We start from the raw sequence: 114,612 nt of genomic DNA, 5'->3' as shown, positions 1-114,612 counted from the left end.
TTGCCGGCGAGCACCTCCTTGCCGAGCGGGCCCTGCCAGGTCAGACCGCCGTTGGTGGACCGGTAGAGACCGACACCGGCGACACATCCGGAGCCGCAGATGTTGGCCTCACCGGTACCGACGTAGATGGTGAGCCCGGTCCGGTCATTGCGGTCGATCTTGACCGATCCGGCCGCGTTGATGCCGAGCGGCCCGCCCAGGTAGAACCACTTCGGCTCGGCGGCGAGGATGTTGAGCGTGCCCCAGACGCCACCACCGGAGGGCGTGGCGTACGCCCGGCAGAGCCACCGGTTGCAGTCGGGGCTGATGTCGAGGGAGGTCACCCGGCCACCGGCGACGTACTCGTTGGGCACGTAGCTGAAGGCGTTGCGGTACTCGGTGAACGGGTACACCGCCTCACTCGGCCCGACAGTGGTCCACCACTGGCCGCCCCGGAAGCGACGCTCCGCCGCCGAGAACGCCGCCTTCGAGCGGTCGACCTCGGCGAGGCTCACCTCGTTGGCCGGGTAGGCCCGCTTGAGGAACTCCTGCTGCGCGGCACCGCCCGGACCGTCCAGCGACATGCCGTCGTTGCCCGGTATCGACCGACGCATCTGCTCCAGGTGGGCCCCGAGGGCGTTCGGTAGCTCGCCGTCCCCGGTCGCCGCCGTGGCGGCCGGGACTTCCGTGCCGGCGAGGTGGATTCCGGCAACACCCGTCGTCGCGGCGAGGGCGACGATCGCTAGTCCTGCGAGTAGCTGGCGACGTCTGCGCTTCAAAGGTTCCTCCCGAAGAAGGCGTCGCCGCAGCGCGGCCTCCGGGATTGGCAACCGTCACTGGCAGCGGTCCATCCAGGAGGATGTCAGAGGAGACGCGGCAGGCACAATCCCCTGCCGCAACCCGGTCGATGATTGATGGTGGAGTCAGCGACCGCCCCATAGCGGCACACCTCCGACGCCGTGACAACATTGGAGGTTCGCATCGCGCGCCACGGCAGGAGGATCGGTCAGCATGACAGCGGTCGGTCCGGAGGAGCTGCGCGCCGACTGCTCCCGCTGCGCAGGGATCTGCTGCGTGGCGCCCGCCTTCGCCGCCTCGGCCGACTTCGCGATCGACAAACCGGCCGGGCGTCCCTGCCCGAACCTGCGCCCGGACCTGCGCTGCGGAATCCACACCGACCTGCGCAGCCGTGGCTTCCCCGGCTGTACCGTCTTCGACTGCTTCGGCGCCGGTCAGCGGGTGACCCAGGTGACCTTCGGGGGGCGGGACTGGCGGAACGACCAGCCCACCGCCCAGGCGATGTTCGACACCTTCACCGTGGTGAAGGCGCTCCACGAACTGCTCTGGCATCTGACCGAGGCGCTGACGTTGGAGCTGCCCGCACCACTGCGGGCCGCGCTGGCCGAGGCGCTCGCCGACACCGACCGGCTGGCCGGCGGTGACCCGGAGTCGTTGCGGTCGCTGACCGTTGACACCCACCGGAGCAGAGTCGTTCCGCTGCTGGCCCAGGCCAGTGACCATGCCCGGGCCCGGGGCGGCCGACCCGGCGTCGACCGACGCGGTGCCGCCCTACTCGGCGCCGACCTGCGCGGAGTCGACCTGCGCCGAGCGAGTCTGCGCGGCGCCCAGCTGGTCGGTGCCGACCTGCGCGGAGCCGACCTGACCGGCGCGGACGTCACCGGCGCGGACCTACGGGGGGCCGACGTGCGTGGTGCGGACCTGTCGGGCGCTCTCTTCCTGCACCAGTCACAGCTGGAGGCGGCCCGAGGCGACCGGGCCACCCGTCTTTCACCGCGGCGCGCCCGACCCGCGCACTGGGCCGCCCCGCCGCGCGCCCGGGGCAGCTCCCCGCGTTTCTCCGGGCGGCGTCCGGGTAGGTGAGCCCGGGTAAGCCGACTACGGTCGCCGCGGCAGGTACGCCGGGCGGTCACCGCGAGCCGACGGGCGGGAGTGCGCCATGACCGAGCAACACCGCTTCGACCTGGCCGACACGGACGAACCGGACGGCGCCACGGCGATGGAGGCGTCGCTTCGGCCGCCGGGCGAGTCGCTGCCGCAGACCGACGACGTCGGTGACGACTTCGCGGACCTGCCCGCCGAAGACCGGCGATCGGCGCGGGAGATCAGTCGGGCCGGTTACGACGTTGCTGACGTGTCCGGGGCCGTCGACCCGAACCAGGAGTGAACCCCGGCACGTGAGTCCGGCGGCGGCGGTCACCCGCCCGGCTGGGAGCGCCGCGTCGCGCCGGTGACCGGCGGCGGGATCTGCCCGGCGGCGGGACGCCGCCACGGCAGGAGCCGGTCCCGCAGCCGGGCGGCGGCGTCACCGGCGGTGGCGGTGAGCATCGGTGCCAGCGGGGTGGTGCCCATCAGCGCGACCTCCTCGGCCGGGCTGGTGGTCCCATCCAGGAAGCGCAGCACCCGCTCGGCCGGGTTGCGGTCGAAGAGCCGGTCGAAGAAGTCGGGGCCCGCCAGCGGGCCACGGTCCAACGCGCGCAGCGCGACCGCGTCCAGCCACCGGTGCCGGCGGGGGTAGGCGGGTGCCGGCACCGGCGACCGCCCATCGGCGAGGGCATCGGCGATCTGCCCCGCCTGCCGGTGCATGGCGGCGAACGTGAAGCCGGTGGAGGGTCGGGTGGCGCCACCGCCGGTGCCGAGGCGGACCACCCGGGGCGAGGGCCGCGGGTCGAACGGACCGTCGGTCATCGGGATCACCCCGTTCTCCACCTCCCGCACTCGCAGCCGGGCCGGGTCCAGCCCGAGCCGGTCCCGGTACCTGGCCAACGCCGCGTCGTAGCCGGCGTCGGTGAGCAGGCCGGGGGTGAACTCGGTGTACTCGACCAACGCGTACCGGTCGTTGACCGGCAGCACGTACCCGAACGAGACTCCCCGGATCGGCTGCGGGGTGCGGAAGTCCATCAGCACCGCCCGACCCGGGTCGAAGAGCGGCCGGTCGGCCTCGAGCCACCAGCCACGGAAGTGCTGCAACCAGTTGGTACGCCCGGCCCGCCCGGGTGGGCGCGGCCGGGAGTCGAGGACCCAGGATGCCCGTAGCGTCGATCCGCCGGCGTGGACGGCGACCCGGTCGCCGTCGTCCTCGACCGCCTCGGCCGGGGCACCGACGCGGACCGCGCCGAGCCGCCGCTCGGCGCGGGCGGCCCGCTCGTAGACGGGGGCCGAGCGAAGCATCGCGTACCGCAGTGGGGCGAGGTCGAGCACGCGGTGCCGCTCGGGGGTCGTCACCTCCACCCGGGACCAGCTCGCCGTCAGCAGCGGGTCGAGCCCGTCGTCGGGTCGGCCCCAGAAGGCCCAGGTCCGGTCCGCCCCGCGACGGTGCACCGGATCGATCACCGCCACCCGTAGGCCACGCACACCCCGTTGGTCCAGGGCGGCGAGCACGAGGGAGCCCGCGCCGCCACCTCCGACCAGGGCGAGGTCAACGTCGACGGTGGGCACCCGTACACGCTGCCACACCCACGGTCGGGTTCGCCGGCCGGACCGGCGGCAGCCACCGGCGTCGCCGGGCCAGTCGAGCGATGCTCGCATCCCCGCCGATCACTGCTATCCTGCCCGCAATCCACAGTTAGGAGTTGGCATGCGCCAGGGCAAGGTCACGGTCACCGCTTCGCCGCGAGAGCACACCGCGCGCTAGCCGGTCCCACCGACGGGCTCGCACCCCACGGTGTAGCACTCCTCGCCGCGAAGCGGTCGCTCCCACGACGACCGTTTCCCTTGCTCGAGGAGCTATTTTGCGTGCCCTTGTATCCGCGCGTCTCGGCGCGGACTTCACCAAACTGTGGACCGCCTCGGCCGTGTCCAACATCGGTGACGGAGTCACCATGGCGGCCGGTCCACTGCTGGTCGCCTCCATCACCACCAATCCGGCGCTCATCGGTGGCGCAGTCTTCGTCCAACAACTGCCCTGGCTGCTGTTCGCCCTGATCAGCGGCGCCTACGTCGACCGGCTGGACCGCCGCAAGCTGGTGGTGGCCGTCAACGCGCTGCGCGCCGCGGCACTCACCGCGCTGACCCTCGCCGTCGCCACCGACACCGCCACGGTCGCTCTGGTCTACGCGGTGTTCTTCCTCCTCGGCACCGGGGAGACCCTGGCCGACACCGCCGCCGGCGCGTTCCTGCCCGCCATCGTGGCACCGGACCAGCTGGCCAGCGCCAACGCCCGGCTGATGGCGACCTTCACCATCGCCAACCAGTTCGTCGCCAAGCCGCTGGGGGCGTGGCTTTTCGTCATCGCCGCCGCCGCGCCGTTCGGCGTCAACGCCCTGACCTTCGCCGTGGCCGCGGCGTTGGTGGCGACGATCCGGCCGATCCCCGCGCTCCCGCCGGTGGCACCGCGCCGGAGCCTGCGGGTGGAGATCACCGACGGGGTCCGCTGGCTGTTCGGACATCGACTGCTGCGTACGCTCGCGGTGAGTATGGGGCTGGCGAACCTCGCGTTCTGCGCCGCCTTCGCCACCCTGGTCCTCTATGCCCGGCAGCGACTGGGCCTGTCTGACCTCGGCTTCGGCTTCCTTTTGACCACCTTCGCCGTCGGCGGGTTGGTCGGTACCGTCCTCGCGCCACGGCTACACCGAATCGTCGGGGCCGGCACCCTGCTCCGCGCGGGCCTCGTCGTCGAGTTCGTCACCCACGTCACCCTGGCGATCACCACAACCCCACTCGTCGCCGCCGCCATTCTGGTCGTCTTCGGGATCCACACCATGGTGTGGGGTGTCATCGTGGTAACCCTGCGCCAACGCGTCGTGCCCGCCCACCTACTCGGCCGGGTGGGCAGCGTCTACTCGCTACTCGATCTCGGCGGAGCGGCTCTCGGTTCACTCCTCGGCGGCCTGCTCGCCGGGGCGTGGGGACTCACGACACCGTTCTGGGCCGCCGCCGTCGTGCTGGCGCTCATCGCCGTCATCGCCTGGCGACCGCTGCGTACGGCATCGGCCGTCTGACGCGTACGGGGCGCCCCGCTCCGCCCGGGCCTCGTCCTGGTCGGAGCGGGGCGCCCGCGCGCGTACGCTGTCACCTCCACGGCCTGGATCATCGGCGGGCCGGTCGTACGACGGCCACCAGCAGCGCCACGACAAGGTAGGGCGCCACCGTCACCGCGAACGCAACCCGGTTGCCGACGACGGTGGCGAGCAGGCCGTACCCGACGTAGCACGCGATGATCGTCGTTTCGGTCGCCATCCCGGCGAGCGAGGTGACGGTGGCGCGGGCCGGGCCGACGATCCGCGCCTGGAGCCGGACGTCGGCGAGCACAGTGGCCAGTTGGAAACCGCAGAAGGCAACGCCCACCAGCAGGAACCCGACCGGGTGACCGGTCAGCGCGCCGGCGGCGAGCGCCCCGGCGGACCCACCGAGCAGGCCGGCGTACCCGCGACGGCCCAGCCGCTCCCCCGCCGGGGTGAGCAGGCCGCCGACGGCGACACCGACCCAGGTGAGTACGAGCAGCAACGGCACGGCCGGCCCGCTCGCCCCGACGTCTCGGGCCAACAGCGGAAGGTACTCGTCGAGCGCCCCCCATCCGGCGGCGACGGCGGCGACCAGCAGCACCGCCGCGCGCACCGTCCGGTCGGTGTGCGCCTCGGCCAGCCCGCCCCGCAGGGAGACCCACCAGCCGGGTTCACCGTCGTCGGGGTCGGCGCCCGGCCCGGCGGCCGGCTCGCAGTGCTCTGGTAGGCAGGTGGCGACGGCGGCGGCCCCCAGGCAGGCCAGGACGCTCGCCACGCCGAGGGCGGGGTAGCCGCCGAGGGCGAGTACCGGTGCCGCCAACACGAGGGAGGCCAACACGCCGAGGGTTTCGGCGGTGCGGGCCCGGCCGATGACACGGGCGTAGCGGCTGGCCGCGCCGAGCCGGTCCAGGCCGGTGTAGACCAGGGCCTCCAACGCACCGGAGGCGAGCGCGCCGCCGACTCCCCAGAGCAGGAAACCCACCGCGAAGGCCGGGTACGAGGGCACGAGTGTCCAGAGCGCGAAGCCGGCGGCGGTGACCAGCGGCGCGAGGCAGAGCAGCAGTCGCCGGGAGACGGCGTCGGCCAACGCCCCGGAGGGGACCTCCAGCACGATCGAACTGGCCGACCAGATGACGAACAGGGTCGAGATCTGCCACACCGTCAGACCGGTGTCGGTGAACAGCAGCGGGTAGACGGGGTAGAGCAGGACGAGGTCGCGCAGGAACGCATACCCGTAAAGGGTTGCCGCGAGGGATCGGACCTGCCGGTCGGGCAAGGCGATCGGGCCCGGGTGCGGGCCACCTCGCGGTGGGGTCGGGTCGGAGATCATCGCTTCTTCCCGTGGGGTGAGTGCGGACGCCGGAGGTAGGGCGACCGCGGTGGCCCACGGGAAGGGCACTCAGCGGTGGATCAATGTCGCCAGGTCATGCGGCCGATGGTAGCCGTTCACCGGGCCGGACGCGGCCCGTCGTCGCGGCGGTGCCCGTCACCGGCCACCGCGGCTGCCTGCTCCGCCACCGTCTCGTCCTGGTCGGTCGGGGCGCCGCGCGCGTACTTGTCGAAGAAGCGCAGCAGCTCCACCGGGAACGGCATCACCAGGGTGCTGTTCTTCTCCGCCGCCACATCCGACACGGTCTGGAGCAGCCGCAGTTGGTAGGCCCCCGGGGTGTTGGCCATGGTCTGGGAGGCGTCGGCGAGCCGCCGGGACGCCTGGTACTCACCGTCGGCGGCGATGACCCGGGCCCGCCGGTCCCGCTCGGCCTCGGCCTGCCGGGACATCGACCGCTTCATCCCCTCCGGCAGCGAGACATCCTTGACCTCGACCCGCTCAATGTTGAGCCCCCACGGCCCCTCGGTCGGGTCGTCGATCACCGACTTGAGGTCGGCGTTGACCTTGTCCCGGTCGGCGAGGAGGGTGTCCAGGTCCACCTTGCCGATCACCGAGCGCAGCGCGGTCTGCGAGATCTGGAGCACCGCCGCCGGATACTTCTCCACGTTCACCAGGGCCTTCACCGGGTCCACGACCCGGAAGTAGACCACCGCGTCGACCTTGAGGGTCACGTTGTCCCGCGTGATCGCCCCCTGCGCCGGGACGTCGATCACCGTGGTCTGCATGCTCACCCGGACCATCCGGTCCACGATGGGAATGATCAGCCGCAGGCCGGGTTCCCGGACGGGCAGCACCACCCGTCCGAAGCGGAAGACCACCCCGCGTTCGTACTGCTGCACGATTCGCAGGCTCAGGGCGCCGAGCAGCGCCAGAACGACCAGCACGATCACCGCGCCGATGAAGCCGGCTGCCATGGCACCCCTTCCGGTACGCCCACCCAGCTCAGTGGCCCTGGTACAGGGCGTTGACGTCCTCGCTGAAGTGTTCCTCGACCACACTTTTCTTGATCTTGAGAATGGGGGTGAGTTCGCCATCGGCCTCGGTGAGGTCCCGGGGCAGGATACGGAAGGTCTTGACCTGCTCGGCCCGGGAAACGGCCGCGTTCGCGCGGTCAACGGCCGCCTGGATCTCGCCACACAGCTCCGGGTCGTCTCGCAGCTCGGCCACGGTCTCGTCGTCCGAGCGGCCGTGCTCGGAACGCCAGCGATCCCAGGCGGACGGATCAATGGTGATCAGCGCGACGACGTAGGGGCGACCGTCGCCGATCAACATGCACTGGCTGACCAACGGGTGCGCGCGGATCGCCTCCTCGATCGGGGCGGGCGCGAGATTCTGCCCCGAGGCGGTAACTATGATCTCCTTCTGCCGCCCGGTGATCCGCAGAAATCCGTCCGAGTCGAGCTCTCCCAGGTCACCGGTCCGCATCCACCCGTCCTGGGTGAACACCGCCCGGGTTGCGTCCGCGTTGTTCCAGTACCCGGGGAAGACCGGGTCGCCCCGGGCGAGGATCTCCCCATCGTCGGCGATCTGGATCCGCACCCCCGGCAGGGGACGTCCGACCGTGCCGATCCGCTGTGTCGTCGGCGTGTTCGCCGTCAACGCCGGGGAGGCCTCGGTGAGTCCGTACCCCTCCAGCACCAGCAGGCCGGCGCCCCGAAAGAAATGTCCCAGCCATTCGCCGAGCGGCGCGCCGCCCACGATCGTCGCGGAACACCGACCACCCAGGGCGGCCCGCAGCTTCCGGTACACCAGCAGGTCGAACCCGCCTCGGGCGAGCCGGAGCAGGGGGTTCGGTCCCCAGGAACGATCGAGGCCGTGGCTGTACCGCACCGCCACCCGCTCGGCGAGCCGGAACAACCAGCCCCGGTGGCTCTCCTCGGCCTTCTGCCGGGCCCGACTGTGCAGCTTCTCGAAGACTCGGGGCACCGCCAGGACGAATGTCGGCCGGTGCCGGCGCAGTTGCTCCAGCACACCCGCGATGTCGGCGCTGTGCACCATGGTGCTCCGGGTCTGCACCACCCCGACCTGGATCATCCGGGCGAACGCGTGGGCCAGGGGCAGGAACAACACCGTGGTCGCCCCGGCGTGGAGCAGCTGCGGCAACACCGAGACCGCGGCGCTCACATCGCAGTGGATGGAACGATGGGTCAGCACACAGCCCTTTGGCCGACCGGTCGTGCCGCTGGTGTAGACGATCGTGGCCATGTCACCGCCGGTCACCCGACGGCGCCGGCCGTCCACCACCGCGGCGTCAACCGCACGGCCCTGGCCAGCCAGATTGATCAGATCACCGGCGTCGATCTGCCACACGTCGCGCAGCGCCGGCAGGTCCGAACGTTGGCTGGCGACCAACTCGGCCTGACCGGCGGTCTCCACCACGCAGCCCACCACGCCCGCGTCCGACAGGACCCACCCGAGCTGGTCCGCGCTGGCCGTCTCGAAGACCGGCACCGACACCGCCCCGATCGCCCAGAGGGCGTAGTCAACCAGGGTCCACTCGTACCGGGTGCGGCTGACCAGCCCGACCCGGTCACCGTGCCCCACCCCGGCCGCGAGGAAGCCACGGGCGAGGCTGAGCACGTCGTCCCGGAACTGGGCGCACGTCACCGGCACATCCCCACCGCGCACCGAGCGCCGCGCGGGCCAGGCGCGGGACACCGGTGCGGGCCGGACGAACTGCACCGCCTCCGGTTCCTCCCGGGCGTTGGTCCACACCTGCTCGGCCAGCCCCGGCAACACCCCGCCGATCTCCTCCACCGGCGAGGCCACGACCTCCTGCACCTTGCGACCCCCGGTAGCTTCACCACCGGCACCTGGCGTGCCGGCGCTCCTACCGCCCATCGTGCGACCGGCAGCGGCACCGGCGGCGGAACTACCGGCAAACCGACCCGGGTGCCGCGCCGACGTGGTATGACGCGGTCAGCGCTGGAAAAGCGCTCGGCACCGCCATCGGAGCGGGCTATCTTTCGCGGATGCCCTTCCCCTCTCGCCCACCACTGCCGCCGGACGTGGACCCCGAGCTGTGGTTCGACACCGAGCAGTGCGGCCGGCACTATCTCCTCGACGGCAACCCCCACACGTTCCCCGGACGGATGGACGCCTATTGCGCCGAGCGAGGTATCCGTACCCGGGTGTCGAAGGGTGAGATCAGCGACTGCTCCACGCAGACCCGGTACTTCGTCCGTGGGTTCCTGTCCGGCAATGAGCCGGCACCGCCAGAATCCGACAGCCCCACCGCACCGGCCCCGCTCGCCTGGAGCGACGCGGTCGCTCGCTTCCGGGACACCGGGTACTGGGACGTCGAGGCGAATGCCGACGCGGCGGGTGACGTCGATACCGACGGGTCGGAGGAGACCGATACGGATCCCGACGGTGGCACCGACGCCGAGGCGGAAGAGGTCCCGCAGTGGATCCAGAGCTGGCTGCGAGAGCAGGCGACCGCACGGGTGGCGCTGGTCGTTGACGTGCCGAACAGTAACGCGGACCACGCCATCGAGGTCGCCACGACACTCGCCAACCGGGTCGGTAGGCGGACCTGTGATCGCAGCGGTCCTGCCGAGATCAGCCGACCCGTGTCATTCACCCGGGTGTACGCCTTGGTCGGTGTCACCGGGCACCGCCCGTGGGTGGCGGTGCACACGGCCATGACCGCGCTTGGTCGTAGCGGCTGGGCTCCCGCGACCGCGGTCGAAGGGGAGCAGTACGTGACTGCCGAGTTCCGGGCGGAGCGTGAGCTCAACCGAGGTCTCAACGCGCTCGGGGTGAGCGCGGTCGAGATCCACGCCGCCTACGGGCTGGGGCAGGACCCGTCGCGTACGCCGGGCAGTTGGCGGCAGGATGACTGACGACGGTGCGCCTAGCGGACCGAAGGGCGCTGCGACAACCCACGCTCCGCTGGCCCTGGTTGGCCCCCGCCGGCGGTCAAGCCCACTCGGACCACCTGGCGGATCACCATGATCGCCACCACGTAGAGCAGGTTCTCCCCCACCGGCGCCGGGGCGAGCCGCAGCAGGCTGGCGGCCAACCACAGGTCGAGGCCGACGTGCAGGGCCAGGCGCCCATCCCGGGACACCAGCAGGACCACCGCGGCCGAGCCGATGCCCGCGGCGATACAGGCCAGGGTGGCGTACTCGACCAGGGCGTTCACGTGGTGGGCTTCTTACCCGCCCGGTTCGGGTCGGCGGACCGGGGCGAGCCGAACTCGGCGATCTCGTGGCGCTCCTGCTTGAGCTCACGGGCGAGGAAGAAGTTCAGAGCGGTTCGGATCGCCGCCACCGCGGCCAACTCGGAGATGTCCACCAGGGTGGGGGCGACCGAGGTCCGCATGATGTCCGAGGCGAGTTGAAACTCCAGCCCGAGGGTCAGGAACCGGCCGAGAGTCAGCCGGATCGGCACGAACGCCCGGCTCCGCCGGTGCCACAACCCCGCGAGCAGGAACCGGACGAACGCCAGCATCGCCCCGACGAAGATGATGACGATGCCGGCGGCCTCCACCACTCGCACCAGGAGGTCCACCGCTTCCAAGAACCAATGCTGGTCGGCCATGCCATCCATACCAGCGGCTCCCTGGCGGCGCGAGCGCCGGACGCCGGGACAACACCCGATCGCGTCGCCGTCGGCCGGTCCGCCCCGCCGGGCGGTGTCATCCGCCGCTGGTCCCCCGTCAGGTGTGGGTCGTGCGGGCCGGCTGCACCGGCGGGGCCACCACGTCGGCAGATCCGGCGCCCGCCGACGGGTCGAGCTGCTGGCGCAGCGCCGCGATCTCCTGGCGCAGCGCCGCGACGTCCTCGGCGGTCGCTGCCGGGTGCCGGTCCCGACCGGTCACCCGGTCAACAATCCAGGTGGCGAGCGAGCCGGTCACGAAACCGATCAGCCCGATGCCGCCGATCATCAGGCCGACCGCCACCAGCCGCCCCTCCGGGGTGACCGGATAGAAGTCGCCGTAGCCGACGGTCGTGATGGTCACGGCCGCCCACCAGAGGGCATCGCCGTAGTTGGTGATGGACGGGTCGGGCGCCGCCCGCTCGGCGTCCAGGACCGCCAGGGAGGCCACCCCCACCAACAGCACGGTGGTCGCGGCCACGTAGATGCCGAGCCGGCCGCGAACCCAGGCCTCGGTGCGCCGGCTGAGCGAGAGCACCACCGTCACCAACCGCAGCGCCCGCAGCGGACGGAGCATCGGCAGGAGCAGGACGGCGAGGTCGAACAGGTGCTCCCGGAGGAAGCGTCGCCGCTGCGTGTGCAGGATGAATCGGACAGCCATGTCGAGCCAGAACACCAGCCACGTGGTGAACGTGGTCACCTGACAGACCGTGATCCACGCCGAGCTGAGCTGCGGATCCAGGATCGGCGCCGCGTATGCGGCCAGGAACACCAGGGAGAAAACGGTCAGCGGTAGCGCAGTCAGGCGCTCCCAGCTCGCGGCCCGCTGCTCCCGCCGGCTGATGGAGCCGGTGTCTTCCATGATCACTCCCCGACCGTGGTGCGAGTGTCCGTGTAACTATGGGCCGATGCGACTCTACGTGGAGCCAACGGGGTCGTCGACGGCGGTGGACGAGCCTCAGGTAGACGAACCCCTGGTAGACGCGCTGGCAGCGCTGTGCCGCTCACTGGTCGGCGTCACCGTCCGCACACTCGACGCTCTCGATGTCGACCTCACGATGTCGCAGTACCGAATCCTGGTCCTCCTCGTCTCCCCGGGGCCGGTCCGGGTCGTTGACCTCGCGACCAGCCTGCACGTCCATCCCTCCACCGTCACCCGCGCCTGTGATCGTCTGGTCCGACGGGGGCTGGTGGCCCGACGGACCGGCGAGAGCGATCGCCGGGTGTCCTGGCTCAGCCTGACCGTCGCCGGTCGAGACCTGGTCGGCGAGGTCGTTCGACGCCGTAGCGCCGAGATCCGGCGGCTGGTCGCGGTGACCGGCACCGCGCCCGACGTCGGGCTGATCGGCACACTGGAGGCGCTGGTGTCCGCCGCCGGCGAACCGGATGAACGGCAGTGGTGGCAGGACTGGGAGAGGCGCGGCGGCGCAACGCGCTGAGGCGGCGAACAGCACGGCGTTGGCCGCGCTCACCGCTATGACGCAGCCGTCGTCGGGTAGCCGCCAACGTGGTCGACTGCTGCGGCATTTCTCCACGAACAGAATGGATAGCTGGCTGACAATAGCGCCTGTCCTGTTAGCGGCTCTTGTCCACTTGAAGGTGGGAGCGATGCGGAAACTCGGCCAGCGGTCAGTCCATGGCGCCGGCGCGCGCTGGACGCGATGGGCCATCGCCGGATGGTGTCTGCTCACGACGGCGGTAGCAGGCACGCAGGCGATCGCCGTGTCGCCCACGGCCGCCCAGCACACGCTGTCACCGTCCACCGCCGCGTCGGACACCATCCTCGCCTGGGGCGACAATCTGTACGGTCAGCTGGGGGACGGGACTGGCGCCGACCGTGGCACACCCATTCCCGTGAGTCTTCCCCCCGGCACCACCGTCACCGCCATCGCCACTGGCGACAATCACAGCCTGGCGTTGACGTCCACCGGAACCGTCCTCGGCTGGGGCAGAAACCGCTTCGGCCAGTTGGGCGACGAGACCAAAACCAGCCGCACCGCCCCCGTATCGGTGAGCCTCCCCCCGAGCAGCACGGTTACCGCCATCGCCGCCGGCCGCTCCCACAGCCTGGCGATCACCTCCGCCGGCACCCTCCTCGCCTGGGGCGACAACTTCCACGGTCAGCTCGGCGACGGCACCACCGACGACAGGACCAAGCCGGTGGCGGTGAAGCTGCCCCCGGGGACCACCGTCACCGCCATCGCCGCCGGCGAGGACCACAGCCTGGCGATCACCTCCGCCGGCACCGCCCTCGCCTGGGGCAGCAACAGCGTCGGCCAGTTGGGCGACGGCACCAACACCAGCAGCACCACACCCGTGACCGTAAGCCTGTCCCCGGGCACGACAGTTACCGACCTCGCCGCCGGCCGCTTTCACAGCCTGGCGGTCACCTCCGCCGGCACCGCCCTCGGCTGGGGCAACAACGTCCACGGTCAGTTCGGCGACGGCACCAACACCAGCAGCACCACACCCGTGACCGTAAGTCCGCCCACGGGCACAACGTTCACCACCGTCGCCGCCGGCGAGGACCACAGCCTGGCAGTCACCTCCGCCGGCACCGCCCTCGCCGCCGGCGACAACCTCTACGGTCAGCTCGGCGACGGCACCAACACCGGCAGCAACACATTCGTGGCCATCAACCTTCCCCCCGATACCACGATCACCGCCATCGCCGTTGGCCGCTTCCACAGTCTGGGGGTCACCGCCACCGGCGCCGCCCTTGCCTGGGGCATCAACATCGACGGCCAGCTGGGCGACGGGACCACCACCAACCGCACCACTCCCCAGGCGGTTGACCTGCCGGTGAGCACCACCGTCGCCGGCGGTTTCGGCCACAGCCTGGCCCTGGCCGCGCCACCGACGTCCACCATCGCGCTGCAGGTAGCGCCACCGAGCCCGACGGCGGATCAGGAGGTCACCCTCACCGCCGCCGTCACCTGCACCAGCGAGACCCCCACCGGCACCGTCACCTTCCGCACCAACACCACCGCCCTCGCCACCAACCCCCTGACCACCGGTACGACCGCCACCCACACCACCACTCTGCCCGCCGGCACCCACACCCTCACCGCCAGCTACACCAGCATCAACACCTGCCCCGACAGCGAGTCCATCCCCACCAGCATCACCGTCCAGCCACCACCCGACGATCCTGACCTCCCCATCACCGGACCCAAGCTGATCACCACCATCGGCACCGCCAGCCTGCTCATCGGCACCGGCGCTGTCCTCATCCAGCTAACCCACCGACGCCGATCCACACCCCGCCCACGCTGACGTGTGGGCTGCTGGTCAGCCGGTGGCGAGCAGCGGTCGGGCCGCAGCCACCAGGGCCGTCACCCCGGTCGGCAGCGCCAGCCCAAGGCTGGGAGCGAAGGCCGGGCTGTGATTCGTCGGCAGACTGCCCAGCTTCTCGGCCGCGGTGGCCCCGGGCGCCTTCCGCCACTGTCGTGGCCCCACCATGCCGAGCATCCAGTAACTACTCGGTATGCCTCCGGCGGCCAGCAGCGGAAAATCCTCCGCCGCCAGGGACGGTGGCCACCAGCCCACCCGCTCCGACCCGAACACGCCCGCGTGAGCGTCCCGTACCCGGGCAGTCACCGCCGGATCCCCCACATAGGCGGGGGTGCGCGAGACGACACGTATCGTCGGCTCGCGCGGAGTGCCGGCGGCCACACAGGCGGCGCGCACGATTCGGGTCACGCTGTCCAGCACCCGGTCCAGGGTCTGCTCACGCAACGCCCGAATCGTCAGCCCGAGGGCGGCCTCGTCGGCGATGACTCCCGCATGGTGCCCGGCGCGCAGCGTTCCGACGGTGAGCGCCACCTGATCAGCCGGGTTGACCTGGCGGGCCACCAGCGCCTGCAGCTGCACGACGATGTTCGCGGCGAGCACCACCGGGTCCACACAGAGATGCGGGGTGGCCGCGTGCCCGCCCCGTCCGGTTACGGTGACGTCCACAGTGACACAGCCGGCTGTCATCGCGCCGGCGCCGTGGGCGACCATTCCCGCCGGTAGCGGGGCGGCATGCTGGGCCAGGAGCAGGTCGGGCCGGCCGAACCGCTCGTAGAGGCCGTCGGCGATCAGGGCCGCCGCACCGTGCAGGGTCTCCTCGGCCGGCTGTCCCAGGATCAGCAGCGTCCCCCGCCAGCCGTCCCGGCCCTGGGCCAGGTGGGCGGCGGCGCCGGCCGCCGCGGCCAGGTGCAGGTCGTGTCCGCAGGCGTGCATAACCGGTACGGTCCGGCCGTCGGCGGCTACGCCGGTAGCGGTGCTGGCGTACGGCAGGCCGGTCTCCTCGGCCACCGGAAGCGCGTCGAGCTCTGCCCGGATCAGGACGGTCGGGCCGGCCCCGTTGCGCAGGACGCCGACCACGCCATACCCACCGACTCCGGTCGTGACCTGGTATCCCACCCCGCGTAGCGCATCCGCGAAGCGGGCCGCGGTGCGCTCCTCCGCCCCGGAGAGCTCCGGATGCGCATGCAGGTCACGGTAGAGGCGGGCCGCGGCGGCAACAATCTCCCGACCGACCGGCGGGCCGGCCAGCTCGGCGGCATCGGCTGCTACGAACGCCATGGGGTCAGCCAAGCCGACGCCGCTGTCATTCCACTGACATCGGGCGACAGTGAGGTGTGACAGCGACGCCACGCGATCGGTAAGCGCCCTGGGGTGTGCTTGCGGTGGGCCGACCGGAGAAGCCGGCCGGCCGCCGACCGGGAGGAGCCATCATGGAGCACGACACCGACCTCAACGCCCTCGCCGAGGAGATCATGGAGCTGGAGTCGGAGACCTTCGCGATCTCCGACTACGCCGACGCGTCCGAGGCGATCCTCGCCTCCTGCTCCTCGTCGGCCACCACCTCGACCTGCAGCAGCACCACCTCCACCACCAGTTGCTCGGCCTGAGCAACAGCAGTACGACGTCGGGCCGTCCGGAGAGGGCGGCCCGACGTCGCATGCTGGGCGGCCTATTCCGGAGAGAAGAGCTCCGCCCAATCGAAGACCGCCTTGAGCTCATCGTCAAGGTACGGCCCATAACCTCCACATCCCCCTACGAGAGGGTGACTCCTCGTCGTCGGGTTCGGTTGGGCTGTTTACCCTCCTGGTGTTGGGGCGGGCAGGTCGCGCAGTCGTTCACGGCTGATAGACATTGGCCAGCCGGGCGAGAAGCTCACGCTGGGTGTCGTTGAAAGCCATCTCCTGGTACGACATGAGCAGCGCACGGGTCCGCGGATCCAGATCCGTCCACCCGTCGACGCTCAGCTGGCCCAGGGCGAGATGGTAGTCGACGACCAGCCGGTCGATCTCCTCATCGCCGGTGTCCGGCCCGAGCGCGGCGAACCGGGCGGCCAGCGCGGTGGTGGCCGCCAGCACGCCCGGCTCCGTGGCCTGACGGAGCAGCCCGATCAACTCGGCCCGGCCCTTGTTGTCCAGAAGGTGGTGCAGCAACAAGATCACTTCGCGGTCGTGTTTGAGTAGCTCTGGCGGCAGGTCCGGACCGCTGCTGCTGCCGATGCTCGCAAGCAGGCCGGCCAGTTCCGACGGCGTGTCCGCGGCGGCTCCGGCGGCGCGAAGCTGGGCAATCACCTCGCGGCGGGCGGTGAGCCGATCGATCTGGTCGGCCAGTGCGCAGTCGAGCTCGTCGAGGACGGCGTGGGCCCGACCGCCGGCCTCCAGTATCGGCGGAATTTCGTCCAGGGGGATGCCGACCTCGGCCAGCCGCCGGATGCGCAGCAGCAGCACCAGGTCGCGGACCGTGTACTCGCGATAGCCGTTCGCCCGCCGCGCCGGCTCGGGAAGGACCCCAATCTGGTGATAGTGCCGCAGGGTGCGGACGCTGACTCCGGCCAGCCGGGCGATCTCACCGCTGTTCATCGTTCCTCCAGGTCAACTTACTAGTTCGGCCTCGGGTGCCGGCCTTGGTTCCAGGTCGCGCAGTGCCCGTGCGCCGATCGCGGCGACACCGGTGACAAGCCAGATGAGGGCGAGGACGATCGCGCCGGTGCGAGCGCTGAACTCCGCGACCAGCAGTGCGGCGCCGGCCATGCCGAGTGCCGGGGCGAGGGTGAGCAGCGAGTTCTGGAGGCTCATCACCCGGCCGCGCATCGCGTCTGGAATTCGCTCGACCATGAGCACGCCGATCAGGCTGCCGAACAGCCCGTTGCCGAGCCCGACCAGGGCCGCAGCGCCGAGCACGATCCACGGGCTCGCCAGCGTCGCCATAGCGCTGAAGCCGGCAATCATGATCAGCAATCCGGTCAGGAACCAGGTACGCCGCCGGCCCCGGCTGCCCGCCGCGGCGTACGTCCCGCCGCCGATCAGCAGTCCGACAGCGAGCGAGCTGAGCACCAGTCCGAGCAGCTCAGGCCGCTGCTGCAGGGTGAAGTATACCGGCAGGACCAGCGCCTGGAAGCCGGCCAGAACCACCACCACACCGGCACTGATCAGGGTGGTGGCCAGCAGGAACGGCGAACGGCGCAGGGTATGCCAGCCGTCGCGCAGCACCACCCGCTGCGGCACGGCCCCGTCTGCCGGGATCACCGCAGCCGGAACCACGCCGGCCTCGCGCGGGATGAGCATCGTGACCATCGCGGCCGAGGCCGAGGTCGCCGCGGTCACCCACAGCACGGCGACTCCGTCGAACGCCGCGATCAGCACCGCCCCGACCGCCGGCCCGATCAGCATGACCATTGCGCCGAGCGCCTCGCGTAGTCCCAGCAACCGCTCGGCGCTCGTCCGCCCGGTCCGGATGATGCCCGGGATCATCGCTTCCCGGGCGGTCAGTCCCGGCACGTCGCCGAACGAGCCAATCACCGCGAACAGCACGAACCAGCCGAGCGCGAGCCCGACGGTGGCATCGACCAAGGGCAGTGCGGCAATCGAGAGCGCGGAGATCACATCGGTGAGCACGGCCGCTGTACGCCGGTTGATCCGGTCGATCACCACGCCCATGACCAGTCCCGCGACGGCCGCGGGCAGCGCCGAGGCAACGGCGACCGCACCGGTGGCGAGCACGCTGCCGGTGGTCTGCAGGACCAGCAACGGCAGGACCACCCCAGCAATGGAGTTACCCAGCATAGATAGGACGTAGGAAGCCAAATAGGCCCACGACACCTTGCTCATACGATCATCGCAAACCATGACGCTGCGTCGGGGTCAACTCCACGGCGTCCACCGGGGAAGTGTGGCGCTGCCCCGATCAACCAATTCCCCTCCGAACGGGGGAGACGAGCGCTCGTCCAGCTCATCGACGGCCACGGGTCGACTGCGCGCGAAGCAGGTAACGGAACGTCATGACAGCACGCGTGACTCGCTCTAGCGGCGAGAACGCTCTCCGATCCCCGCCGTCCTCAGCACACCGAAGGGTCAATGCGACCGATTCCCTATTCCTTGCGGGGTGACTGCGTGGCGAAGTAGTGACCGAGCATGTCGGTCGTCCAGTGCGCTTGACACACCTCGCCACGGGGACCGAACTCAACAAACCATGGCTTGATATCAAGCACCGGGGTGCTGTCAACCGCATCAAGCCCCTCAACGTGTAGGTCTAGCCCGTCCACTTTGAGTAGACGGCAGCGCGACACACCAAGCCAGTTGATCCGTCTCATGTTTCGGTGACCAAAGATACCCACTTCCGGCCAGTCTGGGTTGTCTCGTGGCCGGCGGGCGCCGAGGTTAAGGTCCGTCGGGTCGGTAAGGTGAAAGCGAAAGACGACTTCGAGGTGAGAGAACGCGTCAAGCCCTTTGGTAGACTCAGGGGTGAAGCGCTTCTCGTCGATTCGAACGATCGCCCGCACCCCTCCCCAGTAGTCGTCAGTCGGTTCGGTCCTTCCTCCCACGACGTGTGCGATTGGTTCCACGGTGAAAGCCTCGCCCATTCGAACCTCCCTGCCCCGATCTGCAGATGCTGCACCTTACGAGAAGATGGCTAGATAGCGTTCCGCGCGCGCATCGACCTCAGCAACAGCGCCGCTCCTCGTCTGCCGAAATGGCGAGAGTGCGGCCCTCATCTCGGCTGCGACTTGTCGAGCCCTACCAGAACGAACGCCCTCCATAGCCTCAAGCGATCTTGACCAGGTAGCACACGCTTCCTCTAGGTCCCCCTGCCGAGCCTGCACCATTCCGAGATAGCCGAGCGTAACCGCGTGCGTGCGGGTGAAGGATGACGCCTGGCGGGTACGTACGCTCAGGCGAAATTGGCTGATCGCAGCTCTGAGATCTCCGGTGTCACGCAGCGCGCAAGCCGTCTCGTGACCGAGGCTTGCCTGACCGAAAAAGAAGACCCGCCCCGGCGCCTCTCTGCGATGCTCCAGGTCTACCGCCTGATGGGCCATTGCGCGGAGGACATGCGCCGCCATTGCTGGATCACCGGCCTCGGCCGCAAGCTTGACAGCGGAACTGAAATAGCGTTGGGCTAACGCGCGCTCCCCGTTGTCGAACCCCATCCATCCTGAAAGATAGGCTAGTTCGCTTGCCCCCGTAAACATGTCTCGGCGTACCTGCTCGTCCGCATACTGGCCCCGGAGAAACACGGACACGTCCGCCGTGAGGTACTGAACAACAGCGGTACGTGCATGACCCCCACCAGGGCGTTGATCCACATGGGAGAACAACGTATCGACGTGCCAGTCAAGCCCGTCCTGGGAGAGCGACGGTTGAGGTGGTAGCCCGATCTCTTCGAGAGTTACGACGCGTTGGAGCTTCCTGGACAGAGCTCCGACCAAGATCAGCGACGCCGGTCCCGATGGCATCGTGCCTCGGACCCAGTGCGAGACATGGGAACGGCCAATACCAGCGTACTCCGTGACTCCACTCTCGATCGCGACCTGTGCGACGACCCTTGCAATGTGGGCATGGGACAGGCCTGCTTCGGCAATCGCCGCCACGAGCTTGGCGTTGCCAACGCTGTTGCGCGCCACAGGTCGCCTCCCGCACCACTGGTGATCTTTCACCACGTTTACCGGTTCTTGATGCTCGAGAGCATACCCACAGAGCATGATTCGCGGTTCGCTACAGGTACCGCCGATCACTCCGGAAGGATCGTCAAGCGCCGGCAGACGTGAGTCGTCCTATCAGGAGTGCTCAACGGAACATTTAATGGCCCCCCGCTGCTTCGTGTCGTATTGATCGCCGTGGTGGTGGGTGAGAGTGAGGCGCGCGTCGTCGGACGCGGGCTGCCGTGCTGCGGCAACGGCGCGCGCCCGCCACCTGGGAGGTGTACAGATGGCAACGTACTTCCGCAATGATCAGATCGAACGCGCACAGACAGTGCTGGAGCGGCATAGCATGTCGAGCGCCCACGGCCGGTGCCGGGCATGCGACGTTCCCGGCCCCTGTGCCGATCAGGAACACGCATCACCGATGGTCGTAAAGGCGCTGCGGCTGCCCCGCCGGGTGCCAGGGCTGACCGAGCCGCACCTGATCGGCGTCCGGCACCTGGACAGACCGGGTTGGTTCGAGGCGGTGCGTCGAGTGCCGCCGGTATCAATGTCGCGCTCCGGCGAGGTGGTGCCGCACACCGTTGAAGTGTCTCCCCGCTCCGGGGCCTGGCCGCGCCAATCGAGAGGGAGGCTCTGATGCGGCGAGGCGCGCCGAACCCTTCGGTCACAGTGGGATCCCAGACCACAATCCCTGACGTACGGGAACTGCTGGCCTGCGCCGAGGCGGTTATCGCTTCCCACACCAGCCGCGATGGAATCTGCGCGGGGTGCCTCGACTGGTGGGCGCGGCTGGCACCGGTCCCGTGTGAACAGGCCCGATGGGCGCAGGCCGTCCGAAAGCGATTCGGCAGCACCGACGCGACCGAACTCTCCGCCGAGAGTGCCGCATGAGCCAGGCCAACGTAGACCATGCGCGGGCGCCCCCGCACCGCGGAGGCCACTTCGTCGATCTGTCCTCATCGACCTGCCAGGAGGTTTCATGTCCCCGACGAGCCCAGTTCTGTCACGTCCGGTGACCGACGACCCGCTGTACCCGGCCCCCGGGTACCTACCTCTGGGTCGCCCGCTGGATGCTGTTGGCGGCGACGACGACGTGCAGTCTAGCCCCACCGACCGGCGTCCGTTCGCTCCGCTTCGCCACCGTGCCAGCACGGCCGATCCCGGTGAACCTGACCACGGTTCGCTACGACCCGGACCGACAGCTGTCGGTCGACCCCACGGGAACCCCGGTCCTGGGCAAGCACTCGACCGGGGCAACCAGCACCCGGACCTCGGACGGGCACAAGAGCATGGATTCCGACACCGATCACACCGAGGACTGAACCGGTGGGCGACGAGCGTACGGTGTTGGTGCCGACCCAGCCGTACGACGTAACCGCCGACTATGTGGTGGCGGAGCTGGCAGCACGGGACGTGCCGGTGTTCCGGTGCGACCCCGGCGACTTCCCGCAGCGGTTGACGCTCGTCGCGCGGTGGGGCGAAGGCTGGCACAGCAGCCTTCGCCCCACCGGCCACCGCACCCCGCTGCACAACCTCGGGTGCGCCTACTACCGGCGCCCGACGGCGTTCGAGCTTCCGGCGCACCTGACCGACGAAGAACGCCGCTGGGCTGCCCGCGAGGCACGCATGAACCTGGGCGGGGTGCTCGCCGCGCACCCAAGGTGGCTCAACCACCCACATGACAGCATGGTTACCGCCACGCCCTGGCCGAGGACGGACCCCGGAGTGTTCACCCTCGCCCTGAAACGGACCTAATCCCCCAGGCCGCCCTCTCCCGGAGGAGCGCGTCGCCAGTCCGGTACAGCTCGATCAGGAGTGGCTTGAGGGTCCGGCCGACTGGGGTGAGTTGGTAGATGACATGAGAGGGGAAGCCCTTTTGGCGCTCGTGCTCGACCAGGTCGGCCCGCGCCAGCGTGGCGAGCCGCTCGCTCAAGACCTTTGCGCTCAGCCTGGGCAGTGCGACCCGAAGCTGACTGAAGGAACGGGGCCCGTGCATCAGTTCCCGTAGGAGCAGCGTCGTCCATCGGCCGGCGACGGCAGCGAGTGCCACCTCCACCGGGCAGGTCGGCTCCGGATGTCTCGTTTCACCTCGGGTGTCTAGAACGAGGTCACGATCCCAGCCGTCGCTCACCGTTTGGTTACCTGCGACGGGCTCGGTTTGACTGACCGTATGCCAACTGACTCCACCAACCATCCTGTCATTGTCGCTCTCACCGACGACGCCAGCCAGCACCCGCTGGTCTTCGCTCGAGCCTTCAACTCCGGGGACGTCGGTGCTGTTGAGCAGGTTTACGAACCGGACGGCGTCTTTGTCGCCACGCCGGGCCAACCTGTCACCGGCGCCGCCCGGGCCGCGGCCAATCAACGATTCCTCGGCCTGGGGCTACCCATCGACGTTCGCCCACGGCATGTGTACGTAGCCGACGACATCGCCCTGTTGATCGTCGACTGGACGATAGACGGCCAGGGTCCCGACGGGAAGCATGTGCACCTGGAGGGCACGGCTACCGACGTGGCACGGCGAGGGCCGGACGGCCGCTGGCGGTACGTCATCGACAACCCGTTCGGCACAGATAGGCCGAATGACCCACAATAGTTGTGGCAGTGAAACGTCGAAAGGCCGGCACGAGCGGTCGCTTCTGACGGGTGCGTCGTGGCCGCTACGGGAAGGGGTGCGGCACGAGGCGGAGGTCGGCGTCGGTCAGTTCGGCGTCGGTGAGGCCCGCCACCGCGGGCGCGGTCCGCAGCCGCGCCAGGTGCGGAGCCCGCTGCCGAAGCCAGCCGAAGTCGATCGGAAGCAGGCCGGGCACGATCGTGCAGACTGACCGGAGTCCGACCGCCTCCTGTTCTGGTGTGGTCTGGTCCACCGTGATCGCCTCAAGCCCACGCGCCGCCAGCAGGTCGAGCACCCGGCGCAGGTCGTCGCGGAGGTCCGGCGTGCCGGGGGGCCGGTAGCCGGCGAAGAGGTGCTCGATGGGGAGCGCGCCACGGTCGTCGAGGTAGCTCGCGGCGTGCCCCGCCATCCGGGGTAGGCCGAAGAGTGCCGCGTGGTCCGGCAGCCGGCGGACGAGGGTGTAGTCGTCGGCCATCCGTTCCAGCTCGGCCCGGCGCCGACGCACCGTGGTGGGCTGGTGCGGGATGTAGGTGAGCGCCTCGGCCAGCGCGCCGGTGACCGCCTGCCGCGGGTCGAGGTGGGCGGCGGCGGCGAAGGAGAGCAGCCCGGGACCGCCGTCGTGGCGGACGGCGAGACTGGTGACCACGGGTACGTCGAGGTCGATCCGGTTGTCGAAGGCGTAGAGCCGGTAGCCCTGCAGCTCGGCGCGGTCGACCAACGCGCGCACGACCGGCGGGCAGGTGTCGAGGTCGATTCGGGGCAGGGCCAGGTTGCCGTACCAGGCGAGCAGGAACGCGTCCCGCTCGATCAGCTCCAGTAGTCCGAACAGGACGGCCTCCGCCAGGCAGCTGCCGGTGGCGCAGCCGCTGGAGGAGGAGAGGACGAAGGTGTCGCCGGCGGCGGGCGAGCTGTAGAAGCACAGCCGGCGCGGCACCAGTACGGGCCTGCCAGTGTGCAGGTTCTGGCCCCACACCCAGGGGATCGGTTGTTCTGGGTCGAACCGGCGCAGGATCGGGTCGGTGTCGTACACCTCGTCGGGGTGCCGGCCGCAGCGGTCCGGGTGTAGCGCCTCCGGGCCGAGGTCGGCGTAGGCGGCGAGGACCGGGGTGACGTTGCGCCGTCGGTGGGTCCCGGCGTAGCGCTCCAGCCCTTCGAGGTGGGCGAGTGCGCGGCTCGCGTCGTAGCCGCTGGACTGGCCGCTCCAGGAGACGTCGAGCAGCCCCCCGTAGCCGCGGATGAAGACGCTGCCGGTCACCGGTGCGGTGGTCGGTGACGTGATGGTGAGCGCGGTACCCGCACCGAGTACGCCGCAGACCGGGTTGACCAGCGCAGCCGCTGGCAACGGATAGTCGTCGGGGGTACGCAGCCGGTACGTGTCGGGGCACGGCTTGGGTCGGGGTTGGTGCGCGAGCACCAGCGGGTCAGGCGTGTCGGGTCGTTGCGGGGCGCAGCTGGGGCAGCACGGCTCGGCCAGCAGCGGGTAGGTGCGAACCCTCAGGCTGGCCAGGTCGAGCTGGCTGACCCGGGGCAGCGGGGTGCTGTGCCGGTCCCAGCTTGGCGGCGGCGGCAGTGGTGGGCCGGTGTGGCTGGCGCGGTAGAGCTCCCAGACGGCATCGAGCTGGTAGGCGGTCAGCTGCGGCCACGGGCCGACCGCGGTCGTCTCGTCACCGACCTCCAGGGCGTCCCGTTGGCTGCGGCTACGCAGCCGCTGCCACCGGATGGCCAGGCAGTGCCCGCAGGCCCGGTCCGCCGGGCCGCCGAGCGGTCCGATCAGCACGGCGGCGGCGGTGAGGTGCACGGTGGCGGCGCACCGGTCCGGGTCGGCCACGGCGGGCGCGGCGACGTCGCCCAGCGTCACCACCCGCGGCGCCCCTGCGGGTCGCCGGGCCCGCCGGCCTTCGGCGGCACCGGTCGGCTGGGCCAGCCAACGGCGGCACAGGTGCTGTCGGAGTTGGGCCGCGGCGGCGGCGAGAGGGGTGGGGTGCGCTGCCGCCGCGGTGCCGGTCATGAGTCGTTGCTCCAGCGGAAGGTCCGGACTCCGACGACCGCGAACACGGCGGTGAAGACGACCAGTGCGGCGCACGAGATCAGGTAATCGGTCATGGTGCCGAAGCCGGTGAAGGCGTACGTGATGCCGTCGTTGACGTAGCGCATCGGCAGCACCCGGGAGACCTCCTGTAGCCAGGTCGGCATCAGCTCGAGGGGGTAGAACGAGCCGGAGAGGAAGGCCATCGGCACCACGACGCAGTTGGCGATCGCGGCGACGGCCTCCGGGGTGTTGGCCGCGGATCCGACGATCAGGCCGAGGGCGAGGAAGGCGGTCACCGCGAGCAGCATGATCGGGATGGCGAGCGGCCAGGTCGCGTCCGGGCGCATGCCGAAGACCGGCAGCATGGCGACGCCGACGAAGAGCACGCACTGCGCCGCCCCGATGCCCAGTGCGACCACGTAGCGGGAACCGATCACCGACCAGATGCTGGTCGGGGAGAGCCGGATGATCCGCAGCAGGTCGTCGTTGCGCCACTGCATCAGGGTGAAGGCCACGCCGAAGAGGGCGGCGTTGGCCAGGCCCCAGGAGAGCACGCCCGGGGCGATGTAGTCGACGTATCCGCGGCCGGTGTCGGCGACCTCCTGGTTGCGGAAGATCAGCGCGAAGATGACCAGGAAGATCAGGGGAAAGGCGAAGGTGAAGAAGACCGTCGTGGCGTCGCGGACGGCCGCCTTGTAGACGGCTCGGGAGAGTGCGGCGTATGCGCTCATGCCTGCGGCGCTCCGATCAGCTCGAGGTAGACGTCTTCCAGGGTGGCCGGCCGGGTCTCCACGTCGTCCAGGTCAGCTTCACCGTCGAGGGCGGCGAGCACCCGGGCCGTGTGCGCGGTCTGCAGCACGAGCATGCCGTCCTCGACGGCGACCCCGTTGACGCCGTCGAGGGTGCCGGCCTGTTCCGGGCTGAGCCGGCCGGCGGGGATGACCAGTCGGGTACCGATGCCGGAGCGGGCGATCAGCTCGCGGGGGCTGTCGAGCGCGAGGACGCGCCCGGCGGAGAGGATCGCGACCCGGTCGCAGAGGGTCTGCGCCTCGTCCAGGTGGTGGGTGGTGTAGACGATGGTCTTGCCGATCGCCTTCAGGTTGCGCAGCATCTGGCCGAGGTCGCGGCGGGCCTCCGGGTCCAGCGCGGCGGTGGGTTCGTCCAGGAAGACCACCTCCGGGTCGTGGACGAGGGTGGAGGCGATGGCGAGGCGCTGGCGCTGACCGCCGGAGATCTTGGTGACCCGGATGTCCCCGGAATCGGTCAGCCCGACCAGGTCCAGCGCCTTCTCGGCGGTGGCTGGGGGGAGGCCGTAGAGGGCGGCGACGGTCACCAGGTGCTCGCGGGCGGTCAGCCGGGTGAAGAAGGCCGAGCGCTGGGTCTGCACGCCGATCCGGGGCAGCAGGTCGAGGTTGCGTGGCGCTGGTGCCATGCCCAGCACGGTGATGGTGCCGGTGTCGGGGAGGCGCAGTCCCTCGATCATCTCGATGAGGGTGGTCTTGCCGGCACCGTTGGGGCCGAGCAGCCCGAAGAACTCGCCGCGGCCGATCGAGATGGAGACCTCGTCGGCCGCCCGCACCTCGCCATACGATTTGCTCACGGCGTCCAGCACGATCGCCGGACTGTCGATGGATGACATCGGCTCGCCTTTCACTGGTTGTTCTCACTGGTTGGTGGTGCGGGAATCCGGTCCGCCGGCCGGGGCCGACCGGGTCGGGCCAGCCAGCCGGCGACGGTCAGACCGACGATGGCGGCCGGCAGGACGTAGGCGAGCGCGCCGAGGGCGGGCCGAAGCAGGGCGCCCAGGTAGACGATCACGAAACTGGCGGCGGCAACGCTCGCCAGCAGCCAGCCGGCGGCGAAGAGCCCGAGGCAGACCGCGGCCCGTCGCGGGTAACGGCGGCTGGGGCGGCGCAGCAGGCGCCGGGGAAGGGTCGCCAGGTAACGGCGGCTCTCCGGGGCCAGGTCCAGCTGGTCCAGCAGGTGACTGAGGACCTTGTAGCCGTCCAGTGGCGGCAGGGCGATGACGTTGACCAGCGTCTGGGCCGCCCCGACCAGCATGAACGCGCTGAGTATCCGGTCGGCGAAGGCGCTGGTCAGCACGATGAGGGCGGCGCCGGCGAGCAGCAGGACCAGCCCGTTGGCCACCGCGCCGGCCGACGCGATCAGCACCTGCTGGGACCGATGCGGTAGGTAGAGGTAGTCCTCGACCTTGCAGGTGAGGGTGACCAGGTTGATCCGGTTGACGGTGGCACCGAAGTGGACGGCCACCACCCCGTGCGCGAACTCGTGCAGGGCCGCGCTCGACCAGGCGAGCAACGCCAGCGCCACCAGGCTGACCGGGTCGGTGAAGGCCGGGCGGGCGGTCTGCCAGAGCGGGCCGAGCCGCAGCCCGACCAGCACGAGCAGCGCGACGACGAGGATGGCGACCAGCGCGAAGACCGCCGGGCGCAGCAGGAACCGCAGCCGGTGCGCCCACCATCCCAGCGCGCCGGAGCGTTTCGGGTCGGCCGTCGTCCGCTCGCCGTCGCCCGACGCGGTGGCGGGCTCGGCGGGGTGAACGGCCAGCAGGTCCCGCTCGTGGAGGAGCCACAGCAGCCGGGTCCAGTGCGCGGCACCGAGACGGCGACCGTACTCGTCGGCGTACTCGGTGCCGACCTCCCCGAGGGATCGGACGCCGTCGAGGCGACGGAGCAGGAACTGCTCCTTCGGCGGGATCTCGAACGCCCGGCCGGTGCGCCGGTCCTTGAGCAGATAGACCGTGTCGGGGCCACGCCGCAACGGCCGCGAGAAGATCAGGTCTTCGCGCAGCCGGGGGCGTTTGGCCAGCAGGCCCGGAGGCGTCACGACGACACCGCCGACTCCCGCAGTACCCGGGCGAGCAGATAGGAGAGGTACGCCTCGTCGCGGATGGTGGCGTGCAGCCGGTTGTTGGTCATGTGGAGGTACGGCGAGAGCAGGAACGGGAGGGCCTCCCCCGGGTCGGTGATGACCCGGTCGTCGCCGCTCCACGCGCTGACCGTCAGCTCGCCGGAGGCGGCCAGGGCGAGCACCTTCTCGCGGAGTTGGGCCGTGTGCTCGGCCCACCCGCGTAGGAAGCCGGGGAGTCGCTGTGTCTCGCCCTGCCCGACGAGGGCGAGAATCTGTCGTACACGACGGCCGAGCTCACCGGCGACGCTGTCATACATTCGCGTGTACTCGTCGATGCCGATGAGGTTGGTGCCGGCGAAGGCCTGGTGCCAGTAGTGGTGGTACCGGTCGAGGAAGTCCACCAGCTGTTCCCGGTCGGGCAGGAAGGTGCCGGCGTGTACCGTCATCAGCTGCGCGGCGGTGCCCAGCAGCACCGGGCGCAGGTGCAGGTTCATCGACGAGATGGCGTGCAGCACCGTGTCGCTGGAGTGCTGGAAGTGCCACTCGGCGACCTCAATACCCGCCGGCCCGCCGTACTTGCCGTACTCCGGTGCGTAGGGCCGGTAGCTGTATGAGTTGTTGGGGCTGAGCAGCATCTGTCCGGCGGCGTCGACCAGCTCCGCCGGCCGCCCGTCGGGGAACTCCAGCGCGAAGAGGATGTCGTAGAGCTCCCGCAGGTAGCCGGTGCCCATCGCGTACAGCGCGGGGCGGGTGGTGAGGAAGCGGCTCACCGCCGCCTCGGCGCGTGCCCGCACCGCCGGTTCGTCGGCCGGGGTACGCGGCCGCAGCCGCAGCCGCACGTGTGGCCCCTCCAGCCAGTAGTTGATGAAGAAGTGGCCGGCGAGCAGCTCCGCTTCGATGAGCTCCCGGATGAGCGGCGCCACGCAGTCCACCAGCAACGGTTGTGGGTTGGCCGCGTAGAAGATGTGCAGCGAGACCCACTCTCCCCGCCGGTCGGCGGTCTCCTCGGCGTTGGTGGGCGCGGCGGCGGACGCGGTCATCGGCTGCTACCTCCGGATCGTGGTGCGGCGACGGTTCGCCGCGCGGGAACGCGGAGGGTCTCCGCGTTGACACGAGAGGTCTCCGCGTTGACCCGGAAGGTCTCCACGGCCAGCTCGCTGACGTGTCCACCGCGCGCGCTGTGGGCAGCCAGTTCACTCGCGGCGGGCAGCAACTCGCGCAGGACGACCTGGTCGTCCGGATCAGTCAGCGCGGCACGCAGGGCCTGCAGCGACAGCGCGCTTGCGAAGTCGACGTACTGCGGCTTCGGGTTGGCCGTGCGCGGACCGGAACGGGCCGGGTAGATGGTGGCGAACGCCTGCTCGGGCAGGCCGTGCCGGGCCTGCCACCGACGCCAGGCCAGGAACGCCGCCGGGTCGGTGCCGGGGTCACCCGAGTCGGGAAGCCCGCGGACCGGCGCCGACCAGCTTCGGCGGCTGAGCACAATGTTGCCGAGGCGCAGCCGGGGTCGGACGGTAACACCGTCGCTGGTGGCCGCCGGCACCCCACGCCACACGTCGAGCCGCACCAGCGACGCCGGCGAGAGCAGCAGCAGGGTCCGCGGGATCTGCGGCAGCGCCATCGGCACCAGGTAGCCCAGGTACACGGCGACGACCTCCTTGTCGAGGCGGGTCGAGCGCAGGACCACCCGGTCGGTCTCCGGATCGTGGGCCAGGTAGAGGTCGTCGAGGGTGAGCTGCCGGTCGGCCGGGACGCTGCTGGTGTCGCCGGGACACACGATCACGTGGTCGGTGAGCCGGGCGTGCAGGTTCAGGTTGGTGGTGGCCGCTCCCCCGGTCAGCTCGGCGAAGACCACGCCCGGCGGGGTGAGCTCCGCCGTCTGGGCACGTAACCGCTCGGCGAGGGTCGGGGTGTCGGCGTCGAAGCAGTGGGTGAACCGACTGAACGGGAAGGAGAGTCCACCGAAGGACTGGTTGAGCACCAGCAGCGGGTCGGGCTCGCGGAGGGCCAGTTGAACGAAGTGCCCCATCGGGTGGACCTGGTGGGCGGTGGCGCCGAGCAGCGCGCCCACCTCGTCGAACAGCTCGACGGGCAGGGACAGCTCGGGGCACCGGGGGTCGGCGTCGGCGAGCGCCGCCACCCGCTTGGCGAAGAGCTGTCGGGCCTGGTCGAGCGCGGTCATCTCGGGCCGGCCCAGCCAGTTCTCCTCCGGCGTGTAGCTACCGTCCGCGGCGAACGGGCGGCGCCCCGCCGTGTACGAGGAGTACTGGTCGTAGAGGTCGTCGTGGAAGTCCTCGACCAGCCGCAGCAGGTCGTCGCAGCGGCCGCCGACGCCGAACCGGGCCAGGAAGAAGCCGTGGAACATGATCCGGTGCGACAGGTTCTGGTCGAAGGCGGGCAGGATCCGTTCCACGGCGGCGAGGTTCGCGCCGACCAACCGCTGCCAGGGTGGGGCCGCGATGGCGACCGGTGCACCGGCCACCCGGCTGTCCTCGTACAGGAGCGTCTGCGGCAGGGTCGGGTTCTCCTCGCCGAGGGAGCGCATCACCGCGCGTACCCCGTCCCGCAGTCGGTGCCGCAGGTCGCGACGCCGGCCGAGGTCTCCCTGCCGGTAGGCGTCCACCAGCCGCATGATCTCGTGGAGTTGGTGGACGAGTTGTCCGGCCCACGGCCGGTCCAGGCGCCCCAGGGTGTCGGCGAGGGCGCGGATCGGGTCGGTGGCGTGCACGTCGGTGTCGAGGCCGACCAGCCGCAGCATTCCCAGCTCCAGCAGCGTCGACAGATAGGTCTCGCCATCGGGCCGGTCGGCCCCGGTGTCCCGGCAGAGCCGGTCCACCAGCTCAGCACAGCGCATCGTGCGGCGCTGCTGCAACAGGGCGGTGAGCCCGTCCAGGACGCCGCTGCGGCGAAGGAAGAAGAGACCGTCGCGGACCGAGTCGAAGCTGACCGTGGCGCTGTCGTCGCCGGCGGTGACCCAGTGCCGCACGTAGCGGATCCGGTCCGCGTCGCGGCGCCACCCTGGGCTCAGCTCCACCATCAGGTCGCCGCGCCGCCGCGGGTCGGCGGTGACCAGCTCGGCGAGCCGGGCGACCAGCACGACGTTGAGGCGTACGTGCTGATGCCACTGCGCGTTGACGGGGAAGTCGAGCTGGGATCCGGTGTCGGTGAAGTGGCCGAGGGCAACGGCGGTGAAGGTGCTGAACGGGCTGGTCTTACCGGCGGTGCGGTACAGGTAGGACAGCAGCGAGCGCTCGACGCGGCGGGTCCGTTTGTTCGCCGGCCGGGTCAGCTCCGGTGCGCTCCCGGCGGCCAGCTGTTCGTCGAGGGTCGGTGAGGCGAGTTGGAGCCCACCGCGCAGGCGTGGCTCGTCGGCCAGCCGCCACAGCTCGGCACGGGCCTGGGCGAGGTCGGCGGCGAGGATCGCGCTGCCCTCGTCCTGGTGCCGGGCGAGCTGCGTGCGTCGCCGGAGCCAGCGCTGAACGACCGGCAGGGCCGCCGGTCGGGTCTGCTCGACCGCGGCGAGGGCCGGCCCGGGCGCGGCCGGCAGGGCGTTGTTGAAGACCTGTCGGCGCAGCGTCAGCAGCCGCCGGCGGACCGACTCGTCCTCATTGTCGTTGACCAGCTCGTACAGGAGTTGGCTGAGCTGCGCCCCGTCGGTGCGGAGCTGACGCTCCAGGGCTAGTGCCTCGTCGGCCCAGGTGCGGGCTGCCGGGCAGCGGAGCAGGTCGACCGTCGAGAGGGGAAGACCGGCGATCCGGGCGGTGAAGTACGCACCGGTACGCCAGCCGGCGGGGGCGGCCACGTCCGGTAGCGGGCCCGGCGCTGGCACGGCCTGCCTCACCGCAGCTCGTATCGGTAGTTGCCGAGCTGCCCGCGCTCCTCGCCGGCGAGCATGATGAGCAGCGGGAACTCGTCGCTGCCGGTGAGTCCCAGCTCCTTGACGTAGGAGACGCCGTCGAAGCCCAGCGCGACTCCCGCGCCCAGCCGCAGCGCGGCGGCGACGGTGTAGAAGGTCTGGGCCATCGCGCCGATGGTGGCGTTGGCGAGGTTGTAGCCCCGGTCGCCGGTGGCGTCGAGCACCGCGTGCGTGCGGACCGTCGCGACGAGGACGACCGCTGCCTGCTCCAGGTTGTAGTTGGCCAGGGTGTAGTTGCGTTGCAGGAACGCCCCGGGTGGGCCACTGGTGATGGCGACGAGGCTGTGCTCCTGCGGGTCGTACGCGTACCCTCCGGCGGGCACGGCGGCCACGGCGTTGACGAAGGCGTAGATCCGCGCCAGCGGACGATCGGCGGGACCGTCGATCTCGGCTGGCACGGTGCTGGCGGCGGTGGCCTTCAGCAGCGCGGCGAGGTGCTCCGCCGCCATGGGGCGGTTCCGTAGAAACCGGCCGAAGCTACTGCGGCGGGCGGTGAGGGCGGCCGCCACGGGCAGCGTCAGCGGCGCGGCGGTGGGGAGTGGCCGGCGGCTTCCGCCCGGCGGCACCGGGTGGGCGGCGGCGGACGCCAACGCCCCGATGGCGGGTCGGTCGACCGACGCGGCGGTGCTGCGGCTGACCCGCCGTAGGGTGTCGAAGTGGAGTAGCGTCCGGGACCGCTCCTGGTCGTGGTGCCGTACCCGGACCGTCGGCGACTCCCCGCGACCGGTGGGGGCGAGGGGCGTGGATGCGGGGGGCGTGGATGCGGCGGGCGTGGGTGCGGCCCAGGTCAGGGGTACGGCGGCGAAGAGCGCCTCATCCTCGGGGGTGAGCCCGAGCAGGTCGGCGACGGCCGCCTGGTCGAACCAGAGCACGGGCCGGATCTGCCGGCCGTGAGCGCCGGCCCAGAGCCGCCACGACTGCAGCAGAGCACCCAGGTCCATCGATACCACGTGGTACGAGAAGTTGTTGTACTTGAAGGCGTTCTGCCAGTACTTCACCCCGACGATCAGAAACTGGCTGGCGGGGCGGGGTGGGGCTACCGCCGCATTCACCCGGGCGCTGACGTCACCACCGAGCAGCCGCTGCATCGCGTGCCGGGTGTGCGCGTAGTAGTAGACACCGGGGGTGACTCCGGCTCCGGGCCCGGCGACCCAGTAGACGCTGCACGGGTAGAGACCTCCGCCGGAGGCGGCGCCGCGGTGCCAGTTGGCGTACGCGTACGACGGCAGCACTCCCAGGTCGGAGTTGGCCTGGATGCCCAGCCGCCGTCCGAGCAGCCCGTACGAGTGGTGGAGCAGACCGGCCAGCAGCGGCAGCGTGAACGGCTCGTCGGCGTCGCCGGGGCCCCGCAGCGCGGTGTCCAGGTCGGCGTCGGCGCTCGCCGGGGCGGGCAGCCCGAAGGCGGTCGCCTGCGGGTAGTACTTGCCGCGGCGGGGTGCGTCGGCCCAGTTCGGCGCGAAGTCGGCCGGAGGCATCGGTTCACGGCTGCGATGCAGGATCGCGGTCGCGTACGCGTGGGCGAGGCCGGGGTTCTCGGTGGTCATGGCGGCACCTCACGGAAACGGGTGGGGAACGGAGTGGATTTCGTCGTCGCGCAGGTCGCGGTCGAGGAGCCCGGCGGTGCGGAACGCGGTCCGCAGCCGCCGCGCGTGCGGTGCGCGCTGGCGCAGCCAGCCGAAGTCGATCGGCAGGAGTCCCGGGACCAACACACTCACCGTCGTCAGCCCCAGCTCGCGCTGCTCGGGGGTGGTCTGATCCACGGCGATCACATCAAAACCCTGCGCGGTCACCTGCTTCAGACAGCCTTCGAGGTCGTCGCGGAGATCGGGGGTGACCGGTGGGGCGGGACGGTCCCGCTCGTACAGCTGGGTCATCGGGACCGGTGCGGTGCCGTGATCGAGCAGGAAGGCGGCGTGTCGCGCCATCTCCGGCAGGCCGTAGAGCAGCGGGTGGTCGTGCAGGCCCTGCACCCGGGAGAAGTCGGTCGTCATCCGACGCAGGCGGGTCTCGTCGGCGCGGGCGCGAACTCGCACCATCACCGAGTCGGTGGCGATTTCGCAGAGCGCCGCGGTGATCGCGGCCTGCGGGTCGAGGCTCGCCCCGCCACCGAAGGCGAGGGTACCGAGACCGCCGTCCTCGCGGACGGCCACCGCGGTCACCACCGGGATGTCGAAGGTTATCCGGGTGTCGAAGAATCGGGCCCGATAGCCGTACATCGCCAGCCGGTCAACCATCATCCGGGCCCGTGGTCGGTCGATGCTGGCCGGGTCGAGCTCCGGTAGGGCACGGCCGCCGTACCAGGCCAGCAGGAAGGCGTCGCGCTCGATCGCCTCCATCAGGCCGTGGTAGATCGCCTCCACCATGGATCCGCCGGAGGCGCAGCCGTTCGAGGTCTCCTGGACGAAACGCTCCTCGACACTCGCCGCGTGGTAGTAGGCGAGCACCTCCGGCACCAGCAGCGTGCGCTGGTCCCGCAGGGACCAGCCCCAGACCCACGTGATCGGCCGATCCACGTCGAACCGGTGCAGGTACGGATTGGCCTGGTAGACGGCGTCGGGGTAGAGCCCGCACTCGCGTGGGTCCAGGGCGTCGTCGCCCAGCTCGCGTAGCGTCGCCGTGACCGCGGTGCGCTTGCCCCGCGGGCGCAGGCCGGCGGCGCGCTCCATTCCTTCCAACACCGCGATCCGGGCGCTGCGTCGGTAGCCGTCGGCGTGCCCACCGTAGAGCGTCTCCCGGAGGAAGCGGCCACAACGCAGGGTGAACGAGCCGACCGCCGGGGAGGTGGAGAGCGAGGTGACGTCCTGCCACAGGCCGCCGCCGAGCGCCCCGCACACCGGGTTGGCGAACGCCGCGACGTTCAGCGGGTAGTCATCCAGGTCCCGGCCACGAAACGGGTCCGCCGCCGACTTCGGGGTGGCGGGCAGCTCGATCGCCGCCAGCTCCCGGGCATCGGCGACCATGGTGCCGCAGCCCGGGCACTCGGGATCGGGCAGCAGTGGCACCTGCTGCACCCGCAGGGTCGACAGGTCAACCTGAAACACCGTGCTCGGCGTCCCCGCCCCGGTGCTGGCCGGTCCGGTCCCGGGGGTACGGCCCGCCACGATCAGCGCATGCAGGAAATCCGCGACGAGCGGGGTCGCGTACGGCCAGGGACCCACTGCGGCCGTGTCACCGCCCAGCTCCACCGCGTCGCGCAGGTCACGGTGGCGCACCGCCTGCCAGCGCCGCGCGAGGCAGGTCGAACAGGCCGCTGCCGGCGGCACCGGTGCGATCAACGCCAGCTGCCCGTAGAGCAGCACCCGCGGTCCGCGCTCCGGGCGGACGGTCGCGCGGAGCTCGTCCCGCACCCCCAGCGCGACCACGTCCGCGGCGCAGCCCCGCTCGGCGAGCAGCCGGGTCAACCCGGCACAGACCAGGTCATCGGTCGCGGCCGCACCGTCGCTCACCGGTCGCCTCCGGCGGCCAGCAGCACCCGGACCGCCACCAGCCGACCCGCGGCCAGGTCCGCACCCCCGACGGGGGCCACCAGCACGTCGTAGCCGAGGTCCGGTAGTCGCTGGAGCACATCGGCCCAGCGGTAGCCGGCTCCGGCGGCGTCCACCTCCCCGTGCACCGGCACCGTGCCGGCGTCGAAGTCCACCAGCACCGGGTCGCCGGTGTCCGGTACGACCTCGGGGTCCTGCGCCCGCAGTTGGGCCTGACCGAGCAGGTCGCGTAGCGCCGCCGCGGCCGCCGTCGTCCAGTCCGGATCGGCGGTGAGCGCGTACGTCCACTGGCCGCGGCCGGGGTCGAAGGAGCGGGCCAGCAGCACCGCCACTGCGGTGTCGCGCTGTCCACCGAGGTCGAGCAGTTCCACGGTGATGCCCAGGTTCGCCGTTGACCTGGTGAGGAAGTGCAGCTCGGGGGTGATGCCGATAGTGGCTGTCCGCACCTTGTGGACGGCTTCCTGCCCGACGACGACCTGTCGTAGCCGCTGCCCGGCGAGCGCCGAGGCGAGGCCCGCCCGGACGGCCTCGGTGAGGTCCTCGCCCGCTCCCCCGCCGGCGTTGGTCGGTTCGACACCGTGCCGACGGTTGGCCGCCCCAAACGGCTCCAGTACGGACCTCGGCACTGCCACCGCCTCGCGGGTGAACAGTGACCGGGCGGTGGCCCAGGCGTCCGGCTCGGCGGTATCCCAGCCCGAGGCGAGGCCGAGCCGGGTGGCATCGACCCGTGGGAGGTCGTGGGAGGCGGGGACGACGGTCGCGATCCTGCTGGTGTTGACGACGGCCGCGATCCGCAGTGCCCGTAGCCGGGCGGCCGCGACGTGGTGGACATCAAACGCGGTCACCGTACGACGCTGGCCGCCGCCGTCGGTGAGCTCGACCGCGCCGATCTTGACCGGGGTCTGGTCCCAACGCTCGTCGTCATAGCGGCGGAACACCCCCAGGTGCGGCTGGAGTAACGGCTGGTGGGCCTCGAGCCGGGCGAGCGATTCCTCCGCCTCGGCGCCCGGGTCTGCTCCGGGGCCGGTCTCGACAGGTGCGTCGTCCAGGTCACCGGTGACCCAGGCCGATTCCGGCGGGGCCGGCCGGCAGAAGGCGCACCGGGGGTGCGGGAGCAGTTGCTCGGTCAGCACATCGAGTGCAGCGAGGTGCTGCACGATCACGCTCCCGTCGGTTTCGGCGGGTAGCGCGCCGGTGGTCAGCCGGAACACCTCGTACGCCAGTAGGTTGCCGATCATCGCGGCGAGGGGGCCGTCCGGCTCGGCGGCGGCTGGCGCGGCACCGGACGGCAACGCCGCCGCCTGCCACACCCGCCCGGCACCACCGGTCTCGTCGTTGTCGGCGAGTCGCAGCATGACGCAGCACCAGCATCCGGTCCGGCCGACACCCTGGACCGGGCCGACCAGCATCCGCCCGCCGGCGACCCAGGCGGGCAGCAGGAGCTGGCCGGGGGGAATTCCGGCCGCGAGTAGCCGCAGGGTGTCGCGGGGCGCGTCGGCCCCGGCGGCCACGACCACGATCTCCGCCGCGGCCAGCGCGGACCAGCCGACCTCGGCGTCCGCACCGAGTAGCGGCACCGCGGTCGCGGCACAGCCCGCGGCGTGCAGCTCAGCCAACTCCGGGGTGAGTCGCGGTAGGACCGCCGGCGAACCGCTCACCGTGGCGGCGCCGTTGCGCAGGAGCCCGGTGGCGCAGGCGGTGGCGACCGGGCCGCTGCCCAGTACCGCGACCGAGGTGTTCCGAAAGGTGGCGAAGCGTTGCGGTGCGCGGTCGGTGTAATGGTCGAGATAGGCGACCTGGCTCGAGAAGTGCGCGGCTACCGCCGGGCCCAGGATCGTCGCCGGGTCGACCTCCGTCTCGGGGACGTCCCGGGCGAAGCCGCGCGCGTAGAGCGCCTTCACCAGCTCACCGATCACGGCTCGCTGCCCGGCGGGCAGCCGGGCACAGATGTCCGCGACCTGATGACGCCCGTTCAGATGCGGGACGAGCAACGATGCCAGCCGGTACGCGGTCGCGGAGGAGAACCGGAAGCCGCTGGTGGCGTTGTGGAACACCACCCCGTCCTCGGCCCGGGTGAACAGCACGTCGTGGCGCACTCGCGGCCGGGTCTGCGCCACCGTGTCGTATGCCGTACTCATCGCGGGGATCCCTTCGCTCGGTGCGGCTGTCCCGGTGGACCGGGGTGGGGGGCGTGCCGTTCGGCCACCAGCTGGGCGTGTCGCCGCAGCAGGGGGCGTATCCAGTAGTGCTCCGCGGTCTCCTCGACCAGGCTGTGGTCCACCAGCCCGTCGAGCAGGTCGCGAGCCGTGTCCGGGTCAACGTCGAGCAGCTCGGCGGCGGCTGCGGCGGTGCGGTCGGTAGGCGTCGCGGTGGCCAGCCGGACGAAGGCCGCCGCCAGTGTTTCGCCGGCTCGGGCCAGGGCCTCGTCGAAGCGGTGGCCAAGTGACATGTCCGGCTCGCCGGGCAGACTCAGCCGATTCAGCGGGTCGGCACGCAGCCACTCCACCGCCGCCGCGAGTCCGGTCCGGGTGCGCAGCAGAATGCGGGTGGCGGCGATGCGCAGTGCGAGTGGCAGGTGGTCGCAGAGCGCCGCGATCTCGGCGGCACTCTGCGGGTCGGCATCGACCTGCTCGGGTCCCAGCACGGACCGGAGCAACTGGAGCGAGTCAGCGGGGTCGAGCGGTTCCACCCGGCGCAGCCAGCCGCCAAGTCGGGTAACGGGACCAGAGAGGCTTTGTCGGCTGGTCAGCAGCAGCGCGTCGCCGGGTGCCAGCAGGGTCGGCATTCCTCGCAGGTGGCTGCCGTTGACCACGTCGTCGGCGATCAGCAGTCGTCTGCCCACCTGGGCACCGTGACCTTGGTCGACCGGGGTGTGGAGCTGCCCTTGGGCGTTGTGCAGTGATGCGGCGGGCACCCGAAGTTGGCCGCCGGGGAAGTGAGGGGCTACGAGCTGCCCAACGTACTGCGCCAGCGCGGTCTTTCCGACGCCGGGTGGGCCGGTGAGCACCACGATCGGGCAGTCCGCGCGGAGGCGGTGGGCGATGGTCTCCCCGAGCGTGTCCCGTCCGATGAGGCTGGACGCGACCGGGCGCCGGGGCGCCGCGACGGCGGTGGATCGGCCCACCGGCGCGACCGGAGTGGACGTTTCGCCGCGCAGAATGGTCAGCTCCAGCGCACGCAGGGTGGGGCCAGGAACGATGCCGAGTTCGTGGCGAAGGTGTTCCCGGATCCGGCGCAGTTCGGCCAGGGCGTCCGCCTGCCGACCGGTGCGGTAGAGCACCGAGGCGAGTTGTGCGGAGAAGCGCTCGTTCGCGGGGTACGCGCGGTTGGCGGTCCAGAGGTCCACCAGCGCGGAACGGTCCTGACCGAGGCTGATCTTCAGGTCACACACCCGCTCGATCGCTTGGACCCGCTCCTCACTGATCCGCGGTACGACGTCCCGATGCAGCGTCTCGGAGGGCACGTTGGCCAGCATTGGGTCACTCCAGAGCGCGAGCGCCTCCTCCAGTCTCGCCAGTTCGGTCTCGGGCTCCGTGGCGTCGCGGGCGTGGCCGATCAGTTCGCGGAAGCGCATCAGGTCGACGGTGGCGGCGCTAGCGGTGATCCGGTAGCCGCCCGGCACCGTCTTGATCACGCTGCCGGTGATGCCGTGGCGGTGGAAGAGTTGCCGCAGCCGCAGCGTGCAGGTCTGCAACGCGGCCTTGGCCGAGGCGGGCTGTGCGTCGCCCCACACCGCCTGCTGCAGCGTGCTCACCGAGATCACCTCGTCGGGGTGCAACAACAGCGCGGCGAGCAGCGAGGTCACCTTCGACGGTGGCAGTACCAGCGTGTCCCCGCCGCTGGCGAGGGTCAACGGGCCGAGCACCCGGAACACCGCCGGTCGGGCTGGCCGGTCATCGACGGGTGGGCGCATTGCAACAGGCGCCATCGCACTCTCCCGTCCACACCAACGCCCGGTACTCGTTGACCCCGGTAGCGGCACGATGTGCTGCGTAGGATCGCCTCCTGCTGCCCGATGTGGTCTGAGACCGACCGGCACGTGCGGCGGTACTGCACAATCTGGAGCAAATAAGAAAATGCGGTTGGATAGCGCGATACAGTGGCCTCACTGCCCGTTTACTTAATCGGATTCGCGATTGTTTCACCACTGATTTCACGAATGTGTCGACCATCCACATCTGCCCGGTACGCATCGGGCACCTCCCCTCAGCTGCCAGCTGTCTCCTGGCAACGCCCGGGCAGCCAGGACCGATGGACCGGCCCGGACGACAGCGATGCTCCGGCATGGGGAAGCGAGGACGACACCGAGCCGGGCACCCGGAGCGACCCGGGGCACCGGATGCCGACCGACCTGGGCACGGGTCGCACCGCGAAGGTCGCCCGATACCAACCAAAGGCGGGCCTCAATATCTGAGCCTTGCGAAGGGGGCAGATTTCACTAATGTGAACACCTGGTAGGACTGGTGGAGGCAACCTTGCTCGACAGGCTAGGCATATCGGCGGGAATCGAAGCCGTCTACTGGGCGATGGTGGAGCATCCGACCTGGAACGTCGATGAACTCGCTACGAGCTTGGACGTTCCGGAGGCGGTCATCCGCGATGCCTTCTCCGCCCTGGCCGACCAGGCCATCATCCCACCGCCGCCCCACCAGGAAGGCACTCTGCGCTCGGTGAGCCTACGGCTCGGCCTGCTCGCCCTGCTGCACCAGGCCGAGCAGCAGACGATCACCCAGCAGGCGAAGCTCCTGGCGGCCCGGGCCTCGGTGCTCGCCCACACTGCCAGTCACGACACCCACCGCGGGCGGGAGGAGATCGTGCGGCTGGAGGGGGCCGACACCGTGTGGGAACGCCTGACCGAGCACGCCTGCACCGCGTCCGAGAGCATCATGACGCTGACCACCGGCCGGGCGATGCCCCCGGGAAGCATCGAGACCGCCAAGACGCTGACCCGGATCGCCCTCTCCCGAGGGGTGACGATCCGCCACATATACCAGGAAAGCACACTGGACGACGCCGGGTCCCGAGCATACGCCGAGCTGATGGCGGAGCAGGGCGAGGAGAGTCGGGTGATGTCCGAAGCGCCGATCCGGATGACCCTGGTCGACCGACAGTTCGCCCTCATCCCGATCGGGCCACAACCCCGCCGGGGCGCGTTGGAGATCCGCGGTAGCTCCCTGGTCTCCACGCTGTGCCTCCTCTTCGACCTGCTCTGGGAGAAGAGCAGAGAGTTCCCGAGGTCCGCCACGGCCGACGGGGACGGCCTCACGGACCAAACCGTCGCCATTCTCCGGCTACTCCGGCAAGGGCTCACCGACGAGGCGATTGGCCGCCAACTCCAACTCTCCGAGCGGACCGTCCGTCGCACCGTCCATGACCTGATGCGACGCCTCGAGGTGAAGAGTCGGTTCCAGGCCGGCGTGGAAGTGGCACTGCGCCGCTGGATTTAACCCATCGGCGGGCCACCTTCGTCGGCGGATCCGGCACCGGTGAACCGGGGCGCAATGCTGGCGCCGCCATTCGAGGTCCTCGCCCGCGACTTACCACGCTGCGCACGTGTGGAGAGGCCAGGCCGGCCGGGATTCGACACCATGAGGACATCAGCTGCCGGCATCGCCGAAAAGAGTGTGACGATGACTCCGACCAATTCCACCAGTAGTTTCGACTCCGCTGACCAGGCCGCCGTCGCCGCCGTTCCGGCACGTATGATCACCGCCTGGCGCGAACACGACGCGGACGCCTTCGCCGGGTTGTTCGCCAAGGACGGGACGCTTATCCTGCCCGGCGTGTTCGTACAGGGCCGCGACGCCATCAGGCAGTTCATGACCAACGCCTACGCCGGCCCCTACCGCGGGACAACGGTTACGGGGTCGCCGGTCGCGATCCGGCCGCTCGGCCCCGGCGCGGTGGCGGTGCTGACCGAGGGCGGCGTGATCGCGGCGGGCGCCGAGGAACTCGCGCCGGAGAACGCGATCCGGGCGTCCTGGATCCTGGTCAAGGAGCACGACGACTGGGTGCTCGCGGTCTACCAGAACTGCCCGCGCGACCGTTCCTGACCCTCCGCGGGCGCACCTTCTCATCCGGGAGTCCGCAGCTCGGCCGCCGCCCGAGAGACGGCGGCCGGTGACTTCTGTCCAGTTGCGGCACGGGGGCAGTGTTCGCCGCCACCAGCCGGATCGTCGCCCGCTTCGAACCCACATAAAGGCATACGGAGAGATGTGAGCTCACCGGCCTGACTGCGACGCTCATCGCCAGGAGACCGCGGCCACAGCCGAGCCGCGCAAAGAGAGGTGGACCGACCGATGGGGAAGAAGCCACGCCGGGCGCTGGTGCTCGGCGGCAGTTATGCGGGCCTGTTCGCCGCGCGGGTCCTGACCGAGCAGTACGACGAAGTCCTGATTGTTGACCGCGACAAGCTGGTCGGTACGCACGGATCACGCCGCGGCCGCCCGCAGGACAAGCACATCAACGCCATGCACGTCCGCGGCCTGCAGGTGACCGAGGAGTTGTTCCCGGGCTTCATCGACGAGATGAAAGCCGATGGTTGCCCAAGCGGCGACTATGCCGGGTCGTGCCGCTGGTACTTCAACGGCCAGCCGCTGGTCCGTGAGGACATCGGCTACCCCGCGGTGCCCGCCACGGCCCCGCTGATGGAACGCCACCTGCGGGAGCGAGTAGAGCAGCTACCCCGCGTACGGTTCGTCGAGCGTCACGACATCGCCGGACTGGAAGCCTCGCCGGACCGATCGAGAATCATCGGCGCCCGACTCCGAGACCTGGACAACGACCAGGACGTGCTGATCGAGGCGGACGTCGTCATCGACGCCACCGGGCGCGGCTCACGGACCCCCGCGATGCTGGCGCGATTCGGCTACGAGCGGGTTCCCGAGGAACGCATCAAGATCAACCTCGGTTACGTGACCCAGCACTACGAGTTGGACGATGATCCGTGGCACGGCGACCTGGCCATCATCCCGGTGGCCTTCCCCGCGTCCCCACGCGGTGCGATCTTCACCAAGACCGACCACGGCAAGGTGGAGCTCACCACGTACGGCCTGCTCGGCGATCACCCGCCGACCGACCAGGAGGGCTTCTACGAGTGGATCCGGTCGCTGGCCATCCCGGACATCGCCGACGCGCTGAAGTCGGCCCGCCCGATCGATGAGCCCGTCCCCTTCCACTACCCGATCACTCTGCGCCGGCGCTACGAGCGAATGACCCGGCTGCCCGCCGGCCTGCTCGTCACCGGCGACGCGGTCACGAGCTTCAACCCGGTGTACGCCCAGGGCATGACGGTGGCGGCGGTGGCCGCGCTGACCCTGCGCCAGCATCTGAGCCCGAACGACGAGCCCGACCCGGCGGCGTACTTCCGGGACCTGGCCCGCGACTGTATCGACGCCCCGTGGGAGATGACCACGACGGTTGACCTGATCTTCCCGGACGTACCCGGTCACCGTTCCCTCAAGATGCGCCTGACGCAGCGCTACCTGCGGCTCGTGCAGCTGGCGGCGACCCGCGACCCGAAGGTCACCACTGCCTACCTACGGGCCGCGGGCATGGTCGACAACCCGCAGGCGCTGATGCGGCCCGCGACGCTGTGGCGCGTGCTCCGCGGGGCCCTCGCCCGGACCTCCTCCGCCGGCCGGTCACGCCAACCGACCCTCACTCCATCGACCTGAGCCTCGCCGAGCCCGCCCGGGCCGTCGCGCCCCGCGCCCGACGGCCCGGGCTGACTCCGCTCACGCCAGGATGACCCGCGAAGGTGCCCCGCCGTCAGGGACAGGCCCTGATCGACGGGGCATCGGTCGTCGCGGCGACAGGAGGGACGCGATCAGCCGGCCTGCAGCCGCCGGCCGTCGACCTTGCCGGTCGCGGTACGCGGCAGCGCCTCGGCGACAACCCGGAACCGCAGCGGCAGCAGCACGTCGCCGAAGCGCCGCCGTACGAGCGCCCGCCACTGCTTCTGCGGCGGGTCGTCCTCACGCGACACCACATAGGCCACGAGCGAGGTGACGATTCCGTCCTCGGCGGGGACGGACAGCACGGCGCACTCACGCACCGACGGGTGCGCACAGAGCACGGCCTCGACTTCCGTCAGCTCGATCCGGTGGCCCTGGACCTTCACCTGCTGGTCGTTGCGACCGCGGAACTCCAGCAGCCCATCCGGGCGCCGCCGGCCCCGATCGCCGGTGCGGTACCACGGACCGGGGCCACGCCCGGCGATCGGACGGAATGCGGGGTGATCGCGCCCGCCCGACAGATAGCCCGGTGTGACATACGGACTGCGGACCACGATCTCCCCCTCGTCTGCCTCGGCGTCCGCGTCGTTGAGCAGCAGCACCTCACGCCCGGGGATGGCACGGCCGATCGGCACCGCCCCGGACCCGCCCCGCGGGATGGGATGCCAGGTCGCCGCGACCGTCTCGGTGGGACCGTAGAGGTTGTACAGCTCGATCTCCGGGGAGGCGCCGTGCAGCGTTGCCACCAGGTCAGGTGCAACCGCCTCACCCATCAACACCAGCCGGCGCAACGGCGGCGGCAGCGTACCGCCCGCACGAGCCAGCTCACGGGCGAAGCTCGGCACGGTCTGGAGCACGTTGACGCGCTCTTCAGCGAGCCAGTCGAGCATCCGCCGGGGGTGCGCGCGGACCTTCTCCGGCACGGGACACAGCACAGCCCCGGAGACCAGCGCGGCGAAGGTCTCGCAGATCGCTGGATCGTGCTCCGGGTGCACCCACTGGGCGACCCGGACGCCGGGGGCGAGCCCGAAGGCGGCGGCGAACCATCGGCTGAACTGGGCCAGCGCCGCGTGTGTCTGCGGTACCCCCTTGGGCCGGCCGGTGGACCCGGACGTGTGCGCGAGGTAGGCCCAATCGTTCGGCCGTACGCCCGGCTCGGGTACGGGCACCTCGGGCAGGTTCGTCACGTCCACCGGCGTAGCACCCGTGTGCGTGGCGTACCAGCTGACGAGGTCGTCCAGGACGCCGGCGGTGAGCACGGCAGCCGGGCGTACGTCGTCCAGGATCATTCGGCCGCGCTCGCCGGCCGCTCCGGTGCCGAACCAGACAAGGTGCGCACCGGCCCGCAGCACGCCGAGGAGCGCCGCATAGCGGTCCGGCCCCGGTGGCACCCGTACGGCCACCGGGCGACCGGCGAGACCGGCAAGCGCACCGGCGACCCGGCCCGCACGGGAGCGCAGGTCCCGTACGGCAAAATCCTCGGATTCCCACCGGAGCGCGATCTCCTCGGGGGCGCGTTCCCGGATAAGACGCTCTACCATCTGCACAGTCATGGCCTGAGTCTGCTTTCATTCCGGGCGCCAGTCTCCCGCCCGCGTGCTCGCCCGGAAGGAGAGCACGCGGCGAGGCCTCAGCGTTCCGGTGCCCACAGGTCGGGTGCCGTCCAGCCGTCCAGGTCGTACTCGGCAAGGCACTGCTCGGCGAAGCTCTTGTAGCCCTCGAGCAGACCGTTCGCCGTCTGCGCGTGCAGCAGTTCCACCCGAGTGTTCTCGTGGTTACCGGCGTAGTTACGTTCGTAGAGCTCGTGCCGGCCGCCGAACTCGGTGCCGGTCGCGTCCCAGAGCAGCTTCATCACCTTGACTCGCTGCTCGGCGTCAGAGCCGTCCGACCCACGCAGGTACCGGTCCAGGTACGGCCGAATCTCCGGGTTGTGGAAATCCTCGGCGCTGGAGTTCACGTAGATGAGCCCACTGGCCACGTCCTGCTGGATGATCTCCTTGACCCGCGGGTAGCCAACCTGCATGAACCAGCGGTACGCCATACCGTACTGCGGATTCGGCAGCAGCGCGCCGTTCTTCCACTGCACCGGGTTACGGGCGGCGGCGTCAGAGAGGCCCCAGAACAGGTTGCGCCACGCGAGCACCTCACCGAGCCGGCTCTGCACCCCGCGAAAGTCCTTGGTCCCGGTCAGCTCCAACGCCTTGGCCAGCAGCCCGGCGAGGAACTCCAGTTTGACCGCGAGTCGGGTGCAACCGTGGAAGGTGAATCGCTCGGCGAAACCCGACTGGCCGGCGAACATCTGCACCTTGCCGAGGTTTCCGTAGACAAACACGTTCTCCCAGGGAATCAGCACGCTGTCCAGCACCAGGATGGTGTCGTTCTCGTCCAGTCGGGAGGACAGTGGATAGTCGTACGGCGTGCCGACCGCGGCCGCGGTAGCGCTGTACGACGGGCGGCAGATCAGCTTCACTCCGGCTGCACCCATCGGCACGGTGGCGATCAGCGCGAACTCCTTCTTGCGGATCGGCAGGCCGAAGTGCGCGATGAAGTTGTAGTGGCTGAGCGCCGACCCGGTGGCGACCACCTTGGCCCCGCTGACGACCAGGCCGGAGTCCGTCTCCCGTTCCACCCGGATATAGACATCGGCCACCTCGTCCGGCGGCCGGTTGCGATCCACCGGCGGGTGCACGATGGCGTGGTTCCAGAAGAGCACCTTCTCCTGCGACTCGCGGTACCAGCGCTCAGCGTTGTCGCTGTACGGCGCGTAGAAGCCGGCGTTGGCCCCGAGCGTCCCGAGGAACGACGCCTTGTAGTCGGGGCTGCGACCCATCCAGCCATAGCTCATCCGCGCCCAGGCCGCGATCGCCCGCTGGTCGGCGACCATCTCCTCGATCGTGTGCGGGGTGCGGTAGAACGGGTGTGTGAAGCCGCCGGAGCCGGTGTCCGTGGGTGCGGTCAGCACCGCACGGTTGGCCGGGTCGTGCAGCGCTTCGTAGAGTCGAGCGGTCATCCGCACCGGGTTGCGGAAAGCCGGGTGGGTGGTGACGTCCTTGACCCGTTCCCCGTGCAGATAGACCGCCCGGTCGTCACGCAGGCTCTCGACGTACTCCTCGCCGGTCAGCGGGCGGGTCACCGCTGCGCTCCGGAGCTGCTGGGGTCCGACTCGACCAAGATCACATTGACGCTCATGCCCTCACCTTCACACCGGCTCGACGACCGGGCATCTCCTGCGATGCTCAGCGCCGGCCACACTCAGTCGCTCATTCCGTTCTCCGGATGTGCTCACTCGTGCGGTTCGACCGCGACCGCGACGCCGTCGAACGCCGCAGACCACGCAGCCGGTGCGCCTGCTGTCGCGGAGCGCACCGGCTGCTACCGGGCCGGCCCGGGTCGGGTGGAAACCCCGGGCGAGGACGCCTAACTCAACGGGTTCGCGCCTCGTGGCCGTACGGAGAGTTCCTGCTGAGTCCGCTCCAGCAGCAGGTGTGGGTCCTGCGTCTCGACCTGTCCGAGGCCGGGCGGACAGCGGTCCCAGCCGAGCAGCCGCTGCACCTCTTCCGGCAACTGCTGCACGGTCTCCCGCGGCACAGCGAGGTACTGATTCTCCTCCTGCCGCAGGTTGCCCAGGTCCAGCGCGACGGAGAGGCTGTGCCGCGACTCGGCCGTGGTGTTGGCCCCACCACCGTGGTAGACACCGCCCGGCCAGAGCAGCGCGGAGCCGGCAGGCATGACGGCCGGAACCGTCTCGGCGTAGGTCGGCGCCCGCTCGTCGTCCCAGTGGTGGCTGCCGGGAATGACCAGGGTCGCACCGTTGGCGGCGGTGAAGTCGGTCAGGGCCAGCATCAGCTGCAGCCGGCAGGGTGGACCCGGGTGCCGCCACAGATGCATCGCGTCGTCGCGGTGTAACGGCTGCCGGCCCTGGCCCGGATCGATCCGGATCGCCTGGGTGAAGCTGACCTGGATGCTCGGCGTCACGTCCATCCGGACCTTGCCGATCCACATGTGCGTGGGCCGCTGCAGCAGACGTCGGGCGGCACCGAGGAACTGCGGCTGAAGAACCACGCTGGTCATGGGCTGCGGTGACCGATGAAAGAGGCTGGACAGCCGCTTGGTCTTCTGCCCGTCGTAGCCACTCTCGCTGTAGCCGGCTGCCTCCAGGCCGGCGCCGAGGTCGGCCCGGAGCCCGGCAAGCGTCTCAGCGTCAACGAAGTCCTCGACGATCACCGCTCCGTCGCGTTCCAGGGCCTCAACGACGGCGTCGAGCGGGGCCGCCTGGTTGACGTGGGTCAGTTCGGCCACCCCGCTCACCCCCCGACGCGCACCTGGATGTCCCGGGTAAGGGTCTCCAGGTCCGGATCCTCGAACAGATCGCCGATGTCAAGCGTGACGCCCAGTTGTTCCTCGACCGCTGCGACGATCTGCACGGCGGCGATCGACTGCCCATCCAACTCGAAGAACGTGGCGCCGGGCCGGTTGGAGCCCGGCCCGAGCACGTCGGTCCAGATCGCGGCGACCCGCTGGGCGACGTCCACGGTAGCCGGCTGCTGCTGAGTGGTCATGTCGCTGCTCCTCGCACGGTTTCAGAGGTACTGGGTGTTGGGGGCGAGCCCGCAGGCCATTCGCCCGTAGAGTTCGTAGTTCGTGTTCGGGTGCATGATGGCGTGCAGGTTCAGCGCTCTGATGTCCCGCTCGATCCGTTGGATCGGCACGTCGAGCTGCAGCGACGATCCGCCGCTGGCGCCCGCGAGCACATCCACGGCCTCCTTCGCCCGCAGACATGCCGCACCGAGATCGAGGCGGGCCCGACCCCGCTCCTCCAGCGACCACGCCTGCCCCGTCGCAGCCTTCTCGTCGATCAGGTCGGCCATTCGACCAATGTGGAATGCGGCCTCGTCCACCCGCACCGTCGCATCGGCCACCTGCAGGTGCGTCACCGGCGCCGCGTCCTGCTCCGCGTAGTCCGTGTAGGTGATCTTCCGCCCGGGCAGGCGCGCCAGGAAGGCGTCCCGAGCCCCCTGCGCCAGCCCGGAAGCCACCGCCCCCACCGTCGTGCACGCAATCGGCATGAACGGCGCACGCCACATCGGCGCCGACGGGTCCTGCTGCAACGGGTGCGCTCCGCCGATCACCGGTCCCATCGGCAACAGCCGCTCTTCCGGCACGAACACCTCTTCGGCGACCGTGGAGACGCTCCCCGAGCCCCGCATCCCCGCCGTGTGCCAGTCATCGACGATGTGCAGTTCGCTCATCGGGATCAGCACCATCACCGGCTCAAACTGACCATCCGGAGCCGGCCGCACGGCGGCGTTCACATTCCACGAGCTCTGCAGGCAGCCCGTGTTGAACGACCACTTGCCGTTCACCCGGTAGCCGCCCTCGGTCGGCACCGCCATCGCCGTCGGACTGAGAATGCCGCTGATCCGCACATCCGGGTCCGCGAAAACCTCCTCCCGCACCGGATCTGGGAACAGGCCGACCATCCAACTGCTGATCATCCACACCGACGCGGTCCACGCCGTGGAACCGTCACCACGAGCCAGCTCGGCCAGCACGTCAGCAACGGTCCGCGCGTCCGACTCGAGACCGCCGAAACGACGCGGTACCCGCATCCGCAACAGGCCAGAACCGCTCAGCGATTCGAGAATCTCAGCGCTGAGTCGCCGCTGCTCCTCCGACGACTGCGCGTTCTCCCTCAGCACCGGGCCGAGGTCTGCTGCGCGTTTCACCAATTCGTTTCGCGACAGCACTGTGCCGGCATCCATTAAATCTCCTCGAGCTCTAGAGCCTTCGATCTCCACTTTCGCAGCCGTGGCCTTCGCAACGCATCTCCCGAGCTGCCCCATCACCCCGCCAGCGCGGGATCAACGACTTCCGCTCCGCAGCTTCAGCTGGGCGTATCCCCGGTTGGCCACGGTCGTGAGCAGTACGGCGGAACTGACGTGCGTACGCCCGGTGGAAAGGTCGCGCCAGACCCGCTCAAAGCGTGTCCCCTCCCGTACGGCCGGGCTGCCGGCGGTCGGCTGCAGAATCTCGTCAACGGCCCGCCAGGCCAGGTCGGTGGCCTCCCGGCAGGTGACGGCGATCCGCAGGTCCTCCTCGGCGGTGAACGCGCCGACCGGCTGCTCGGACAACTCGTGCCAGCGCCGCGAGGCTGCCAGCACGAGCGTCTCGGCGGCGTCGATCATGCCGCACGCCCGCCCGTACCAGAGCTGGTAGTCAGGGTCCTCCGCCCGGGGCGGGAAGGGCGGGAAGACCGTGGTGCGGGAGAACATCAACTCCGTGTACGCGTCGAGCGCGCCCTGGCACATGCCGACCGCGATGTGCGCACCCTCCAACGCCATCGAACTTGCCGGCGCTCCCCCGTACTGCGGGTGCTCGTGCAGTTCGCGACCCGGGGTGCCCTCGGTCACCGAGATCTCCTCAAAGTTGACCTCGATGCCGAAGTGCTCGGGGATACGCCCACCGGAGATGCGGATGCTGTGCGAGCCGCTGCCCTTGAGCCCCAGTTGCCCACCCCAGTCGTCGAGCATCTCCCACTGGTCGCGGGGCGCGATGAACAGCAACTGCCGGGGCGGGTCCGCGTCCTCCCCCACAATCATGGTGTTGCCGATCAGGTGGGTCGCGTACGGCGCGCCGGAGCAGTACCGCCAGACGCCGTCCAGGACCCAGCCGCCGTCGTCAGTGCGCCGGGCTGTTCCGTGCGGGGCGTTGACCAGCGGCGCGATGAGATCGCCGCCGCTGAAGATCTCGGCTTGGGCTTTCTCCCCGAACATGCTGCCGGCGAAGAGCGAGTGCGCCGCACCCAGGCAGTACATCCAGCCGGTGGACGGGCAGGCCCGGCAGAGGATCATCGCGATCTGTAGGAATGTGTCGAAGCCGAACTCGTAGCCGCCGTAGCGCCTGGGCACCGTAATGCGGTAGAAGCCCGCGTCCCGGAACGCCCGGTGGGTGTCCTCGGCATAGTAGGTCCGCTGCTCGGTCTCGTGCTGACGCGCCACCAGGGCGGGTGCCATGGCCCTGGCCCGCTCGATCAGCACAGCCGGGGTAACCTCCGGCTCGGGTGGCCCGGACTCGTCGTGCGCGGTGTGCTCGGTCATGACCCGGCGCCTCAGATCGCCCGGTCCGGGTCGGCCACCAGCTCACCGATCAGGCTCAGGAACTCGGCCGCCTGCCCCTCCACCTCGGCTCGCTCGAACAGGTGCCGACTGAAGCTGAGCCCGCCGACCACTTCGGTGGCGCCGAGGTGCATCGACCAGATCATCCCGTCGGGGGTCTCGGAGCCCAGCGGCTGCGGAAGGACCCGCCGCCAGATCGCCGTGTACTCGAGGTCGCCGATCTGGTGCCCCTGCATCAGGTACGGCGGCTGGACGGCCTGGAACAGGGTCGGCACCGCGTCGGGGCCGACCGAGGACATCAGCTCGGGCGCCTCGGCGAGCACGTGCAGCAACGGCAGCTCGTGCGAGAAGGCGCCGATGCAGGCCGTCCTGGTGCGGGCGACGACCTCGCGGAAGTTCCGGCAGCCGTCCAGGTCCACCCGCAACGGGACGAAGTTGAAGAACGATCCGACCGTGGACTGGAACTGGTGCCGACGGCCCGGCGCGAAGGTGGGCACCACGATGTCGGTCGCCCCGGTGCGGCGGTGCAGGAAGACAGTGAACGCGGCGAACAACACCATGAACGTCGAGCTTCGCGTCGCCTTCGCGAGCCGGGGAACCTCCGTGCTCAGCTTCGCGTCGGTGGTGAAGCGGTGGTAGCTCGTCCCGGGGTCCTGCCCGGTACGACGCACCGGCGCGGTCAGGATCCGGGCACCACGCAGCGCCTCGCGCCAGTACTCCAGTGCGGCGGCCACCGCTGGCCCCTCGGCCTCCTGCTGCTGCGCGGCGACGTAGTCCCGGTACTGGGTCACTTCAGGCAGCTGCGGCTCGTCACCGGCCGCGCGAGCGGTGTAGCACTCGGCCAGATCCCGCAGAATCACCTGGATCGACCAGACGTCGGCGGCGCTGTGGTGGGCGCACAGCACCAGGACGGAGTCCTGTTCGTCGAAGCGGCCGAGCACGGCCCGCAGCAACGGAACCTGGTCAACCGGGAACGGCCGGGTCTCCGCCTCGATCATGAGCTGCTCGGCGAGCCGCTCCCGGTCCGCGTCCGGCGACCCGTCCAGGTCGACCACCCGCAGCTCGGGTTCCACGGCAGGGAGCACGAGCTGCGAGCCGCTGTCCTCCAGCCGCACCACGGTCCGCAGCGCCTCGTGCCGCTCGACCACATCGGCCAACGCCCGGCGGATGGCCGGCACGTCAATGCGCCCGCGCACCCGCCACCCGAAGACCTCCGTGTAGTGCGGGCCGAACGGCCCGGCCTCGAAGCCCTGGGCAAAGATACGGAGAAACTGCTGCTGCAGGGAGAGCTCCGCCGTCGCCTGCTGAGTTTCCGAGGTCGTGGTCATGCGTGATCTCTCCTCACTGAAGGCTGATGCCGGCGTTGCGTAGGGCGTCCAGCAGGGTGCCGCGCTCGAGTTCGGCGGCGACCAGCTCGAGGTCGTCGGCCATGTAGCGGTCGTCCTCGAGGGTCGGCACGAGCGACCGGATGGTGTCGTACGTGACCCGGCCGGCCGGGCTCAGCCGGTCGAGTCGCCCGGAGACGTCCACCGCCTGCGCACCGGCGAGGAACTCGAGCGCCAGGATGATGTGGTTGTTGCGCAGCACCCGGCGCGCGTTGCGGGTGGCGATCAGACCCATGCTGACCACGTCCTGGTTGTCGCCGTTGGACGGCACGCTGTGGATGCTGGCCGGGCCGATCGTCCGGTTCTCCGCGATCAGCGCGGTCGCCGGGTACTGCACGCCGGCGAAGCCGCTGTGCAGCCCGGGCTCACCTTTGATCAGGAACTCCGGCAGACCGTAGTTCAGGTGCTTGCTCAGCAGGCGGTTGCTGCGTCGTTCGGACAGCACGCCGAGCTGGGTGAGCGCGATCATCAGGAAGTCCATCACGAACGCGACCGGTTGGCCGTGGAAGTTCGCGCCGTGGAAGACCTCCCGGTCGGTGAAGAACAACGGGTTGTCGTTGGCCGAGTTGAGCTCGATCTCAAGCTTGAGCCTGGTGTGCTCGAGGGTGTCCCGGACCGCCCCGATCACCTGCGGAACGCAGCGCAGCGAGTACGCCTTCTGCAGGAAGACGTCGGAGCGGAACACCGCGCCGTTGCCGTTGCCGTTCTCCTTGCTGGCGGCGACCTGCCGGCGGAGATCCGCATGCTCGACGGTCAACCTGCTGCCGTTCATCAGCGCACGCATGTTGGCGGCGCTGGTGATCTGCCCGGCGTGCGGACGGGCCTCGTGGCCCTCTGGCTGAAACGGACTCAGCGAGCCCTGCAGCACCTCGATGACCAGCGCGGCGGCGATCTCCGCGTGCTGGGCCTGCGCCATGGCCTGCTCGGCCACCAGGGAGCCGACCCCGGTCATCGCCGACGTGCCGTTGATCAGCGCCAGGCCCTCCTTGAACCGTAGCTGCAGCGGCTCAATGCCCAGCGAACGCAGCACCGGACCGGTCGGTACCCGCACCCCGTCGCGCAGCAGGTAGCCCTCGCCGATCAAGGAGCTCGCCACGTGAGCGAGCGGGGCGAGGTCGCCACTGGCGCCCAGCGATCCGATCTCCGGAACGGCCGGGGTGAGGCCCTCGTTGAGGTAGAGCGCGATTCGCTCGAGGACGGCGGGCCGAACGGCAGAGTGCCCTTTGGCGAAGGCGTTGAGCCGTGCCGTGAGCATGGCCCGCGCCTCGGTCTCACTCAACAGCGGGCCGACGCCGGCACTGTGGCTGCGCACCAGGTTGGTCTGCAGCTCGGTCTCCTTGGCCCGGTCCACGAGCATGTAGATCATCTCGCCGTAGCCGGTGGTTACCCCGTAGATCGGGATGTTCTGCCGCACGGTCTCCTCGAACTGCTCCCGGCTCACTGCCGCGCGCTGCAACACCCGGGCACTCAGCATGACCGGGGCGTGTTCCTCGGCGACGCGGCACAGGTCTGGAAGGCCGAGCGTCTCGCCGTTGAGGTCGACGGCGACATCGGTTCCGACCGTCGTCATGTACGCCCCCTAAAAATTTTGTGAATGGATTCCTGAAGCCCTGCTATGTGATGCATTCCCGATTCTCATCAGCCCCCCGGGGCCACGCATCTTCGTGATTGCCGCCACCCGCGACCACTCCGAGCCACGACGGCGCGAGGCATCCCGTCCGGCCCCACCTGGCAACCGTTCTGGCGGCGCCGCGCCGCTGCGCCGACAACAGCTGTCGCGAGAACCACCGGTCCGCGAACACCAATGTCCACGGCATAAAAAGACGTGAAATCATGGGTCGGTCAGGGTTGTGCGCACAATCCCTGGACCGGCAGCTCTCGGCGGCCATTCATGACGAATGTCCCCTGTCCGACCAGTTCCTTTGGCTCCACCGCGAGGCGCACCCCGGGGAAGCGCGTGAACAGGGCCTCCACCGCGATGCGCACCTCCATGCGAGTCAGCGCCGGGCCGACGCACCGGTGCACGCCGTGACCGAACGCCAGGTGCCGTTTGTCCGCGCGCCGGGCGTCGAACTCCCCCGCGGTGGCGCCGTGTAGCTCCGGGTCGCGGCCCGTCGCGGCGTATCCGACCAACACCGGGTCGCCCCGGGAGATGGTCGTACCGGCGATCGTGACGTCCTCCGTGGCGAATCGGAACGGCAGGTGCGCGACCGGCGCATCGGTGCGCAGCGTCTCCTCCACCACGTCGCCCCAGCTGACCTCGCCGCTCATCACCTGGGCGCGCTGGCCGGGCCGGGTGAGCAGCGCCAGCACGGTGTTGGTGATGAGATTTCGTGCCGGCTCGGCGCCGGTGTTGAGCATCAGCTGCGCCAGACCGACCAGCTCAGCATCGGATCCGGCGCCCGCGCCGGCCACCGGGCACCCGCTCGGCTGGGCCGCGATCAGATCGCTGATCAGGTCCTCCCCCGGCGCCCGGCGCTTCGCCGCGACCAATGTCTCGATCTTGCTCCGCAGCAGGGCGAACTCCTCGGCTGCCCGCTGCGGGGTCGACTCGATGTAGCCTGCGCGGTCCAGAATGCCGTCCGGGTCACCGTCGGGCACCCCGAGCAGTTCCCCGATCACGCGGGCCGCCACCGGGTGCGCGTACCGCTCCTTGAGGTCGATCGGTTCGCCCGGCCGCTCAGCCGCCTGCGCAGCCAGTTCGTCCAGCGCCCGGGCCACGGCCCGCTCGACGCGCGGCTGCAACGCGGCGATCCGCTGTGGGCTGAACGCGCCAGCAACGAGCCGGCGCTGGCGGGCGTGCGACTCACCATCCGCGGTGGACATGTTGTCCATCCGGGCCCAGGCGATGAGCGGGAAGTCCGGGCCCAGGTCGCCGTTGACATACGCCGGCCAGTGCTGCCGGGCGTTCTTGGCGAAGCGCGCGTCCGCCAACACCTGCCGGGCGGCGTGGTAGCCGGTCACCGACCATGCCTCGACTCCGCCCGGCAGTAGCACCCGGGTGATCGGCCCGCTGGCCCGCAGCCGGGCGCCCTCGCCGTGAATGTCGGCACCGGCCGGATCGATGACGAACAGCGACTCGTCGTCCACGTCTGCCTCCAGTAGGGCGGATCGATGCAGGTCATCCCAGGGTGTACGGCGGCCCGGTACTACGGCGTCTTCCACGCTGCGCAATCCGTTGCCGCGGTGCGGGTGCGGATCTCGCCGGCATCGCTGCGGTCCCACCAGCTGGGGCAGGTGCGCACTCCACGAGATTCACGCCGTACGAGCGCGTGTGACAGTGAACGGTGGCCACGTTCAATGACCTGTCAGGAGGTTCTCCCATGCCCGTGGCAGATGGACCGAAGTCGGTCGTCGCGATGGCTGGTGAGCCAGGGTACGAGGCTGCGACAGAGGTGTTCAATCTGCGCGAAAAGCCGAGACCGGTGGCAGCCGTGACCGCACACACCGTTGAGGAGGTCCAGGCCGCAATCCGATTCGCCCGCGCCGAGCGGCTGGCGGTCCGGATGCACAGCACCGGGCATGGCGCCGGCGCCGCCCGTGCCATGGATGCGGCGGTACTCATCCGGACCCGGCTCAGCGGTGGGGTCCGGGTGGACCCACAGCGTCGGCTGGTGCGGGTGCCGGCCGGCACCCGGTGGGCCGAGGTGGCCGACGCCGCCGCCGCGTACGGGCTGGCCGCACCGCACGGCACGTCCGGGGACGTGGGCGTGGTGGGCTACTCGCTGCGCGGCGGGATCAGCGTTTACGGCCGGAAGGTGGGCCTCGCGCTCAACAGCGTGCGGGCGGTGGAGCTGGTCACCGCGGACAACGAGATACGCCGGGTGGACCCGGCCGAGGATCCTGAACTCTTCTGGGCGGTACGCGGCGGTGGCGGCGGGTTCGGTGTGGTGACCGCGGTCGAGATCGCTCTGTTCCCCGCCCGCCGGGTGTACACCGGCGCCACCTACTGGCCGGGTGTCCGGACCGCCGAGGTGCTGGACCGCTGGCGCGGGTGGACGGCCGATGCCCCGCCGGAGGCAACCACCTCGCTGCAGGTCCTCAACCTGCCGGACCTGCCGATGGTGCCGGAGCCGCTGCGGGCCACGACGGTGATCGGGGTCGCCGGCACGGTCCTGGGCACGGAACTGGATCCACGGCTGGCCTGCCAGCAGGCGGAGCAGCTGCTGGGTCCGCTCCGGACGGCCGAGGGGCCGGTGCTGGACACGTGGCAGCTGTGCTCACCCGACGAGGTGGCGCGCGTGCAGCTGAGCCCGGACGAACCGGCGCCGATAATGGGTGACCACCTCCTCCTCAGCGAGCTGAGCGACCGCGCCGCGGCTGCTTTCCTGGACTCGACCGGGCCCGACTCGGGATCCCCACTGGTCAGCGCCGAGTTGCGACACCTTGGTGGCGCACTCGCCGTCCCGGCGGAGACCGGTGGCGCGTTCCGACACCTGGACGCGGCCTACGCCTACCTGGGTACGGCCGTTTCCTTCGGCCCGGATGATGCCGCCACCATCGAGCGACACTGCACTGTGGTGCGCTCCGCACTCGCGCCGTTTGACACCGGACGCACCACTCCCACGCTGGTCGAGAGCCTCGACCAGCCACAGGGACATCTGGATCCGGGCGTGATCGATGCGGTGGACCGGGTACGGCTGCGGGTCGATCCGGACGGGTTGTTCCGGGACGACATCACTCCCGGCTCGTCCCGGCTGCGCTGACCCGCGCGTGCCGGCGGGACCGCCACGAGCGGTCCCGCCGGCGCGTCCGGTGTGGATCAGCGCAGCGGCGAGGGGTATGTGACGACCTGGCCTCCGCCCTTGCTCGACCGCTTGGCCCGGCTCTCGATCCACAGGTGCGCGATCAGCAGGTTCACCACCCAGCCGAGCCAGTTGGCGACCTCGATCAGCACCTCGACGCTCACCTGTAGGCTCGGGAACGCGGTGAGGATCACCACGATGATGCGCCCCCAGCTGGTGCCGAGCGCCAGTGCGAAGCTGTAGATCATCCAGCGCTGGTGTTCGGCGTACCGGTGCTGGCGGGCCATTCGCCACCCGATGACGGTGGTGACGATCCACAGCACACCCATGGCACCCAGGCCGATGCTGCCGGCCGGGCCCGGTCGCAGCGGAATCAGCGCGAACACTCCCAGCGCGGCCGAGGGCAACGCGCCGGCCAGGATGTAGACCCGTCCACTGGCCCGGTGCACCTGCGGGTAGTGGCGGCGCAACCACGGCCACAGCTGCAGCAGCACCGTCACCATCGCCACGTTCCCGGTGACCACGTGCGCCACCAGCAACCCGAAGTGCGCCGGCGCCGACGGGTCAAGCACGCTGCGTGACTGACTCGGGTCGAGGCTCAGATACCGCGGCATCGCGTAGACAACGTTAAATACGACGAGGCCGAGAGTGAGTACCAGCCAAAGGTACCGCTGGCGCCACCACGCCCCCGGCCGCTCGGGGGCGGTGGCCGGGGGCGGTGGCGGCACGGGTGGTTCGGTGAAGTTGACGGGTATTTTCTCCGCGTTCTGGGGCATGGCGGTCCCTCGGGGTCGTGGGTGCATTGATCCACAGTGCGATTCGACTCTCGCACTCCCCGCCCGGGGCGCTCATCTCCCAAAGTGCGCCTTCACGCCACCCGGCCCCGCTACTCGGCGGGCGGGATGTTGACGTTCAGCCGGAACACGTTATCCGGGTCGTAGCGGCGCTTGATACTGGCCAGCCGCCGGTACGTCGCCTCCGGGTACGCCTCCCGGACCCGCTCCGCGCCGTCGTCATACAGGAAGTTGACGTACGCGGCGTTCTCGCCCTGCCGCATGGCGGTGATGAACTCGGTGGTCCACTGCCAGTGCACCGGGGTCTCGGCGAGGTCGTCGTACACCGCCGCGGCGACGACCATCATCGCGCGGTTCCGGTGTGCGAACGCGGTCGCGTCCGCCGGCACCTGCGCCATGGCCCCGCCCAGCACGCGCAACTGTGCCACCGGCATCGTCGCGGTCGAGGTACCGAGCAACTCCAGGACCCGCTTGGCCGCGGCCAGGTCGAAGTCGTCGATGAACAGGTTCCGGGACACCGTGACCGGGTGGTAGTCAGGGTCCTCCGGCGGATAGACCTCCGGCATCGCCTTCGCCTCGATCAGGTCGGCCACCGGCGGGGCGATCGCGCGGAACGGCGCCATGGCCCGCTCCCCGGCCTCGAGATCGTCGCCGCAATACACCAACTCCGCCATGACGACCAACTGGCCGTGGTGCTCCTCCGGCAAGAACGGCATCGGCGGCGCCGGCATGACGTTCACGATGCTGGACAGCTCGTCCGGCGCAGCCTTGGCCGCCTCGAGGTAGGACACGATCACCTCTGCGGTGGCAGGCAGGACGAGCATGCCGGCGAGCACCTCACGGACCGGGTGCAGCCGGAACTGGAGCCGGGTGACCACGCCGAAGTTACCGCCGCCACCACGGATCGCCCAGAACAGGTCGGGGGCGTTGTCCGCGTCGGCGCGGACCAACTCGCCGTCGGCGGTGACGACGTCGGCCGCGAGCAGGCTGTCGATAGTCAGCCCATACCGACGTACCAGGTATCCCACGCCACCGCCGATGGTCAGTCCACCCAGGCCCACCGAGCCGGTATCACCGAACCCGGTCGCCAGCCCGTGCTCGGCGGCCGCCCGGGTGTACTCCAGCGAGGTCAGCCCCGGACCGGCCCAGGCGGTCCGCCCGGCCACGTCGATTTCGAGCTCACGGAGCGCGGACAGGTCGAGCACCAGCGCGTCGTCCCAGACGGCGTACGTGCTGTGTCCACCGCTACGCACCGCGAACGGCAGGCCGGTCTCCTTCGCGAACGCAATGACGCGGGCGACGTCGGCGGAGTCTGCCGCGCGGGCGATGACGGCCGGCCGCCGGTCAATGTTCCCGCTGAACACCCCACGCGCGTTCTCGTAGTCCGCATCGTCCGGCGTGATCACCTGGCCGGTGAGCTCCGCCCGCAACTGCGACACCCGGCTCGCGAGCCCGCTCGTCGGCACTGCCGTCGTGTCCCGCATGTAACGCCTCCCATTTCCTGGCGCCGGATCAGCCCAGGCGCGCACCTACTCAATGGTCGGAGCCGGGAAGGGGATTTCGACATCGCACATCGACCCGATCCCGGCGCCGCTCCACGGACTCCCGCTACGGCGCGGGTGGCGACCCGGCGGTCTCCGACCGGGCGTCCTCGGGCCGGGCCGGCCGAGGCACCGATTCCCTGCCCGACGGGCTCGGCCGGGTGTCAGCCGGCGCGGTGCCGGCTGCCCAGCGCCGCGAGCCGGACCAACGGCGCATCGCGGGCACCTCCACGAACCGGTGCAGGAGCCCGGCCAGCGCGAGGCAGAAGAGCAGCGCGCCGACCAGGAACAGTAGCGCCACCGGGGTGCTCCACGCCGGCCGCTGGGAGGCGTTGGCCGCCCAGTCGCCGCCCAACCCGGCGTGCAGGTTGAGGATCACGAACAGGTGCAGCAGGAAGAACGCATAGGAGATGTCGCCGAGCCAGACCATCGGACGGCTCTTCAGCCAGGTCGGACGTCCCCGCGTATCCGCGGTCGCCGCAGCCGCGATCAGGAAGCTCAGCGGCAACGGGTAGACCGAGGCAAACCCGTAGATGGTCGGCAGCTGCAGGGAGACCACGTAGACCAGCCCGGCGAGCAGCGCGGCCGGCGCGATACCGAGGTTGAACCACCGACCACTCAGGACGATGCGGGCCATGACCATGCCGAGCACGAACTCCAGCCCCCGGACCAGCGGGAAGAAGTGCGTGAACCACATCTGCGGCCAGGAGGTGTCCGGCATAAACGGGCTCGGGGGGTCCGCGGGCAGCAGCGTGAGCGCCACCACCGGCATCAGTAGGGCGGCCGCCGCCACGCCCGCGAACGCGTACCACAGCCTGCTCTCTCTGATCCTGGTCACCAAAGGTAGCAGCACGAAGGGGAACAACAGGTAGAAGACGACCTCGGCAGAGAGGGACCAGGTCACGCCGTTGATCGAGGTAGCCACGAAGTGGGGGTCCGGAATCCAGCTGTGGACCAGAAACAGCGTGGCGAGCGCGGACCCCGGATGGATCGACGCACCGGCTGCCAACAGCAATACGAGGGCGAGCGCATAGGCGGCGACGTGGTTGGGCAGGACCTTGACGGCCCGCCGCCGCCAGAATCGCCGCGGCCGGTCACCCGGCTGAGCCGACCAGGTGAGCACGAAGCCGCTCAGCACGAAGAAGAACGAGACGCCCAGAGCGCCCGCGTTGCCCGCCCAGAAGCTGTAGGCGCTCTGCACGCCACTGTCAGCGAAGACCGACAGGACCGTGCAGTGATAGACAAATACCAAAAAGGCCGCGACGAACCGCAGGCCGGTCAATGAGTCAAGCCGGCCCGATCCGGCTCCTACGGAGATACCCCTGACGCCCATATATGACCAACTCTCGATGTCATGAACTTTGAGGCAGGTTATTGCCACCAGGGACCGCCGAGTTCTTCCAGGTTGCCCAATCTGACCGCCAGCCGGCGGAGGGTTCCCTGGCAGGCCGCACCGGGACGCCGCTCGTCGGTCGCCGCCACGACCGACGCATTCATGAAGATGTCTGGCCCCACCGCCGCCGTAAGCATGGAGCGAGGGCTCGGATGGCCCAGCCCCAGGGCGAGAGGTGGAGCCATGCAGAGCTCGACAACCACGGGTGATCTGCCGGAGTCCGACGAGATCGCGGCGATGTTCGACGGGTCATCCGACATGTCGGACGCCTTCAACGACGGTCAGGTGCACCTGGCCTACTGGTACGACGACGAGGATCAGGCACCGTTGATCGAAGCGTCACAGCGGCTGACCCGCAAGGTGGCGGACTCGCTGTGGCTGCGCGAGGGCGAGCGGGTGCTCGACGTCGGCTGCGGCCTCGGCACCCCCGCGATCCAGCTCGCCGCCGAGTACGGGGTGCGGGTCACCGGCATCAACATCAGCACCCGTCAGGTGGCCGAAGCGCAAACCCGGGCCCGGGAAGCCGGACTGACCGACCGGGTGACGTTCCTGTGCAGTGACTACACCTCGCTGGAATTCCCGGATGGGAGCTTCGACGCGGTGGTGGCGATGGAGTCGCTCGTCTACACCAGCGACCTCGAAACCGCGCTCCGGGGCCTACATCGGGTGCTCCGTCCCGGCGGACGGCTGTCGTTGACCGAGACAACCCGGGAGGAGCTCGGCGTCGTGGCCGCCAGCCGCTTCGCCACCAATTTCGGGGCCCAGCGGCTACTGTCGGTGGACGACTGGCTGGACACGTTGCGGGAAACCGGTTTCGAACTGGTGGAATACCTGCAGTGCGGGCCACGGGTCTTCGGGATGGGCCCCAAATACGTGCAAGCCGTGGAAATCCGGCGCGCCGAACTGACCCGCCGTTTCGGCAAGGACGCCGTCAACGAACTGCGCCAGACGCTGGAACACTTCTTCACACCAGGCGCGCGCCAGATCGGCTACGCGGTTATCACCGTCAGCAAGCCCTCGCACTGAACCGCCCGGACGGCCAGCACCTGGAGAGGACCCATCCATGACCTATTCCACCGTACGATCGACCACCCGTGACCTGGTGGACGCATTCACCACAGCGCCACCCGAGCGCCGGGAGGTGGAGTTCCGACGGCTCACCGAGACGGTCTGGCGCGACGGCGCGCTCACCGACCACGCCGCCGCGGCCGTTGGCGATCTGCGGGCGGCCCTCGACCGGACGCAGGCGGCCCAACAGGGCTACCTGCTGGTGCTGCTGGGTCTGCTGGTCGAGGCGGAGTATCCCGAGACCAACGGCGCGGTGCACACCGCCGTGCGGGACGGGATGGAGCACTACCTCGACCTGGCGCGCGGCGTGACCGGCGACGAGCCGCTGACCTTCGCCATTCTGTACCTACTCGCGCACTTCCCCGCCGACCGCGACCGGATTCTGGACGCGGTGCGGGGGATCCGGCTGGCACCGGACGACCGGACCCGGCTGGACCGGTGCCTGAGCGAGCTCGACCACGACGACCCGGACCTCGGCCGGGCCTGGCCCTCACCCTGGGACTGGGGACTCACCGGGCAGGAGCGCGAATTCGACCGACGGTGGATCGCCGACCTCAGCCGCGAGCAGGTCACCCGCACCTGGCACTGGGACACCCGGTCGGTGTACGCGTACATGGGTGCCAAGGCGTACTGGGCGATCCAGCACGGGATGCCGAAGAACACCGCCTCCGCCGGACCGCGCGCGACGGTACCGGCCGGCGCCCCGCAGGAGCTTGCGCCGTCGGCCTACACCCGACATGACGCGCTGCGCTGCCCGCACTGCGGCGGCCGGCTTCGGCCCGACCCGAGCCGGCTGACCTGTCAGAGTTGCCACGCCGGGTACGCGGTCCGCCGCGGCGTGCTGGACCTTTCGCAGCGGTTGCGCCCCGGCACCGCGCTCAGCGAGACCCCAGCGGACGTCGAGAAGGACGTACTGCAGAACGCTGCGGCGATGCGGGGGATCGGCTTCCACTACGAGAGCGGGATGCGTCCGGCCTTCCTGAACGTCATGGGCATGAACTGGAACGACGCCGTGACTCCCGCCGACGAGGACGAGTACCTGACGTCCCGGTCGCGCGGCGCGACCGGGACGGTGCTCGACCTGGCTGCGGGCGCGGGCCGCTGGACCTCGGTGCTGGCCGATGCGGTGCGCCCGGAGCACGTCCTGGCGCTGGACCTCAGCGAGGAGATGCTGCTGGACCTGCGGACCCGGCTGCCGCACATCCCGGCGGTGCGCGCCAGCGCGGTGGACCTCCCGTTCGCCGACGCCAGCCTGGAGCGCATCAACTGCTGGAACGCACTACAGGCACTGCCGGACGCGGAACAGGCGATCAGCGAAATCGGCCGATGCCTGCGTCCGGGTGGAGTCCTGACGATGATGACCTTCGTCTGGGCACCCGACCCGGTCTACCGCTACTTCCAGCACTCCCACCACTTTCCGGCCCGGCCGGAGGGGTTCCCACTGTTCGAATCGGCGGAGGTGCACACCTGGCTGGACCGGGCTGGCCTCACCATTCGCCACCAGGACACGCCCGGAACGTTCCTGTTCATCACCGCGGAACGCCGGGCCTGACCCTCTGTGCCGGAGTACGTGCCCGCTCGTGCGCCGTCGCCCGTCCGGGTGACGGCGCCCGGGCCCGGCTTCGGCCGGCCGGACCCGCCACCCGGTATGCTGATTTGGAGATCGACTACCGTCGGGGCAGCCCGGCCGCCGTAACGATGCGGGAGGTACGGTGCGCACGCACGCGAGGGCGGACTCGCGGGTCGTGGACGTGTTGCGGGAGACGGCGCCACAGGTCCTCGCGACCATGGTCCGGCGTTTCCGGCAGTTCGAGGCCTGCGAGGACGCCGTGCAGGAGGCTCTGCTCGCGGCTTCTCTTCAGTGGCCCGACCAGGGAATCCCGGCGAACCCACGGGCGTGGCTCACCACCGTGGCGGCACGGCGTCTGACCGACCAGTGGCACAGCGACCAGGCGCGGCGGCGGCGCGAGGCCACCGCCGCGGTGCTCGGCACGCCCACCGAGTTCGCGGCGCCCGGCCCGGACGAGGCGCCCTCGGACCGCGACGACACCCTGGTGCTGCTGTTCCTCTGCTGTCACCCCGACCTGTCCCCGCCCTCGCAGGTGGCGCTCACCCTGCGCGCCTTCGGCGGCCTGACCACCGCCGAGATCGCCCGTGCCCTGCTCACGCCGGAGTCGACCGTCGCCCAGCGGATCAGCCGCGCCAAGCAGCGGATCAGGTCGGCGGGCATCCAGTACCCCCTGTCCGGCGAGATGTACACCAGCCGGCTCCGGATGGTGCTGCACGTGCTCTATCTGATCTTCAACGAGGGGTACGCCAGCACCTCGGGCCCGGACCTGCTGCGCGGCGAGCTGACCCGGGAGGCGATCCGGCTGACCCGGACGGTGTACCGGCTCCTGCCGGACGACGGCGAGGTCGCCGGCCTGTTGGCACTGATGCTGCTCACCGATGCCCGCAGCGGGGCCCGGACCACCCCGGACGGTGCCCTCATCCCGCTCGACGAGCAGGACCGCACCCGCTGGAGCCAGCAGGTCATCCAGCAGGGCACCGAGCTCGTCACCCGTGCGCTGGCCTCCGGCGGGCCGGTGGGCCAGTATCAGTTGCAGGCCGCCATCGCCGCGGTGCACGCGGAGGCGACACGGCCGCAGGACACCGACTGGCGTCAGATCTCCGCGCTGTACCAACTACTCGAGAAGACCTCCCCCAACCCCATGATCACCCTCAGTCGGGCCGTGGCCGAGGCGATGGTGTGCGGCCCCGAGGAGGGCCTCGCGCTGCTGGCGCCCCTCAACCGGGACAAGCGGATGCGTGATCACCACCGCTTCCACGCGGTACGCGGGCACCTGCTGGAAATGGCCGGAGATCTCAGCGCGGCCCGGGACTGCTACGAGGCGGCCGCGCAACGTACCAACAGCGTGCCCGAACAGCGCTACCTGGCCCTCCGCCGTAACCGGCTCAGCAATTCGACCCGCCGTTAGCACGCACCCGGCCCCGGTCGCGCCTACCGGGCCGGCGTCGGCTGGGTGCCCGACCCGGCCTCCTCCGCCGCGCTCGCCTCGTCGGCGCCGTCGCCGCGGAAACTGATGAGGAGAGCCAGGACCAGAGCCGCCATCACCGCCGCGGCGATCGCGGCCGCGACGTTCATCCCACTGGTGAACGCGTCGCGCGCCAGCGCGATGAGCCCCGGATCGCCGCTGGCCGTGGCGCCGCCGATCGTCTGGCGTGCGCTGTCGGCCACCGCCGACGGATAGGCGCTGAGGTCCGCGTCGGCCATCTGGCCGCGATAGACCGCAGCACCGGCGCTGCCCAGCAACGCCAGGCCCAGCGACGTACCGAACAGGTTGCTGGTCTCGGAGATCGACGCGGCCGAGCCGGCGCGCTCCGGCGGGGCGGAGCCGACCACGATCCCGGTGCCGAGCGCGAACAGCGGCCCAACGCCGAAGGCCACCACGGCGATCGACGCCACCACCCCGATCAGCCACCCGCTGGTCCCTGCCTGGGTGAGCACCAGCAACGCGACCGCGGATCCGCTCACCCCGAGAGTGATCGCGGTCTGCGGCCGCATGCCGCGCACCAGGACCGGCGCCAGCAGGCTGCCCGCCGCGATACCCAGCCCGGTGGCGGACATCCAGAGCCCCGACTCGCTGGTCGAACGACCGGCGACGCTCTGAATGTACTGGGCGGTGAACATGCTGGTCCCGCCGAACGCGCCAGAGCCGACGAGCATCGCGGGCAGCACCACCCGGATCTTCCGTTGCCGCAGCAGGCTCAGGTCCAGCAGGGGGTTGGGCAGGCGGAGCTGCCGGCGCACGAAGAGGACGGCGACAACCAGGCCGACCACGATCGCACCGACCGCCACCGGCAGGTCGGTCTCGTCGGCGGCAAGGTTCTTGATGCCGTAGATGATCGGCAGGACGGCCGCCAGCGACAACGCCACGCTGACCAGATCGATCCGCCCGATCGCCTCCGGGTTGCGGTACTCCGGCAGCAACGACGGCCCGGCGACCAGCAACAGCACCATCACCGGCACCGCGATGAGGAACACCGACCCCCACCACCAGTGGTCCAGCATGACCCCACCGACCACCGGGCCGGTGGCACCGCCGGCGAACAGGCAGGTCGCCCAGACGGAGATCGCGACTCCGCGCTGCCGGTCGTCCCGGAACATGTTGCTGATCAGCGCCAGGGTCGAGGGCGCGATGGTGGCCCCCGCGACACCGAGCAGGGCCCGGGAGAAGATCAGCATCTCCGGGCTGTTCGAGTATGCCGTCAGGACCGAGGCGAGGGCGAACCCGACCGCACCGATCAGCAACAGCCGGCGGCGGCCGATCCGGTCCCCCAGCGTGCCCATCGTGATCACGAAGCCGGCGAGCAGGAAGGTGTAGATGTCGGTGATCCAGAGCTGCTGGCTACTGGTGGCTCCGAGGTCGGAGCTCAGGTGCGGCAACGCCAGAAAGAGAACACCGATGTCGAAGGCCACCAGCAGGGTGGCGACGGCCAGAACAGCCAGGCCGGTCCACTCACGGCGCCCGGCGCGTTGATTCGGCGCAGCTGATGTCGCGTCTCGCATGCGAGTCTTCCTCTCTGCACGAGCCCCGGTGAGGCGAGGCATTGCTTCCCTTATGAGTCGGACCCGGGCCGGTGATCTCGACATCTCCCTCCCCGGCACCACGGACACGCGGTGTTCCCGCGCTGTTCGTTGCCGGCGTACTGTGTCGCACATAGAATTCGCACTCCCTGCCCGGTATGCGTAGCGCGCTGGGAAGCTGAGAAGGAGCCCGGACTTGAAGTACATGCTGCTCATCCACAACGACCCCGCCGCCATGCAGCGCCTCTCCCAGGCCGAGCAGGAAAAGATCATGGCAGATGTCGGCGGAATCATGAAAGAACTCACCGCCAATCGCGAGCTGATTGGCGGCGCCGCCCTGACCGATGTCTCCCAGAGCCGGACCGTAAGGGTGGTCGACGGAGCGGTGGCGACGACCGACGGTCCATTCGCGGAGGTGAAGGAGCACCTGGCGGGCTACATCACGGTGGACGTACCGAGCCTGGAGCGGGCCATCGAGATCGCCTCCCGGTGGCCCGACGCCCGCACCGGCGCGATGGAGGTACGCCCGATCCTCGACACGATCACCGCCGACGAGTAGGTAGACGCCGACGAGCCTGCGGCGGCGGTGACGCCCAGGAACGCCACCGCCGCCGCAGGCAGTCAGCGTGCCGATGCCTGGTGCGCTGGCTGATACTGCAAAATCACCGCCGAGGAGTCGGCGGTCCGGGCGTTGACCAGCTGAAGGTTCACCCGCTGCTCCGGCTCGCGGAACAGCGGATTGCCTCCGCCGAGCACGACCGGCTGCACGGCGACGTGATACTCGTCGATCAGCCCCAGCGCCGTCAGCGCGGCCGGCAGCCGGGAACCGCCGCTGAGCAGCAGGTCCTTGCCCGGCTGCCGCTTGAGCGCGGTCACCTCGTCGTGGAGGTTGCCACCGATCACCCGGGTGTTCCAGTCGGCCTCCTCCAGGGTCTGGGAGAAGACAACCTTCGGCGTCTCGCGCCAGATCGGCGCAAACTTCAGATCGTGCTCGTCTTCCGAGATCGACTCCGCATTCGGCCAGTAGCCGGACATCATCTCCCACACACCCCGGCCATACAGGAAGGTGTCCGCCCGCTCGTGTAAGCGGTCGCTGTACTCCCCGATCTCCGGGCCGAGCGAAGCCCAGTCGAACTCGCCATTCGGCCCGTCGACATACCCGTCCACCGACGTCATCACCCACTGGATGATCTTCCGCATGGGTGTGTCCCCCTCTGCTGTCGCGATTCCGTCCAGGACGTGACACCTGATGCCGAGCCCTGTGGGGGGTGGGTCCCTCAAGTAACTCGAACCCGTCGGGCAGTTCTCGACAGTTCACGGCACACATCACCTGATCGCGGGACCACAAGGATCGGCAGAACCGGGGGTCACCGGGGTGGTCAGTGGTGGTACTCGCCACCGTTGACGTCGAGGCACTGCCCGGTGATGGCGCGGGCCAGGTCCGAAGCCAGGAACAGCACCGCGTCGGCCACCTCCGCGGCCTCCGGCAGCCGGCGCAGGTCCAGGTTCGCCGCGGTCTCCTCGTAGATCTGCTCGGTGGTCACGCCACGCTGGGCCGCGAGGTGGTCGTAGTACTGCCGCAGCGGGGCGGCCCAGATATTGCCCGGCACCACGACATTGACCCGCACCCCCTGGGGGCCCAGCTCGGCGGCGAGCGTCTGGGCCAGCGAGATCAACGCACCCTTGGTCATCTTGTACGCGCCGAAGCCGGGCCGGGACAGTCGGGCCGCCACCGAGCTGACCATGACGATCGAGCCGCCGGCCGCCGCCAGGTGTCCGGCCGCAAGCTGGGTCAGCCGCAGCGCGCCGAACACGTCGGTGTCCATCTCCGCGTGTATGTCGGCCGGGTCCACCTCGGCCAGTGGGACCAGCGGGGGCACCGCGAACGCGTTGTTCACGAGCACGTCCACTCGACCGAAGGCGTTTACCGCCGACTGCACGAGGTGGTCCGCCGCGGCCGGGTCGGTGATGTCCGTCGGCACCACAACCGCCTTCCGGCCGGTCTGTTCCACCTCCGCAGCAACCTCCTCCAGGACGGTCCTGCCCCGGGCGGCGAGCACCACGTCGGCGCCGGCCCGAGCCGAACCCACCGCGACCGCCCGGCCGAGACCGGGCCCAACCCCGGAAACGATCACAACCTTGTCCTGCAGCATCGGCACACTCCTCGGCTTGTCTGTTCCGGCCCGCGCCTCGTCCCTGCGCCGCGGTGGCCCGACCCATCGTGGCACCGCCGGCCCGCCGGCTCCTCTCTCACGTTGCGCGACTGCGGCGACCGGACCCATGCACCCGGCACGGTGGAAGATGCGACCGACTCGCGCGGGTGTGAGCCTCTGGTGGAACGTCATGGGAGGACGCTTTGATCGAAGAGCAGAAGCACGGGCGGCCGGCGCACGCCACCACCGTCGCCCCCGCCGATCCCCGCTACCCCAGCCTGGTGGAGGGTTACAACCACCGGTTCACGGGCCGGCCGGAGTACGTCCGGCTCGCGAGCAGCACCGTCCACGTCGTGGAGGCGATCAACGAGGCCGTCTCCGCGGGCAGGCGGATCGGGGTACGCAGCGGCGGCCACTGCTTCGAGGACTTCTCCACCTCCCCCGACGTCGCGGTCCTACTGGACCTGTCGCCGATGAACGGTGTGCGGTACGACCCCCGCAGGCGTGCGATCGAGGTGGAAGCCGGCGCCACGCTCGGCCGGGTCTACCCGGCGCTGCACGACGCCTGGGGCGTGACGATACCGGGCGGCACCTGCTTCGAGGTGGGCATGGGTGGGCACGTTACCGGGGGCGGATACGGCCATTTGTCCCGCCGACACGGGCTGGTCGTTGACCACCTCTACGCGGTGGAGGTGGTGGTGGTCAACCCCGCCGGCCAGGCTGAGGTGCTGGTGGCCACGCGGGAACCGAATGACCGCTACCGGGACCTGTGGTGGGCGATGACCGGTGGCGGCGGCGGGAGTTTCGGTGTGGTGACGCGGTTCTGGCTACGCAGCCCAGAGGCACACGGTGCCGACCCCTCCCGGATGCTGCCGCGGGCGCCGGAGCACATCCGGCGCCGCGACGTGTTGTGGTCGTGGGACGGGATGAGCGAGGCCGCCCTCGCCCGCCTGATCGGGAACTACTGCGGGTGGCTGGAGCACAACAGCGCGCCGGGGACGCCGGCCGCGAACCTGTGGAGCAACCTCATCGTGATGCACCGCTCGGGCGGCGTCGTCTCCATGACAGCCGTGGTGGACGAGGCGGCGCCGGACGCGGAGCGGCTACTGGCGGACCAGTTACACGCGATGGCCGATGGCACTGGCCTGACCCCATCGACCGACGACGAGCAGGTGGTGCCGTGGATGACGTCGTGGATGCCGTCCTACAGCTGGCCCAGCGACCCGCGGGCACGGTACAAGCACAAGGCGGCGTATCTGCGACGCCGGCCCGCCGACGACCAACTCGCCACGATCGCCCGGTATCTGGGCGACCAAAGCTACGCCAACCCGATGGCCAATGTGGTGCTGACCGCCTTCGGGGGCCAGGTCAACGCGGTGGGCCAGAGTGCCACCGCCAACGCCCAGCGCGACAGTGTCGTCAAGGCGTCCTACAGCACCGGTGGTTGGCACTCGCCGGACGACGACGAGCGGCACATCGACTGGGTCCGCCGGTTCTACCGGGATGTGTACGCGGACACCGGTGGGGTCCCGGTGCCCGGTGCGATCAGCGACGGGTCATATGTCGGCTACCCCGACGTGGACCTGGCCGACCCGACGTGGAACACCTCCGGTGTCGCCTGGCACACGCTCTACTTCAAGGACAACTATCCACGGCTGCAGCAGGTGAAGCAGCGGTACGACCCGCTCGACATCTTTCGGCACCGGCTGTCGGTCCGGCTGCCGGCCTGAACGTCACCACCTCTACCCATCCAACTCTGTGACCGCGCGAATGCCGAGGTTCCGCCATGAGACGTCGCTGTCCTGTCGTGATAGACCCGTCCGGCCCGCACCGACCCGCCGGTGACACGCTGCCCCAGCTGACCGGGGAGCGACGGTGAGGGCCGCAGTGGTTGCCCGCCCGGGTGCGCGCTGGGAACTCCGTGACGTGCCAGTCCCCCAGCCGGGCCCCGGCGAGGTCCTGATCCGAGTCCGAGCCAGTGGGGTGTGCCACAACGACATCTGGCTGACCAATGGCGTCTACCCGTTCCCACAGATCGAACCGATGATCACCGGTCACGAGCCGGCCGGTGAGGTGGTGGCGGTGGGCGCGAACGTCACCACCCGGGAGGTCGGTGACCGGGTCGGCGCCACCTGGGTCCAGGCGGGCTGCGGGGCGTGCGCCTACTGCGCGATGAAACTGCCGGTCACCGGGCAGACCGCGATGCACTGCGCCGCCCCGGTGCTGACCGGGATGACGGCGCAGGGCGGCCACGCCGAGTTCGTGGCGGTCCGGGCGGAGAGCACGGTGCCGATTCCCGACAGCGTCTCCTACCGCCAGGCCGCTCCGATGCTCTGCGCCGGCTACACCGCGCTCAGCGCCCTGCACGCGGCCGAGCCCCGCCCGGGCGACCGCGTCGCTGTGCTCGGCATCGGCGGTCTCGGCCACCTGGCGATCCAGTTCGCCCGCGCCCTCGGCCACGAGGTCGTCGCGATCACCCGCTCCCCGGACAAGCACGCGACGGCCCGAGCCCTCGGCGCCAGCGTCGTGGTACGCGACGGCGGCGAACTACGCGCCGCTGGCGGCGCCGACGTCGTGCTGGTCACCGGGACGTCGTACCCGGCCGGCGCGGAGGCGATGAAGGGCCTGCGGCTGAACGGACGGCTGGTGCTCGCCTCGATCGACCCGTCCGGCAGCTTCACCATCGATCCCGGCCAGGGCTTCTTCGCCAACGGTCAGCGGATCTCCGCCGCCGGCCACGACGGCCTGCACCACGTCGCCGAGGCGCTCGACCTGGTCGCGTCCGGCAAGGTCACGCCCGCCGTGGAGACCTTCACCTCCGCGGATGTCGCCGAGGCCGTCGAGCGGGTGGACCAGGGACAGGTCCGCTTCCGCGCGGTCGTCACCTACTGAGGACGAAGCGATGAGACAGCACCGCGACACCCGAACCGTCATCACCATGTGGATGCCGCACTATCCGGTGATGCCCTGGTTCACCGGCCGGGTCCGGGAGCTGGCAGCCGACTTCGAGGCAGCCCATCCCGAATACCGGATCCAGGTCGATGGGCACGACTGGCTCGACCTGCCCAACGCCGTGCACCGGGCCGCCGCGACGAACACGGCACCGACAGTCGCCCAGTACTTCTACACCTCGACGCAGGAGGCGTACGACACCCGCCGGGCCGACGAAACGCCGCAGTTCACCTCGGTCGAACGGGCGATCGCCGGACGCACCGAGATACTCGGTGAACCGGTTGTTCTCGCCGACATGCTGCCCGCGGCCCGGGACTACTACGTCTACGACGGCGCGGTTGCCGCCATGCCGCCGCTCACCTCCACCACCCTGCTGTACGCCAACACCACCCTGCTCGCCGCCGCCGGGATCACCGACGTTCCCCGGACCTGGCACGAGCTTGACGTGGCCTGCAAGGCGGTCGCCGGGCTGCCCGGCGGGCCGGCACACGCCATCACCTGGCCCAATCACGGCTGGCTGTTCCAGCAGTCCGTGGCCCAGCAGGGCGGGCTGCTCGCCGACCACGACAACGGCCGGGACGGGCGCGCACGCTCCGTCTACCTGGCCTCCGACGAGATGCTGGCGTACGTCCGCTGGTGGCAGCGGCTGCACCGGGACGGCCACTACCTCTACCAGGACAGCGCGGACGCGGTTGACTGGGAGGCCAACTACCAGGCGTTCGCCGGACAGCGGGTGGCGTTCGCCCTGACCACTTCGGTCGTGGCGGCGCGGATGGTCGAGGCCGGGCGCCGGGGCGGATTCGAGGTGCGGGCGTGCCGCATGCCGCACAACGGGGAGGTGCCGTACGCCGGCAACGTGATCGGCGGCGACTCGCTGTGGCTCTCGGACGGCCTGGACCCGGTGACCCGGGACGGCGCGCTGGCGTTCATCCAATTCCTGAGCAACCCGGCGAACGCCGCCGCCCGCCACCGGGAAACGAACTTCGTCCCGGTGACCCGGGGCGCCGTCGCGCTGCTCGAGGAGCAGGGCTGGTTCGCGGAGAACCCGCACCACTGGGCCGCCGTGGACCAGCTCGCGGCCAACACTGGCACACCGGCGGGGCGCGGTGCGCTACTCGGCGACTTCGCCGGAATCCAGACCGTGCTGACCCGGGCCATGCACGACGTCCTGACCGGCGAGGCGTCCGCGGACACCCGCTTCCGGCAGGCCACCGGTGAGGCGCAGCGCCTGCTCGACAACTACGACGACTACCTCCGCGGCCGGCGACCGCGCGGGCACATCCAGATCCACTGACTCCAGCGTCAGGTCACCGAGGTCGGAGATCTACTCCTTGATAGATCACGTAATATCGCCCTTCGCAGTACCATCGACGTTTCCGCTTAGGTTAAGCTAGCCTAACTTAGGCTGACCTTGGCTGGGGGCTTTGTGAAAAGGAACTGGGAGGGCCTGGTCCTCCGGGCCATGGACGGCCGGGGTTTTCGGCTCACCGTGTTGGGCACCGAGTCGGTCGCCGGGGCGCTACCAGTGGCGGGTCGCCTGATGGGCCTCGGAAGCCAGACCACGAACGACGACACCACGGCGCGATGAGCGGCGCTTCAGCGACCGCGCCCGCGCCGGTCGACCTCCCCGTCGCAGGCGGCAAGGTCCCACACCGCTGGCTGATCCTCGCGATCCTCTGCCTGACCCAACTCGTCGTCGTGCTGGACAACACCGTGTTGACGGTGGCGGTTCCGGTACTCACGGTGGAACTCGGCGCCAGCACCGCCGACGCGCAGTGGATGATCAACGCGTACGCGTTGGTGCTGTCTGGACTGCTGCTCAGCGCGGGCAGTGCCGTGGACCGGTACGGACGACGGCGGATGTTGCTGGTCGGGCTGGTGCTGTTCGGCGTGGGCTCGCTGGCGGCCGGCCTCGCCAGCACCTCCGAGCAGTTGATCGCCGCGCGCGCCGGAATGGGCGTGGGAGGCGCGCTGCTGGTCACCGCCACCCTCGCCATCGCCATGCAGATCTTCGACTCCGCCGAGCGGTCCCGGGCGATCGGGATCTGGGCGGCGACCAGCGCGTTGGGCTTCGCCGCCGGGCCACCGATCGGCGGGATCGTCCTCGCCCACCTGCCCTGGGGCGCGATCTTCCTGATGAACATCCCGATCGTGCTGGTCTGTCTGCTCGCCGGCCGGGCGCTGATCCCGGAATCACGCAATCCTGCCAGCGGCCGTCTCGACCTGGTCGGCGTGGCGCTCTCCACCGTCGGCCTGACCGCGATCGTCTGGGCGATCATCTCCGGTCCGGAGCTCGGGTGGGCCTCCACGAAGGTACTCGGCGCGGGCATCGCCGGCGTGCTGCTGCTGGTGCTCTTCGTCCGCTGGGAGCAGCGGGTCGCCCATCCGATGCTGGACATGGACTTCTTCCGGAACCGCCGCTTTGTCGGCGCGGTCTGTGGCGTGGTGCTGATCACGTTCGGCGCCACGGGCGCGCTCTTCCTCCTCACCCAGCACCTGCAGTTCGTCCGCGGCTACCCGGCCTGGGAGGCGGGGCTGAGGATGGTGCCGTTCGCACTCTCCATCGTGGTGCTCAACGTTGGCGGTATTGCCACGCGGATAAACCGCCGGCTGGGGCTACCGGCCGCCATCGCCACCGGAATGATCCTGCTCGCCGGCGGGCTGACGTTGGTTACCCACGTTCCCGCCGAGGGCTACGGCACGCTGCTGGCCGGGTTACTCATCATGGGTACGGGCTGCGCGTTGGCGAACCCAGCGATCGTTGAGGCGGTGATGAGCGCGATCCCCACGGAGAAGGCGGGCGCCGGGGCCGGTGTGGACGGCACCATGACCGAGGTTGGTAGCAGTCTCGGCATCGCCGTGCTGGGTGCGGTGCTCAACGCCCGCTTCGCCGCGCTGCTGCCCGCCGCGCTGGCCGGTGCCGGCTCCTTCCCCGCGGCCCTGGCCGCGGCGGGCCCGGACCGGGCGGCGGTCACCGCCGCCTTCGCCGACGCGTTGCGTACCGGCCAGACGGTGGGGGCGGTGGCCGTCCTGGTCGGCGGCCTCGTCGCCGCCGCCCTGCTGCACCGCGCCGACCGCATCTCCGCCCGCGGCTGAGCATCCGCCGCCGACGTGGTCGGGTTCCGTGTTCTGTTCCCGCAGGGCTCCCGACAAACCCACTGTGATCGACGTCGCCCGTCGTCGGCACCAGAGCGACCATAGATTCAGTGCATGGCTCCGCAGGAGGTCGCTACCACCCGCACTGTTGCCGGGCCATGAGCCGCTGGCCAGGAAGCTCGCCGATCCCGCCGCCCGGGCCACTGCGGACCCTGGCCTGGGCCACGCTGACCAACACGGTGGGGATGGGGCTCTGGGTTGCCGGTTCGGCACTGTTCCTCACCCGCAGCGTCGGGCTGTCCACCCGCTCGGTCGGCGCGGGTCTCACGATCGCCGCGCTGGTCGGGCTGATCGCCAGCGTGCCGTTCGGCCGGCTCGCCGACCGACGCGACCCGCGTACGCTGCGGGCGGTCCTGCAGCTGCTGCAGGCCATTGTCGCCGCGTCCTACCTGCTGGTTGACTCGGTTGCGTCGTTCATCGTGGTCGCGGTGCTCAGTGCGCTGCTCGCCACCGGCAACCTCGCGGTTCGCGCCGCCCTGGTCGCGGCCGTCGGCGGCCCAGCGGGACGGGTATCTGCCTTCGCGACCCTGCGCGCGGTGGCGAACCTCGGCATCGGTGTCGGCGCGGCCCTGGCGGGGCTCGCCCTGGTAGCCGACACGCGGGCGGCGTACCAGCTGCTGGTGCTCGGCAACGCCGCGACGTTCGCACTCTCCGCGATGCTGATCATGCGACTGCCTCCGTTTCCGCCCGGGTCGGTGCCGGCTGCCCCGAAGCGTGGTCTCGGGCCAGCACTGCGGGACGCCCCCTTCATCGCCGTCAGCGCCACCTCAGCGGTGCTCTCGCTGCACTCCGTCGTCCTCACCTTGATCCTTCCCCTCTGGGTGGTGTCCCACACGGCGGCACCGACCGTCATGGTGGCGGCGATCCTGGTGACCAACACCCTGCTGACGGTGCTGCTGGCCGTACGCCTGAGCCACGGCGCGCAGACCGCCACTCCGGCTGCGCGAACGATGCGCCGGGCTGGCCTGACGCTGGCCGCGGCGATGCTGCTCCTCGCCGGCACCAGCGCGCTGCCCGCCGGCCCGACGATCGCGCTACTGCTGGTCGCGACCACCGTCTACACCATCGGCGACCTGTGGCACGCGGTCGGTGACACCGGGCTGGCCTACGACCTGGCCACACCGGAGTTCGTCGGCGAATACCAGGGCGTCGCCGGGCTGCTCAACGGCCTCGCCGGGGCGGTGGGACCCGCTCTACTGACCCTGCTGGTCCTCGACGGGGGGCGCTTCGGTTGGGTCGCGCTGGCGCTGCTGTTCGCGGTCACCGGCCTGTTCACCCCACGGCTGACCCGATGGGCGGTATCAACCCGGCGCCCCGCCGCACCGACGCCGGAGCGCCCTCCCGTTCCGGCTGGCGGCGGGTAGGGCCAGCTCGGCTGGGCACCGAACCGCCGAGCGGAGGGCGGTCAGACCTTGAGGAGGTCCACGTCGTACCGCGCGATCGACCCGTCGCGTGAGGCCAACGTCATGCCTTCCGTAGTTGCCTGTGCCACCAGCATCCGGTCGAAGGGATCACGGTGATGCGGTGGGAGGCGACCGGCGGCGATCGCGTGGGCGTGCGTCACCGCCAGTTCGCGAAAGCCCATGCCCCGGACCCGCTCGGCGAGGTCGGGCGGTCCAGCGAGCTTCCCCGCCGCCTGCTTAATGGTGATCTCCCAGAGGGTGACTGGAGAAAGAAAGATGTCCGGGTCATGACGAAGCCGGTCAAGGAATGCCGGTTCTAGGTTTGCATCGCCGGTGATGGCCCAGAGCGCGACGTGGGTATCCAGTAGCAGGCTCATGCGCTGATGCCGAAATCACCGGCGATCTCGTCATTGGTGTGGGGCGAGTCCCAGTCACCGGAGAGGTCCATCTGCCCGCTGAGGGAGCCGATCGTGGTGCGGTTGACCCGGCGCACCAACGGCACGACTTTTGCCACGGGAGTGCCCGCCCGGTCGATGAATACCTCCTCACCGCCTTCCACCAGCTCGATGATGCGGGACAGGTGGGTCTTGGCGTCATGCATGTTGTAGTGCGCAGCTTCGGTCAAGATAACCACCTCCCAGGTTAGCTAACACCTTAGCCGACAGCGCCGGGTTGCTTCGCTGATCGCACAGCAGTCCGGGCGACGGCCCGCATGCGGTGAGTGGGGTACCGGGCTAATTCGATCAGGTCGCCGCCGTCGTTGGTAGTTCGCGCGCCGCCGCCAGCGGTGACAGGAGGGCCGGCAGGAACGCGGCCGTGCTCCCGACTGCGCCGACGAACAGTACGGCCTGGGCGCCGAGCAGGCCGCCGAGCAGTGCACCGATCGGCATGCTGCCCCATTGGACGAAGCGGACGGTGACACTCCACCCCTGTCCCTCGTTACCCACCTGTTACTTCCTGAAAACGATGCGAGCCAATATGTTGTAGCTTACAACAATCGATGGGAGCGTTTCCGAACCCATCCACAGGAGGCACCGTGCATCCAGAACCTGATCGCAGGCGGGGCGGCTTACGTACCCGAACCGCCGCCCTGCTCACCCTCACCCTCACCGGATCCCTGCTGGTCCTGCCCGGGGCCGCGCAGGCCCTACCCGACCCAGCCCCCGCCACCAACGCCGCCGTCGCGCCAGCGCCGGCCGGCGCCGTGCAGACCGTCGAGGACTACGAGGACGGCGTACCCCCCGAGGTCCTACTCTTCGCCTCCAGCGATCCCGAGCGGCCCGAGGTGGGCACCGTCGCCAGCGATGACCGTCCCGGCGCGGGCAGCGACAACGACGCCTTCTCCGTCCGGTACGACATCGAGGGCTGGGGTGGCTTCACCCACAACTTCATCGCGCCGGACGGCCACCAGGACTGGCGGGCGTACGACGGGTTCTCGTTCTGGGTGAAGGGGGACGGCAGCGGCCGGCAGGTCCAGTTCGAGATCAAGGATGGCGGCGAGCACGGTGAGGCGTCGGAGCTGTGGGAGTCGTTCTTCATCGACGACTCCACCGGCTGGAAGCAGGTCCGGACGACCTTCCCCGACTTCGCCTGGCGCACCAGCTACCAGCCAGCGGACGGCCCGAAGGACAAGGAGCTGCAGCTCGACCGGATGTGGGGGTTCGCGGTCAACCTGCCGCAGGGCGCCGGTGAACTGCACTTCGACCAGGTGGAGCTCTTCACCAACGTGGCGACGGTCGCCGACTTCGAGGCCCCGCAGCCGCAGCTCAACCCGCCCGCCGGGGAGCCCGGCATCATCACCTTCAGCGGCGACGACTCCCGCATCCCGCAGCTGAGCTACGTTGACGCCGCCCGGGACGGCACGCCCGCCGACAACCAGGCCCTCTCCGTGGCGATCGACACCACCACCAGCTGGGCCGGCTTCGGGCAGAACCTGAGCTTCAACACCGAACCGCAGGACTGGAGCAGCTTCGGCGGGTTCCGGTTCTGGTACTTCAGCCCGCTGACCGTGCCACCGGCCGCGCCCGGCGCCGGGCGCCGCATCGACGTGGAAATCAAAGACGGCGGAGCGGACGCCGAACACAGCGAGCTCTGGATCACCAGCTTCACCGAGGACTGGGTCGGCTGGCGCCTGGTCGAGCTCCCGTTCTCGCAGTTCACGTACCGCACCGACTATCAACCCATCGGCGGCATCAACCAGGAGCTGGACCTCGACCAGATGTGGGGCTACGCGATGCAGCCCCGCTCCGGGTACGCCGACACCTTCCGCATCGACGACGTTGAGGTCTACGGCGTCCCGCGGGTCGGTCCCACAGTGCGGGTGGCGGCCGACCCAGCGGTCAGTCTCCTCGACGAGGGCGAGTCGACCACCGTCACGATCCGGCTCACCAACACCGAGGACGCGCCGCTGGACGACGAGGTGACCCTGCGGTACGCCACCGGCGCCGGCACGGCCACCCCCGGCGAGGACTACGAGCCGGTCGAGGGAGAGTTCGTCTTCCCCGCCGGCACCGCCTCCGGAACCACCCGGCAGGTCACCGTCCACACCCGCTCCGACGAGCAGGCGGAGCTGGCGGAGACCATCCCGCTGACCCTCTCCGGCAACGGCATCGCCGTACCCGAGAACCCACCGAACATCGTGCTGAACGCACACGACCTGCCATACCTGGACGCCTCCCGGCCGGTTGCGCAGCGGGTCGCCGACTTGCTCGGGCGGATGTCGGTCGAGGAGAAGGTCGGCCAGATGACCCAGGCCGAGCGGAATGCCCTCGACTCGCCGAACGACCTGGCCACCTGGCGACTCGGCTCGCTGCTCTCCGGTGGCGGCTCGACGCCCACCCCGAACACCCCCGAGGCCTGGGCGGACATGGTCGACGGCTACCAGACGTACACGTTGCAGACCCGACTGCAGATTCCGCTGCTCTACGGCGTTGACGCGGTGCACGGCCACAGCAACGTCCAGGGCACCACGATCTTCCCGCACAACATCGGGCTCGGCGCGGCCCGCGACCCGGAGCTGGTCGAACGGGTCGGGCACGTCACCGCCGAGGAGACCCGGGCGACCGGTCCGCAGTGGTCGTTCGCGCCCTGCGCCTGCGTCGCTCGCGATGACCGGTGGGGGCGCACCTACGAGGCGTACGGGGAGGACCCGGCGCTGGTGATCGCCAACGAAACGGTGATCGACGGGCTCCAGGGCCACGAGCTGGCCGACCGGAAGGACGCCGACCGCGTGCTCGCCTCGGTGAAGCACTACGCCGGCGACGGCGGGACCGAGTACCGGCCGGGCAACGGGGGGTACCCGATCGACCAGGGCGTGGTCGTCATGAGCCGGGAAGAGTTCGACCGGGTCCACCTGGAGCCATACATTCCGGCGGTGCGGAAGCACAACGCGGGAACGATCATGCCCTCGTACTCCAGCGTCGACTTCACCGAGGACGGGGTCGGCAACCCGGTCAAGATGCACGCCCACAAGGAGCTGCTCACCGACGTCCTGAAGGAGGAGATCGGCTTCGACGGCTTCCTGATCAGCGACTACGCCGCGATCGACCAGATCCCCGGGGACTACGACAGCGACGTACGCATCTCGATCAACGCCGGGCTAGACATGATCATGGTGCCGAACGAGTACCAGCGCTTCGAGGAGACGCTGCTCGGCGAGATCGAGGCCGGGAACATCCCGATGTCCCGCATCGACGACGCCGTCAGCCGAATCCTGACCCAGAAGTTCCACCTCGGACTCTTCGAGCAGCCGTTCACCGACCGGACCAACCTGGCCGATGTGGGCTCGCCCGAGAACCGGGCGGTGGCCCGCGAGGCCGCCGCGAAGTCCCAGGTGCTGCTCCGCAACACCGATCAGGTGCTGCCGCTGGCCACCACCGGCAAGCTCTACGTCGCCGGCGCCAACGCCGACGACATCGGCGCGCAGGCCGGCGGCTGGACCATCACCTGGCAGGGCGGCAACGGCGACATCACCCCCGGCACCAGCATCCTCGACGGCATCCAACAGGTCGCGCCGGACGCCGAGGTCACCTACAGCGCCGACGCCTCCGTCCCGCTGGACGGGCACGACCGGGCCGTCGTCGTGGTGGGCGAGCAGCCGTACGCGGAGGGCATCGGCGACGTCGGCAACAACGGCTTCACCATGACGTTGAGCGCCGCTGAGCAGGACACCGTCAACACGGTCTGCTCAGCGGTGGACGAGTGCGTCGTACTGGTGATCTCCGGTCGTCCGCTCGTGCTCGACGACGCGCTCGCCTCCGCCGATGCCGTGGTGGCCTCCTGGCTGCCCGGCACCGAGGGGGCCGGCGTCGCCGACGTACTCTTCGGCGAGCAGCCCTTCACCGGTCAACTGCCGGTCTCCTGGCCGCGTTCGTTGGACCAGGAGCCGATCAACGTCGGTGACGCCAGCTACGACCCGCTGTACCCGTACGGCTGGGGCCTGCGCACCGACGCGACCCAGGACCGGCTGCACGAGCTGCGGGCCGAGCTGGCCGCGATCGAGCAGGACGGCTGGACCCAGGCCGCGGTGCAGGTGCTGGACCTGTCGCTGCGCAACGACAGCTCCTGGCAGGACGACGGCTCGGTCCGCGACGAGCGGCGGGTGGTCACCGAACTGACGGTGGTCTCCACCCTGCTGGCCTTCAGCAGCCAGGACATCGCGGCACAGCACGAACTGCTGGTGTCGACGCTTCGAGATGTCGCGCAGGCGGCGGTCGTACGGGAGGGTGTCACCGCCCCCTCGGCGACGCGGACCTCCACCCTGACCGCGGACGCGGAGCACGCGCTCCTGACTGGCAAGCCGACCACCGCCACGTGGAAGCTCGCCGCGGCCTGGCGCATCGCGGCCGGCTGACCGCAACCAGCTGGGCGGCGCCCGGGGTCAACCGAACCCGGACGCCGCCCAGCACGACACGAAGGCCCGGCCCCCGAGTGGGCCGGGCCTTCCGCTGCCGTCAGGAGCCCGGAAACCGGGTGTCCTGGGCTGGTCAGTGCTGCTTGAGGTGGTGCACGAAAGCCCGCCACGCCACCGGACCGAACACCAGGGCCGGCCCGGTCGGATCCTTGGAGTCCCGGACACCCACGAGGTCAGGAAGGTTGTCCGCTACTTCGACGCACGCCCCACCATTGGAGCTGCTACGGGAGCTCTTGCGCCAGCGGGCGCTGGTCAGGTCAGCCATGATCGCGCTCTCAAAAATTCGATGGTCTGGCTGCGCGGGAGCGCAACCGACCTTACGGTATCCCAGACCGCCCAGAGCGTGGCCACGTCTTTCGTGATGCGCCCGGCCGCCTGGTCGTCCACGTAGCCGATGTCATCTCCCTCAGGTGTGGTGGCGATGATGAACGGTCCGGCCTGACCTGGGTGTAGACCCGCGTCGAGGGGTAGCACGTGCACCAGAACGTTGGGCTGTTGTGCCATCGTCACGAGGTGGTCAAGCTGGGGCTCCATGATCTCGGGTGCTCCCCGGCGAAGTGCGGCTTCGTCGATCACGAAGACGGACAGCGGCCGTCGGGCGCGCTCGAAGACGGCCGCCTGCCGCTGGAGTCGGGTGCCGATGTGGTTTTCGACATCATTGATCAGGGGACCGCTACTGAGGACCGCGCGAGTGTACGCCTCCGTTTGCAACAGCCCTGGCAGTACCGCTGATTCGAACCACCGCAAGCCGGTTGCGTCTCGCTCGACCTCAGTCCACGGACGAAACCAGGCAGGTTCCCTTCGTCTCTGTACATCCGGCCAGAGATCCAATACGTCCCGCTTAAGGATTTCGGCAACCTGCGCGCGATGCCGTGTCTGCGGAATCCGCCCCTGAGTCACCCACCGCGCCACCGTCTTTGGGTCGACTCCGACCTGAGCAGCGATGCTGTCAGCGGTTTCGCCAGCCTCAGCCATCGCAATCTGGACGACGCGGTTCATCCCGTCACCTCATCGTGTTCGTCCCGGATGTCTCGGTTACATAATGCTACGCGGTGTTACTGCTACACAACCCTTGGCATCGTGCCTTGTAGACGGCGCGAGCCGGTGGAGGGCCCAGACCCGCCGGTCGCGCTGTCGAACCGGCCTCGTCCGAGGAACTGGTAGGGGCATCCAGCCCCTACCCAAACCCACGCACCCTGGAGTCTGCCGTGTCGACACGTGTCACCGATTCACTACGACCCACGCAACTTCCGCTACGAAAGCGCTGGATCGCACTCGCCGACGTGATCAATACCCAGCATCCGCCCATCGCGTCTGAGGAGGATCTCAAGCTGCTGCTGTCCGGCCTTCGCGCGGTCGGTCGGGCCCGCGTCGGCTACACCCAGCGCCCCGCAAACGATGTCCTTGAAGCTGTGCTCACCGGGCTGCGGAGGCTCTGATGGCCGACCACAACAGACCCGAAGAGTTACGTCCCCGCCGTGACCCGTCCGGCCCACCCCGATTGCCGGACGGTGACCGGGTGCACCCGGAGTATCCGCCGGACATCAACCCACCCACCGCCCGGCAGAAGCTGGTCATCGCGCTGATCGTGGTAGTCGTCGTCACCGCCATCGTGATCGGGGCATTCCGGTGACCGATCGGCCGCATCTGCCGATGCGCCCTCTGTGGGGCTGCGAGACCTGTCGGACCGAGTGGCCCTGCCCGTCGGCCCGAGTCGCCCTCCTGACCGAGTATCGCGACAACCGTGTCGCGCTCCGCCTCTACCTGGCGGCACTCATGGCCGAGGCGAACGCCCAACTCGCGCAGGTCCACAAGGCGTCCGACCTCTATCAGCGCTTCCTGGCGTGGACCCAGCCACAGTGGCACAGCCACCGCCGCTAGCCGCTCCGCGTCTCGCACCAGGGGCCATCCGGCTGCAACGCGCGAAGCACGGTCACCAGCTCCGGCGGCTCGACTGGATCTGGAAGCGAGGTTAGATCCGTCCACGAAACCCACGCATGCGAATGCAGTTCGACCTGCTCGTTCGGGAGAAGAGCGGTCCGGGTCAGCGCGGGCCGGTCCGCAGCGAAGTGCGCCACGAAGAAGTACTCCGGACCGACATACCGCCTACCCTTCCAGCGCACAGTCCGCTCGACCGGCTCCGACCGGTCAAGGACCGCCCCGGGGTCCGGTCCGGTCTCCTCCATCAGCTCCCGCCGTGCCGCCGCCAGCGGCGTCTCGCCTGGCTCGATGCCGCCACCGGGCGGTTCCCACAGCCATACCCCGTCTACTGGATCATGCCAACGCAGCAGAAGCACACGGCACGCGGCGTCCAGTCAAATCACCCGCGCTGCCGGTCGATAGATTGCCTTCATCACCGCGACCCTAGCTCGTCTCGCCCGGGCTGTACGCGACGATGGTCATGAACAGTCGAGCCGACCACTCCGGAGTATCAATTGATCACCATCGACAAGATCGCCTGGATCCGCCTTGAGAACGGTGCGATCCTCAGCTCCCGATCACGTGGTAAGGACGTTTACTACATCCCGGGCGGCAAACGAGAACCCGGCGAAGGCGACCTGGACACGCTCGTCCGCGAGATTCAGGAAGAACTCAGCGTGACCATCACCCCCGACACCGCTACGCATGTCGGAACCTTCCGCGCGCAGGCCCACGGACACCCAGACGGAACCACGGTCCGGATGACCTGCTACACCGCCGGCTACCAGGGCCTCCTGCAACCCAGCAGCGAAATCGAGGAGATCGTCTGGCTCACCCACGCCGACCGTCACCGGGTCTCCCCAGTCGATCAAATCATTTTCGATCATCTACACGAGATGGCCCAGCTGCGCTAGCCACGGGTGCGGATCCATTCAAGAGCCCATTCCTGGCTGGTTGCGGTAGCTCTTGGGCTGGAGCGGCTCGGTACCAGCAATCACCGGCCTCGTGGTCCTGCTACCCACCGCTCCGGGTACGCCGAGGCGGATCGAGCGGCTGTTCGCAGTAGTGCCGTGGCGGTTGCGACGAAGTCGAACTACCGTCAAGTCACGGACAGACAGACGTTCCTCCGTGAGGAGTTGGTTGTGGCCACAGCTCACACCACCGCCGGGCAGTTCCCCGTCCGCGTCCTCGGCGGCCCGACCGCCCTCTTCGAGTACGGCGGGTTGAGGTTCCTCACCGATCCGACCTTCGACGCTCCGGGCGACTACTACGCGGCGGGCCAAAAGATCCTGACCAAGACCGCTCCCCCTTCCGGCGGTGTCGTCGACCTCGGCCACGTCGACGTGGTCCTGCTCTCGCACGACGAACATCCCGACAACCTCGACACCTCCGGCCGAGCCCTGCTCGCCGACGTCCCCCTCACGCTCACCACGCCCGAAGGCGCGCGACGCCTGGGCGACGGGGCCACAGGGTTGGCCGACTGGCAGCCGATCAAGCTAGATCGCCCCGGCAGCGGCACGATCACCGTGACCGGCGCGCCCGCCATCCACGGACCCGGCGCGCGCGAGGATGTTGAACGGGTCACCGGCCAGGTCGTGGGCTTCGTCTTGACCGGCGAGGACCTGCCGACCTATTACGTCAGCGGCGACAACGCCTCGCTCGACCTCGTGAAGGAGATCGCGGAGCGCTTCGGACCGATAGACACAGCCATCCTCTTCGCCGGTGCCCCGTGCTTCCCTGGCCTACTCTTCGACGGAGCGCCCATCGTCCTTACCAGCGCTCAGGCCGCTGAGGCAGCCAGACTCCTCGGCGCTCGCCGGGTGGTTCCCGCCCACTACGACAGTTGGGCCCATTTCACCGAGGGCCGCAACGACCTCGTCACCGCTTTCACCGCCGCCGGGCTGGCCGACCGTCTGGACCTGGAGAGTCGACGCTGAAGCTGCAGATCCACATGATCGTCGACAACTACGGCACCCACCCACCCCAACGTCAAGGGATGGCTGGCCAAGCCTGTCGTGCGATGGGGCTGGTGATGTCCTGCTGGGTGTCAGGCCGTGCGGTGGATGATCAGCATGTGATCGGCGACCTCTGCGGTGCTCCCGTCCGGTCCCGTCGCGACCCTGCGGAGGGTGTCGGCCCGTTCGACCGTCCAGGTCGCCGAATCCAGTGCGATGTCCTCGGCGACCTCCTGCGGGCTCGGGAACCGGATGCTCGGGTCCTGGTTCCAGGACCACGGCGGGTTGGAGCCGTGGTCGACGACCAGCAACCGTCCCTGTGGACGCAGGGCCTGCGCGGCCGAACGCAGAATGGGCGTCCTGTCAAGGTCAAGCAGGGTGTGTAGATACTGAGCAGAAATCAGATCGAACTGACCATGTGGGAACGAACTACTCAGATCACACTGCACAGCAACGACCCGCTCGGCGAGGCCACGCGCACCGGCCAGGGTAGCCACTCGCTCGACCGCCACAGTCGAGACGTCGGTAGCAGTGACGCGCCAGCCTTGGCCGGCAAGCCACAGTGCGTCGCCGCCGTTGCCACAACCGAGGTCCAGCGCATCACCGGCCGGCAGGTGCGCGACGATCTCGGTGAGGCGGACATTGGGTTGCGGGTTGGTGGCGGCCGGTCGGGACAAGTACATGTCATTCCAGAACGTGACCGCGTCGGCGGTTGGCATCGGCGAACTCCTCCCGTCGGTGTCCACCCAGTCTCGGTGGGCCCGGGTGGAATGACACGAAATTTTGCGCTTATGGCAAGCCAGGCTCCGTGGACCGTGATGCGGACGACGTATCCGAGAGCACCACCGTCCCGCCTGGAGGGCGGGCAGCGCCAGGCGACCCTGGAGTTGCTGCTGCCCCTGGCCCGCATCTACAACGTTCCGCGTGCTCAACGGGCAACTGCGACCGGCACTCGGAGAACGCGGCACCGGGCAGGTGCAGACCCACCTCGGCGTGGGCGTGCAATCGGCGGCGCGACCAACTACCGCACCCGTGGCTTGGGCACACGGTGGCCACGTCGCCGGTGCGGCACGCCGGTTGGCGACACCTGCCGTCCGCCACGCCACATCGGAGCTTCAGGAACGGCAGACAATCTCGCCATGCAGAACGGCGAACCAGGCATCCGCTGCCGCAGCCCACTCCCGCCACCCGTCAGAGATACGGCGCAGATCCCCAGCCGTGGCAGCGCCCGAGGTCAGCAACTGTCGGGCCAGATCCGAGCTCCGGATCCGCTCGGCCCACATCTCCCCCCACCATCGCGTGTCCGCCGGCGTGGCGAAACACCACGTGCTCGCCGACGCGCGTACGTCAGTGAAGCCGGCGGCGTGGGCCCAGGAAAGTAGGCGTCGGCCGGCGTCCGGCTCGCCTGCGTTGGCGCGGGCGGCCTGCTGGTACAGGCCACGCCACTCATCCAGCGCAGGAACACGAGGAAACCAGGTGAACGCCGCATAGTCGCTGTCCCGCACGGCGACGATTCCACCGGGACGGGAAACCCGGCGCATCTCACGCAGCGCCCGGATCGGATCAGCGACGTGCTGAAGCACCTGGTGGGCGTGGACGACGTCGAACGTGCTGTCGGTGAAGTCGAGTGCGTGGACGTCGGACACCGCGAAGTCGATGTTGCGTTGACCCCGTGAGTCGGCCTCCGCGCGGGCGAGTTGGAGTGCATCACCGCTGATCTCCACGGCGGTGACATGTCCGGGTGCAACGCGGGTCGCCAGGTCGACGGTGATAGTGCCCGGCCCGCAACCGATGTCGAGCACCGACATACCCGACACGAGGTGCGGAAGTAGGTAGGCTGCCGAGTTCTCGGCAGTACGCCACCGGTGCGAGCGCAGCACCGACTCGTGATGCCCGTGGGTGTACACGTTCGGTGCTGCTGGCATGGGCGAATCTCCTCGACCGGGTGTGCCCACCATAGCCACGCGGTCCCTCGATCCGGTGGCGAATCTCGCCACTCGGGTGGTTGTGGTGGGGACAGGTCTGCCCATCGCGCTGGGCACGGTGAAGGGCCGGATCGAAGATGGCGCGGCAAGCAGGTAGCCACAAGCCGTCATTCGCCACCAACAGCACTGCGGCTGTGCAGCCGCCTACGGTAGCGAACGACACGATCCCCGGGGCACAGCCAAATGTCGGCAGTACCCCGGGGATCCTGTTCTCCGAACGTGCGGCGCAGGGCCAACGCGTCGTCGGCAACGGTGGCAGCCGCGCCGTCAGGGCCGGTTACGCTGCGTTGGGGAGCGAGTCACTGTCGACCGTCATGACGGCTCTCCGTTCGTGAGTGACTCGGATCGGACGACGTGGCATCCATTCTCACAGCGCCGCCGCGGGTGCCGGGCCACCCGGCCGGGGCACCGCGATCGTGATGCGTCCGATGGTGGTCAACGTCAGGTCGCCCCCGGGTGCGCGAACGGATTCCAGCACCTGCGCCGCGTCGGCGGTCGCCTCGTCGAGCCGATCGGCCGGCAGGTGTTGTAGTAGTGCCCGCCCGCCGTGCGACCACATCCACCGCATCCAGTGGTCCACGTTGTGAAACCTGCTCTCGACCCGATGCTCACTGATCGCGGCGACGTCGAGGCCGGCCGCCGCCATCGTCGCCGTGATCGTCTGTTCATCGTCGAATGGGCCGGCGGTCGGCGCGGGCGGCGGCTGCTCCGCCGGTAGGTGCGCGGCCACGGCATCCATCGCGGCGACGAAGGCCGGATCGTACGCGCCGGGAGTGCTCACCACCAGCCGACCCGTGGGGCGTAGCAATCGCGCGTACGCCCGCAGGGCCTGCTCCGGCTCCGGCAGCAGAAAGACGACCATCCCGGCCAGCACCACGTCAAAGCTGTGGGGCGGGAGACTCGGCTGTTGGGCGTCGCCAACCCGGACCTCGACCTGGGTCAGGCCGGCCCGGGCAGCGTCGTCGGCGGTGAGCTTCACCATCGTCGGCGCGAGGTCGATACCAGTGACGTGGCCGGTCGGTCCGGTGGCCGCGGCGGCGGGAAGGAGAACAGCTCCGCGACCACAGCCAACATCGAGGACCCGCTCACCCGGCTGAATGCCGGCACAACCGACGAGAGCCGTGCCGAACGGTTCGAAGTAGGACACTCCGGTGCGGTCGTAGCTGGCGGCGGCCTCCTCGAACACCTCGACGATCGAGTTCGAGTGCGTACTGCTCGTCATTGACACTCCTCCTCACCCGGTCCGGTGGGCTACGAGGGCAGAGTAGAACACCCGTCAGCAGCTCCGTTCGCCGATCGCGTCGGCGGGTGCGGCGCGCATCGCGAACCGGGTAGCCACCGTGATCGCTCCCCAGGAGAGTGCGATGGTCACCGCGACAATCGCGATCACCCCGAGGAGGGAGAAGTTCGGGGCGGCCGACTGGGTCAGCCCGAGGCCGAAGCCAACCAGTCACCGGTGCCGCCAACCCCGGGCGCCGCCAGGAACCGCTCCCGGTCACCGACCTGGACGGTCGGAAAGCGCTCGGACAGCGGTGAGGGTGTCGGCGGGTAGCGTCACCCGCTCGCGGTAGCGAACCTCTGCACTCTCATCCAACCAGAAGGACTGCGGTGCGCCGATCGTTTCGGCCGCGCCCGCGTACCGCTCGGGGGTGACGCCGTTGCTGAGCCCGGACTGCAGCAGAACCCCACACGCGGCGACCACGGCGGAGCCGACGACGATCGCGACGAAGGACCCGGCGAAGCCCCCCTTGTTTCCCTTGATCGTGCTCCAGGCCACCGACCCGCACCCTTCAGCCGCCGAGGTAGCGCGACTCGCGTGATCGCCCGGCCGCGGGCCGTGATCCGCTCCCGCCATCGACCGAGGTGACGTGTTGGAAATCTCTGGGCATATCGGCCAGCATGCCAGCCCTGAGCAAGGCCGTACGGCAAGGCTACTGTGGCGCGGGTCTTCACCCCTGTCGATCGTGTCGATGGGCGTGGTCCGTAAGCCCCTCTCCGCCGCGATCTTGCCGGCGCCGGGACCGGAGCCCCCCGATCCGGACCTTGTTCCCCATCTCGCCGAATTCCGTTAATTGGTCAATCAACACAGATAAAGCCTACGCATAGTTGCATTCGTATCGCCGATCATCCACTTTGCTGAGCCGCACCGCCCGCGACGTAAACCGATCAACGAGCCGCACCAACTGTTCGGTGATGCGGCACCACCTGGTTGGCCAATGGGTATCTCCACAACTCCAAGAACACGGTTGCCGAATGCGCTGGATCAGTCCCGGGACGGGTGTACGGACCGTTCCGGCAAGGTACCGGATTGATAACGCGCCTGTTCGCCATCACGATTTTGGTGTCACAGTGGCAAAACACTTCGACGCCCTCGTGAGCCGAGCGCCCTGAGGAGGCACTCCTATGCGCGGGAAACTCCTGAAAGTGGTAGTAACGGCGACCGTTACCGCCATGCTGGCCACCGCCTGTACCGGCAGCGGCGACGACCCAGCGGAAGAAAAAGATCAATCTGGCGGCACGCTGCGGGTCTATGCTGCAGAGCCAAAGCACCTGCTGCCGTCCGCTGCCAATGACGAGCCGGCGATCTATGTGATTCGTCAGCTCTATCGCGGTCTGGTCAGGTACAACGCCGACACCGGTGAACCGGAGATGGATCTCGCCGAGTCGATCGATTCGGACGACCGAAAACTCTGGACGATCAAGTTGAAGGACGGCTACACCTTCGACAACGGTGAGCCGGTCAACGCCGACTCCTTCATCCGCTCGTGGAACTACGCCGCCTACGCGCCGAACGCGCAGAACAACGGCTACTTCATGAAGCGCATCGCCGGCATCGACGCGGTCCTACCCAAGGACCCCGACGGCGAGGGCCCGGCGCAGGCCCCCGAGCCGTCCGCCGAGACGATGTCCGGCCTGCAGAAGGTCGACGACCTGACCTTCACCGTCGAGCTCAAGGAACCCTTCACCGGCTTCTCAACGGTGGTGGGATATTCGGGGTTCTTCCCGATGGCCCAGGCCTGCATCGACGATCCGGATACCTGCAACGAGACCCCGATCGGCAACGGCCCCTACAAGATCGACGGTCAGTGGGAGCACGAGGTCGAGATCAACCTGGTCCGCAGCGACACCTGGAAGGGTGAGCCGGGCAAGCCGGACGAGATCTACTACCGGATCTTCGCCGACATAGACTCCGCCTACGCTGCCTTCCAGGCCGGCGAGCTGGACGTGATGTACACGATCCCGCCGGAGCGCTTCAAGGAAGCCCAGGCCAGCTACAGCGACCGGCTCTACGAGCAGGAGGGCGACAGCTTCAACTACGTCGGCCTACCGCTGTACGACGACAGCTTCACGGACAAGCGGATCCGCCAGGCGTTCTCGATGGCGATCGACCGGCAGTCCATCATCGACGCCGTCTTCGACGGCCGGTACACCCCCGCCACCGGCTTCGTCGCACCGATCTTCGACGGCGCCCGCGCGGGTGTCTGCACCTACTGCGAGCAGGACGTCGAGAAGGCCAAGAAGCTGCTCGAGGAAGCCGGCGGCTGGCCGGACGGCAAGAAGCTGACTCTGTGGGCCAACGCGGGCAGCAACCACGAGGCCTGGCTGGAGGCGGTCGGCAACCAGATCAAGAGCGCACTGGGCATCGACTACGAGCTGAAGGTCAACCTGCAGTTCGCCGAATACCTGGAAAGGGCGGACAATCGAGAGTTCACCGGCCCGTTCCGGCTCGGCTGGGGCCCGGACTACCCCTTCATGGAGACCTATCTGGCTCCGGTCCATGGCACCGGCGCCGACAGCAACGCCACCACCTTCAGCAACGCCGAGTTCGACAACCTGCTGAAGCAGGGTGACTCCGCCCCGTCCCTGGAGGAGGCCATCCCCTTCTATCAGCAGGCCGAGGACATTCTGGCCGAGGAGCTGCCGGTCATCCCGATGTTCTGGCGCAAGGAGGCGGCGCTCTACAGCGAGAACGTCGACACCTTCATCTGGAACGAGGTATCCGGCGCCGCCTACGGTGAGATCTCAATGAAGCAGAACTGAGCCAACGGGCTGATCCAGCCCATTGGAAAAGGTGAGCAGCAGTCGTGGATCATCCTCAGCCGATCTCCGGGCCGAGACCAACGACTACTGCCACCCTGACCACTACGCCGGCACCACCACCGAACACAGATTCCGGAAAATCAATTTTCGGACTGGAGAACACACTGCTCCGCCCAGAGGTCGAATCGATAACACGCCTATTCCCCATCGTGTTTGGTGTCGGAGTGGCAAACACTCAGACACCCTCGTGAGCCGAGCGCCCTGAGGAGGCACTCCTATGCGCGGGAAGTCCCTGAAAGTAGTAGTAACAGCGACCGCCACCGCCATGCTGGCCACCGCCTGCACCGGCAGCGGCGACGACCCAGCGGAAGAAAAAGATCAATCTGGCGGCACACTGCGGGTCTACGCCTCGGAGCCGGCGTACCTACGGCCCTCCGCCGCAGATGACCAGCCAGCGATCTACGTGATCCGTCAGCTCTACCGTGGTCTGGTCAAGTACAACGCCGACACCGGCGAGCCGGAGAACGACCTGGCCGAGTCGATCGAGTCGGAGGACCAGAAGCTCTGGACGATCAAGTTGAAGGACGGCTACACCTTCGACAACGGTGAGCCAGTCGACGCCGACTCCTTCATCCGCTCGTGGAACTACGCCGCCTACGCGCCGAACGCCGAGAACAACGGCTACTTCATGAACCGGATCGCCGGCATCGACGCGGTCCTGCCCAAGGACCCGGACGGCGACGGCCCAGCGCAGGCCCCCGAGCCGACAGCCGAGACACTGTCCGGCCTGAAGAAGGTCGACGACCGGACCTTCACCGTCGAGCTCAAGGCGCCGTTCAGCGGCTTCCCCACGATTGTCGGATACTCGGGATTCTTCCCGATGGCCCAGGCCTGCATCGACGATCCGGATGCCTGCAACGAGACCCCGATCGGCAACGGCCCCTACAAGATCGACGGTCAGTGGGAGCACGAGGTCGAGATCAACCTGGTCCGCAGCGACACCTGGAAGGGTGAGCCGGGCAAGCCGGACGAGATCTACTACCGGATCTTCGCCGACGTGGACAGCGCCTACTCCGCCTTCCAGGCCGGCGAGCTGGACGTGATGTACACGATCCCGTCGGCACGCTTCAAGGAAGCCCAGGCCAGCTACAGCGACCGGCTGTACGAGCAGGAGGGCGACGTCATCAACTACGTCGGCCTGCCACTGTACGACGAGAGCTTCACGGACAAGCGGATCCGCCAGGCGTTCTCGATGGCGATCGACCGGCAGTCGATCATCGATGCCGTCTTCGACGGTCGGAACGTTGCCGCTACCGGCTTCATCGCGCCGCTCTTCGAGGGCGCTCGCGCGGATGTCTGCACCTACTGCGAGCAGGACGTCGAGAAGGCCAAGAAGCTGCTCGAGGAAGCCGGCGGCTGGCCGGAAGGCAAGAAGCTGACCCTGTGGGCCAACGCGGGCAGCAACCACGAGGCCTGGCTGGAGGCGGTCGGCAACCAGATCAAGAGCGCACTGGGCATCGACTACGAGCTGAAGGTCAACCTGCAGTTCCCCGCGTACCTGGACGTTGCGGACAACCGGGAGTTCACCGGCCCGTTCCGGCTCGGCTGGGGCCCGGACTACCCGTTCCTGGAGACCTTCCTGACTCCGCTCTACGGCACCGACTCCGACGGCAACAACACCACCTTCAGCAATTCCGAGTTCGACAAGCTACTGGCGCAGGGTGACTCCGCCGCGACCACGGAGGAAGCCATCGCCTTCTACCAACAGGCCGAGGACATCCTGGCCGAGGAGATGCCGGTCATCCCGATCTACTGGCGTAAGGAGACAGCGGTCTACAGCGAGAACGTCGACACCTTCGTCTGGAACCAGGTCTCCGGCGCTGACTACGGAGCGATCTCGCTGAAGCAGAACTGAGCCTCAGCAACCTGATCCAACCCGTGGGAAGGGGGTGGCAGCAGCCGCGCATCGGCCCGGACGACCTCCGGGGCCGAAGCCCAACGGCTGCTGCCACCCCGACCACTACGCCGGCGCCGCCAACGGACGTGGTTCGGACAAATCGCTCCGGACTGATGTACGCACCGTCCCGGCCGGGTATCGGGTTGATAACACGCCTTCTCGAAATCGCGTGTCTGGTGTCACAGTGACAGGCACCTCACACCCCCTCGTGAGCCAAGCGCCCTGAGGAGGCACTCCCATGCGCGGGAAATTTCTGAAGGTGGCGGTCGCAGCGACCGCCACCGCCATGTTGGCCACCGCCTGTGGTGGTGGCAGCGACGATTCGGAGGACTCTGCCGGCCAGGCCGGCGGTCAGCTGCGGGTCTACGCCTCGGAGCCGGCGTTCCTACTGCCATCCAATGGCGACGACGAGCCGTCGATCTACGTGATCCGTCAGCTCTACCGTGGTCTGGTCAAGTACAACGCCGAGACCGGCGAGCCGGAGAACGACCTGGCCGAGTCGATCGAGTCGGAGGACCAGAAGCTCTGGACGGTCAAGCTGAAGGACGGCTACACCTTCGACAACGGTGAGCCGGTCAACGCCGACTCCTTCATCCGCTCGTGGAACTACGCCGCCTACGCGCCGAACGCGCAGAACAACGGCTACTTCATGAAGCGCATCGCCGGCATCGACGCGGTCCAGCCCAAGGACCCCGACGGTGACGGCCCAGCGAAGGCACCGGCGCCGAGCGCCGAGACGCTGTCCGGCCTGCAGAAGGTCGACGACCTGACCTTCACCGTCGAGCTCAAGGCGCCGTTCAGCGGCTTCCCGACCATTGTCGGATATTCGGGATTCTTCCCGATGGCCCAGGCCTGCATCGACGATCCGGAGGCCTGCAACGAGACCCCGATCGGCAACGGCCCCTACAAGATCGACGGTCAGTGGGAGCACGAGGTCGAGATCAACCTGGTCCGCAGCGACAGCTGGAAGGGCGAGCCGGGCAAGCCCGACGAGATCTACTACCGGCTCTTCGCCGACGTGAACAGCGCCTACTCCGCCTTCCAGGCCGGCGAGCTGGACGTGATGTACACGATCCCGCCGGAGCGCTTCAAGGAGGCCCAGGCCAGCTACGGCGACGGGCTGTACGAGCAGGAGGGCGACAGCCTCAACTACGTCGGCCTGCCGCTGTACGACGACAGCTTCAAGGACAAGCGGATCCGCCAGGCATTCTCGATGGCGATCGACCGGCAGTCCATCATTGACGCCGTCTTCGACGGCCGGTACACCCCCGCCACCGGCTTCGTCGCACCCATCTTCGACGGCGCCCGCGCGGGTGTCTGCACCTACTGCGAGCAGGACGTCGAGAAGGCCAAGAAGCTGCTCGAGGAAGCCGGCGGCTGGCCGGAAGGCAAGAAGCTGACGTTCTGGGCCAACGCGGGCGCCGGCCACGACGCCTGGCTGCAGGCGGTCGGCGACCAGATCAAGAACACGCTGGGCATCGACTACGACCTGAAGGTCAACCTGCAGTTCCCCGAGTACCTGGCTGTTGGTGACGCCCGGGACTTCACCGGCCCGTTCCGGCTCGGCTGGGGTCCGGACTACCCGTTCCTGGAGACCTACCTGACTCCGCTCTACGGCACCGACTCCGACAGCAACAAGACCACCTACAGCAACGCCGAGTTCGACAACCTGCTGAAGCAGGGTGACTCCGCCCCGACCATGGAGGAGGCCATCGCCTTCTATCAGCAGGCCGAGGACATCGTGGCTGAGGAGCTGCCGGTCATCCCGATGTTCTGGCGCAAGGAGGCGGCGCTCTACAGCGAGAACGTCGACACCTTCGTCTGGAACCAGGTCTCCGGCGCTGACTACGGAGCGATCTCGCTGAAGCAGAACTGAGCCTCAGCAACCTGATCCAACCCGTGGGAACGGGGTGGCAGCAGCCGCGCATCGGCCCGGACGACCTCCGGGGCCGAAACCCAACGGCTGCCGCCGCCCCGAATCCGGGAGGGCGACAACGGCGAGGCGGCCCTGGTCGGTCAACACCGGCCAGGGCCGCAGCGATAGCGTTCACGAAATGACCCCACCCCCGCCCGAGGACAATGCGGTATTCACCGGACCGGAACGTGCCCTGGACCGTCGGGTGCACCGGTGGCTCGAGCATGCTCCGCGTACCGGCTGGAGAGCCTGGGCGGTTGAACTCGCCGCCTTCACCGCCAAGCAGGCGTGGGCCTGCGTGTTCGGCGCCGCGATGCTTGCGGTGCTTGTCGCGGCCCGACTGTGGTGGCCCGACGACGCCGCGCTGGCGCGCAACGACGCGCTGACGCTCGCGGCGCTCGCGATCCAGGTCGTCATGGTCACCACGCGGCTGGAAACACTGCGGGAGCTCCGGGTGGTGGTCCTGTTCCATCTCGCGGGTACCACCATGGAGATATTCAAGACCGAGGTCGGCTCGTGGGCCTATGCCGACGACGGCGTTCTCCGGCTCGGGCAGGTGCCACTCTTCTCCGGCTTCATGTACGCCGCGGTCGGCTCCTACCTGGTGCGCGTGTATCGCCTGTTCGACCTACGCTTCGACCGCTATCCACGGCAGTGGCTGACCGCGGTGACGGCGGCGGCGATCTACGTCAACTTCTTCACCCACCACTACCTCGCTGACCTGCGTTGGCTGATCACGGCCGGGGTGGTCGTGGTCTTCGGCCGGTGCATCATGCATTTCCGGGTCTTCCGGCGCCACCTGCGGATGCCGGTGCTCTGCGCGTTCGGGCTCGTCGCAGTCTTCATCTGGCTCGCCGAGAACATCTCCACCTGGTCACACGCGTGGACCTACCCCAACCAGGCCGAGGGCTGGGATCCGGTGTCCGTGAGCAAACTGGGGTCGTGGTTCCTACTAATGATCATCTCGGTGGTCTTGGTGGCGTGGGTGTATCCGCCACGACCCGTCTCCGGTTCGCCCGGTGCCGCGGGGGAACGGGAAGAGCGGGAGGCGGGAGTGCCCGGCCACCCGGGCTCCCGCCCAGCCTCCCCGGAGACGTCCAGCGCGACCAGACTCGGCTGATCAGTCGAGATCAACCCAGTCGAGGGTCCGCTGCACCGCCCGCTTCCAGCGGTCATACCCGGCCTCGCGCTGCTCCGAGGACCAGGTGGGTTGCCAGCACTGGCTCTCGTTCCAGTTCTCGCGCAGCTCGTCGGTACTGCGCCCGGAAGCCAACCGCCAGACCCGCAGCGTAGGCGGCGCCGAGTGCGGTGGTCTCGGCGACCGTCGGGCGGCTCACCGGAACACCGAGGATGTCGGCCTGCAACTGCATGCACAGGTCGTTCTCCGTGACACCCCATCCACCTTGAGGCGCCCCAGCGTTACGCCGGAGTCCTACGCCATGGCCTCGGCGACGTCTCGGCTCTGGTAACAGATCGACTCGAGGGTGGCGCGTGCGATGTGGGCGTCGGTGTTGAACCGGGACAGGCCGACGATCACGCCACGGGCGTCGGAGCGCCAGTACGGGGCGAAGAGGCCGGAGAACACGGGCACGAAGTACACCCCCGCCACTGTCGTTCACCTGGCGCGCCAGGATCTCACTCTGCGCCGCCGAGTTGATGATCTTCAACTGGTCCCGTAACCACTGCACGGCAGACCCGGTGACGGCGATCGAGCCCTCCAGCGCGTACACCGGCGGCTGGTCGCCGAACTGGTAGCAGACCGTGGTGAGTAGGCCGGCCTGGGAACGGACCAGCTCGGTACCGGTGTTGAGCAGCAGGAAATTGCCCGTACCATAGGTGTTCTTGGCCTCCCCCGGGGCACAACAGACCTGGCCGACGGTGGCTGCCTGCTGGTCGCCGAGATCCCCGGTGAGCGGGACCGCGCCGGTGAACGGGCCATGGGCGGCGGTGACGCCGTAGGAGTCCGGGTCAGACGACGGTCGGATCCGCGGCAGCATCGCCCGCGGGATGCCGAAGAAGGACAGCAGTTCGTCGTCCCAGTCCAGCGTCGCCAGATTCATCAGCATGGTGCGACTGGCGTTGGTCGGATCGGTAACGTGCACGCCGCCCGCGGTGCCCCCGGTCAGATTCCACAACAGCCAGGTGTCGGTGTTGCCGAAGATGGCCTCCCCGCGCTCGGCCGCCTCCCGCACCCCGTCCACATTCTCCAGAATCCACTTGATCTTGCCGCCGGAGAAGTATGTCGCCGGTGGCAGGCCGGCCTTTTGACGGATCACCTCGCCTTTACCCGAACGTTCCAATGCGGAGGCGATCCGGTCGGTCCGGGTGTCCTGCCACACGATGGCGTTGTGGTGGGGACGACCGGTCCGACGATTCCACACCACGGTGGTCTCCCGCTGGTTGGTGATCCCGAGCGCGGCGAGGTCGCTGACGGTGAGGCGATGCTCGTACAGCACGGTCCGGATCACCGTCTGGGTACGCTCCCAAATCTCCACCGGGTGGTGTTCGACCCGCCCCGGGTCGCGGCAGGATCTGCTGATGCTCGAGCTGGTGGCGGCCCAAGTCGGCACCAGCGTGGTCAAAAACCATGAAACGGGTGCTGGTGGTGCCCTGGTCCACCGCGGCAACGAAATCGGCCATTCGAGTGCTCTCCTTCGCAGGTCGTCCGGACGAGTCGATCAGACGCGGCGCGGGCGGGGTGCCGCAAATCAGACCAAAAATGGGGTGGGCAGCAGGTCTGGTTCTGGTCGAATACGCCCCGAGGCTCCCGGAGTGGAGGAACGGTACGCCCGACGTGAATGCCGAACAGGCGGGTGCCTCCACGCACACCCTTCTCCCTGGCGCCGATTCGCCGCGCTTCTCCTAACCACCGCGGGCTCGGCCGCGCCCCCACTACCGTCCCTCATGTGACTATCCGTCGAATCACCGTGTCAGCCGTCGTCATGGCGGTAGGGGCCATCGTCGTGTCGCCCGCCGCACCGGTCACGGCCCACAGCCGGACAGCCAACACCGGAGCAGAGCCATGCCCCACTGTGGCGACAGCGACCCGGCCGGCTGGCACGCCCTCGCCGCCTCCGGTCGGCCCCGCCGAAGCCGCCGTCGGCGGTGCCGGGCTGGCCACCACCGGGTTGGTCGTGCCGGCCGGAACCCCGACCGCGCCGGCGGTCACCGCGACCTCCTGGGTCGTCGCCGACCTCGACAGCGGCCAGGTCCTGGGGGGCTGTGGCCCACACCAACACCGCACTCCCGCGAGTGTCCAGAAGCTTTTGCTCGCCGCGGCCCTGATGCCCCGGCTCGACCCGACGACAGTCGTCGAGGTAGCCCGCGACGATCTGCACGACCTCGACCCGGCGAGCTCCCTGATGGGGGTGGTCGCAGGCGGCCGGTACACGGTTGAGGAGCTGTGGCTGGGGCTGCTCCTGCAGTCCGGTAACGATGCGGCCAACGTCCTGGCCCGGCTCGGTGGTGGTGCCGACGGCCGGGAAGGCGGGGTAAGGGTGATGAACGAGGAGGCGGCGCGGCTCCGGGCCAACCAGACCCACGCGGCGACACCGTCCGGGCTGGACGGGCCCGACCAATACACCAGCGCCTACGACCTGGCGCTGATCGCGCGGGCCGCTTTCGCACGCGAGGACTTCCGCCGGTACATCGCCACCCGTGCGGCGAGTGTGCCGTCCGCACCGGGCCGCTCTGCGCTCGCCCTCACCGGTGACAACACCCTGCTGGGCAGCTACCCGGGAATGGTCGGCGGTAAGACGGGTTTCACCGACCTGGCCCGACAGACCTACGTCGGCGTGGCCGAACGCGACGGCCGGACGCTCACGGTGACCCTGCTCGGTGCGGAGACCGCCCCACTGGGCAGCTTGGGTGAGGCCACAGCGTTGCTCGACTGGGGCTTCGCCCTCGCCCCCGACAAAGCGGTCGGCGACCTGGTCACCCCGGATCAGGGCGGTCAAAAGAAGGACGAGCAGGTGGTCGTGGCCGGTGATGAGGGCCCCGGGACGGGCACCTACTCCCGGTCGGTGATGTCGGTCGTGATCGGCACCGTAGCCGCCCTCGGGACCGTCCTGGTTGGCGTCTTCGCCGGATGGCGGCGGGCCAGTCGGCGCATGGCCGGCTGAGCAGCCCTCAGGTCGCCCGCGACAGCGCGGCGAAGAGCTCCAGATGGTTGGCGGCGTCGCGCGCGAGGAGAATGCCGATGATGCCCACGATCCAGCCGGTGGTCTCGGCCGCGTTGCGCACCATCCACCGGTTTACCGCCGCGAGCACCGGCTGCACCAGCCCGGCCGCGACCAGGCGTGCCGCCAGCAACACGAGTGCGGGCAGCACCATGACGACGCAGTAGCCGGCGAGCACGGCGACGCTCGCGGGTAACGTCAGCGCGGACGCGCCGAGCAGCCCGATAGCCGCCAGGTAGGGCAGCATCGTGGTGGCCTCCAACGTCACGGCAGCCAGGGCCAGCCCGACCAAAGCCGAGGTGGATTCGCGCCCGCCCATGGTCCGCTCGCGCCAGCGCAGCAGGCGACCCGGCTGCGGTTCAGCCGACCCTCGCTTCCAGCCGATGACCAGGCCGAAGCCGAGCAGGCCGATCCCCACCGCGAGTTGCACCACCCGGAACGGCGTAGTTTCCAGCACGGGACGCACCGCGGCGAGCAGGGCCGCCGCACCGACGAGCAGCGCCACGCCGAGCACGAGATAGCAGGCGGCGACCGTGGCGAGGAAGACCAGCAGCCGGCTCGGGCGCAGCCGTCCCGGCGCCAGCATCATCCAGATCGGGATGAGTAGCGTTCCGAAGCTGGTGCTGTCGATCAGAGCCAGGACGACGAGCGATCCGATCAGGGCCAGGTCCACGGTGCGCTCCCCCTCCGAGTCACGGGTGCGATGTTAGGGCGAGGTCGCAACAGGGCTGTTCTGGGCCCACGCCCTGGGTGCGGCCGGTCTTACCGACCCACCCATGTTGCACCACCGTAGGAGGGGCAGCTCGACCGCAACGTTTACTGAATCACCTCATCAGCGTGTCGGTTTCAAGCCAGGTGAACTTGATCAGTCGACCGTTACAGGTGAAAAGGACTCCGACTCGAATTAGATCCACATCCACATGCTCCTCGGTGAGCAGGACCGACAGCTCCCCCACATCGGGATGCGTGGCAGAGATGAAAAAATTGGACCCCTGGAACGCCGACCCGCCACGCGGGTGGTCCTCCATCACTGGAATATCCACATAGTGACGTGCCGCCCTCTCCGCCAACCCTGACGACCCCCAGGAATAGCCGTCACCTTGAAGCGCCCTCACGTCCGCGAATCCAGAGTGAGTCACATAGACAACGAAACTACAGTCGGTGGCTGGCCATCGAGTCCGCTGTTCATCAGTCCACTCGGCCACCACCAGCACGTTCTCTCCTGGCGGAAGTCCTCCCCTACGCGGGTACGGAGACAGCTCAGCCCACGCCTGCTGCGCCTGGTCGGCGTTCAGCACACGAGCTGAGTAGGAGCCCGCTATTCGAACGTCAATGCTGGACCAGGCACCCGCCCATCCCGCCACCGAAACGACGGAGGCCACAACCACCGTGGCGATCACTATTACCCAGCGGCGGTAAGTACGCATAACGGAAATTTGCTCCCCGAAGTTCCCGTGGCTCACTGGCGGGACCCTACCCGGATCTACACAGGCAGACCACCTCGACGAAATAGCTGACCGATAGCAAGTTCATGGCTATCGATGCGGCAACCTAGCTACTCGAAGCGGGACGGGTCCCCCGCGCCATGACGTAGCACCTCGGGCTCGTCGCCCGACAGGTCAACCACGGTGGTCGGCTCCTTGCCGCAGTCGCCGGCGTCCAGCACGCCGTCGAGCACGTGGTCCAGCCGTTCCTTGATCTCCCACCCCTGGGTCAACGGCTCCTCCGCCCCGGGCAGGATCAGGGTGCTGGAGACCAACGGCTCACCGAGCTCGGCCAGCAACGCCTGCGCGACGGCGTGGTCGGGCACCCGCACTCCCACGGTGCGCTTCCGCGGATGCAGCATCCGGCGCGGCACCTCGCGGGTGGCTGGCAGAATGAAGGTGTAGCTGCCCGGGATGCAGGACTTCACCAACCGGAACACCGCGTTGCTGATCTGCACGAACTGACCCATCTGCGCGAAATCCCGACAGACCAGCGTGAAGTGGTGCCGCTCGTCGAGCCGGCGAATCTCCCGGATCCGGTCCAGCCCGTGGCGATCACCCAGCTGAGCGCCGAACGCGAAGCAGGAGTCCGTGGGGTAGGCGATCAGGCCACCGTTCCGGAGCAGCCCGACGACCTGCCGCAGGGTCCGGGGCTGCGGGTTGACCGGGTGCACGTCGTAGTACCTCGCCATGGGCCGAGCCTAGTAGCCCGCACGTGTGCCGCCGAGGTAGCCCGGCTCCGGCCCGGCGTCTAGGGTCCGATCGTGCCCGTCAACCTCGAGGTGGTCGATGCTCTCCGGGCCGACCCCGCCGCCAGTTCCCTGCGCCCCTCGCTCGACCTTTCATACGGTGACCCCGGTCGCACCACCGCCATGGATCGCTTCCACACCCAGTTCGTCCGCCCCGACGATCTTGTCTTCGACATCGGGGCCCACGTGGGCGACCGCACCGCCAGCTTCCGCCGGCTGGGTGCCCGGGTGATCGCCGTCGAGCCGCAACCGCTCTGCGCCCGGAGCATCCGGGCCCTCTACGGCGACGACGATCAGGTAACGGTGGTGGAGGCGGCGTGCGGCACGGCGACCGGCCTTGTGGAGCTCCACATCAACTCGGCCAACCCCACCGTCTCGACCGTGTCACCGCACTTCGTCCAGGCCGCCGACGGCGCCGAGAACTGGCAGGGGCAGGTCTGGGACGCACGGCTGGCCGTCCCGGCCACCACCCTCGACGTCCTCGTCGCCGAGCACGGCCTCCCCGCCTTCGTCAAAATCGATGTTGAGGGCTTCGAGGATGCCGTCCTCGCCGGATTGAGTCACCCACTGCCGGCGTTGTCGTTCGAGTTCACCACGGTCGCGCGGTCGGTGGCCCAACGAGCGCTCGACCGCGCCGTCGCGCTCGGCTTCACCCGCTTCAACCTGGCCCTCGGGGACGCGATGACGCTGGCCGAGCCGGCCTGGCTGACCGCCCCCGCGCTGGGTGCGCTCCTCGACTCCCTGCCGCACTCCGCCAACTCCGGTGATGTCTACTGTCGGAGGTAGGCCGCTACGACCGGCGCTACCAGCGACGCGCCAGCGGCCCGGGGGCAGATTGGCGCGGGACGCTATCCCGACTGCCTGCCCGTGCGACCCGAGCGGGCCGCCGCTGCCACCCGCTCGTGCAGGCCGGCAAGCTCCGGGCTGACCGTCACGGCCGGCGGAACCGGTGTGGTCAGCCGTCGGGCTGGCTCGGGCAGCCATGCCAGGTCCGCCTCGAATCGGTCCCGCGCGGCCCGTACGGCCTGGGCCGCGGCCGCGGTGTCGAGCCGCCGTCCGGCGCGCATGACCGGCACGAGCAGCGGCTCCCGACCTGGCGACGACGCTTCGGTGTGCAGCCCGAGGAGGTCGCCGTCGGCGCCACTGGGGTCCCGGAAGACCTGCTTCGCACCCGGCAGGGTGACCTTGCCCGACGACAGCTTGACCACTGGTCGGTCGCCGTAGCTGACCAGCTTGTACGCGCTGTCCAGGGACGGCGCGTCCGCGGAGACCCCCATCCTGGTACCGACGCCGTACCCGTCGATCGGGGCATCGGCCGCGACCAGCCCCGCGATGGCCTCCTCGTCCAGGCCCCCACTGGCCATTATCTTGACCTCGGTCAGGCCCGCCGTGTCGAGGATCTCGCGGGCCTGCCGGGCCAGCGCGGCCAGGTCCCCGGAATCCAGCCGGACCCCCGCCGGACCGCTCCGTCCGAGCTCCGTGAGGACATCAACCGCAGCCTGTACGCCGGCGGGCGTGTCGTAGGTGTCCACCAGGAAGATCGGGTTGACCGGGAAGTCGCTCGCGAAGGCGCGGAAGGCGGCCCGCTCGTCCGGGAACGCCTCCACGTACGAGTGGGCCATCGTGCCGGACGGTCGCAGCCCGTACCGCCGGGCTGCCTCCACATGACTGGTCGCGGCGAACCCGACGATCGCGGACGCCCGGGCCACACCGGCACCCGCCGCCAGCCCATGGGTGCGGCGGAACGAGAAGTCGACCAGCTCCGCGCCACCGGCGGCGAGCCGACACCGCGCCGCCTTACTGGCGATCGTGGTCTGGAACGTGATCAGGTTCAGCAGACCGGTCTCGACCAGCTGCGCCTCGGCGAGCGGTGCCGTGACCTCGAGCAACGGCTCGTCGGCGAAGACGATCCGCCCCTCCGGCACCGCCCGCACGTCTCCGGTGAACCGGAGCGGGGCGAGCGCCGCCAGGGCCGACTCGTCGAAACCATGGACCTCCCGCAGGTAGGCCAGCTCGTCGTCAGCGAACGAGAAGGTCTCCAGAAACGTCAGCGCCTCGTCGAGCCCGGCGGCCACCAGGAAGCCACGGCACTCCGGTAACCGGCGGGAGAAGAGGCTGAAGGTGGCGGGTGCGGTCAGGTCGTGGCGCAGGTAGCTGGCGGCCATCCGAAGCTCGTAAAGGTCGATCTGGAGACCGGTCATGTCGCCTCCTCCGCGGGTGTCCGGACCGTCCGACGCTGGGCGGTCCGGACACCACCAACTCTGGTCGACGCAGAGTCGCGGTGTGCCGGGAACGGCACATGCACCGCCAGAGGTGTCGAGCAGCTCCGGATCAGCGCAGTCGGCGGGCGGTGAAGCCCGGCGGCGGGCTGGCGATCGACTCCTGGGCCGCGACCAGCTGGAGTTCCCGGGTACCCGCCGCCAACGTGGCCGCAAAGATCCGGAAGATGCTCGCGCTGGTGCGCTCCAGCGCGGTCGCGGGCGAATCAGTGGTCCACAGGTGTGCGAGGTAGAGCGCGGCCGTGACGTCCCCGCCCCCGTTCGGGCTGATCGGCAGCATCGGTGTGGTCACCGCCCAAGCCCCCTCCTCGGAGACGGCCACCAGCTCCAGCTGCTCCTCCGGCAGGTCCCGGTGGAGCACGCTGGTGACCAGTACGTGCCGCGGCCCGGTCGCCCGCACCTTGTCGACCGCCGCGAGTAGCTCCGCCAGCGTCTCGGTCCGACCGCCGGCGAGATACTCCAGCTCGAACTGGTTGGGGGTGATGATGTCCGCGTTCGGTACGACCGCGTCACGCAGGTACTCCGGGATGCCGGGACGAGCGAACATCCCCCGCCCCACGTCGCCCATCACCGGATCGCAGCAATAGACGGCGGCGGGGTTGACGGCTTTCACCCGGCGGACCGCGTCAATGATGACCTCACCCATCGCCGGGTCGCCCTGGTATCCGGAGAGCACCGCATCGGCCTGGGCAAGCACTCCGCGGTCGGCGATGCCCGCGATGACCTCGGCGACATCCGCAGGCGCCAGCAGCGGCCCACGCCATGCGCCGTAGCCGGTGTGATTGGAGAAGTGGACCGTCAGTACCGGCCACACCTCGTGGCCGAGGCGTTGCAGCGGAAAGACGGCGGCGGAGTTACCGACGTGGCCGTAGGCAACCGACGACTGGATAGACAGGATTCGCACCCGACCATCATCGTGGTTGGGGTCGCGCCAGTTCCCACTACCCCCGCCCCGACGTGCCCGTTCGGCAGAAGCGGCGCGGAGTGGAGGTAGTATCGCAGCAGCTCAGAAGGGGGGCCCGAGATGTCCGATACTACCCACCATCGGCCCGTAACCGGCAGCGGCCGTCCGAACGAGGTGAGCGACCCACTGCTGTGGGGGCTTGGCCTCAAGGTGGCGGACGCGCACCAGCCGGACGCTGCGGGCACCGATTGTGTGAACCTGCTCTGCGCCGGCCAGGTCTGGCCCTGCACCGCCTGGCAGTCCGCCCAGCGCGCGCTTCGGATGGCCCAGACACCATCCGGGCAGCGGCCCGCCGACCCGCGGCGAGGGCGGACGGACGAGTGGAGCGCCTCCCACGTCGGCCCGCCGCGTCCCACCACGCCGGAGCAGCAGCACCACCGCGACATCGCCGCCTGAGCACCGGTCGCCGCACGGCGACCGGTGCGCTACCTCGAGCACCGCTCCCGGGGGGCGCGGATCAGAGGGTACGAGCGAGACGCTCGGCGAGGATCCGAGTGAAGCGGGACGGGTCGGCCAGCTCGCCCCCCTCAGCGAGCAACGCCATTCCGTAGAGCAGCTCGGCGGTCTCTTTCAGTGACTCCTCGGTGACACCTTGTTCCTGAGCCTTGCGCAACCCACTGACCAACGGGTGCGTCGGGTTCAGCTCGAGGATCCGCTTGACCTGCGGCACCTCGTGCCCCATCGCGCGGTACATCTTCTCCAGCGTCGGCGTGATGTCCTGCGCGTCACCGACCACGCAGGCCGGTGAGGTGGTCAGCCGGGCGGAGAGGCGGACCTCCCGGACCTGGTCGGCGAGGGTACTGCCCAGCCAGGTGAGCAGGTCGGCGTACTCGGTGCGCTGGCGCTCCCGTTCGGCCTCGGCCGCCGAGCGCTCCTCCTCGGTGTCCAGGTCAACCTGACCCTTGGCAACCGAACGCAGCGTCTTGCCCTCGTACTCGCCGACCCGCTCCACCCACACCTCGTCCACCGGGTCGGTGAGCAACAGCACCTCGAAGCCCTTGGCCCGGAACGCCTCCATGTGCGGCGAGTTCTCGATGGTGGTGCGGTTCTCGCCGGTGGCGTAGTAGATGTCGGTCTGGCCGTCCTTCATCCGCGCGACGTAGCTGGCGAGGTCGGTCGACTCGGCCGGATCGTGGGTGGAGGCGACGGAGAGGAGCTCCAGAAGCGAATCCCGGTTCTCCGTGTCGTCGATCAGCCCTTCCTTGACAACAGCACCGAACTCGGTCCAGAAGGTGCGGTACTTCTCCGGTTGGTTGGCCTTGAGGTCCTTGACGGTGGCGAGGATCTTCTTGACCAGACGGCGGCGGACCACCTGAATCTGCCGGTCCTGCTGGAGTAGCTCGCGGGAGATGTTGAGCGACAGGTCATGCGCGTCAACCACGCCCTTGACGAAGCGCAGATAGCCCGGCATCAACGCCTCGCAGTCATCCATGATGAAGACGCGCTTGACGTAGAGCTGCACACCACGTCGTCCCTGTGGGGAGAAGAGGTCCAGCGGTGCGTGGGTGGGGAGGAAGAGCAGCGCCTCGTACTCGAAGGTGCCTTCTCCCCGCATGTGCACGACCTCGAGCGGGTCGGCCCAGTCATGGCTGACGTGCTTGTAGAACTCGTGGTACTCGGCCGGTTCCACCTCGTCGCGGGACCGCGCCCAGAGCGCCTTCATCGAGTTGAGCGTCTGCACCTCGGTGGTCGGCTCGCCCCCGTCGGTGCCGGGCCGCTCAACCGCCATCCGGATCGGGTGGGCGATGAAGTCGGAGTACCGCTTGACGATCTGCCGAACTGTCCACTCGGCGGCGTAGTCGTGCAGGTTGTCCTCGGAGTCGGCCGGCTTCAGGTGCAGCGTGACCGCCGTTCCCTGCGGAACGTCCGTGGCCGAGGCGATCGTGTACGTGCCCTCCCCGCTCGACTCCCAGCGGGTGCCGTCGGTCGCTCCCGCCTCCCGGGTGACCAGGACAACCCGGTCGGCGACCATGAACGCCGCGTAGAAACCGACGCCGAACTGGCCGATCAGCTCCTGCGACGCCTCCGCGTCGGCTGATTCCCGCAGCTTACGGAGCAGCTCCGCGGTGCCGGACTTGGCGATCGTGCCGATCACCTGAACGACCTCGTCGCGGGACATCCCGATCCCGTTGTCCCGCACGGTCAGCGTGCGTGCGTCCGGGTCGACCTCGATCGCGATGTGCAGGTCGGCGGTGTCGACGTCGAGGTCCTTGTCCCGCAGCGACGCCAGACGCAGCTTGTCCAACGCGTCGGAGGCATTCGAGATCAACTCGCGCAGGAAGACATCCTTGTTCGAGTAGATCGAGTGAACCATCAGCTGAAGCAGCTGGCGTGCCTCCGCCTGGAACTCCAACGTCTCGCTACTCACGCCGTGTCCTTTCGTCCGCATGTCCGGATCGTCGGCAGACGGCAACGCCCCCGACGACGTGTTGCCCGAAAGGATACGAGCCCCTCCTGCGGGCCGCGGCGGCGACGCCCCGGCCGTGCGTCGGGCCTGGTCAGGCCCGACGCCGCCCTCGCCCCCGACGACGCCGCCCCGGCCCGCGCCGGGGGCGACGGGCCAGACGCACGAACAGCACCGCCAGCCCACCCACCCCGATCACGGCCGCGACCAGCAGCGGCCCAGGGCCGGTCAGCCCGTCCGGGAGCGAATCGTCGGCGGCGGCCCGGGTATCGGCGGCCGCGGGCGGGGCGGACGGTGAGGCGGTCAGCTCACCCGGCTCGACGAGGTGACCGACCGACGCGTCCCGAGGCAGCGCGAAGCCCCAGTCGAGCAGAGTGGCGCCCTGCTCCCAACCACGCAACGGCCGCGCCTCGGCGCCCAGCAACGTGACCACCAGGCGTCGGCCATCACGTTCGGCCGCGCCGACGTACGTGTGCCGGGCCAACATGGTGAAGCCGGTCTTGCCACCGCGGGCACCCGGATAGTGGTCGATGAGAGAGTTGCCGTTCTGGATCTGGAAACCCTTCCTGCCGAGCGCCTCCTGGTCGGGGATCTGGTGGGTTTCGGTCAGCGCGTACCGCTGGAAGGCCGGCTCGGCGAAACAGGCCCGGGCGATCAACGCGAGATCGTAGGCACTCGTGAACTGACCCTCCCCGTCCAACCCGGATGGTGTGACCGCGTGCGTCTGCCGAGCCCCCAGCTGCTCGGCGAACTCGTTCATCGCGCGGACGCCCCCAGCCCGACCCTCGGCACCGCCGCCGAGGCGGGCGAGGACATTCGCCGCGTCGTTACCCGATTGCAGCAGCAGGCCAAGCCAGAGCGTCTCCACCGGATACTGCCCGCCGACGAGCAGGCCGACCGCCGACGAGCCGGGCTCGATGTCCAGATCCTCCTTCGTCACCGTGACCACCTGCTGTGGGTCAAGGTTCGGCAGCAGGGCGGCGGTCAGCAGCAACTTCTGCACACTCGCCGGGGTGGCGTACTCGTGCGGGCCACACGCACCCAGCACCTCACCGGTGTCAAGATCCGCGACCAGCCACGAGGTCGCGGTCACCTCCGGCGGCTGGGCGCCCGCAGCCGGGACCACCAGGCCGGGGGTGGCCAACGCCGCCCCGCCGACCACCTGGTCCTCAGCCACCGCCGGCGGCGGGGAAGGCCGGGGCGGCCGGGACGGCGTTGCCGCCGGCACGCTGGCCTGCGGGCACGGCACCACCGTCGGCGAGGGTGCGGCGACGGTGGGCGACGCGGGCACCACGATGGGGAGCAGCAGGACGCTTGAGGCAGCGGCCAGTAGCCGATTTCTCACGTCCGGGATCCTAGCTAATAAAGATCAGCAAATCGGACACCGGCACCACGACCGCCATCGGAAGGCACGCCGCCCGTGCCCGGCCTCAGGTCAACGGCCGCTTGAGGTGATAGCGGTGCACCTCGGTGCTGCCCTGGACGTTGTTCACGTCCTCGGCCGCGGCGACCAGTTCCCACCCCTCGCGCCCGACCCGGTTGAGGTGGGCGATCGCGGTGTCGCCGTAGGTGGTGACATCTCGGCGGGATCCGTCTGGGCCGTACCAGACAAAGCTGACGTGAAAGTTGCGGCCCTGCCCTTGGTAGCGGCGGACCAGCAGTGCGTATTCCCAAGCGACCATGGACTCCATTATGGGTGTCCATCGAGGACCACGCATCAGGGGGTGGTCACCCTTCGATATGGCACAAACGCGAAGAGTCAGCACCCCCCTGGTCCCGAGTCCCGCCGCGTCACCTCCCCCGCGACGAGCGCGGCGAGCCGACCCAACCCACGGTCGATATCGTCCCGGGTGACCGCGCTGACCGACAACCGCAGCGCGTGCACCGGCACACCGTCGCCGTAGAAGTGCGCCATCGGGGTCCACAGCACCCCGTACTCCCGGGCGGAGCGGTGCAGCAGCGCGTCGTCCACCGGAAACGGCACGGTGACCACCACGAAGAACCCGCCAGCGGGCACCGTCCACCGTACCGACGAGCCGGCCGGGAACCACCGAGCCAAGCCCTCAACCAGGTAACGCAGGTTCTCGGCGTAGACGGTGCGCTGTCGGACCGTTGCCGCCACCAGGCTGCAATCGTGGGCGAGCAGCACACCGCCGACCACCGCCTGGGCCACCGGCGAGGTGTTCACCGAGACCATGCTCTTGACCTTGGCCAGCTGGTCGGCGAGGAGGCCCGACGCGCCATCGGCGTCTTCCACCGACTGGTCGGCCACCACGTAGCCAACCCGTGCGCCGGGTAGCACCGTTTTCGCGAACGACCCCAGGTATACCACCTGACGATTGGTGTCCAAGGCCTTCAACGTGGGCAGCCGCCGACTCTGCGTGGCCGGGAAGAGACCGTACGGGTTGTCCTCGATCAGGAGTAACTCCTCCTCGGCGGCCAGGTCCAGCAGCGCCCGTCGACCGGCCAACGACATGCTGGTGCCCGACGGATTGGCAAAGTCCGGCATCAGGTAGCAGGCGCGCGGGCGCAGCCCCTCCGCCCGGGCCCGATGCACCTGACCGCGCAGGTCCGCCAGGTCCACCCCGGAGTCGGTCGTCGCCACCGGGCGGACCGGAAAGTCCAGCAACCGCGCGGCTCCGGTAAGCCCCACATAGGTCGGCGCCACCGCGAGCAGGACGTCTCGGGGGCCGGCGCGTAGCGCCCGCAGCACCAGGAACATCGCCTCCTGACACCCGACGGTCACCACGATCGCCTCCGGGTCGACCGTCATCCCCTCGTCCACGGCGAGGTTCCGGGCGACCAGGTGATGCACGATCCCCTTGGTCCGCCCGTACTGGAACAGGGTGCGATGCACCTGCACCGGATCCTGCCCGAGGTCATCGACCAGGTGCTGCCGAAAGATGTCCAGGTACCGGTGCAGTGCCGAGAACTCGAAGAACTCCTCGTACGGCCGGCCAGCGGCGAGTGACACCGCGTCCGGGTAGTCCTGCGCCACCTCGTTCAGGAAGTTCATCGAGTGCAGAGCCGGATCATCGAGCGCCGGATGCAGGTCGGCCAGCTGCAGTTCCACGATCACTGCACCGTCGTCGTCCGCAGTTGCCGGGCCGCCGCCACGTCGGTGCACCCCGCCAACGCGAGCGCGTCCCGAAGCTCCTCAGCCAGCAGCGACAGGGCCGTCTCGGCCCCGGCCCGGCCACCGGCCGCCAACGCCCAGAGCAGCGGGCGGCCCAGCAGGACGCCCCGCGCACCGAGGGCGAGGGCCCGCAACACGTCCGCTCCGCCCCGAATACCGCTGTCCAGGAACACCTCGCCGCGGTCGCCCACGGCGTCAACGACCGCGGGCAGCGCGGTCGCGGTGGCCGGTGCGCCGTCAAGCTGGCGCCCCCCGTGGTTGGAGACCACCACCGCGTCCGCTCCGGCCGTCACCGCGCGAGCGGCATCACGCGGATCGAGCACCCCTTTGACGACCAGCGGGACCGCGGTCCGCTCCCGCAGCCACTCCAGGTCGTCCCAGCTCACGGCCGGCGCGAAGACCGCGCCGGTGTGTGCGGCCACCGCGGATACGCCCGGGGTCGCCGTGTGGGCGAGGCTGTCCCGGCCGGTGGGTAGGTTCGCGGCGATCACCTCCGGTGGAATGACGAACGAGTTACGCAGGTCCCGCAGCCGACGGCCGAGAATCGGCACGTCCACGGTGAGCACCAGCGCGGTGCAGCCCGCCGCTTCGGCCCGGTCCAGTAGGTCGGCGACGAGCCCCCGGTCCCGCAACCAGTAGAGCTGGAACCAGACGTCGCCGCCGGCTCGCGCGACCTCCTCGATCGGAACGCTGCCGAGCGTGCTGGCCACATACGGGATGCCGGCCGCGCCGGCCGCCGCGGCAAGGGCAACCTCCCCGTCGGGGTGCAGCAGCCGCTGATATGCCATCGGCGCGACCGCCACCGGCAGCGCATGGACGGCTCCCAACAGCCGGGCGTCGGTCGGCGGCGTTGACGAACCGCACAGCACGCGGGGCAGCACACCGGTCCGGTCCAGGGCCCGTCGATTCGCCGCCAGCGTCGTCTCGGCGCCGCTGCCACCGGCCACGAAGTCCCACACCTCCGGCGGTAGTACCGCGCGGGCGAGGTCGGCGAAGTCGGCCAGCGCCACCGGCGGCCCGCCGGGCAGCACCCCCGGCCGCTCAGCCATCGTCGGCCGGTGTCCGACGGAGGCGGCGGCGCAGGAAGGTCGCCGCCGCTTCCTGAGCCTCCCGCCCGGCATCGAAGACACCGGGCATGGTGAAGAAGCCGTGGACCATGCCCGCGTACCGGGTGAGGACGGTCTCCACGCCAGCAGCGCGAAGCCGGTCGGCGTACTGCTCGCCCTCGGCACAGAGCGGGTCGTGCTCGGCGGTGACCACGAACGCCGGCGGCAGGCCGGTGAGGTCGTCGGCGAGTAGCGGCGACGCGAGCGGGTGTTGGGCGTCGGTCGGGTCGGCCAGGTAGTGGGACCGGTACCAGGCGACCGAGCGGCGGTTGAACAGCAGCGGATCCTCGCCACCGGGCGGCTCGATCGTCTGGTCGGTGTTCGGGTAGACCAACAACTGCGCTACCAGCCGGGGACCGTCCTTCTGGGCCAGCAGCGTGACCGCGGCGGCCAGGTTGCCACCCGCGCTGTCCCCGCCCACCGCGAGCCGCTCGGGGTCTGCGTCGAACTCCGCTGGATGCGCCGCGATGTGGCGCAGGGCAGCGTGGCAGTCGTGCACGGCCGCCGGGAACGGGTGCTCGGGGGCCAGCCGATAGCCGACAGTGACCACCTGGCAGGGCACCGCATTGGCCAGTCGCCGACAGACCCCGTCCGCGGTGTCGATGCTGCCCAGCGTCCACCCACCGCCGAAAAAGTAGAGCAGTGTCGGCAGCGGCCCGGGCTCGGCGGGGCGGTACACCCGGACCGGGAGGTCACCGGCCGGTCCGGGGAGGCACGCGTCGCGTACCTCGTGGACCGGCTCGACCGGGCCGGAGCCGGCCCGGATCGCAGCGAGGTCGGCCGCGCGGGCCTCGGCGAGGGTCTGCGTGTACAGCGGCGGGGTACCGGCCGCCGCGCGGCCCGCCCGGTACGCCTCAGCCTCAGGATGCAGGCCCACGCCACCACCCCATACCGATTGGTCGCTCATTCACGGATACTCCCTTCCCCCCGGGCTGACCGAGAGTTTGTCGATTCCACGCAGGAAGAGGCTGCCGCTGTACACCGGCTGCTCCAGGATTCGCAGCCGCGGGAAACGGGACAGCAGCCGGGGTAGTGCCAACCGGCCCTCCAGCCGGGAGACGGCGGCGCCGAGGCAGTAGTGCAGGCCGAGGCCGAACGCCAGCGAGGACGGACCCGACCGTCGGGGGTCGAACCGGTCCGGGTCTGGGAAGTGGGCCGGATCCCGGTTGGCGGCGGCGATCAGCAACAGAACGTTCTGGCCCTGCGGGATCGACACCCCGCCGAGCACCGTGTCCCGCGGCGCGGCGCGGGCCAACAGGTGCACCGGCGTCTGCAGCCGCAGAATCTCGTCGACCGCCCCCGCGGCCAGTTCCGGGTTGTCGGCCAGCGCTGCCGCCACCTCCGGATGTGCCAGCAGCACCGGCAAGCCGTTGCTGAGCAGGTAGACGGTGGTAACGAAGCTGGCGTTGAAGAGCACGATCAGGTTACTGATCAACTCATCCTCGGTCAGCTCCACACCGCCCGCGTCAACCGCCTCCACCAGGCCGCTGATCAGGTCCTCGCCCGGCGTCCGGCGACGACGCGCGAGCAACTCCCGGTAGAAGGCTCGCAGTTCGGCCCCGGCGGCGTTCGCCGCTGCCAGCCGCTCTGGCGTCTTGCCGGCCACGTCCAGGAACGCGTCAACCCGGTCCACCCGCTCCCGGTACCAGGCCAGCTCGGTCGTGGGAATACCGATGAACTCGGCCATCACCCGGGCTGGCAGTGGGTATGCGAACTCGGCGACGAAGTCCACCTCACCCGGCCCGGCGTCGGCCATCCGGTCCAGTAGTTCGTCGGTCACCCGGTTGATCACCGGTTCCAGGGCACCGAGCCGACGCGGTGTGAAGGTGCCGGCGAACACGTGCCGCATTCGGCCATGATCGGGAGGATTGATGAACATCATCGATGACTGGAGGATCCGGAGGATCTCCTGGTCCCTCCAGCCCGGCGGCGGCTGTTTGCACCACTCCGGGTCCCGCAGCACCGCAGCGACCAGGTCATAGCCGACCGCCACCGCGGCGACCCGCTGCCGCCCCGGCCCCGGCCTCAGGGCGGCGATCGCTGCCTGCGCGTGGAGGTCGGCGTAGACGGGATAGGGATCCTGCCGGCCCCGCGCGCTGTAGAGACGGGCTAGTAGGCCCTCGATGTCCGGCACGGCACCTCCCCACGATACGGCGGTTCGGGCGACGGAATTCTCCGCCGCCCGAACCAATGTCACAGACCGAGCAGGCGCAAGGAGACGGCGCCGGCCATCGCCTGGTTGCCGGCGTCGTTCGGGTGAAGCTGATCCCCCGAGTCGTACGCCGGCAACAGTCGGCTGGGCTGCGCCGGGTCGCGCAGCACCCGATCGAAGTCAATGACCCCGTCGAACTCCTTACTGGTGCGCAGATACTCGTTCACCGTCTGCCGGGTCGCCTCCTTCTCCGGCGTCCACACACCCGGCTCGCCGTGCCCCTCGTACGGCGTCAACGTGCCCACCAGGCTCCGCAGGCCACGTGCCTTGACCTGCTGGTTGATCTGCCGGAGCGAGGTAATGATCGCCTCGGCGGAGTCGTCGGACATCCAGACGTCGTTGATACCCAGGTGGGTAATCACGGCTCGAGCGCCGTTCTGGGCAAAGATGTCCTCGTCGAGCCGGGCGAGCGCGTTCGGCCCCAACTCATGGTAACCGGGGAATCCGCCTGCTCCCGGCTCCGCACCCTCGTGGTTGAGCCGGTTACCGGCGAGACTCATGTTGAGCACGGCCGGGGTCCGGGAGTCCGGACGGGCATCGATAAACCGGTCGGCCAACAGATCCGGCCAGCGCTTGTTGGCGTTGAGCGTGCTGCCGTTGGCATCGGCGATCGAGTCACCGAAAACCACCACTGAGCCGGGACTCTTACGGCGCTGCACATCGATGCCAGACAGGAAGAACCAGCAGCAGTCCGCAAGCCTCGACAGGCCGGCACCAGTATCCGAGGTCAGATCATCATCACCGATGAAGCTCGTCTGGCGGGAGGTGCCGTGGAAGGTCACCGGCCCGGTCAGGACCGGGTAGTAGACCGTGACCACCAGGTCCTGCTGGTCACCGATCGAAAAGTCGATCGGGTCGCTGATCAACTCAGCGCCCTGGTTCATCGTCGCCGAGGTCGACCCAGAGAAGGTCAGCTCTCGCACCGTACTGGGGTCGATGTCGGACAGATCGTCAGGAGTTGTCTCGTCCGGTCGAGCGATCGTCGCCCGACCGACCTGGACGGGCTGCTCACCGTACATATTGCTGAGCCGGACCCGCAGCACCGACCCACCGACGGTGGTGTGCACGATGTTCCGGATAGTTTGGTCCTCAAGGCCCCTGTTGGTCAGGCCGCCCGAATTGCCCCGGGCCACCGCGGTCGCCCAACTCGCGGCCCAGGTGTTCTTGCCATGCCTTGCCACCTCGGCTGATGAATCCGCGTTCGCTACCACGCTGGGAGTGGCCACCATCAGTAGCGCGGCAGTCGCCGCCACAAAATGCCATTTTTTCGGGGTCGACATTGAACCTCCATTGTTGGCAGCCCAGCGTCCGTTCCGGCCACTGCCGGCGTTCAACTGGGCGTGCTGCGGAACGTATCCGTCGCCGCGTGGAGGCGTCAATCAACCTGACCGGCGTGATCAGGTGTCCTGCCGGACTGATCGAAGGCCCCCTTCGGCTCGTGTGTCATTTCCGTTGCCTGCCCTAGGCTCAGAGCTGGTGGCGCGGTCGCCCGTGGCCCGCACCGTGCCCCGGGCACCTGTCCCGGGCACATCGCTGCCGTGAATGGGGGCGTCCGGATGGCCGACCGACCGCAGCCGGGCTATGTGCACCAGGCATTGGCACTTTTCGCCGAATTCGGGGACCGCGCGGCAATCGTTAACGGTGCGCAACGGCTGACCTATACCGACATACACGCCCAGATATGCGGATTCGCCACGACGCTGCTCCGCCACGGAGTCCGACCCGGCGGCGCGGTGCTGCTATCGCTCGGAAATCCCGTGGAAGGCCCACTGCTACAGCTCGCGTTACACCTCCTCGGCTGCCGTACGATGTGGATCGCTCCGGTCACCTCACACCGGGAGATCAAGGAATTCGTCGCACTCGCCCAGCCCGACGCGCTGCTCTACGACGCCCGCGACCCAGCCAACGTCGGTGCGGAGCTGGCCGAAGGGCTGCGCGACCGGCCGGTGCTCCGCCTCGGCGTAGACCTGGTCCCCACCCCAGCCGCCGCCGACCTGCCCATCCAGGTGCCGGCAGCGGAGTCTCTCCTGCAGACCTCCGGCACCACCGGCACCCCGAAGCTGGTGCGGCACCAGGAGAGCTTCTACGACCAGGTCCTCGCTCTGGCGGCCGGTTTCCGCACCGCCGGGTTGCCGCTGCTGCGCCACCTGTCCTACTCCCCCATGTGGCTGGCCAGTGGCCAGATCACCACCCTGTTCAATCTCTTCACCGGCGGCGTGTTGTTTCCCCGGGAGGGCTGGGACGCGGTGGAGTTCATCCAGACCGTGCCGGCCGAGCGGATCACCTCCACCTTCCTGACCCCACCGATGCTCTACGAGGTGCTCGATCACCCCACCCTGCCCGGGGTCGACTTCTCCTCGATGTTCATGTTCAACGTGGGCGCCGGTCCCGCCGCACCCGCCCGGCTGCGCCAGGCGATCACTCGATTCGGTCCGGTGCTGCGCATCGTGTACGGGCTCAGTGAGGCGGTGGTGGTCACCGCGCAACCGGGCCTGACCGAGGACCCGGCGCACCCGGAGCGCCTGCGCTCCTGCGGGGAGCCCTACGGCGACGTACGAATCGAGATCCGCGGCCCAGACGGGACTGTCCTCCCCCCTGATGTGGACG

Annotated in this window: 98 protein-coding genes and 5 pseudogenes (2 of these 103 only partly in view); 40 read left to right on the top strand and 63 right to left on the bottom strand. The window is 69.5% G+C overall.

Annotation, left to right across the window (positions count from 1 at the left end):
• Positions 1 to 758, bottom strand: the beginning of a protein-coding gene (locus AC1UKG_RS08000) for a WD40/YVTN/BNR-like repeat-containing protein (protein WP_475889136.1). 2,038 nt of this gene lie to the left of the window's left edge; the window shows 758 of its 2,796 coding nt (coding positions 1-758); its start codon is at positions 756 to 758; its stop codon lies off the left edge, out of view.
• Between the two features lie 232 nt (positions 759 to 990).
• Between AC1UKG_RS08000 and AC1UKG_RS07995 the strand changes: the two genes are divergently transcribed.
• Both AC1UKG_RS07995 and AC1UKG_RS07990 read left to right on the top strand, forming a co-directional pair.
• The gene (locus AC1UKG_RS07995; RefSeq protein WP_482642608.1) at positions 991 to 1,860 is read left to right on the top strand and encodes a pentapeptide repeat-containing protein; all 870 of its coding nucleotides are present in this window, start codon (positions 991 to 993) and stop codon (positions 1,858 to 1,860) included.
• Between the two features lie 76 nt (positions 1,861 to 1,936).
• Positions 1,937 to 2,164 (top strand): hypothetical protein, encoded by a 228-nt coding sequence (locus AC1UKG_RS07990; protein WP_018742429.1) that lies wholly within the window; start codon positions 1,937 to 1,939, stop codon positions 2,162 to 2,164.
• 29 nt (positions 2,165 to 2,193) lie between these two features.
• Here the strand turns inward: AC1UKG_RS07990 and AC1UKG_RS07985 are convergent, their stop codons facing one another.
• Entirely contained in the window at positions 2,194 to 3,525 is a 1,332-nt protein-coding gene (locus AC1UKG_RS07985) for a lycopene cyclase family protein (RefSeq protein WP_475889134.1), read from the bottom strand.
• Between the two features lie 203 nt (positions 3,526 to 3,728).
• Here AC1UKG_RS07985 and AC1UKG_RS07980 point away from each other — a divergent pair, with 203 nt between their 5' ends.
• The gene (locus AC1UKG_RS07980; protein WP_018742427.1) at positions 3,729 to 4,937 is read left to right on the top strand and encodes an MFS transporter; all 1,209 of its coding nucleotides are present in this window, start codon (positions 3,729 to 3,731) and stop codon (positions 4,935 to 4,937) included.
• Between the two features lie 88 nt (positions 4,938 to 5,025).
• Here the strand turns inward: AC1UKG_RS07980 and AC1UKG_RS07975 are convergent, their stop codons facing one another.
• The 3 genes from AC1UKG_RS07975 to AC1UKG_RS07965 all read right to left on the bottom strand — a co-directional run bounded on the left by AC1UKG_RS07975 (position 5,026) and on the right by AC1UKG_RS07965 (position 9,171).
• Entirely contained in the window at positions 5,026 to 6,270 is a 1,245-nt protein-coding gene (locus AC1UKG_RS07975; RefSeq protein WP_482642663.1) for an MFS transporter, read from the bottom strand.
• A gap of 116 nt (positions 6,271 to 6,386) precedes the next feature.
• Positions 6,387 to 7,244 (bottom strand): slipin family protein, encoded by an 858-nt coding sequence (locus tag AC1UKG_RS07970; protein ID WP_018742425.1) that lies wholly within the window; start codon positions 7,242 to 7,244, stop codon positions 6,387 to 6,389.
• A 28-nt stretch (positions 7,245 to 7,272) separates the two neighbouring features.
• On the bottom strand, positions 7,273 to 9,171 hold the full coding sequence (locus AC1UKG_RS07965) for an AMP-dependent synthetase/ligase (protein WP_482642609.1): 1,899 nt from the start codon (positions 9,169 to 9,171) through the stop codon (positions 7,273 to 7,275).
• A gap of 131 nt (positions 9,172 to 9,302) precedes the next feature.
• On the opposite strand from AC1UKG_RS07965, the gene AC1UKG_RS07960 reads away from it, so the two are divergent.
• On the top strand, positions 9,303 to 10,175 hold the full coding sequence (locus AC1UKG_RS07960; RefSeq protein WP_026271106.1) for a hypothetical protein: 873 nt from the start codon (positions 9,303 to 9,305) through the stop codon (positions 10,173 to 10,175).
• A gap of 11 nt (positions 10,176 to 10,186) precedes the next feature.
• On the opposite strand, the gene AC1UKG_RS07955 is transcribed toward AC1UKG_RS07960, so the two are convergent.
• From AC1UKG_RS07955 to AC1UKG_RS07945, 3 genes are all read right to left on the bottom strand, one after another.
• A complete protein-coding gene (locus AC1UKG_RS07955; RefSeq protein WP_018742422.1) occupies positions 10,187 to 10,477 on the bottom strand; it encodes a hypothetical protein in 291 nt (96 codons plus the stop codon).
• A complete protein-coding gene (locus AC1UKG_RS07950) occupies positions 10,474 to 10,884 on the bottom strand; it encodes a DUF1622 domain-containing protein (RefSeq protein ID WP_018742421.1) in 411 nt (136 codons plus the stop codon). Before AC1UKG_RS07950 ends, AC1UKG_RS07955 begins: the two co-directional genes overlap by 4 nt.
• Positions 10,885 to 10,993: 109 nt before the next feature.
• Positions 10,994 to 11,800: a potassium channel family protein gene (locus AC1UKG_RS07945; RefSeq protein ID WP_018732284.1), complete on the bottom strand. Its 807-nt coding sequence runs from the start codon at positions 11,798 to 11,800 to the stop codon at positions 10,994 to 10,996.
• Positions 11,801 to 11,840: 40 nt separating this feature from the next.
• On the opposite strand from AC1UKG_RS07945, the gene AC1UKG_RS07940 reads away from it, so the two are divergent.
• Both AC1UKG_RS07940 and AC1UKG_RS07935 read left to right on the top strand, forming a co-directional pair.
• The gene (locus tag AC1UKG_RS07940) at positions 11,841 to 12,371 is read left to right on the top strand and encodes a MarR family transcriptional regulator (protein ID WP_018742419.1); all 531 of its coding nucleotides are present in this window, start codon (positions 11,841 to 11,843) and stop codon (positions 12,369 to 12,371) included.
• A gap of 169 nt (positions 12,372 to 12,540) precedes the next feature.
• Complete coding sequence (locus tag AC1UKG_RS07935) at positions 12,541 to 14,208, top strand: RCC1 domain-containing protein (RefSeq protein ID WP_018742418.1); 1,668 nt, start codon at positions 12,541 to 12,543, stop codon at positions 14,206 to 14,208.
• A gap of 15 nt (positions 14,209 to 14,223) precedes the next feature.
• Here the strand turns inward: AC1UKG_RS07935 and AC1UKG_RS07930 are convergent, their stop codons facing one another.
• Entirely contained in the window at positions 14,224 to 15,504 is a 1,281-nt protein-coding gene (locus AC1UKG_RS07930; RefSeq protein WP_018742417.1) for an amidohydrolase, read from the bottom strand.
• A 152-nt stretch (positions 15,505 to 15,656) separates the two neighbouring features.
• Here AC1UKG_RS07930 and AC1UKG_RS07925 point away from each other — a divergent pair, with 152 nt between their 5' ends.
• Positions 15,657 to 15,833, top strand: a complete 177-nt coding sequence (locus AC1UKG_RS07925) for a thiazolylpeptide-type bacteriocin (RefSeq protein WP_018215603.1) — start codon at positions 15,657 to 15,659, stop codon at positions 15,831 to 15,833.
• Positions 15,834 to 16,061: 228 nt separating this feature from the next.
• Here the strand turns inward: AC1UKG_RS07925 and AC1UKG_RS07920 are convergent, their stop codons facing one another.
• The 4 genes from AC1UKG_RS07920 to AC1UKG_RS07905 form a co-directional block, all read right to left on the bottom strand.
• On the bottom strand, positions 16,062 to 16,802 hold the full coding sequence (locus AC1UKG_RS07920) for a MerR family transcriptional regulator (RefSeq protein WP_482642610.1): 741 nt from the start codon (positions 16,800 to 16,802) through the stop codon (positions 16,062 to 16,064).
• Between the two features lie 12 nt (positions 16,803 to 16,814).
• Positions 16,815 to 18,050: an MFS transporter gene (locus tag AC1UKG_RS07915; protein WP_026271108.1), complete on the bottom strand. Its 1,236-nt coding sequence runs from the start codon at positions 18,048 to 18,050 to the stop codon at positions 16,815 to 16,817.
• 260 nt (positions 18,051 to 18,310) lie between these two features.
• Positions 18,311 to 18,802, bottom strand: a complete 492-nt coding sequence (locus AC1UKG_RS07910) for an SAM-dependent methyltransferase (protein ID WP_018813305.1) — start codon at positions 18,800 to 18,802, stop codon at positions 18,311 to 18,313.
• Positions 18,803 to 18,838: 36 nt separating this feature from the next.
• Positions 18,839 to 19,843, bottom strand: a complete 1,005-nt coding sequence (locus AC1UKG_RS07905) for an NsdA family TPR-like regulatory protein (protein ID WP_482642611.1) — start codon at positions 19,841 to 19,843, stop codon at positions 18,839 to 18,841.
• A gap of 657 nt (positions 19,844 to 20,500) precedes the next feature.
• On the opposite strand from AC1UKG_RS07905, the gene AC1UKG_RS07900 reads away from it, so the two are divergent.
• The 3 genes and pseudogenes from AC1UKG_RS07900 to AC1UKG_RS07890 form a co-directional block, all read left to right on the top strand.
• Positions 20,501 to 20,755: a hypothetical protein gene (locus tag AC1UKG_RS07900; RefSeq protein ID WP_018813306.1), complete on the top strand. Its 255-nt coding sequence runs from the start codon at positions 20,501 to 20,503 to the stop codon at positions 20,753 to 20,755.
• Positions 20,756 to 20,876: 121 nt separating this feature from the next.
• A pseudogene (gene tgmA, locus AC1UKG_RS07895) lies at positions 20,877 to 21,186 on the top strand (putative ATP-grasp-modified RiPP).
• A 4-nt stretch (positions 21,187 to 21,190) separates the two neighbouring features.
• Positions 21,191 to 21,547, top strand: a pseudogene (locus tag AC1UKG_RS07890) (MvdC/MvdD family ATP grasp protein); the annotation flags it as partial.
• A gap of 46 nt (positions 21,548 to 21,593) precedes the next feature.
• Here AC1UKG_RS07890 and AC1UKG_RS07885 read toward each other — a convergent pair.
• Positions 21,594 to 21,920, bottom strand: a complete 327-nt coding sequence (locus AC1UKG_RS07885; protein ID WP_018742409.1) for a winged helix-turn-helix transcriptional regulator — start codon at positions 21,918 to 21,920, stop codon at positions 21,594 to 21,596.
• Positions 21,921 to 22,034: 114 nt separating this feature from the next.
• Here AC1UKG_RS07885 and AC1UKG_RS07880 point away from each other — a divergent pair, with 114 nt between their 5' ends.
• Positions 22,035 to 22,460: a DUF4440 domain-containing protein gene (locus AC1UKG_RS07880; RefSeq protein ID WP_018742408.1), complete on the top strand. Its 426-nt coding sequence runs from the start codon at positions 22,035 to 22,037 to the stop codon at positions 22,458 to 22,460.
• A 64-nt stretch (positions 22,461 to 22,524) separates the two neighbouring features.
• Here AC1UKG_RS07880 and AC1UKG_RS07875 read toward each other — a convergent pair whose 3' ends face one another.
• From AC1UKG_RS07875 to AC1UKG_RS07830, 10 genes are read right to left on the bottom strand one after another with little or no spacing between them, the layout of a single operon-like run.
• Positions 22,525 to 24,486, bottom strand: coding sequence for a TOMM precursor leader peptide-binding protein (locus AC1UKG_RS07875; RefSeq protein ID WP_018742407.1), 1,962 nt, complete (start codon positions 24,484 to 24,486; stop codon positions 22,525 to 22,527).
• On the bottom strand, positions 24,483 to 25,238 hold the full coding sequence (locus tag AC1UKG_RS07870) for an ABC transporter permease (protein WP_029122800.1): 756 nt from the start codon (positions 25,236 to 25,238) through the stop codon (positions 24,483 to 24,485). The genes AC1UKG_RS07875 and AC1UKG_RS07870 overlap by 4 nt, the downstream gene beginning before the upstream one ends.
• The gene (locus tag AC1UKG_RS07865) at positions 25,235 to 26,161 is read right to left on the bottom strand and encodes an ABC transporter ATP-binding protein (protein WP_018813310.1); all 927 of its coding nucleotides are present in this window, start codon (positions 26,159 to 26,161) and stop codon (positions 25,235 to 25,237) included. The genes AC1UKG_RS07870 and AC1UKG_RS07865 overlap by 4 nt, the downstream gene beginning before the upstream one ends.
• Positions 26,158 to 27,354 carry a peptidase M50 gene (locus AC1UKG_RS07860; RefSeq protein ID WP_482642612.1) on the bottom strand — a complete coding sequence of 399 codons (1,197 nt, stop codon included), beginning with the start codon at positions 27,352 to 27,354 and terminating at the stop codon, positions 26,158 to 26,160. The genes AC1UKG_RS07865 and AC1UKG_RS07860 overlap by 4 nt, the downstream gene beginning before the upstream one ends.
• The gene (locus tag AC1UKG_RS07855; RefSeq protein WP_482642613.1) at positions 27,351 to 28,418 is read right to left on the bottom strand and encodes a lantibiotic dehydratase C-terminal domain-containing protein; all 1,068 of its coding nucleotides are present in this window, start codon (positions 28,416 to 28,418) and stop codon (positions 27,351 to 27,353) included. The genes AC1UKG_RS07860 and AC1UKG_RS07855 overlap by 4 nt, the downstream gene beginning before the upstream one ends.
• Positions 28,415 to 31,207, bottom strand: coding sequence for a lantibiotic dehydratase (locus tag AC1UKG_RS07850; RefSeq protein ID WP_482642664.1), 2,793 nt, complete (start codon positions 31,205 to 31,207; stop codon positions 28,415 to 28,417). Before AC1UKG_RS07850 ends, AC1UKG_RS07855 begins: the two co-directional genes overlap by 4 nt.
• 8 nt (positions 31,208 to 31,215) lie before the next feature.
• Entirely contained in the window at positions 31,216 to 32,838 is a 1,623-nt protein-coding gene (locus AC1UKG_RS07845; protein ID WP_018742401.1) for a nitroreductase family protein, read from the bottom strand.
• 9 nt (positions 32,839 to 32,847) lie between these two features.
• A complete protein-coding gene (locus AC1UKG_RS07840) occupies positions 32,848 to 34,740 on the bottom strand; it encodes a TOMM precursor leader peptide-binding protein (protein ID WP_018742400.1) in 1,893 nt (630 codons plus the stop codon).
• Entirely contained in the window at positions 34,737 to 36,917 is a 2,181-nt protein-coding gene (locus tag AC1UKG_RS07835; RefSeq protein ID WP_482642614.1) for a TOMM precursor leader peptide-binding protein, read from the bottom strand. The genes AC1UKG_RS07840 and AC1UKG_RS07835 overlap by 4 nt, the downstream gene beginning before the upstream one ends.
• Positions 36,914 to 38,707 (bottom strand): AfsR/SARP family transcriptional regulator, encoded by a 1,794-nt coding sequence (locus AC1UKG_RS07830; RefSeq protein ID WP_482642615.1) that lies wholly within the window; start codon positions 38,705 to 38,707, stop codon positions 36,914 to 36,916. The genes AC1UKG_RS07835 and AC1UKG_RS07830 overlap by 4 nt, the downstream gene beginning before the upstream one ends.
• Before the next feature lie 598 nt (positions 38,708 to 39,305).
• Here AC1UKG_RS07830 and AC1UKG_RS07825 point away from each other — a divergent pair.
• The 3 genes from AC1UKG_RS07825 to AC1UKG_RS07815 all read left to right on the top strand — a co-directional run bounded on the left by AC1UKG_RS07825 (position 39,306) and on the right by AC1UKG_RS07815 (position 42,455).
• The gene (locus AC1UKG_RS07825; RefSeq protein WP_018742396.1) at positions 39,306 to 40,226 is read left to right on the top strand and encodes a LuxR C-terminal-related transcriptional regulator; all 921 of its coding nucleotides are present in this window, start codon (positions 39,306 to 39,308) and stop codon (positions 40,224 to 40,226) included.
• Between the two features lie 183 nt (positions 40,227 to 40,409).
• Positions 40,410 to 40,832, top strand: a complete 423-nt coding sequence (locus AC1UKG_RS07820; RefSeq protein ID WP_018742395.1) for an SgcJ/EcaC family oxidoreductase — start codon at positions 40,410 to 40,412, stop codon at positions 40,830 to 40,832.
• 246 nt (positions 40,833 to 41,078) lie between these two features.
• Complete coding sequence (locus tag AC1UKG_RS07815) at positions 41,079 to 42,455, top strand: FAD-dependent oxidoreductase (RefSeq protein WP_482642616.1); 1,377 nt, start codon at positions 41,079 to 41,081, stop codon at positions 42,453 to 42,455.
• Between the two features lie 152 nt (positions 42,456 to 42,607).
• Here AC1UKG_RS07815 and AC1UKG_RS07810 read toward each other — a convergent pair whose 3' ends face one another.
• The 9 genes from AC1UKG_RS07810 to AC1UKG_RS07770 all read right to left on the bottom strand — a co-directional run bounded on the left by AC1UKG_RS07810 (position 42,608) and on the right by AC1UKG_RS07770 (position 54,180).
• Positions 42,608 to 44,068 carry an amino acid adenylation domain-containing protein gene (locus AC1UKG_RS07810; RefSeq protein ID WP_018742393.1) on the bottom strand — a complete coding sequence of 487 codons (1,461 nt, stop codon included), beginning with the start codon at positions 44,066 to 44,068 and terminating at the stop codon, positions 42,608 to 42,610.
• Between the two features lie 77 nt (positions 44,069 to 44,145).
• Positions 44,146 to 45,648, bottom strand: coding sequence for a 4-hydroxyphenylacetate 3-hydroxylase N-terminal domain-containing protein (locus AC1UKG_RS07805; protein WP_018742392.1), 1,503 nt, complete (start codon positions 45,646 to 45,648; stop codon positions 44,146 to 44,148).
• A 284-nt stretch (positions 45,649 to 45,932) separates the two neighbouring features.
• Positions 45,933 to 46,814, bottom strand: a complete 882-nt coding sequence (locus AC1UKG_RS07800) for a phytanoyl-CoA dioxygenase family protein (RefSeq protein ID WP_026271113.1) — start codon at positions 46,812 to 46,814, stop codon at positions 45,933 to 45,935.
• A 5-nt stretch (positions 46,815 to 46,819) separates the two neighbouring features.
• Positions 46,820 to 47,074, bottom strand: a complete 255-nt coding sequence (locus tag AC1UKG_RS07795) for a phosphopantetheine-binding protein (protein ID WP_018742389.1) — start codon at positions 47,072 to 47,074, stop codon at positions 46,820 to 46,822.
• Positions 47,075 to 47,095: 21 nt separating this feature from the next.
• Positions 47,096 to 48,277, bottom strand: a complete 1,182-nt coding sequence (locus tag AC1UKG_RS07790) for an acyl-CoA dehydrogenase family protein (RefSeq protein ID WP_018742388.1) — start codon at positions 48,275 to 48,277, stop codon at positions 47,096 to 47,098.
• A gap of 99 nt (positions 48,278 to 48,376) precedes the next feature.
• A complete protein-coding gene (locus AC1UKG_RS07785) occupies positions 48,377 to 49,612 on the bottom strand; it encodes an acyl-CoA dehydrogenase family protein (protein ID WP_018813318.1) in 1,236 nt (411 codons plus the stop codon).
• Positions 49,613 to 49,623: 11 nt separating this feature from the next.
• Positions 49,624 to 50,958, bottom strand: a complete 1,335-nt coding sequence (locus tag AC1UKG_RS07780) for a condensation domain-containing protein (protein ID WP_018742386.1) — start codon at positions 50,956 to 50,958, stop codon at positions 49,624 to 49,626.
• 13 nt (positions 50,959 to 50,971) lie between these two features.
• Complete coding sequence (gene cmdF, locus AC1UKG_RS07775) at positions 50,972 to 52,585, bottom strand: tyrosine 2,3-aminomutase (RefSeq protein ID WP_475889123.1); 1,614 nt, start codon at positions 52,583 to 52,585, stop codon at positions 50,972 to 50,974.
• 272 nt (positions 52,586 to 52,857) lie between these two features.
• Entirely contained in the window at positions 52,858 to 54,180 is a 1,323-nt protein-coding gene (locus AC1UKG_RS07770) for a cytochrome P450 (RefSeq protein ID WP_475889122.1), read from the bottom strand.
• Positions 54,181 to 54,449: 269 nt separating this feature from the next.
• Here AC1UKG_RS07770 and AC1UKG_RS07765 point away from each other — a divergent pair, with 269 nt between their 5' ends.
• Positions 54,450 to 55,721: an FAD-binding protein gene (locus tag AC1UKG_RS07765; RefSeq protein ID WP_475889121.1), complete on the top strand. Its 1,272-nt coding sequence runs from the start codon at positions 54,450 to 54,452 to the stop codon at positions 55,719 to 55,721.
• A gap of 56 nt (positions 55,722 to 55,777) precedes the next feature.
• Here the strand turns inward: AC1UKG_RS07765 and AC1UKG_RS07760 are convergent, their stop codons facing one another.
• The 3 genes from AC1UKG_RS07760 to AC1UKG_RS07750 all read right to left on the bottom strand — a co-directional run bounded on the left by AC1UKG_RS07760 (position 55,778) and on the right by AC1UKG_RS07750 (position 59,377).
• On the bottom strand, positions 55,778 to 56,536 hold the full coding sequence (locus AC1UKG_RS07760; protein ID WP_018742382.1) for a DUF2306 domain-containing protein: 759 nt from the start codon (positions 56,534 to 56,536) through the stop codon (positions 55,778 to 55,780).
• 110 nt (positions 56,537 to 56,646) lie between these two features.
• Positions 56,647 to 58,038 carry an FAD-binding oxidoreductase gene (locus AC1UKG_RS07755; protein WP_018742381.1) on the bottom strand — a complete coding sequence of 464 codons (1,392 nt, stop codon included), beginning with the start codon at positions 58,036 to 58,038 and terminating at the stop codon, positions 56,647 to 56,649.
• Between the two features lie 124 nt (positions 58,039 to 58,162).
• Positions 58,163 to 59,377: an acyltransferase family protein gene (locus tag AC1UKG_RS07750; protein WP_018742380.1), complete on the bottom strand. Its 1,215-nt coding sequence runs from the start codon at positions 59,375 to 59,377 to the stop codon at positions 58,163 to 58,165.
• Positions 59,378 to 59,671: 294 nt separating this feature from the next.
• Between AC1UKG_RS07750 and AC1UKG_RS07745 the strand changes: the two genes are divergently transcribed.
• The 3 genes from AC1UKG_RS07745 (at position 59,672) to AC1UKG_RS07735 (ending at position 63,534) form a co-directional block, all read left to right on the top strand.
• Positions 59,672 to 60,514: an SAM-dependent methyltransferase gene (locus AC1UKG_RS07745; protein ID WP_482642617.1), complete on the top strand. Its 843-nt coding sequence runs from the start codon at positions 59,672 to 59,674 to the stop codon at positions 60,512 to 60,514.
• A gap of 37 nt (positions 60,515 to 60,551) precedes the next feature.
• The gene (locus AC1UKG_RS07740) at positions 60,552 to 62,108 is read left to right on the top strand and encodes a methyltransferase domain-containing protein (protein ID WP_482642618.1); all 1,557 of its coding nucleotides are present in this window, start codon (positions 60,552 to 60,554) and stop codon (positions 62,106 to 62,108) included.
• Between the two features lie 193 nt (positions 62,109 to 62,301).
• Positions 62,302 to 63,534: a DUF6596 domain-containing protein gene (locus tag AC1UKG_RS07735; protein WP_018813322.1), complete on the top strand. Its 1,233-nt coding sequence runs from the start codon at positions 62,302 to 62,304 to the stop codon at positions 63,532 to 63,534.
• A 23-nt stretch (positions 63,535 to 63,557) separates the two neighbouring features.
• Here AC1UKG_RS07735 and AC1UKG_RS07730 read toward each other — a convergent pair whose 3' ends face one another.
• Entirely contained in the window at positions 63,558 to 65,126 is a 1,569-nt protein-coding gene (locus AC1UKG_RS07730; RefSeq protein WP_482642619.1) for an MFS transporter, read from the bottom strand.
• Between the two features lie 223 nt (positions 65,127 to 65,349).
• Between AC1UKG_RS07730 and AC1UKG_RS07725 the strand changes: the two genes are divergently transcribed.
• On the top strand, positions 65,350 to 65,703 hold the full coding sequence (locus tag AC1UKG_RS07725; protein ID WP_018742375.1) for a YciI family protein: 354 nt from the start codon (positions 65,350 to 65,352) through the stop codon (positions 65,701 to 65,703).
• Between the two features lie 62 nt (positions 65,704 to 65,765).
• On the opposite strand, the gene AC1UKG_RS07720 is transcribed toward AC1UKG_RS07725, so the two are convergent.
• A complete protein-coding gene (locus AC1UKG_RS07720; RefSeq protein WP_018742374.1) occupies positions 65,766 to 66,344 on the bottom strand; it encodes a dihydrofolate reductase family protein in 579 nt (192 codons plus the stop codon).
• Positions 66,345 to 66,523: 179 nt separating this feature from the next.
• Positions 66,524 to 67,297 (bottom strand): SDR family oxidoreductase, encoded by a 774-nt coding sequence (locus AC1UKG_RS07715; protein WP_018742373.1) that lies wholly within the window; start codon positions 67,295 to 67,297, stop codon positions 66,524 to 66,526.
• A 203-nt stretch (positions 67,298 to 67,500) separates the two neighbouring features.
• On the opposite strand from AC1UKG_RS07715, the gene AC1UKG_RS07710 reads away from it, so the two are divergent.
• The 6 genes and pseudogenes from AC1UKG_RS07710 (at position 67,501) to AC1UKG_RS07685 (ending at position 74,769) form a co-directional block, all read left to right on the top strand.
• A complete protein-coding gene (locus AC1UKG_RS07710) occupies positions 67,501 to 69,027 on the top strand; it encodes an FAD-binding oxidoreductase (RefSeq protein WP_018742372.1) in 1,527 nt (508 codons plus the stop codon).
• Between the two features lie 145 nt (positions 69,028 to 69,172).
• On the top strand, positions 69,173 to 70,189 hold the full coding sequence (locus AC1UKG_RS07705) for an alcohol dehydrogenase catalytic domain-containing protein (protein WP_026271116.1): 1,017 nt from the start codon (positions 69,173 to 69,175) through the stop codon (positions 70,187 to 70,189).
• Between the two features lie 10 nt (positions 70,190 to 70,199).
• The gene (locus AC1UKG_RS07700; protein ID WP_018742370.1) at positions 70,200 to 71,543 is read left to right on the top strand and encodes an extracellular solute-binding protein; all 1,344 of its coding nucleotides are present in this window, start codon (positions 70,200 to 70,202) and stop codon (positions 71,541 to 71,543) included.
• A 132-nt stretch (positions 71,544 to 71,675) separates the two neighbouring features.
• Positions 71,676 to 71,765: pseudogene (locus tag AC1UKG_RS07695) on the top strand (siderophore-interacting protein); the annotation flags it as partial.
• A gap of 68 nt (positions 71,766 to 71,833) precedes the next feature.
• On the top strand, positions 71,834 to 73,345 hold the full coding sequence (locus AC1UKG_RS07690; protein WP_482642620.1) for an MFS transporter: 1,512 nt from the start codon (positions 71,834 to 71,836) through the stop codon (positions 73,343 to 73,345).
• A gap of 158 nt (positions 73,346 to 73,503) precedes the next feature.
• Positions 73,504 to 74,769 carry an MFS transporter gene (locus AC1UKG_RS07685; protein ID WP_482642621.1) on the top strand — a complete coding sequence of 422 codons (1,266 nt, stop codon included), beginning with the start codon at positions 73,504 to 73,506 and terminating at the stop codon, positions 74,767 to 74,769.
• A 41-nt stretch (positions 74,770 to 74,810) separates the two neighbouring features.
• Here AC1UKG_RS07685 and AC1UKG_RS07680 read toward each other — a convergent pair whose 3' ends face one another.
• The 3 genes from AC1UKG_RS07680 to AC1UKG_RS07670 form a co-directional block, all read right to left on the bottom strand.
• Positions 74,811 to 75,185: a type II toxin-antitoxin system VapC family toxin gene (locus AC1UKG_RS07680; RefSeq protein WP_482642622.1), complete on the bottom strand. Its 375-nt coding sequence runs from the start codon at positions 75,183 to 75,185 to the stop codon at positions 74,811 to 74,813.
• A complete protein-coding gene (locus AC1UKG_RS07675; protein ID WP_482642665.1) occupies positions 75,182 to 75,436 on the bottom strand; it encodes a type II toxin-antitoxin system Phd/YefM family antitoxin in 255 nt (84 codons plus the stop codon). Before AC1UKG_RS07675 ends, AC1UKG_RS07680 begins: the two co-directional genes overlap by 4 nt.
• A gap of 115 nt (positions 75,437 to 75,551) precedes the next feature.
• On the bottom strand, positions 75,552 to 75,755 hold the full coding sequence (locus AC1UKG_RS07670) for a hypothetical protein (protein ID WP_482642623.1): 204 nt from the start codon (positions 75,753 to 75,755) through the stop codon (positions 75,552 to 75,554).
• Positions 75,756 to 75,844: 89 nt separating this feature from the next.
• Between AC1UKG_RS07670 and AC1UKG_RS07665 the strand changes: the two genes are divergently transcribed.
• Positions 75,845 to 79,660 carry a carbohydrate binding domain-containing protein gene (locus AC1UKG_RS07665; RefSeq protein WP_482642624.1) on the top strand — a complete coding sequence of 1,272 codons (3,816 nt, stop codon included), beginning with the start codon at positions 75,845 to 75,847 and terminating at the stop codon, positions 79,658 to 79,660.
• Positions 79,661 to 79,793: 133 nt separating this feature from the next.
• Here AC1UKG_RS07665 and AC1UKG_RS07660 read toward each other — a convergent pair whose 3' ends face one another.
• Both AC1UKG_RS07660 and AC1UKG_RS07655 read right to left on the bottom strand, forming a co-directional pair.
• On the bottom strand, positions 79,794 to 79,985 hold the full coding sequence (locus AC1UKG_RS07660; protein ID WP_018742359.1) for a DUF397 domain-containing protein: 192 nt from the start codon (positions 79,983 to 79,985) through the stop codon (positions 79,794 to 79,796).
• Entirely contained in the window at positions 79,973 to 80,719 is a 747-nt protein-coding gene (locus tag AC1UKG_RS07655; protein WP_482642625.1) for a Scr1 family TA system antitoxin-like transcriptional regulator, read from the bottom strand. The genes AC1UKG_RS07660 and AC1UKG_RS07655 overlap by 13 nt, the downstream gene beginning before the upstream one ends.
• Positions 80,720 to 80,928: 209 nt before the next feature.
• Between AC1UKG_RS07655 and AC1UKG_RS07650 the strand changes: the two genes are divergently transcribed.
• The 3 genes from AC1UKG_RS07650 to AC1UKG_RS07640 are packed head-to-tail and all read left to right on the top strand — an operon-like array spanning position 80,929 to position 81,601.
• On the top strand, positions 80,929 to 81,159 hold the full coding sequence (locus tag AC1UKG_RS07650; protein ID WP_050564218.1) for a hypothetical protein: 231 nt from the start codon (positions 80,929 to 80,931) through the stop codon (positions 81,157 to 81,159).
• On the top strand, positions 81,159 to 81,353 hold the full coding sequence (locus AC1UKG_RS07645; RefSeq protein WP_018742356.1) for a hypothetical protein: 195 nt from the start codon (positions 81,159 to 81,161) through the stop codon (positions 81,351 to 81,353). Before AC1UKG_RS07650 ends, AC1UKG_RS07645 begins: the two co-directional genes overlap by 1 nt.
• A 20-nt stretch (positions 81,354 to 81,373) precedes the next feature.
• Positions 81,374 to 81,601 (top strand): flavin reductase, encoded by a 228-nt coding sequence (locus AC1UKG_RS07640; RefSeq protein ID WP_482642626.1) that lies wholly within the window; start codon positions 81,374 to 81,376, stop codon positions 81,599 to 81,601.
• On the opposite strand, the gene AC1UKG_RS07635 is transcribed toward AC1UKG_RS07640, so the two are convergent.
• A complete protein-coding gene (locus AC1UKG_RS07635) occupies positions 81,598 to 82,035 on the bottom strand; it encodes an NUDIX domain-containing protein (protein WP_482642666.1) in 438 nt (145 codons plus the stop codon). The two genes, AC1UKG_RS07640 and AC1UKG_RS07635, sit on opposite strands and share 4 nt — an antisense overlap.
• Positions 82,036 to 82,155: 120 nt before the next feature.
• Here AC1UKG_RS07635 and AC1UKG_RS07630 point away from each other — a divergent pair, with 120 nt between their 5' ends.
• Together AC1UKG_RS07630 and AC1UKG_RS07625 are read left to right on the top strand one after the other, a co-directional pair.
• Positions 82,156 to 82,554 carry an NUDIX hydrolase gene (locus AC1UKG_RS07630; protein ID WP_018742353.1) on the top strand — a complete coding sequence of 133 codons (399 nt, stop codon included), beginning with the start codon at positions 82,156 to 82,158 and terminating at the stop codon, positions 82,552 to 82,554.
• Positions 82,555 to 82,782: 228 nt separating this feature from the next.
• On the top strand, positions 82,783 to 83,577 hold the full coding sequence (locus AC1UKG_RS07625) for an MBL fold metallo-hydrolase (protein ID WP_018813337.1): 795 nt from the start codon (positions 82,783 to 82,785) through the stop codon (positions 83,575 to 83,577).
• Positions 83,578 to 83,687: 110 nt separating this feature from the next.
• On the opposite strand, the gene AC1UKG_RS07620 is transcribed toward AC1UKG_RS07625, so the two are convergent.
• Positions 83,688 to 84,314 carry a class I SAM-dependent methyltransferase gene (locus AC1UKG_RS07620; protein ID WP_482642627.1) on the bottom strand — a complete coding sequence of 209 codons (627 nt, stop codon included), beginning with the start codon at positions 84,312 to 84,314 and terminating at the stop codon, positions 83,688 to 83,690.
• A gap of 129 nt (positions 84,315 to 84,443) precedes the next feature.
• Between AC1UKG_RS07620 and AC1UKG_RS07615 the strand changes: the two are divergent.
• Positions 84,444 to 84,518: pseudogene (locus tag AC1UKG_RS07615) on the top strand (XRE family transcriptional regulator); the annotation flags it as partial.
• Between the two features lie 192 nt (positions 84,519 to 84,710).
• Here the strand turns inward: AC1UKG_RS07615 and AC1UKG_RS07610 are convergent.
• From AC1UKG_RS07610 to AC1UKG_RS07600, 3 genes are all read right to left on the bottom strand, one after another.
• Complete coding sequence (locus tag AC1UKG_RS07610; protein ID WP_018742350.1) at positions 84,711 to 85,502, bottom strand: class I SAM-dependent methyltransferase; 792 nt, start codon at positions 85,500 to 85,502, stop codon at positions 84,711 to 84,713.
• A gap of 445 nt (positions 85,503 to 85,947) precedes the next feature.
• Positions 85,948 to 86,802 (bottom strand): class I SAM-dependent methyltransferase, encoded by an 855-nt coding sequence (locus AC1UKG_RS07605; protein WP_482642628.1) that lies wholly within the window; start codon positions 86,800 to 86,802, stop codon positions 85,948 to 85,950.
• A 273-nt stretch (positions 86,803 to 87,075) separates the two neighbouring features.
• Positions 87,076 to 87,357 carry a hypothetical protein gene (locus AC1UKG_RS07600; protein WP_018742347.1) on the bottom strand — a complete coding sequence of 94 codons (282 nt, stop codon included), beginning with the start codon at positions 87,355 to 87,357 and terminating at the stop codon, positions 87,076 to 87,078.
• A gap of 626 nt (positions 87,358 to 87,983) precedes the next feature.
• On the opposite strand from AC1UKG_RS07600, the gene AC1UKG_RS07595 reads away from it, so the two are divergent.
• The 4 genes from AC1UKG_RS07595 (at position 87,984) to AC1UKG_RS07580 (ending at position 94,613) form a co-directional block, all read left to right on the top strand.
• A complete protein-coding gene (locus AC1UKG_RS07595) occupies positions 87,984 to 89,621 on the top strand; it encodes a peptide ABC transporter substrate-binding protein (RefSeq protein ID WP_482642629.1) in 1,638 nt (545 codons plus the stop codon).
• Between the two features lie 277 nt (positions 89,622 to 89,898).
• A complete protein-coding gene (locus AC1UKG_RS07590) occupies positions 89,899 to 91,536 on the top strand; it encodes a peptide ABC transporter substrate-binding protein (RefSeq protein ID WP_482642630.1) in 1,638 nt (545 codons plus the stop codon).
• A gap of 280 nt (positions 91,537 to 91,816) precedes the next feature.
• Positions 91,817 to 93,454, top strand: coding sequence for an ABC transporter substrate-binding protein (locus AC1UKG_RS07585; protein WP_018813339.1), 1,638 nt, complete (start codon positions 91,817 to 91,819; stop codon positions 93,452 to 93,454).
• A gap of 178 nt (positions 93,455 to 93,632) precedes the next feature.
• Positions 93,633 to 94,613 carry a DUF817 domain-containing protein gene (locus tag AC1UKG_RS07580; RefSeq protein WP_482642631.1) on the top strand — a complete coding sequence of 327 codons (981 nt, stop codon included), beginning with the start codon at positions 93,633 to 93,635 and terminating at the stop codon, positions 94,611 to 94,613.
• On the opposite strand, the pseudogene glpK reads toward AC1UKG_RS07580, so the two are convergent.
• Positions 94,614 to 96,133 (bottom strand): annotated as a pseudogene (gene glpK, locus AC1UKG_RS07575) (glycerol kinase GlpK).
• 266 nt (positions 96,134 to 96,399) lie between these two features.
• Between glpK and AC1UKG_RS07570 the strand changes: the two are divergent.
• The gene (locus AC1UKG_RS07570; RefSeq protein ID WP_482642632.1) at positions 96,400 to 97,614 is read left to right on the top strand and encodes a D-alanyl-D-alanine carboxypeptidase family protein; all 1,215 of its coding nucleotides are present in this window, start codon (positions 96,400 to 96,402) and stop codon (positions 97,612 to 97,614) included.
• A 7-nt stretch (positions 97,615 to 97,621) separates the two neighbouring features.
• Here AC1UKG_RS07570 and AC1UKG_RS07565 read toward each other — a convergent pair whose 3' ends face one another.
• The 3 genes from AC1UKG_RS07565 to AC1UKG_RS07555 form a co-directional block, all read right to left on the bottom strand.
• Positions 97,622 to 98,344: a GAP family protein gene (locus AC1UKG_RS07565; protein WP_482642633.1), complete on the bottom strand. Its 723-nt coding sequence runs from the start codon at positions 98,342 to 98,344 to the stop codon at positions 97,622 to 97,624.
• A 151-nt stretch (positions 98,345 to 98,495) separates the two neighbouring features.
• Positions 98,496 to 99,134 carry a hypothetical protein gene (locus tag AC1UKG_RS07560; protein ID WP_482642634.1) on the bottom strand — a complete coding sequence of 213 codons (639 nt, stop codon included), beginning with the start codon at positions 99,132 to 99,134 and terminating at the stop codon, positions 98,496 to 98,498.
• Between the two features lie 92 nt (positions 99,135 to 99,226).
• Positions 99,227 to 99,847 carry an L-threonylcarbamoyladenylate synthase gene (locus AC1UKG_RS07555; RefSeq protein WP_018742339.1) on the bottom strand — a complete coding sequence of 207 codons (621 nt, stop codon included), beginning with the start codon at positions 99,845 to 99,847 and terminating at the stop codon, positions 99,227 to 99,229.
• A gap of 72 nt (positions 99,848 to 99,919) precedes the next feature.
• Here AC1UKG_RS07555 and AC1UKG_RS07550 point away from each other — a divergent pair, with 72 nt between their 5' ends.
• Positions 99,920 to 100,690 carry an FkbM family methyltransferase gene (locus AC1UKG_RS07550; protein WP_482642635.1) on the top strand — a complete coding sequence of 257 codons (771 nt, stop codon included), beginning with the start codon at positions 99,920 to 99,922 and terminating at the stop codon, positions 100,688 to 100,690.
• A 62-nt stretch (positions 100,691 to 100,752) separates the two neighbouring features.
• On the opposite strand, the gene AC1UKG_RS07545 is transcribed toward AC1UKG_RS07550, so the two are convergent.
• Together AC1UKG_RS07545 and pdxY are read right to left on the bottom strand one after the other, a co-directional pair.
• A complete protein-coding gene (locus AC1UKG_RS07545) occupies positions 100,753 to 102,105 on the bottom strand; it encodes a nicotinate phosphoribosyltransferase (protein ID WP_018813350.1) in 1,353 nt (450 codons plus the stop codon).
• A gap of 130 nt (positions 102,106 to 102,235) precedes the next feature.
• Positions 102,236 to 103,087 carry a pyridoxal kinase PdxY gene (pdxY, locus tag AC1UKG_RS07540; RefSeq protein WP_018742336.1) on the bottom strand — a complete coding sequence of 284 codons (852 nt, stop codon included), beginning with the start codon at positions 103,085 to 103,087 and terminating at the stop codon, positions 102,236 to 102,238.
• A 120-nt stretch (positions 103,088 to 103,207) separates the two neighbouring features.
• Between pdxY and AC1UKG_RS07535 the strand changes: the two genes are divergently transcribed.
• Positions 103,208 to 103,543: a hypothetical protein gene (locus AC1UKG_RS07535; protein WP_482642636.1), complete on the top strand. Its 336-nt coding sequence runs from the start codon at positions 103,208 to 103,210 to the stop codon at positions 103,541 to 103,543.
• Positions 103,544 to 103,604: 61 nt separating this feature from the next.
• Here the strand turns inward: AC1UKG_RS07535 and htpG are convergent, their stop codons facing one another.
• The 8 genes from htpG to AC1UKG_RS07495 all read right to left on the bottom strand — a co-directional run bounded on the left by htpG (position 103,605) and on the right by AC1UKG_RS07495 (position 113,258).
• Positions 103,605 to 105,515, bottom strand: a complete 1,911-nt coding sequence (gene htpG / locus AC1UKG_RS07530) for a molecular chaperone HtpG (RefSeq protein WP_018742334.1) — start codon at positions 105,513 to 105,515, stop codon at positions 103,605 to 103,607.
• A gap of 130 nt (positions 105,516 to 105,645) precedes the next feature.
• On the bottom strand, positions 105,646 to 106,896 hold the full coding sequence (locus AC1UKG_RS07525; protein WP_482643193.1) for a D-alanyl-D-alanine carboxypeptidase family protein: 1,251 nt from the start codon (positions 106,894 to 106,896) through the stop codon (positions 105,646 to 105,648).
• Positions 106,897 to 106,981: 85 nt separating this feature from the next.
• Positions 106,982 to 107,242, bottom strand: coding sequence for a hypothetical protein (locus AC1UKG_RS07520; RefSeq protein WP_018742332.1), 261 nt, complete (start codon positions 107,240 to 107,242; stop codon positions 106,982 to 106,984).
• A gap of 68 nt (positions 107,243 to 107,310) precedes the next feature.
• Positions 107,311 to 108,678, bottom strand: a complete 1,368-nt coding sequence (locus AC1UKG_RS07515) for an aminotransferase-like domain-containing protein (protein WP_018742331.1) — start codon at positions 108,676 to 108,678, stop codon at positions 107,311 to 107,313.
• A complete protein-coding gene (locus AC1UKG_RS07510; protein ID WP_018742330.1) occupies positions 108,627 to 109,736 on the bottom strand; it encodes an alpha-hydroxy acid oxidase in 1,110 nt (369 codons plus the stop codon). Before AC1UKG_RS07510 ends, AC1UKG_RS07515 begins: the two co-directional genes overlap by 52 nt.
• Positions 109,729 to 110,700, bottom strand: a complete 972-nt coding sequence (locus AC1UKG_RS07505; protein WP_018813354.1) for an alpha/beta hydrolase — start codon at positions 110,698 to 110,700, stop codon at positions 109,729 to 109,731. Before AC1UKG_RS07505 ends, AC1UKG_RS07510 begins: the two co-directional genes overlap by 8 nt.
• Positions 110,701 to 111,927: a cytochrome P450 gene (locus AC1UKG_RS07500; protein ID WP_482642638.1), complete on the bottom strand. Its 1,227-nt coding sequence runs from the start codon at positions 111,925 to 111,927 to the stop codon at positions 110,701 to 110,703.
• A gap of 59 nt (positions 111,928 to 111,986) precedes the next feature.
• On the bottom strand, positions 111,987 to 113,258 hold the full coding sequence (locus AC1UKG_RS07495; protein WP_482642667.1) for an SGNH/GDSL hydrolase family protein: 1,272 nt from the start codon (positions 113,256 to 113,258) through the stop codon (positions 111,987 to 111,989).
• 303 nt (positions 113,259 to 113,561) lie between these two features.
• Between AC1UKG_RS07495 and AC1UKG_RS07490 the strand changes: the two genes are divergently transcribed.
• On the top strand, positions 113,562 to 114,612 hold the 5' portion of the coding sequence (locus tag AC1UKG_RS07490) for a class I adenylate-forming enzyme family protein (protein ID WP_482642639.1). 515 nt of this gene lie beyond the right edge of the window; only the first 1,051 of its 1,566 coding nucleotides appear in the window; the start codon lies at positions 113,562 to 113,564; the stop codon falls past the right edge of the window.

Source organism: Salinispora sp. CH2A1_6 (assembly GCF_056820975.1).
Note: the sequence above shows the minus strand (reverse complement) of the source record. Positions and strands in the feature narration are given on the sequence as shown.

What these genes read in the sequence shown, in the direction of transcription:
- AC1UKG_RS07995 (WP_482642608.1), top strand. Translation starts at nt 991, where the DNA reads ATGACAGCGGTCGGTCCGGAGGAGCTGCGCGCCGACTGCTCCCGCTGC.
- AC1UKG_RS07990 (WP_018742429.1), top strand. Translation starts at nt 1,937, where the DNA reads ATGACCGAGCAACACCGCTTCGACCTGGCCGACACGGACGAACCGGAC.
- AC1UKG_RS07985 (WP_475889134.1), bottom strand. Translation starts at nt 3,525, where the DNA reads ATGCGAGCATCGCTCGACTGGCCCGGCGACGCCGGTGGCTGCCGCCGG.
- AC1UKG_RS07975 (WP_482642663.1), bottom strand. Translation starts at nt 6,270, where the DNA reads ATGATCTCCGACCCGACCCCACCGCGAGGTGGCCCGCACCCGGGCCCG.
- AC1UKG_RS07970 (WP_018742425.1), bottom strand. Translation starts at nt 7,244, where the DNA reads ATGGCAGCCGGCTTCATCGGCGCGGTGATCGTGCTGGTCGTTCTGGCG.
- AC1UKG_RS07965 (WP_482642609.1), bottom strand. Translation starts at nt 9,171, where the DNA reads ATGGGCGGTAGGAGCGCCGGCACGCCAGGTGCCGGTGGTGAAGCTACC.
- AC1UKG_RS07960 (WP_026271106.1), top strand. Translation starts at nt 9,303, where the DNA reads ATGCCCTTCCCCTCTCGCCCACCACTGCCGCCGGACGTGGACCCCGAG.
- AC1UKG_RS07950 (WP_018742421.1), bottom strand. Translation starts at nt 10,884, where the DNA reads ATGGATGGCATGGCCGACCAGCATTGGTTCTTGGAAGCGGTGGACCTC.
- AC1UKG_RS07940 (WP_018742419.1), top strand. Translation starts at nt 11,841, where the DNA reads ATGCGACTCTACGTGGAGCCAACGGGGTCGTCGACGGCGGTGGACGAG.
- AC1UKG_RS07935 (WP_018742418.1), top strand. Translation starts at nt 12,541, where the DNA reads ATGCGGAAACTCGGCCAGCGGTCAGTCCATGGCGCCGGCGCGCGCTGG.
- AC1UKG_RS07930 (WP_018742417.1), bottom strand. Translation starts at nt 15,504, where the DNA reads ATGGCGTTCGTAGCAGCCGATGCCGCCGAGCTGGCCGGCCCGCCGGTC.
- AC1UKG_RS07925 (WP_018215603.1), top strand. Translation starts at nt 15,657, where the DNA reads ATGGAGCACGACACCGACCTCAACGCCCTCGCCGAGGAGATCATGGAG.
- AC1UKG_RS07920 (WP_482642610.1), bottom strand. Translation starts at nt 16,802, where the DNA reads ATGAACAGCGGTGAGATCGCCCGGCTGGCCGGAGTCAGCGTCCGCACC.
- AC1UKG_RS07915 (WP_026271108.1), bottom strand. Translation starts at nt 18,050, where the DNA reads ATGAGCAAGGTGTCGTGGGCCTATTTGGCTTCCTACGTCCTATCTATG.
- AC1UKG_RS07910 (WP_018813305.1), bottom strand. Translation starts at nt 18,802, where the DNA reads ATGGGCGAGGCTTTCACCGTGGAACCAATCGCACACGTCGTGGGAGGA.
- AC1UKG_RS07900 (WP_018813306.1), top strand. Translation starts at nt 20,501, where the DNA reads ATGCGGCGAGGCGCGCCGAACCCTTCGGTCACAGTGGGATCCCAGACC.
- AC1UKG_RS07880 (WP_018742408.1), top strand. Translation starts at nt 22,035, where the DNA reads ATGCCAACTGACTCCACCAACCATCCTGTCATTGTCGCTCTCACCGAC.
- AC1UKG_RS07875 (WP_018742407.1), bottom strand. Translation starts at nt 24,486, where the DNA reads ATGACCGGCACCGCGGCGGCAGCGCACCCCACCCCTCTCGCCGCCGCC.
- AC1UKG_RS07870 (WP_029122800.1), bottom strand. Translation starts at nt 25,238, where the DNA reads ATGAGCGCATACGCCGCACTCTCCCGAGCCGTCTACAAGGCGGCCGTC.
- AC1UKG_RS07855 (WP_482642613.1), bottom strand. Translation starts at nt 28,418, where the DNA reads ATGACCGCGTCCGCCGCCGCGCCCACCAACGCCGAGGAGACCGCCGAC.
- AC1UKG_RS07845 (WP_018742401.1), bottom strand. Translation starts at nt 32,838, where the DNA reads ATGACCACCGAGAACCCCGGCCTCGCCCACGCGTACGCGACCGCGATC.
- AC1UKG_RS07835 (WP_482642614.1), bottom strand. Translation starts at nt 36,917, where the DNA reads ATGAGTACGGCATACGACACGGTGGCGCAGACCCGGCCGCGAGTGCGC.
- AC1UKG_RS07830 (WP_482642615.1), bottom strand. Translation starts at nt 38,707, where the DNA reads ATGGCGCCTGTTGCAATGCGCCCACCCGTCGATGACCGGCCAGCCCGA.
- AC1UKG_RS07825 (WP_018742396.1), top strand. Translation starts at nt 39,306, where the DNA reads ATGGTGGAGCATCCGACCTGGAACGTCGATGAACTCGCTACGAGCTTG.
- AC1UKG_RS07820 (WP_018742395.1), top strand. Translation starts at nt 40,410, where the DNA reads ATGACTCCGACCAATTCCACCAGTAGTTTCGACTCCGCTGACCAGGCC.
- AC1UKG_RS07815 (WP_482642616.1), top strand. Translation starts at nt 41,079, where the DNA reads ATGGGGAAGAAGCCACGCCGGGCGCTGGTGCTCGGCGGCAGTTATGCG.
- AC1UKG_RS07810 (WP_018742393.1), bottom strand. Translation starts at nt 44,068, where the DNA reads ATGACTGTGCAGATGGTAGAGCGTCTTATCCGGGAACGCGCCCCCGAG.
- AC1UKG_RS07795 (WP_018742389.1), bottom strand. Translation starts at nt 47,074, where the DNA reads ATGACCACTCAGCAGCAGCCGGCTACCGTGGACGTCGCCCAGCGGGTC.
- AC1UKG_RS07790 (WP_018742388.1), bottom strand. Translation starts at nt 48,277, where the DNA reads ATGGATGCCGGCACAGTGCTGTCGCGAAACGAATTGGTGAAACGCGCA.
- AC1UKG_RS07785 (WP_018813318.1), bottom strand. Translation starts at nt 49,612, where the DNA reads ATGACCGAGCACACCGCGCACGACGAGTCCGGGCCACCCGAGCCGGAG.
- AC1UKG_RS07780 (WP_018742386.1), bottom strand. Translation starts at nt 50,958, where the DNA reads ATGACCACGACCTCGGAAACTCAGCAGGCGACGGCGGAGCTCTCCCTG.
- cmdF (WP_475889123.1), bottom strand. Translation starts at nt 52,585, where the DNA reads ATGACGACGGTCGGAACCGATGTCGCCGTCGACCTCAACGGCGAGACG.
- AC1UKG_RS07760 (WP_018742382.1), bottom strand. Translation starts at nt 56,536, where the DNA reads ATGCCCCAGAACGCGGAGAAAATACCCGTCAACTTCACCGAACCACCC.
- AC1UKG_RS07755 (WP_018742381.1), bottom strand. Translation starts at nt 58,038, where the DNA reads ATGCGGGACACGACGGCAGTGCCGACGAGCGGGCTCGCGAGCCGGGTG.
- AC1UKG_RS07745 (WP_482642617.1), top strand. Translation starts at nt 59,672, where the DNA reads ATGCAGAGCTCGACAACCACGGGTGATCTGCCGGAGTCCGACGAGATC.
- AC1UKG_RS07740 (WP_482642618.1), top strand. Translation starts at nt 60,552, where the DNA reads ATGACCTATTCCACCGTACGATCGACCACCCGTGACCTGGTGGACGCA.
- AC1UKG_RS07730 (WP_482642619.1), bottom strand. Translation starts at nt 65,126, where the DNA reads ATGCGAGACGCGACATCAGCTGCGCCGAATCAACGCGCCGGGCGCCGT.
- AC1UKG_RS07725 (WP_018742375.1), top strand. Translation starts at nt 65,350, where the DNA reads ATGCTGCTCATCCACAACGACCCCGCCGCCATGCAGCGCCTCTCCCAG.
- AC1UKG_RS07720 (WP_018742374.1), bottom strand. Translation starts at nt 66,344, where the DNA reads ATGCGGAAGATCATCCAGTGGGTGATGACGTCGGTGGACGGGTATGTC.
- AC1UKG_RS07715 (WP_018742373.1), bottom strand. Translation starts at nt 67,297, where the DNA reads ATGCTGCAGGACAAGGTTGTGATCGTTTCCGGGGTTGGGCCCGGTCTC.
- AC1UKG_RS07700 (WP_018742370.1), top strand. Translation starts at nt 70,200, where the DNA reads ATGAGACAGCACCGCGACACCCGAACCGTCATCACCATGTGGATGCCG.
- AC1UKG_RS07690 (WP_482642620.1), top strand. Translation starts at nt 71,834, where the DNA reads ATGAGCGGCGCTTCAGCGACCGCGCCCGCGCCGGTCGACCTCCCCGTC.
- AC1UKG_RS07685 (WP_482642621.1), top strand. Translation starts at nt 73,504, where the DNA reads ATGAGCCGCTGGCCAGGAAGCTCGCCGATCCCGCCGCCCGGGCCACTG.
- AC1UKG_RS07680 (WP_482642622.1), bottom strand. Translation starts at nt 75,185, where the DNA reads ATGAGCCTGCTACTGGATACCCACGTCGCGCTCTGGGCCATCACCGGC.
- AC1UKG_RS07660 (WP_018742359.1), bottom strand. Translation starts at nt 79,985, where the DNA reads ATGGCTGACCTGACCAGCGCCCGCTGGCGCAAGAGCTCCCGTAGCAGC.
- AC1UKG_RS07655 (WP_482642625.1), bottom strand. Translation starts at nt 80,719, where the DNA reads ATGAACCGCGTCGTCCAGATTGCGATGGCTGAGGCTGGCGAAACCGCT.
- AC1UKG_RS07645 (WP_018742356.1), top strand. Translation starts at nt 81,159, where the DNA reads ATGGCCGACCACAACAGACCCGAAGAGTTACGTCCCCGCCGTGACCCG.
- AC1UKG_RS07640 (WP_482642626.1), top strand. Translation starts at nt 81,374, where the DNA reads ATGCGCCCTCTGTGGGGCTGCGAGACCTGTCGGACCGAGTGGCCCTGC.
- AC1UKG_RS07620 (WP_482642627.1), bottom strand. Translation starts at nt 84,314, where the DNA reads ATGCCAACCGCCGACGCGGTCACGTTCTGGAATGACATGTACTTGTCC.
- AC1UKG_RS07605 (WP_482642628.1), bottom strand. Translation starts at nt 86,802, where the DNA reads ATGACGAGCAGTACGCACTCGAACTCGATCGTCGAGGTGTTCGAGGAG.
- AC1UKG_RS07595 (WP_482642629.1), top strand. Translation starts at nt 87,984, where the DNA reads ATGCGCGGGAAACTCCTGAAAGTGGTAGTAACGGCGACCGTTACCGCC.
- AC1UKG_RS07590 (WP_482642630.1), top strand. Translation starts at nt 89,899, where the DNA reads ATGCGCGGGAAGTCCCTGAAAGTAGTAGTAACAGCGACCGCCACCGCC.
- AC1UKG_RS07585 (WP_018813339.1), top strand. Translation starts at nt 91,817, where the DNA reads ATGCGCGGGAAATTTCTGAAGGTGGCGGTCGCAGCGACCGCCACCGCC.
- AC1UKG_RS07580 (WP_482642631.1), top strand. Translation starts at nt 93,633, where the DNA reads ATGACCCCACCCCCGCCCGAGGACAATGCGGTATTCACCGGACCGGAA.
- AC1UKG_RS07555 (WP_018742339.1), bottom strand. Translation starts at nt 99,847, where the DNA reads ATGGCGAGGTACTACGACGTGCACCCGGTCAACCCGCAGCCCCGGACC.
- AC1UKG_RS07545 (WP_018813350.1), bottom strand. Translation starts at nt 102,105, where the DNA reads ATGACCGGTCTCCAGATCGACCTTTACGAGCTTCGGATGGCCGCCAGC.
- AC1UKG_RS07535 (WP_482642636.1), top strand. Translation starts at nt 103,208, where the DNA reads ATGTCCGATACTACCCACCATCGGCCCGTAACCGGCAGCGGCCGTCCG.
- AC1UKG_RS07520 (WP_018742332.1), bottom strand. Translation starts at nt 107,242, where the DNA reads ATGGAGTCCATGGTCGCTTGGGAATACGCACTGCTGGTCCGCCGCTAC.
- AC1UKG_RS07510 (WP_018742330.1), bottom strand. Translation starts at nt 109,736, where the DNA reads ATGGCTGAGCGGCCGGGGGTGCTGCCCGGCGGGCCGCCGGTGGCGCTG.
- AC1UKG_RS07505 (WP_018813354.1), bottom strand. Translation starts at nt 110,700, where the DNA reads ATGAGCGACCAATCGGTATGGGGTGGTGGCGTGGGCCTGCATCCTGAG.